This is a genomic window from Protaetiibacter sp. SSC-01 (assembly GCF_014483895.1).
In the GTDB taxonomy this organism is placed as follows: domain Bacteria; phylum Actinomycetota; class Actinomycetes; order Actinomycetales; family Microbacteriaceae; genus Homoserinibacter.
The window spans coordinates 2,668,802-2,778,374 of record NZ_CP059987.1; the positions used below are offsets into that span (position 1 = coordinate 2,668,802).

Sequence of the window (109,573 nt, forward strand, 5' to 3'; positions counted from 1 at the left end):
ATGACGACGCGCTGGCCGTTGTAGCCGAAGCCGCCGCCGACGCCGACGGCGACGAGCACGCCCACGAGCGAGGTGTGGAAGATGAGGTTGCCCGTCTCGCGCAGGTAGCCGCGCTCGGCCGAGATGGAGTCGGCGTACCGCTCGACGCGGTAGCCGGCCCCGCGCAGCACGCGACGGGCCTCGGCGACGGCGGTCTCGGCATCCGTCTGGGCGGTGCGCTCGGTGTAGCCGACGAGCCGGGCGAGGCGCGCGGGGGTCTTCGGCGGGCGGGCGCGCAGGGCATCGATGTGGTGCTTCGTGCGCGGCAGGATGCAGCCCACGAGCGACACGAACAGCAGCAGGTAGATGGCCGAGAACCACGGCGAGCTGAACGTCGAGAAGACGCCGAGCGCGTCGAGCACCTGGAACGCCTCGGGGTTCTCGCGCTCGTACTGGATGACGCCGTTGGGGTCGGAGCTGCGCTGCGGCACGAGCGAGCCGGGCACGGCGGCGAGCGCGAGCAGCAGCAGCAGCACGAGGGCCGTGCGCATGCTCGTGAGCTGCCGCCAGAAGAACCGCAGGTAGCCGACGACGCCGAGCTTGGGCTGCGCGATCGCGTGCTGCTCGGTCACCTGATCCTCCTGCTTCTCAGAGCGGGGTGCTGACGCCACCGATCACCGCCCCGATCTCCGACATGATGACGCCCCACAGCCCCGTGACCATGAGCACGCCGATGATGACGAGCAGCGAGCCGCCCACGATGTTGATGACGCGGATGTGGCGGCGCACCCAGCCGAGGCTCGACGACACCCAGCCGAGGCCGAGGGCGACGAGCACGAAGGGCACACCGAGCCCCGCGCAGTAGGCGAGGCCGATGAGGGCCGCGCGCCACGGGTCGCCGCCGTAGCCGGCGAGGAAGCCGACGGCGGTGAGGGTGGGGCTGATGCACGGCGTCCACCCGAGGGCGAACACGATGCCGAGCAGGGGCGCGCCGACGAGGCCCGTGCGGGGACGCCACGCGGGCTTCAGCTGGCGCTGCAGCACCGTGACCTGCCCGATGAACACGAGGCCGAGCACGATGATGATGCCGCCGCCGACGCGCATGATGAGGTCGCCGTACTGCAGCAGGAACCGTCCCGCCGTGCCTGCGAGCACGAACACCGCCATGAACACGAGCGAGAAGCCCGCCACGAAGAGCAGGGCGCCGAGCGTCACCTTCGAGCGCGAGCGCTTCGCCCCGCCCGTGACGCCCGAGACGTAGCCGAGATAGCCCGGCACGAGCGGCAGCACGCACGGGGAGAGGAACGACATGAGGCCCGCCGCGAGCGCGATGGGCACGGCGAGCCACAGCCCGCCGGAGACGACGATCTCGCCCGGGTCCACGCGTCAGGCCTTCTCGGCCAGCAGCTCGTCGACGATGTCGGCGACGACGCTCGGGCTCTCGATGAGCCCGCTGATGCGCGCGGCGACGCGACCCTGACGGTCGAGGATGAGCGTCGTGGGCACCGAGTTGGGGGCGAGCTTGCCGTCGGCGAACGCGAGCTGCACGGCGTTGTCGTCGACGTCGACGATCGACGGATAGCCCACGCCGAACTTCTTCGCGAAGCCGAGCGACACATCCGCGCTGTCGCTCACGTTGACGCCGAGCATGACGACCTCGTCGCCCTCGAACTGCGCGCGGAGCGCCTCGAGGTCGGGCGCCTCCTCGCGGCAGGGCGGGCAGCTCGCGTACCAGAAATTGACGACGACGACCTGGCCGAGCAGATCGTCGGAGGCGATGGTCTCGCCCGTGTCGAGGGTGCCCGCGAACTCGACGGGCGCCTCGCGCTCGGATGCGGCGGGCTGGATGACGCGGCCGTCGCCCGAGATGTAGCCGCCGCCCGTGCCGGACTCGTACTGCCCGGCGAGGTGGTCGGCCTCGGTCGTGCAGCCCGTGAGAAGCGCCGCGAGGGCGACGACGGGCGCGGCGAGGCGCACGCCGAAGCGGCGGGACGATCGGGTGATCACACGGCTCCCAGGTCGATGGACTGCGCAAGCAACTCTGCCGCAGGTTCCTGATAGTCCACCTCGACGAAGGCCCCGTCGCGCCAGGCGAGCGTCGTGATGCTCGAGAGGGCGCAGCGGCGCTGGCGCGGGTCGTGCGCGAGCGGCTTGCGGGCGACCGTGCGGGCGACCATCCAGATCGGCAGCTGGTGCGTCACGAGCACGGCCTCGCCGCCGTCGGAGTCGGCATACGCCTGCGCGACGGCGGCCAGCATCCGTCGCCGGATGCTCGTGAAGGCCTCGCCCCACGTCGGCCGCCACGGGCCCACGAGGTAGGGCCAGTTGCGCGGGTCGCGGAGGCCGCGGCGCACGTTGCTGCCCTCGAAGCGGTTGCTCGGTTCGATGAGGCGCTCGTCGAGGCGCACCTCGAGGCCGAAGCGCGCCGCCCACGGCGCCGCCGACTCCTGCGTGCGCTGGAGGGGGCTCGCGGCGAGGCTCGTGACGGGGCGACCCTGGAGCGACTCGGCGGCCATCGCCGCCATCCGGTGCCCGAGCTCGGAGAGGCCGAAGCCCTTGAGGCGCCCGTAGAGCACGCGGTCGGGGTTGTGGACCTCGCCGTGGCGCACGAGGTGGACGAGGTCGGCCGGCACCCGCCCAGTCTACGAGCGCTGACCGGTCGGTTCTCGGCCCTATAGGCGCGGGATAGGGCCAGTTACCGACCGGTCAGCGTGTGTGACAGCACCGCGAAGTTGTCGCGGAAGAGGGCGTCGGGGTCGACGCGCTCCTTGAGGGAGCGGATGCGGTCGAGGGTCGCGGGCGGGAACGCGCGCTCGACGCGGTCGCCGCGCGGGTCGGCCTCGAAGCTCAGGTAGACGCCCATGACGTGCTCCTCGAGCGCGTCCCACGTGTCGTTGAGCCACGTCGGGTCACCCGACATCGCGGAGAGCGCGAAGTTCGCGGAGCGGTGCGCGTAGGCGGTGGCGTCCTCGGGCACGTCGGCGACGGCACCGCCCACCGCGCGCGCGGCGAAGAAGTGCACGCGACCGGATTGCAGCATCCGCTCGAGCTCTCGGGCGAGCTCGGGCGTGATGTGCTCGACGAGCCCGCCGCGCGCGACCGGCTCGCCGACGCCGCGATGCGGCTCGCCCTGCGAGTTGGAGATGACCGAGGAGTAGGGCGCGAGCACGACCGACTGGTCGAGCAGCGGCGCGAGCTCGGCGAACGGGCGCAGCCGCTCGAGGATCGTGTCGGGATCGGATGCGTCGACGAGCAGGAGCGCCGTCGCGACCGTGCGCCCGCCGCGCGGCCCGCCGAGGATGACCTCGCCCGAGACGTCGCGCGGGGCGGCCTCCATCGTCGAGGCCCAGCTCTCGAGGAACTCGGCGGTATCGGATGCGTCGAAGGCGAGCTGCGCCCACCCCACCTCGCCGACCTGCGCGGCCTCGAACTCGAACGCCGTCACGATGCCGAGGTTGGCGCCCGCGCCGCGCACGCCCCAGAACAGCTCGGGGTCGTGATCGGCGTCGGTACGCACGACGCTGCCGTCGGCGAGCACGAGCTCGGCGGCGCGCATCCGGTCGATCGTGAGACCCTGCTCGCGCGCGAAGAAGCCGACGCCGCCCGCGGTCGCGAGACCGCCGACTCCGACGCCGCCGTAGTCGCCCGAGGTGATGGCCCAGCCGTACGGCTCGAGCGCCGCCGCGACCTCCTGCCATCGGGTGCCCGGGCCGACGCGCACGAGTCGTCGCTGCTCGTCGAGCACCTCGATCGTGTTCAGGGCCGACACGTCGATCACGAGCCCGCCGTCGTTCGTCGAGCGGCCGCTGATGCCGTGGCCGGCGCTCCGCACCCCGAGCGGCAGCTCGCGATGCTCACGCGCGAACGCGACGGCCTGCACGACCTCGTCGACCGTGCGCGGCCGCAGCACGAGCCCCGGCGACCCGCCGCGCAGGTAGTTCGAGCGCACGCGCGCGTACTCGCGGTCGCCCGGCTCGACGGCGTTCTCGGCGAGCTCCCGCGGTAGGGCGTCGTAGTCGATGCCGGGCCGACGCGCGGATAACGCGGATGTCGGCCGCACGCGGTCGGTCGTCGCGACGCCGCGCTCCCCCCGCTCCCGCCCGACGCGCTCGCGCAGCTCGGGTGCGACGTCCTCGGCGAAGGTGCGCAGCGCATCCGGGTCGTCGCTCGAGAGGATGAAGGTGCTGATGCCGTCGTCGAGCACGAACGGGAGCAGCTGCTCAACCCACTGCGCGGGCGGGCCCTGCAGCATACCGCCGTCGCGGTCCTGGAAGCTGCCGTTGATGTTGAGCAGGCGGCGGATCTCGCGGGGATCGCGACCCGCCTCCTCGGCCGCGGCGTCGATCTCGGCGTTGCCGGGCGCGACCCCGCGCTCGTCCATGTACGGCAGGCTCGGCAGCCAGCCGTCGGCGAGCCGGCCCACGAGGCGCAGCATCCGCGGCTTGTAGGCGCCGACGAGCACGGGGATGTCGTGGGCGGGCTCGGGGCCGCGCTTCGCGCCGTTCAGTCGGTAGTACTCGCCGTCGAGGCGCAGCGCGGTGCGGTCGTCGACGTCCCACAGGGCGCGGATGAGGGGGATCGCCTCCTCGAGCGCCGAGATGTTCTCGCCGGCGGTGCGCTCGGGGGCGCCCATCGCCGTCGCGGCGGCGCCGAACGCGCCCGCGCCGAGGCCGAGCTCGAACCGTCCGCCCGAGAGCCGGTCGAGGCTCGCAGCGGAGCGCGCGAGCACCGCGGGCGGGCGCAGCGGCAGGTTGTGCACGTTCGCGGCGACGTGCACGCGCTCGGTGCGCGCGGCGACCCAGGAGAGCAGGGTCCAGGTATCGAGGAACGCCGGTTGGTAGGGGTGGTCCTGGAAGGTGACGAGGTCGTAGCCGAGCTGCTCGCTCAACTGCGCGAGGGCGACCGGCACCTCGGGGCGCGCGGCCGTCGGCGTGATGAAGGTTCCGAGGCGGAGGGGGTGACCGTAGTCGGGCATGACCCCAGCATCCGCCTCGCACCCGCACCCGGCAATCGTCGCGTAAGCCGCTTACGATAGGTGAGTGACCGACGCCACCTCCGACCTCCTGCACATCGACGACGAAGCCTGCCGCCGCTTCCTCTCCTCCACCGAGCTCGTCGGCCGCCGCTGGTCGTCGGGCATCATGCTCGCGATCTTCCGCGGCGCCCACCGCTTCAGCGGCATCGTCGCCTCCGTCGACGGGCTCTCCGACCGGATGGCGGCGCAGCGACTCCGCGAGCTCGAGGCGGCGGGCCTCGTCGAGCGCCACGTCATCCCCTCGACGCCCGTGCAGGTGCGCTACGAGCTCTCGCAGCCGGGGCTCGAGCTGCTGCGGTCGCTGCAGCCGCTCGCGGCGTGGGCGCACCGCTGGGCCGACACCGTGGGCGAGCCGGAGCGCGCCGCCGTCTCGTGAGGGGTCAGACGAAGACCCCCGCGAAGCGGTCGACGGCATCCGCTCGGATCCAGACGGCGGCCTCGTCGATCGGCACGTCGCGCTCGACCACGCCCCCCGTGTGCCGCGTGCCGCGGAACGCGTCGACCCACTCGCCGTCGGGCAGCCACGCGCGCACCGAGCCCGCGCCCTCCTCGACGACGGGCGCCACGAGGAGGGCGTCGCCCAGCATCCACTGGAACGGATGCGCGAACGCCTCATGCGCGTGCGGCGCGTCGAAGAACAGCGGGCGCATGAGCGGCTCCCCCGCCGTCACGGCCCGCCGCGCCTCCTCGGCGAGGTACGGCACGAGCCGCTCGCGCAGCTGCGCGAACCGCCGGAACACCGGCAGCACGCGCTCGTCGCCCGAGCGCTCGGCGATGTTCCACGGCGTGCGGTCACGCGACGGCGTGCGGTGGTGGTTGAACTCGGAGTGGTACTGCATGATCGGCACGAACGCCGCCGCCGCAGCCGACCGCAGGTAGAGCTCGGCCGTCGGCACGTCGCCGCTGAAGCCCGCGAGGTCCCATCCCCAGTAGACGATGCCGCTCGACGCGGCGTTGAGGCCCGCGTACAGCGACCAGCGGAACGCCTCCCACGTCGAGTTCTCGTCACCGGCCCAGAAGGTGCCGTGCGCCTGGCTGCCCGTGAAGCCCGCGCGCGAGAAGGTCACGGGCGCCTTGCCCGATCGGCGCATGAGGTCGCCGAAGGCCTTCGCGTAGTGCACCGGGAAGACGTTGTTCTTCTCGTCGCCGCGACGCCCGTCGAGGTAGACGAGCTCGCGTCCCCACGCGTGCTCGCCGCCGTCGGTCTTGAAACCGTCGACGCCGATCTCCTCCACGAGGTAGCGCCGCTTCTCGGTCCACCAGTGCGCGGCGCGCTCGTCGGTGAGGTCGGGCATGAGCCCGAGCGGGAACCACCAGCCGCGGTTGCGATAGGGCCGCAGGGTGCCGTCGGGCGCCTCCTCGCGGATGAGCACGCCGTCGCGGATCGCGGCGTCGGCATCCGCCTTCACCTGGCCGGCGGGGTGCGGGCGCATCTTGATGAGCGGGATCTGCCACAGCACGAGCCGCACGTCGCGGCGGTGCAGCTCGTCGACCATCCCCTTCGGGTCGGGCCACGCGCCGTGCTCGGGGAACTCGAAGTCGGCGAGTCGGCGGGGCTCGGCCCCGTCGGCGACCTTCGCGCGCGCGTCGCGCCACGTCGTGAAGGTGCTCTCGTCGCTCCAGGCCTCGATCACGATCGAGCCGAGCGGGACGTCGTGCTCGCGGTGCAGCTCGGCCTGGCGCATGACCTCCGCCTGTGTGTTCCACTCGTTGCCGCTCGCCCACAGGCGGAAGACCCAGTCGGGCAGCTCCTCGGGCCGCCCGACCTCGTCGAGGAAGCGCCGAAGCACGGTACGCGGGTCGCCGTCGTAGAGGCCGAGGGCGAGCTCGCCGTCGGGACCCGTCTCCGCCTCGACCACGAGGGCGTCGGGCGTGCTCGCGCCGACGTCGAACCAGACGCGTCGCGAGGTGCGCACGTGGAAGCCCCAGCCGACGCCGCCCACGACGTGCGCGAACGGCATCGGGAGGTAGGTGCGGCGGTGCGCACCCTGGCTCTTGTACTGCTCGAACACGGCGGAGTCGAGCGCGAGCCCGCGGTGGTCGAGCGTGTCGAATCGCTCGCCGAAGCCCACGACGCGCTCGCCGGGGGCGAGCGGGAGGGCGAAGCGCACGCGCAGGGTCTCGTCGCCGCGCACGAGGCGGTGCACCGAACCCGCGACGACGCGGTCGACGCCGTCCACCGCAGGGCCGACGCCCGAGGCGGTCCAGCGCGCGACGGTCGTCTCGAACCAGCGCGTCGACTGCGCGCGGCCGCCGCCGTCGCCCGTGAAGCGGTAGCGGATGCGCTCGTCCGCGACGAGGTCGTCGAGCGTCACGCGCCAGCCACCCGATGCGCGCGCGAGCCGCGCTTGCGCGGAGGCGAGGTGCCCGCCGTCGACGACCTGCCCGCGGGAGCTGCGCGGCACCCGCTCGAGGGCGACGGGCGCCTCCGCGACGCCGTCGCGCTCCCACTCGAGGACGACGCTCTCGACCTCCGCCGAGGTGCGCACGCCGAGCACGAGCGGCTCACCCGCGACCGGGTCGACGGGAGAGCGCTGCTCGGTGTCGACGGCGTACGGGTGACCGGATCCGAAGGGGCGGTGGCGGATCACGCGGCCACCACCTCGAGCTCGACCGCGAGGCGGAGGAACATGGCCGACGACCACACGAGCGGATCGGCGCTCGGCCCCCAGCGCTCGACCCACTCGTCGACGAAGGACGGGTCGAGCAGGTGGTGCTCGACCTGCTCGGGGATGCCGCCGTCGTGCGACGTCGAGGCGGCCCAGCGCAGCAGCTCGAGCGAGCGCTCCGGGCGGCCGGCGCGCGCCCACGCGATCCCGAGCATGCAGCTGAGCAGCGGCCACTGGCCGCCGCCGAAGTAGGTGTCGGCGCGGAAGCGGTGCATGCCGCCGTCGACGACGAGGCTCGACTCGAGCTCCGCGAGCGTCGCGAGCGCGAGCGGCTCGGACGGGTCGACCGCCTCGAGGGGGCCGACGAGCGCGGCGAGGCTCGCGTCGACGGCATCGGTGCCGATCCACTTCACGAGGTGCCCGTCGAGCACGCCCTCGCGGCGCATGAGCGCGTCGATGTCGGCCGCGGCGCGGGCGGCCCGCTCCGCGGTCGTCGCATCGAGGTCGAGCAGCTCGGCGGCGGCCCGTAGTCCGGCGAGCATGCTGCCGAGGGTCGACACGTGCACCTGCTCGATGTGCTCCTCCCACCAGTCGTAGCAGGGACGGCGCCACGAGCTCTCGAGATACTCGACCGTGAGCCCGACCGCGTCGAGCCACGGGGCCGTCGGAGCTCCCGTGCGGGCGACGTGCTCGCCGAGCGCCCACAGCCACAGGCCGTAGCCGTCGAGCTGGAAGTCCCACCACTCGTCGGCGCCCTTCCGCCCGTCGAGCGTGAAGCGGGTCGGCAGCATGCTCGCGTCGGTGAGCGGATTCCCCGCGCGCTCGGCCTCCACGATGCGCCGCACCTCGGTCTCCCGTGCCGAGATCACGCGCGCGCACCAGCCGAAGAACGCCTCGGCCGAGGCGTGCTCGCCGGCCGCCGACATCGCATCCGCGATGAACGCGCCGTCGCGGAACCACGAGTAGCCGCGGTACGCGGAGAACGTGGGGCTCGCGGGGTAGGCGCCGCTCGGATGCTGCAGCGAGGCGATGAGTGCGCGCTGAGACTCGGCGAGCGCGGCGAGCGCGTCACGGTCGGCGGGCACGGGGGTGGACGTCATGGGATTCCTCGGGAGACACGGGTGGGCGCGGTCGGACGATGGGGGTTGTCGGGTGGCGGCCCGGGCGGATGCGTCCGCCCGGGCCGCCCGGGGTCAGCCGCCGATGACGGCGTTGATGCGCTCTTCGGCGCTCGCGAGGGCGTCCTGGACCGTCTTGCGGCCGGCCTGCGCCTCGACGAGCTCCTCGGTCATGATGTCCTGCATCTCGGACTGGCCCGTCTTCGCGACGGGGGGCAGCGCGATGCCGTCGAGCGAGTCGAAGACCGCCTGGCGGTTCGCCGGGGCGCCCTTCTCCAGGTAGACCGCGAGCTTCGCCTCGTCGGAGATGGGCGGCAGCTCCCATCCGCTGTCGAGGCGGACGTCGATCATGGTGTCGGACGAGGTGAGGAACTCGACCCACGCGGTGGCGGCCTCGATGTTCTTCGAGCTCGAGCTCACGCCCACGGCGTTCGAGAACACGGCGCTCGCCTGACGGACGTTGCCCGGCTCGACCGCGATGTCCCACTCGAACGGCACGTCGGCGACGGCGCCGAAGACCCAGATGCCCGTGTGGAGCATCGCGAGCTTGCCCTCCTTGAAGAGGTTGGTGTCGAAGTCGGGCGTGCCCTGGCCCTGCTCGATCGTCGGCATCACGGTGCCGCTCTTCTCCACGAGCCACTTGGCGGCCTCGATGCCCTCCGGCGAGTTGAACGCGACGGCGGTGCGGTCGGCGTTCAGGAACTCGCCGCCGTTCTGCGCGAGGGCCTTGTAGTACTCGTGGAAGCTCACCGGCTGGTGGTCGCCCCACACGCCGGCGGCCTGATCGGTGAGAGCTTCGGCCGCGGCCCGCTCGTCCTCCCAGGTCCAGTCGGCCGACGGGTAGTCGAGGCCCGCGGCGTCGAAGAGCTCCTTGTTGTAGTAGAGCACGACGTCCGAGAACGAGCTCGGGAGCGCGTACTGGGTGCCGTCGGTCTGGTAGGCCTCGAGCACCGACGGGCGGTACACCGAGGCGTCCGACACCGTGAGGGGCGCGAGCACGCCGTTCGCCTGGAACTCGGCGTAGTTCGCGTACTCGATGTCGAAGACGTCGCTCTGCGTGCCGGCGGCGAGGTCGGTCTGCAGGGCGGTGAAGTAGTCGCCGTACGGGAGGGTGGTGACCTCGACCGTGATGTCGGGGTTCGCCTCCTCGAAGGCGTCCACGATCTTCTGCAGGTTCTCCTCGTTGCCTCCGTTGGAGATGAAGTTCGTGTACGTGATCGTGACCGGCGAGCCGTCGTCTCCGGGGGTCGCCGAGCAGCCCGCGAGGGCGATCGCGCCGACGGCCACGATGCCGACGGCGATGGGAAGGCGCTTCATGTGCCTGTCTCCTTCTGTGTGGATGGAATGCGGGGTGGTGTGTGGGCGACCGGGCTCACTTGAGCCCGGAGTTGGCGACGCCCTGAATGACGTACTTCTGCGCGAAGACGTACAGGGCGAGCATGGGGAGGACGCTCACGACCGAGCCGGCCATGACGATGTCCCATTGCGTGGTGTACTGCCCCTGCAGCCCGGCGAGGGCCACGGGCAGGGTCTGCAGCTCGGGCGAGCGCAGGATGACGAGCGGCCACAGGAAGCTGTTCCAGCTGCCCATGAACGCGAACACGGTGAGGGTCGCGAGCGCGGGCCGGATGTTGGGCAGGATGACCTGCCAGAAGATCCGGAAGTGGCCCGCGCCGTCGAGCGTCGCGGCCTCGTCGAGTTCACGCGGCACCTGATGCACCGCCTGGCGCAGCAGGAAGATGCCGAATGCGCTCGCGAGCGTCGGCAGGAGCGCGCCGAGGTAGGTGTTGACGAGGCCGAGCGCCTTGAGCTCGACGAACAGCGGCACGATGAGCACCTGCAGCGGGATCATCATCGTCGCGAGATAGACGGCGAAGACCACGCCTCGTCCCCGGAACGGGAGCCGACTGAAGGCGTAGGCCGCGGTCGCGCTCGTGAGCAGCTGAGCGAGGGTCGTCGCGACGGCCAGCCCGAGGCTGTTGAGGATGATGCGGCCGAAGGGGCGCTCCGCGAACAGCCGCCAGTACGCCTCGAGCGAGGGGTCGCTCGGGACGAGCGCGGGCGTGAGCGTGAGGCCCGCGCCCGGCGTGAGCGAGGTCACGATCGTCCACAGGAACGGGAAGAACATCGCGATCGCGCCGAGGACCACGACGATGTGGAGGGCGACCGAGCCCACGAGACCGGAGGGCCGCATCCGCCGGGTGCGTCCGAGAGCGGCGTCAACCATACGTCACCCACCGCCTCTGGCCGACGACCTGCACGACGGTCACCCCGAGCACGACGGCGAAGAGCAGCCAGCTGAGGGCGGATGCCTCTCCCGCGGCTCCGTACCGGAACGTCAGGTCGTAGATCTGCTGGACGACGACCTGCGTCGCGCCGCCCGGCCCGCCGCCGGTCATCGCGTACACCTGGTCGAACACCTGGAAGCCGTTGATGAGCGAGATCACGATCACGAAGAAGGTGCTCGGGCTCAGAAGGGGCAGCACGACCGAGAACAGCCGGCGCCACCACCCGGCGCCGTCGACGCGCGCGGCGTCGAGCAGCTCGGGGTCGATCGCCTGGAGCCCCGCGAGCAGGATGACCATCACGAAGCCGAGGTCCTTCCACGCCGACGCGATGATGATCGACGGCATCGCCCACGCGGGGTCCGTCCACCAGCCCGGGCCGTCGACGCCGAACCAGCCGAGCGCCGTGTTGACGACGCCGGAGGAGGGGTTGAGCAGCCAGCGCCACACGAGCGCGACCACGATCCAGCTCGTGATGACGGGCAGGAAGTAGATGCCACGCAGCACCGAGCGTCCGTGCAGGCGCGTGTTGAGCGCGAGCGCGAGCGCGAGGCCGCCGACGTAGACGAGCGGCAGGTAGCCGACGATGTAGTACAGCGTGTGCAGGAAGATGTCGCGGGTCTCGGGGTCGCTCAGCAGCTTCACGTAGTTGTCGAGGCCGACGAACTGCGGCGGGGCGAGCAGGTTCCACTCGGTGAGGCTCACCCAGGCGGCGCCCACCATGGGCACCAGCACGAACGCGGTGAGCGGGATGGCGCTCGGCAGCAGGAACGCGAGCACCGTGAGGGCGTAGCGGATGCGCGAGCGCGCCGGTCGGCGCCGGGCGGGCGCCGGGCGCGGCTTCGCTGCGCGCGCCGCGGCGGGCGCGAGGGTCGAGGTCATGAGCCGGCGCGCTCCGTCCCGCCCGCGGCGAGGCGCTCGCGTACGAGTCGCCCCTGCTCGCCCGCGACGCCCTCGGCGTCGAACGGGGTCGCGAGCACGAGCGCAGCGGCGCCCTGCGCCCAGCTCTCGTCCTGCCAGGTCTCGACGGCGACCCCCACCCCGCGCCGCGCCGGCAGGAGCGCGGAGCGGAAGGCGGGCTCGAATCCGAGCGCCCAGTGCGGCCACGCGGCCGTGCCCTCTCCGAGCAGGATCACGATCTCGGGGTCGAGGGTGTGCACGAGGCCCGCGAGCGCGCGGCCGAGCAGATGGCCGGCCTCGCCGAACAGGGCCGCGGCATCCGCCTGGCCCGCCTCGGCGGCGGCGCGCAGGGCGGCCATTCCGGCCGTCTCGCCGAGGATGCCGCGCGCGCGGGCCTCGCGCACGAGCGCGGCCTCGCCGATGAGCGCCTCGAGGCATCCGCGGCTGCCGCACATGCACACGGGCCCGTCCTCGACGACCGGTGTGTGGCCGATCTCGCCGGCGCCGCCCGCGGCACCGCGAAGTACGACCCCGTCGACCACGATCCCGGCGCCCACTCCGGTTCCGATCGTGACGACGAGGAAGCTCTCGTGTCGACGCCCCGTGCCGTAGAGCCGTTCGGCCATGGCGAGGGCGTTGACGTTGTTCTCGACGAGCACGGGCAGTCGCAGTGCGCGGCGGAGGCTCTCGCCGAGCGGCATGCCGTTCCAGCCGAGCTGCGGCGACACGACGACGCCGTCGCCCTGGCGGTCGACGGAGCCGGGCACGCCGACCCCCACCCCCAGCAGGCGCGCGACGCCGGAGCCCGCGATGAAGCGCTCGAGGAGGCTCGCGAGGTCCGCGAGCACCGTGGTCGCCGACGCGTCGAAGCGCTCGCTCGCCGAGCGCAGCACCGAGCCGTCGAGCCCCACCTCGACGAACGCGACGTGATCCGCGGCGACCTTGACGCCGATCGCGGAGCCGCCCTGTTGGGCGAGACCGAGTCGGCGGGCGGGGCGACCCCCCTGCGAGGGCTCGTGGTCGAGCTCGACGACGAGGCCGTCGGTCAGGAGGTCCTTGGTGAGCTGCGTCATGAGCGCGGGCGAGACACCGAGTGCGCGAGCGAGCTCGGCGCGCGAGGACGGGCCCTGGGCCCCGAGGTGCGCGAGCACGGCCGAGCGGTTGACGTCGGTGCGCGCGGCGGGTCGGATCATCGTCGGTCCTCTTGCGGTCGGGTTATTTCAGGAGTAAATAAACCAAGTAACGAAGTCCATGTCAAGCCTTGGGAGCCCCGCATGACCACCGCCACCTCCGCCGCCTTCGCGGCGCGGCTGCGCGCCCTCATCGACGCCGCGAGCGCGCGGCCCGAGATCGTCGGGCTCGTCGGCTTCGGATCGACCGCCGACCGCGACCGGGCCGACGAATGGTCCGACCTCGACATCGCCGTCATCGTGGAGCCCGGCCAGGAGGATCGGCTGCGACGCGAACTCGACTGGCTCCCGCGCCCCGAGCGCATCGCGCTCTCGGTCGTCGACCAGTGGGACGCCCTCATGGTGGTGACCGACGACGGCGCCCTCATGGAGTTCGGCATCGCCCGCCTCGACGCCTTCACCACATGGATCGCCGACCGCGCCGAGGTGATCCTCGACCGCGGGGGCGTCGAGCCCGCCCTGCGGCAGATCCTCGCCCGCCCCGCCCGCGGAGTCGACGTCGCGGTGGAGACCCGCGTCGCCCTCGTCAAGCTGCTCGTCGGTGCGGGGCGCGCGCGTCGCGGCGAGCTGCTCACCGCGAACCGCAACATCCGCGGCGAAGCCCTCGAGCACCTGCTGCGCGCGTGGGCCGCCGCGCTGCCCGGCGACCACGCCGTGCTCGACAGCCTCGACCCCCACCGCCGTTTCGAGCGCGCGCATCCGGAGCTCGCGGCGCGCGCCGAGGCCGCGCTGCGGCTCGATGCGGAGGGGGCCGCCCGCACGCTGCTCGACCTCGCGGAGGAGACCCTCGGCGCCCGCGACGACTTCCCGCGGGAGGGGGCGGCAGCGATCCGCCGGCGCCTCGGCTGGGACTAGAGGCCCGACTGCTCGAGCAGCGCCTCGAGGTTGCGGGCGAGGTGCGCGCGGTACTCGACGAGCCACTCCCCCTCGAACCCGCGCGGCACGATCTCGGTCGTGATGACCGTCGTGAACCACACGCGGTAGATGCGGATGCGCTCGAGCTCGTCGGGTGCGAACGCGTCGACCGCCGCGAGCCGCGGGTCCGGGTCGCCCACGTTCATCGCGTCGCCCGCGACGACGTCGAACAGCGGGTCGCCCCACAGGGCGCGCTCGACGTCGATGAGGCCGAGCACCTCGCCCGTCTCCGGCACGACGAAGACGTTGCCGGGCCACGGGTCGGCGTGCACGAGACGCGGCTCCGTCACCGCCGCGAGCGCCGCGTGCCCCTCGGTGAAGACCCGGCGGATGCGATCCTCCGGGAGCGGCACGCCCGCCCGGCGCGCGTCGGCGAGCACGGCCTCCAGGATGCGCTCCACGGCATCCGGCCACGTCGCCGCGCGCAGCGTCGTCGACGAGGGGTAGCCGAACTCGGGCCCCACCTCCTCGTGCACGCGCGCGAGCACGCGCCCGAGCTCGCGCTTCGCGCGGTCGTTCGCCTCGGGGGTCATCGTGGGCTCCGCGAGGTCCCAGCGCTCGCCCGGCATCCGGCTCATCGCGAGCACGTCGACCGGCAGCACCTCGCGGCTCGTGTCCAGCAGCAGCAGGCGCGGGTAAGGCCAGCCGCGCTCCGCGGCGAGCCGCATGACCGCCGCCTCGGTGCGCAGCATCCGCTCCTCGTAGAGCAGCAGGCTCGAGGCGTCGTCGGGTGGCGCGATCTTCACGATCGCCTCGTCGCCGGATGCGAAGCGCGCCTCCCACACGGATGCGAACGTGCCGCCGTCGAGCACGTCGAGCTGCACGAGCTCCCCCAGCGGCGCGAGCACCCGCGCGACCGCGTCGGGTTCGGGCCACTCCATGTCCGCGAGAGTACGTACTTTTCGCCCCCGCCGGGGCCGATATCTCCGAAAAGTACGTACTCTCGCGGACGAGAGGGCTGGGCGGCGTCACATGGGGGCGCGACTAGACTCGACCCCCGTGACCGCACGCACCCTCGTCAAGCAGCTCGCCGCCCAGCCCGACGGCCCCGTGTCCGTCTCCGGATGGGTGGAGACGGTGCGCGATCAGAAGAAGGTGCAGTTCGTCATCCTGCGCGACGAGACGGGCGCCGTGCAGCTCGTGCACCCGCGCACGGATGTCGAAGAGCCGGGCACGGACGCCCTCGCGACGACGATCTCCGGGCTCACGCACGGCACCTTCCTCACCGTCACGGGCGAGCTCAAGCACGACGAGCGCGTCAAGCTCGGTGGCCTCGAGGTCAAGATCGGCGACATCCACGTCGCCGCCGAGGCCCTCGACCTGCCGATCGCCGAGGACTCGTCGATCGACAAGCGCCTCGACTGGCGCTTCCTCGACCTGCGCCGCCCCGAGCAGAACCTGATCTTCCGCGTGCAGACGACCTTCCTGCACGCCCTGCGCACCTGGTGGGTCGACAACGACTTCATCGAGATCCACACCCCGAAGCTCATGGCGTCCGCGTCCGAGAGCCGCGCCGAGCTGTTCGAGGTCGAGTACTTCGAGACGAAGGCCTACCTCGCGCAGAGCCCGCAGTTCTTCAAGCAGATGGCGCAGCCCGCCGGCTTCGGCAAGGTCTTCGAGGTCGCGCCCGCGTTCCGCGCCGACCCGTCGTTCACGAGCCGCCACGCGACCGAGTTCATCTCCGTCGACGCCGAGATGAGCTGGGTCGACTCCCACGACGACGTCATGCGCATGCACGAGCAGCTGCTCGTCGCGGGCCTCACGGCCGTCAAGGAGAAGCACGGCGCCGAGATCGAGGCCGCGTTCGGCGTCGAGGTGACCGTGCCGGCCACGCCGTTCCCGCGCATCCCCCTCGCCGAGGCGCACAGCATCCTCGAGTCGCGCGGCTACACGGTGCCCCGCACGGATGGCGACCTCGACCCCGAGGGCGAGCGTCGCCTCGCCGAGTACGTCAAGGAGCAGTACGGCCACGAGTTCGTCTTCGTGACCGACTACGCCACGGGCATCCGGCCGTTCTACCACATGCGCCACGAGGGCGACCCGACGCTCACCAACAGCTACGACCTGCTGTTCAACGGCACCGAGATCTCGACCGGCGCCCAGCGCGAGCACCGCATCGAGGTGCTCGTCGAGCAGGCGAAGGAGAAGGGCCTCGACCCCGAGGAACTCGGCTTCTACCTCGACTTCTTCCGCTACGGCGTGCCGCCGCACGGCGGATTCGGCATGGGCCTCAGTCGCGTCATCATGCTGCTGCTGCACCAGGCGTCGATCCGCGAGGTCACGTACCTGTTCCGAGGGCCGAACCGCCTGCTGCCGTAGGGGGTATCGCGGGAGGCTGGTCTCGACACGTGGCCGTCGGCCGCTACTCGACCAGCGGAGGCGGCGTTACGCCGTCTGCTGGTAGCGGGGCTCCTGCAGCACCGTGAGGTCCTCGAACGTCGCCGAGCCGCTCGAGCGCATGACGGCCTGCACCATCGCGATCGCCGACGCCTTCGCCACGTAGTTGCCGCTCACGGCGACCGTCTGGCCGCTCTCCGACACGATGCGCCAGAAGTACGGCTGCGTGGGGTTCTTGCTCCGCAGGACCTGAAAACGCATGGGGGCTCCTCGAATGACACTCGGGGGGTGACTCGTGGAGCCTAGACGGAGCGGACCACCCCCCGCTAGGGGGTCACGGCGTGGCGACGCCGGATGCAACCCTAGACCTCGTAGTCGACGCAGCTGCGCGCATCCACGACCGAGCGGATGAACCCGGCCGCCTCCTGGTGCTGCGGATGCGTCTGGTACGCCGCGAGATCCTCGCGCGTCGCGAAGTCGGAGACGAGCACGACGTGCCAGTTGCCGGCCGTCTCCTCGAGGTCGACGCCGACCTCGATGCGCTCGGCCGCCACCACGCCTCGGAGCGCCTCGAGGCGCTGCTTGATGCCCGCGGCATCCGCCTCGCGCTGCGCCGCGTCCTCGGCGGCCAGCCGCCACGTCACGATGTGCCGGATCACGCCGACGCCTCCCTCTCGTCGAGGGCGCGCCGCAGCCGGTCGGGGTCGACGCGCCAGATGGTGTGCACGCGATCGTCGATGAGCACGACGGGGATCTCCTCCGCGTACCGGTCGAGCAGCTCGGCGTCGTCGAGGATGTTGCGCTCCTCGACCTCGAGCCCGCGCTCCCCCGCCACCTCGAGCACGGTCGCCCGCGCGTCGTCGCACAGGTGGCATCCGGGCTTGCCGAGCAGGGTGAGTCGCGGAGCGGGCACCCACCTAGACTATGGGGGTCATGCCCGAGGCCACTCCCGTGTCGAACCCGAGCGAACGCCCGATCATCGCGTTCTTCGACGTCGACAACACGCTCATGCACGGCACGAGCGTGTTCCACGTGGGGCGCGAGGCGTGGGCGCGCGGCATCATCGGCTGGCGCGACATCCTGCTCTTCGGCTGGCACCAGCGCCGCTTCATCAAGGTCGGCGAGAACCACGAGCACATGGGCACCGCGAAGGAGCGCGCCCTCGGCCTCGTGGCCGGGCACACCGAGTCGCAGATCATGGAGCTCGCCGACTCGATCTGGGAGCACCGGATCAGACCGCGGCTCTGGCCGGAGACGGTCGCCCTCGCGCGCGAGCACCTCGCGAAGGGCCACCAGGTGTGGCTCGTGTCGGCGACGCCCGTCGAGGTGGGCCGCCTGATCGCCGAGAAGCTCGGGCTCACGGGTGCCCTCGGCACGCGCGCGGAGGCCGTCGACGGCGTCTACACCGGTCGGCTCATCGGACCCGTGCTGCACGCGGAGCACAAGGCGGTGGAGGCCCGCGCCCTCGCGGAAGGCATGGATGCCGACCTCGCGGCGTCGTGGGCGTACTCCGACAGCCGCAACGACATCCCGCTGCTCGAGCTCGTCGGCAACCGCGTCGCGGTGAACCCGGATGCGGGCCTCGCCCGGTACGCGGCGGAGAAGCAGTGGCCGACGATGCGGCTCGACCCGGCGGCCATCAAGGCGCAGCAGCGGCGGGTGCGGCGCGAGGCCAAGGAGACCCGGGCCGCAAAGACGAAGCCCCGGGGCTGAGCCCGGGGCTGTCGGTTCACTTCTTGTTGCGGCGCTGGTGACGCGTCTTGCGGAGAAGCTTGCGGTGCTTCTTCTTCGCCATGCGCTTGCGGCGCTTCTTGATGACGGAACCCATGTTCACCTCATTCAGTTCGATCGACGGACCCACCCGGTCCGAGTCGAACCGCGGGAAGCCTAACCGGGAGAGTCTAACAAACCCGCAGGAGTCGGATTCTCAGCCGGCCTGGACGTCGCTGTCGGCGATGCCGATGACGCCCGCCACTGCCGACTCGGGGATGCGGTACGAGCGCCCGAAGCGCACGGCCGGCAGCTCCCCCGCGTGCACGAGCCGATAGACGGTCATCGTCGAGACGCGCATCATGTCGGCGACCTCCTGAACCGTCAGGAAGCGCACGTCGGAGAGATCGCGTGCCATGTCCGCCTCGTCGATGTCGTGTGGCTGGTGTGGTCTGTGTGACTGGAGTGTCCTGCCACAGAGTAGGGGGTGCGGGGATGCCGTGTCCAGGCGTCCTCCGCCCCCGATCCCGGAACGTGGGACGCTGGGAGCATGAGGCTCCTCGCCGCGTTCCGCGCCTCACGCCGGCAGCCATGGCTGCAGGTCGTGAAGTCGGCGGTCGCGACGGCCATCGCGTGGCTCGTCGCGGGGTGGCTCATCCCCGGTCCGCTGCCCGTCTTCGCGGCGATCGCGGCCCTCCTCGTCGTGCAGCCGAGCCTCAACCAGTCGGTCACGAAGGCGATCGAGCGCACGGTGGGCGTCGTGGCGGGCGTCGTCATCGCATCCGCTCTCTCGCTCGCGTTCGGGCCGGCCACGTGGGTCGTGCTCGTCGCCGTCGTCGCGGCGCTCGGGGTGGCATGGGCGCTGCGGATGACGACGGGCACCGCGAACCAGGTCGCGATCAGCGCGCTGCTCGTGCTCGCGCTCGGCGCCGCGACGCCCGGCTACGCGGTCGACCGCGTGCTCGAGACGATCATCGGCGCCGTCATCGGCTTCGTCGTCAACCTCGTGTTCGTGCCGCCCCTCGCGCTCGACCCGGCGCGCCGGGCGGTCGACGCGCTCGGCGGCGAGGTCGCGGCCTCGCTCGATCGCCTCGCCGACGCCCTCGCGGCGCCGCAGACGCCCGCGCAGCTCGAGGAGCTCATGATCACGGCGCGGCTCATGCGCCCCATGGTGACGTCGGCGTCGGATGCGATCGGCTCGGCCGCCGAGTCGCTCGCCCTCAACCCGCGCGGCCGTCGTCGCCGCGAGGAGCTCGAGCGGCTCGAGTCGACGCTCGCGATGCTGAGCCCCATGGTGACGCAGGTGATCGGGATGACGCGCGCGCTGTACGACCGTTACGACGTGAGCCTCGTCGACGAGCCGACGGTGCGCGCGATCGGCGAGCAGCTGCACCGCGCAGCCCACGACGTGCGGCGGGTCATGCGGCGCACGAGCCCCGACCCGGCTTCGCCCCCGACCGAGAGCATCCCGGCCCTCACCTCGCCGCTCGTGATCGCGGCGCCGTCATCGGGGCACTGGATCCTCGTGGGGTCGCTGCTCGAGGATCTGCGGCGCATCCACGCGACCCTCGCCGAACCCGACTCACGCTGACCGGTCGGTTCTCGGCCCTAAACCGGGCGGATGAGGCCAGAAACCGACCACTCAGCGGATGTTCACTCGCCCTTGCGGAGCTTCGGCAGCTTCTCCGTGACGCGCTGACGCGCGCCCTCGATCTTCTCCTGCGCGGTCTCGAACGCGACGCGCGCGGCGTTCGCCGTCTCGGCGGCCGTGCGGCCCAGACGGTCGCCGAACTCGGCACCCGCCCACGCGGCGTACACGGTCGTCGCACCGTTCTCATCCGTGCCGACGGTGAAGTCGGTGAACGGCTCGAGCCACACCTCGACCTCCTCGAGCGGGCTCGCGTCGAGGTGGTAGTAGCGGTGCTGCCCCTCCTCGCGCACACCGACGAGTCCGTGCTCGCGCAGCACCTTGAGGTGCTTCGACACCGTCGGCTGGGCGACGCCCAACTCGTTGACGAGGTCGCCCACAGCGAGCTCGCCTCGGCTCTCGAGCAGCTGTCGCAGGATCTCGCGGCGGGTGCCGTCGGCGAGGACGTCGAAGATGTCGGCCATTCCGACAGACTAGCCAGCGCGTGCCGGGAGTACCATGACCCCGGTCCGACGGTCGGAAGCGAGGGGGACGGATGCGCGCCAAACCGGTGCGCCGCGACCCGCTCGCGGCGCGCGTGGCCGACAGGATCGGCGACTTCGCGACCGTCACGCCCGCGCGCTTCGCGATCCTCGTGTTCGCGATCCTCGTCGTGCTCTTCACTCTGCTGTTCTCACTGCCGATCGCGACGACCTCGGGCGAGCAGACGCCCTTCATCGACGCGCTCTTCACCGCCGTGTCGGTCATCTGCGTGACGGGCCTCTCGACCGTCGACATGGCCACCTACTGGTCGCCCTTCGGGCACGTGCTCGTGTTCGTGGGCGTCGAGATCGGCGGCATCGGCGTGCTGACGGTCGCGTCGATTCTCGGCATGGTCGTGAGCCGCAAGCTCGGCCTGCGCCAGAAGCTCATGGCTGCAGGGGACGCGAACCCGCTGCGCATCCGCCGCGGCCCCATCGCGGAGGGCCAGGCCGTGCGCCTCGGCGAGACGGGCAACCTGCTCATGACGGTGGCCGTGAGCGTCATCGTCATCGAGCTCGCGGTCGCGGTGCTCATCTTCCCGCGCCTGCTCATCGCGGGGGTGCCCTGGTACACGGCGCTGTGGGAGTCGATCTACTTCTCGGCGATGGCGTTCACCAACACGGGGTTCTCGCCGGCGCCCGAGGGGATCTCGGCGTTCGCGACCGACTGGTGGTTCCTCGGCGCGCTCATGATCGCGACGGTGTTCGGCGCGATCGGCTTCCCCGTGATCTACGTGCTGCGCAAGAAGCTGCGGCAGCCGCATCAGTGGTCGCTGCACGTCAAACTCACCCTCGTGTGGTTCGCCGCCCTGCTCGTCGGCGGCACCGTCGTCTACCTCCTGCTCGAGTGGGACAACACCGCGACCATGGGCCTCATGAACCCGGGCGACCGCATCCTGAACAGCCTCTTCCTCTCGGTCATGACGCGCTCGGGCGGCTTCTCGACGATCGACGTCGGCCAGCTCGACGGCTCGAGCCTGCTCATCACCGACATGCTCATGTTCGTGGGCGGCGGCTCCGCGTCGACGGCGGGCGGCATCAAGGTCACGACCCTCGCCATCCTGTTCCTCGCCGCGTTCGCCGAGGCGCGCGGCAACGACGACATGGAGGCCTACGGCCGGCGCATCCCGCAGGACGTGCTGCGCCTGGCCGTCTCGGTCGTGCTGTGGGGCGCGACGATCGTCGCGGGCGCGACCATCCTCATCCTCTTCATCAACGACGACGCCCCGCTCGACTACGTGCTGTTCGACGTCATCAGCGCGTTCGCGACGTGCGGGCTCACAACCGGGTTCACGCAGAACGCGAACGACGCGACGCAGCTCATCATCGCGGCGACGATGTTCTTCGGACGCATCGGTACAGTGACTCTCGCCGCGGCCCTCGCGGCGTCCACACGGCGGCAGTACTTCCGCCGCCCCGAGGAGAGGCCCATCGTTGGTTGAGAAGATCGCCCACGACGCCCCCGTGCTCGTGATCGGCCTCGGCCGCTTCGGCGCCGCGACCGCGGGTCAGCTGCAGCGGCTCGACCGCGAGGTGCTCGCGGTCGACGAGGACATGGCGCTCGTGCAGAAGTGGTCGGAGCGCGTGACCCACGCGGTGCAGGCGGATGCGCGCTCGATCGATGCGCTGCGGCAGATCGGCGCGGCCGACTTTCAGATCGCCGTCGTCGCGGTCGGCAGCTCGATCGAGGCGAGCGTGCTCATCACGGCGAACCTCGTCGACCTCAAGATCCCGCAGATCTGGGCGAAGGCCATCAGCCAGTCGCACGGCAAGATCCTCAGCCGCATCGGCGCCAACCACGTCATCTACCCGGAGGCCGAGGCCGGCGAGCGCGTCGCGCACCTCGTCTCGGGTCGCATGATCGACTTCATCGAGTTCGACGACGGCTTCGCGATCGTGAAGATGTACCCGCCGAAGCCCATCCGCGGGCTGAGCCTCGCCGAGTCGCACGTGCGCCAGCGCTACGGCATCACCGTGGTCGGCGTGAAGAGCCCCGGCAAGGACTTCACCTACGCGACGGCCGAGACGGTGATCTCGAACCACGACCTCATCATCGCCTCGGGGTCGACGTCCGACCTCGAGAAGTTCGCGGCACTGCAGTAGCGCCGCGCGGCGGAAAGGAGACGAGGATGGCCGGTTTCGATCTCGGTGGGCTCGGCGACGCGGTCGGCGGACTGCTCGGCGGCAAGGGCCTCGACGCGAAGGCGCTGCAGGGGCTGTGGGAGCAGGTGCAGCCGACGCTCAAGGGCCTCGACACGGATCAGATCCTCGACACGATCGGCGACTTCGCGAAGAACCTGAACCTGCCGCTCGTGAAGAACGTGCCCGACAAGACGATCGAGGACATCAAGAACGGCGTCAAGGTGCCCGTGAAGGACTTCATCAAGGGGCTGTAGTCGGGGGCGTCGTCTCGAGACCCGTCCGCTTCGCGGGCGCTCCTCGACCACCTACGAGGCGGCGAGCTCCCTCGCCCGCGCGATCGCCGCATCCGCCGCCCGCTCGAAGACGTCGGCGAGCTGCGCCTCGTCGAGCACCGCGATGAGGCGCTCGGTCGTGCCCTTGGGGCTCGTGACGCGTCGGCGCAGCTCGGCGGGCTCCTCGCCCGTCGACTCGAGCAGGAGCGCCGAGCCGATGAGCGTCTGCTCGGCCAGGAGGCGCGCGTCGTCGCGGCCGAATCCGAGCCGCTCGGCGGCCTCGGTGAGCTTCTCGACGAGGAAGTAGACCGTCGCGGGGCCCGAGCCCGAGATCGCGGAGAGCGCATCGATCTGCCCCTCGGGCAGCTCGACGACGACGCCGACCGCCTCGAAGAGCTCGCGCGCGAGCGCCAGCTCCGCCGCCCCCGCGCGCGAGCCGGCCGCGACACCCGTCACGGCGCGGCGCACGAGCGCGGGCGTGTTGGGCATCGTGCGCACGACGGGGTTCGGCACGACGGCCTCCATCATCGCCGTCGTGATGCCCGCCGCGACGCTCACGACCACGGCGTCCGCGGGCAGCGCAGCCGCGACCTCGCGCAGGGTGTCGACGATCATCGCGGGCTTCACGCCGAGCAGCACGACGCCTGCGCCCTCGACGACCGCGGCGTTCGCATCCGCTCGCTCCTCGAGGGCGATCGCGCGCACACCCTCCGCGCGCCACGCCTCGGCGGAGGCCGTCGAGCGCGTGCTCACGGCGACGGATGCGGGGTCGACCCCGGCGGCGATCAGGCCGCGCACGATGGCGCCCGCCATCGAACCGGCGCCCAGTACGGCGAGGGGCGGGAGGGTCGTCATGGGCCTCATCCTAGAATCGCCTCATGAGCGCGTCCGGCGGTACGAAGGCGATCATCGCGGCATTCCTGGCGAACCTCGGGATCGCGATCACGAAGTTCGTCGCATGGTTCTTCTCGGGATCGAGCTCGATGCTCGCGGAGGGCGTGCACTCGGTGGCCGACTCCGGCAACCAGCTGCTCCTGCTGCTCGGCGGGCGCAAGGCGAAGAAGGCAGCGGATGCCGAGCATCCGTTCGGCTACGGCCGCGAGCGCTACGTGTACGCCTTCGTCGTCGCGATCATCCTCTTCTCGGTCGGCGGCGTGTTCTCGATCTACGAGGGCATCGAGAAGCTCACCCATCCGCACCCGCTCGAGAACGCGTGGCTGCCGATCCTCGTGCTCGTCATCGCGATCGGCCTCGAGAGCTTCTCGCTGCGCACCGCCGTGAAGGAGTCGAACCACGTCCGCGGCAAGCAGAGCTGGGTGCAGTTCGTGCGCCGCGCGAAGCAGCCCGAGCTGCCGGTCGTGCTGCTCGAGGACGTCGCGGCCCTCCTCGGCCTCGTGCTCGCCCTCCTGGGCGTCGGGCTCACGATCCTCACGGGCGACAACCTGTGGGACGGCATCGGCACGATCGCGATCGGCGTGCTGCTCGTGACCGTCGCCATCATCCTCGGCATCGAGACGAAGAGCCTGCTCGTCGGCGAGGGGGCGGAGCCGGATGTCGTTGCCAAGATCCTCGCGGCGTTCAACGGCCACCCGCAGGTCGAGGCCGTCATCCACATGAAGACCCTCTACCTCGGACCCGACGAGCTGCTCGTCGCCGCGAAGATCGCCGTGCCGAAGGCGACGCGCGCCGTCGACGTCGCGACGGCGATCGACGCGATCGAGAAGGACGTGCGCGCCGCCGTGCCGGTCGCGCGCGTCATCTACCTCGAGCCCGACATCTACGTCTCGCGCGAGGGCGACCACCCCTCGACCGACGCGATCGTCATCAAGAGCACGGACTGACCGCCGGCTGATCCACCCGCAGCACCCGCGCCACCCGCACCACCCGAGAACGGAACCCCGCCCATGCACATCGTCCAGAACATCCTGCTCGCGACCCACGTGTTCGGGCTCGCGATCATCGTCGGACCCTTCATCCTGCAGATGCGCAAGAAGGAGGGCTTCGCGACAGGCCTCGTGCTCGCGGGCGCGATCATCCAGCTCGTGACGGGCGTCGCGATGGTCGGCATCGGCGAGGCCGTGCTCGACCGCGACTACAACTCGATCAAGATCGCCGTGAAGCTCGGCCTCGCGGTCATCGTGCTGATCGGCGCGATCGGCGGCTACCTCGCGCAGAAGAAGGGCCGCCGCGTGAACCCGTGGTTCCACACCGCGGGCGGCACGGCCGCCATCAACGTGCTCGTCGCCGTGCTCTGGCGCTGAGCCCCTTCGCTCTTCGAGGCGTCGCCTTCCTTCGGGAGGGCGACGCCTCGGTCGTTCTCAGCTCGCGCGCGGCACCTGGGCGAGATCGGTGTAGACCGGCAGACCGCGCTCCCGCGCGATGCGCACGTCCTGGTCCGCGCCGGCCGAGACCCCCGGGAGGCGCAGCACGGCGTCGCAGTGCTGCAGCAGGCGCGAGGCGGTCTCGTACATGACGTCGGGCTCACCGCCCGGCTGGTCGCCGAGCTCGCGGATGGTGGGGAGCGCCACCCACTCCCCGATCATGGGCACGTGACCGAGCCGGTAGAGGGGCGCGGATGCGGCCTCGAGCCGCCGCAGATTCGCTGCGATGCGGGCGGGGTCTCCGTCGGTGCCCGAGCGGTATGGGCCGGCGATGAGGATGAGCATTGATGCGGTCACGGCGCGAGTGTAGCGTTAACCGTGCAACAACATGCAAGACCCGGAAGGAACACGGATGCTGGCGAAGCAGCGCAAGCGGCACCTCATCGAGCTCCTCGCGCGCGACGGCCGCGTCGTGGCGAAGGAGGTCGCCGCCGAACTCGGCATCTCCGAGGACACCGTGCGCCGCGACCTGCGCGAGCTCGCGGATGCCGGCCTCGCCCGTCGCGTCTACGGCGGGGCGCTGCCGTTCGACGCATCCGAGCGACCCTTCGCCGAACGCGACGACGACTCCGGCAAGGAGCGCGTCGCCGAGAGCGCGCTCGCGCTGCTCGAACCCGGCATGACGATCGCGCTCGACGGCGGCACGACCGCGCTCGCGCTGGCCCGACGCATCCCGAACGGCGCCGGCCTCACGATCGCGACCCCGAGCCCGCACGTCGCGATCGCCGCTGCCGAGCACTCGGACGCCCGCGTGCTGCTGCTCGGCGGCGAGCTCGGGCGCCACTCGATGACGTCGGGCGGAGCCCTTGCGCTCGAGGCGATCGCGCGCGTCGGCGCCGACCGCTTCCTGCTCGGCGCATCCGGCGTGCACCCCGACCACGGCGTCACGACCGACGACCCCGACGACGCCGCCGTCAAACGCGCGCTCGCCGCCGTGAGCCGTGAGACCTACCTGCTCGCGAGCGGCCCGAAGCTCGGGGCGCGGGCGCGGCATACGGTGCTCGCCCTCGACCAGCTCGCGGGCGTCGTGGTGCCGTCGACCGAGCGCGACGCCGCGCGCGAACTGCTCGGCGCCCACCTCGTGCGCTGACCTCGGCGTCGAAGCGCGCCTCTCAGAGCTCGGAGGCGCGCGCCTCCTGGAAGAACCGCGTGAGCACGGCCGCGCACTCGGCCTCGAGCACGCCGGGGATGACCTCCGCGCGATACGGCAGCCGGCGGTCGCGCAGCAGATCGTGCACGCTGCCCGAGGCGCCCGCCTTCTCGTCCCACGCGCCGAACACGACGCGGGGGATGCGCGCCGCGAGGATCGCACCGGCGCACATCACGCACGGTTCGAGCGTCACGACGAGCGTCGTGTCGTCGAGGTGCCAGTCGCTCCGCACCTCCGCAGCGCGGCGGATCGCGACGACCTCCGCGTGCGCCGTCGGGTCGCCGTGGCGCTCCCGCTCGTTGCGGCCGTGGGCGAGCACCGTGCCATCCGCGGCGAGCACGACTGCACCGACGGGCACGTCACCGGATGCGAGGGCGAGCTCCGCCTCGGCCAGCGCGAGGCGCATGGCCTCCTCGTGGGCGCTCGAGGGCATAGATTGAAGCCTATGCGAGTGCACGTCGCCGACCACCCCCTCATCACCCACAAGCTCACGGTCCTGCGTGACGAGCGCACCCCGTCGCCGGTGTTCCGCTCGCTCGCCGAGGAGCTCGTGACGCTGCTCGCGTACGAGGCGACCCGCAACGTGCGCACGACCGAGGTCACGGTCAAGACGCCCGTCGCCGAGACCACGGGCCTCGCCATCGCGACCCCGCGTCCGCTCGTCGTGCCGATCCTCCGCGCGGGGCTCGGGATGCTCGAGGGCATGGTCAAGCTCGTCCCGACCGCCGAGGTCGGCTTCCTCGGCATGGTGCGCGACGAGGAGACTCTCCAGCCCACGACCTACGCCGAGCGCCTGCCCGACGACCTGTCGAACCGCCAGTGCTTCGTGCTCGACCCCATGCTCGCGACCGGAGGCTCGCTCGGCGCGGCCATCGAGTTCCTCTTCGAGCGCGGCGCCGTCGACGTGACCGCCGTGTGCCTCATCGCCGCCCCCGAGGGCCTCGAGCACGTGCGCCAGGCCACCGAGGGCCGCGAGGTGACGATCGTCATCGGCGCGCTCGACGAGAAGCTCAACGAGAAGGGCTACATCGTTCCGGGCCTCGGCGACGCGGGCGACCGCCTCTACGGACTCGTGTGAGTCGAACGCGTAGCAGCCGTTTCATTCTGTTACGACGGATTTCTCTGTTCGTTTGACACATGGCGTAACGGTCGCCCAGACTCTTGGGCATGACCGTTCACGCGCACCCCACGACCTCCTTCGAGGCCCTCGGGACTGCCGGCATGATGATGCCGGTGCGCGCTGGTCTGTGTTGTCGAATGTGCGCTTGAGCCGCCCCTTCGCCCGAGTTACCCGCTGATGGTGAACTCCCCGACATCCGGCTCCGACAGCCCGGATGGCGCTCCCCGCTTCGACAACACCCGGCCCGCCGCGTCCTTCGATGACGCGACCGCCGACACCTCGCAAGGATTCGACGACATGTCTCTCGCCACCCTCGACACCCTCCGTCCCCCGACCCGTCCCTACCCCGTCCCGCGCACCGCGGAGCAGCAGGCCCCCGAGGCCGAGCGTCCCCGCATCCGCGCCGTGCCCGACGGCACCGAGGCCCGCGGCTTCGCCCTCTACGTGGGCGTCGACGAGCTGAAGGCCGCCACCTCGGGCGTCTCACTCCCCCAGCTCGTCGAGGCGCTCAAGCGCACCGTCGCCGAGCTCGTGCCCGACGCCGAGACCTACGCCGCCGTCGCCCTCGCCCCGCGCGGCGCCGGCGGCCGCGACGTCGAGGTCGTGCGCCTCGCCCTGCAGGACCCGGCCGCACTCGCGAAGCACCGCCAGAGCGCCGCGCCCGCCGAGGCCCCCGAGCCCAAGGGCGGCGTCGTGATCGACATCTCCCGCAAGCGCGTGCAGCTCGACGGCGAGGTCGCGCCGCTCACCTACAAGGAGTTCGAGCTGCTGCAGTTCCTCGTGCTCCGCGAAGGCCGCACGATCGAGCGCGCCGAGATCATCTCGACGCTGTGGGCCGACGGCTCGGAGGACATCCCGAACGAGCGCACGATCGACGTGCACGTGCGTCGCCTGCGCTCGAAGCTCGGCGCCTACGAGGACATCGTGCGCACCGTGCGCGGCTCGGGCTACCGCTTCGACCGCCACGCCGACGTCACGATCCGCTGGGCCTCCACGCCGTCGCCCGACGTCTTCTGACCCGCGACACGGCGGGGCGCTCGGCGTAGGCTGAGGGCCCCGGTCGCGAGGAGGCACGGGATGCAGGAGCTCATCGGCGACCTCGTCGCCTACGCGTTCGTCGTGGCGGCGAGCCCGCTGCCGATCATCGCGGTGCTCCTGCTGCTCGCAGCGCCGGGCGGCATCCGGATCGGCGGGCTCTTCGTGCTCGCCCGCGTGGTGGTGCTCGCGACGCTCGTGACCGTCGCCGCACTGCTCGCCGACCTCGCCGACGACGCGGCGGGCTCGCAGACCCCGGCGGCCGTGCTGCGCATCCTGCTGGGGCTCGTGCTCGTCGGCGTCGCCGTGCGCAAGTGGCTGCGGCGCCCGCGGGGCGCGGATGCCGTGGCGCTGCCCGGCTGGATGCGCGCGATCGACGGGGTCGGCCCCGGCGGGGCGTTGCGCCTCGGCGCGCTCGTGACGGCCGTCAACCTCAAGGAGCTCGCGATGGCGGTCGGTGCCGGGTTGACGCTCGGCGGCGCCGACGCCTCCGTCGCCGAGGCGAGCGTCGCGGGCGTGGTCTTCGTCGTGCTCTCGACCCTCGGCGTGACCCTCCCGCTGCTCGCGCTGCTCGTCGGGGGCGAACGCGCGTCCGCGAGGCTCGCCGACGCGCGCGACTGGTTCGTGCGCCACAACGCCACCCTCATCGCCGTCGTGATGCTCGCGATCGGCGGGGTGCTCATCGGAGGCGGAATCGGCGCCCTCGGCTGACGCGGATGACGGCGCCGCGGCGATCGTCGGCGCGATCAGCTGAGGTGCGCGCGCCTCCGCCGCCACTGCAGCTGGCCGAGCAGGATGCCGCCGAGCACGAGCACGATGCCGATGATCTGCGCTGCGGCGAGGGACTCGCCGCCCGCGAGCACGCCGAGGAGCACGCCCGTGACGGGGTTGAGCAGGCCGATGACGCCGACCGCGCCCGCCGTGAGCCGCTGCAAGCCGTAGAACCACGCGACGTTCGCCGCGGCCGTGCCGATGAGCGTCACGAACGCGAGGCCCGCCCAGCCGGTCGCGTCGAGGGCGGGCGGGGCACCCTCCCCGATGAGCGCGACGACGAGCAGCACTCCGCCGCCGAACAGCAGCTGCCACGCGCTCGCCATGACGGGCGTGGCGGTGCCGCCCCAGCGGCGCGTGAGCACGTAGCCGAGCGACGAGCTCGCGAGGCCCGTGGCGGAGGCGGCGACGCCCCATCCGTCGATCGCGCCCGTGCCGCCCGCGACGAGCAGGAGCACCCCGAGGATGCCGATGACGGCCCCGGCGATCACGCGCGCGGCGGGGCGCTGGCCGAGGATCGCCCACGCGAACGCCGCGAGCACGAGCGGCGAGGCCGCCATGATCGACGACGCGACGCTCGTCGGCAGCAGCTGCGCGGCGATGTAGATGAGCAGGAAGAAGCCGCCGACGTTGAGCACGCCGAGGAGCGCCGTACGGCCCCACTCGCGGGCGCCGTGCGGATGCGAGCGCGCGATCGCGAGCAGCACGAGGCCTGCGGGGAAGGCGCGCAGGGCCGAGCCCCACAGCGGGCTGTCGGCGGGGAGGGTGTGCTGCGTCACGAAGTAGGTCGCTCCCCACGCGACGGGGGCGATCGCGGTGACGAGCGCGGCGCGCCAGTTGACTTCCACGGAAGATAAAATACTTGCAGTGGAAGATATTATTCCCGCATGGCCCGGGACCACGTCGATCGCATCCAGGATCAGTGGCGAGCCGAGCGTCCGGACCTCGACCCCTCGCCCCAGGGCATCATCGGCCGAATCCACCGCCTCGGCGGCCACCTGCACGAGGAGCTCGTGGCCATCTACCGCGAGCACGGCCTCGGCGAAGGCGACTTCGACGTGCTCGCCTCGCTGCGTCGCGCGGGCGAGCCGTTCGAGCTGCCCGCGGGGCAGCTCGCCGAGCACACCATGATCACGACGGGCGGCATGACGAAGCGCCTCGACCGCCTCGAGCAGGCCGGCCTGCTCGAGCGCCGCATCGACGCGGATGACGCGCGCGTGCGCCGCGTGCGTCTCACCGAACGCGGGCGCGAGGTCATCGACGCCGCCTTCGGCGACCACATGCGCAACGAGGCGCGCCTGCTCGCCGAGCTGCCGACATCCGACCGACTCGCGCTCGAGCGCATCTTGCGGGACTGGCTCGTCCGCATCGAGGGCGCCGTCGACTGACGTGTATCAGGGCGCCCCGCCGCCCCTCCTCCCCTGTGCGGACGAACGCCCGCCGGCGGCACCTCCGGCCGCCGCATCCGGAGAGGAAGTCCCCCCATGACCACGACGACGCCCGCGCGCCGCAGCACGGCCTCGAGCCGCCGCACGACGCGCGCCACGACGGAGCCCGTGCGCCCCGCCGCCGACACGCAGGACGACGACACCGACGCCCTCGCCGTCACCGGCGCCCCCAACCCCTACGCCCTCGCCTCGCTCGTCGCGGGCCGCCGCATCGACTGGGAGGGCGCGGCCGACCCCCGCAGCATCCTCGAGGACGTCTTCGACCTGCCCTACGCCGACATCATCGGCTCGGCCGAGTCGCCCATCTTCTACGGCACCTCGTTCCGCGGCGGCCGCCCGACGCGCAAGCGCCCGGCCGCACCCCCCGAGCGCGGCGCCGACGAGACCGACGACCAGCACGACGCCACCCCCGACGTGTCGCGCGCGAAGACGCTCGCCGACATCCTCGCCGCGCTCGGGCAGAAGAGCCCGGCCGATGTGCCCGTGCGCGGGGCCACCCTTACACGCGACGGCGTCTTCGCCGAGCTCGGGCGCACGGGCGACCTCACCAAGAACTACGCGAAGCTCTTCGACCTCCGCGTGCTCGACGTGCTGTTCCCCCTGCTGCCGGGCTACCACCCGCCCGGGTTCAGCTGGCAGGACACGGGTCGCTTCTACAACGAGACGACGGAGTTCTTCGACCCCGTGCAGGGCCAGGTGGCGGACTGCTACTTCATCGCCGCCCTCTCGTCGGTCGCGTGGGCGAAGCCGTTCACGATCGCCGACCGCACGCGCGCGACCGCCGCGGGCCAGGACTCGTTCACCCACCAGGTGAGCTTCTTCGGCGGCAGCGGCGGCTACGGCTCGGGTGGCTGGAGCACCGTCGAGGTGTCGGATCGCGTGCTCGTCTCGGGCGGCGGCAGCACGTCGTACTACGCGCACTCCTCCGAGGCGGGCGAGATCTGGCCCGCCGTCTACGAGAAGGCGTTCGCGAAGTGGCGGTTCGGCACGAACGACGACTTCCCGAAGATCCCCGATCTCGCGTGGGGTGACACGGTCGCGTCGTGCGTCTCGCTCACGGGCGGCCACGGCTACGCGCGTTCGCACTCCTCGCTCACCGACGCGCAGCTGTTGAGCCTCGTGAAGTCGCACAGTCTGAGCGGCCGCACGACGACGCCGATGGTGTGCTGGTCGCACGGCGCGGGGTCGGATGCGGCCAAGCGGGCCGCCGAGGAGGCGGGCGTCGTGGCGTCGCACGCGTACTCGGTGCTCGGCTGGATGCGGCGCTACGAGTGGATGCCGCGCCTGCGTCTCGAGGCCGAGATCCCGCGGCAGATCCCCGAGTTCCGTCTGCCGGGACCCGGGCCGTTGCTCGGCGCGGACCCCGTCTCGGGCGCCACGCTCGAGGAGATTTCGCGCGTGCGCTTCGACATCCCGACGCACATCTTCGAGCGCTACGAGCTGCGGCCGGTGGACTACATCGTCGTGCGCAACCCGTGGGGCTCCGCCCCCGGCACGGGCTCGTCGACGACGACCGGGAACTTCCGTTCGCACGACGTGAGCTGGTGGCGCGACATCCCGCTCGGTCAGAACGGGGTGTTCGCGATGGAGGTGGGCGCGTTCCGGCGATACTTCGCCGGCACGGGCGGCGCCGACTGACGCCCGAGTGACGCCCTCCTGGGCGTCGGCATCACCGCCACGGCCGACGCTCAGGAGGCACCCTGCGGGCGCCGAGAGAACTCGCAAAAAAATAACGGTTCGATAACTAGACAGCGTTACCGTCCCGTTATATTCTCAAAGAGCTTGATTCGTTTGCTGTGGCGGACCAAGCGGAATGTGATTGCAGGACACTCTTGGTGCAAGGGAGAGGGTCGGCCGCTCGCCTCTGCGGCCGGCCCTCAATCACGTTAACGACGCCCGCGACGGGTCTCGAGACGCGTCGCTTCGCGGCGCTCCTCGACCACCTCGAGGGCGAGCACGATGAATAGGCTGGACGGGTGAGCGAGAGCGCAGACGCGGTCGCCGCCTGGGAGGCCCTCTACCGGGCGCAGGTCGCGGTGCTCCGGCACCTGCGCACCGAGTTCCCCGCCGACGAGGTGACCTTCACCGAGTACGACGTGCTCTTCAACCTGTACCGGCAGCCCGACCACGCCCTCCGCATCCGCGACCTCAACAAGCACCTGCTGCTGAGCCAGCCGAGCGTGAGCCGCCTGCTCGACCGCCTCGCCGCGCGCGACCTCGTCGCGAAGCGCCGCGACCCGGATGACGCCCGCGGCACGATCGTGGCGCTCACCGACCACGGCCTCGAGGTGTTCCGCCGGGTCGGCCTGCAGCACGCCCGCGCCATCGTCGCGCGGATGTCGGTGCTGAGCCACGAGGAGCAGCTGCAGCTGACCGAGCTCACCGATCGCCTGCGGGCGGGCGCGGCGCCCGGCTGATGCCGTCCGGCGCGACGCTCGTCTGGTTCCGCGACGACCTGCGGGTCGCCGACCACCCCGCCCTGCTCGCGGCGGTCGAGCGAGGCGCCCCCGTCGTCGCCGCCTATGTGCTCGACGAGCACGGCGACGGCGTGCGAGCCCCCGGCGGTGCGGCTCGCTGGTGGCTGCACCACTCGCTCGCGGCGCTAGGCGACGAGCTCGCCGCGCTCGGCATCCCGCTCGTGCTGCGGCGCGGGCTCGCGGCCGAGCTCATCCCGCAGCTCGTCGTCGACACGGGCGCCGACACCGTGCTGTGGAACCGCCGCTACGGCCCCGCCCGCGCGATCGACGCCGAGCTCAAGGCGCGGATGCGGGAGGCAGGCACCGAGGTGCGCTCGTTCCCCGGCGACGTGCTCGCCGAGCCTCAGGAGCTCGCCACGGCATCCGGCGCCCCCTACCGTGTGTTCACGCCGTTCTGGAACGCCCTCCGCGGGCGGCCCGTCGCGCCGCCCCTGCCGGCGCCGGATGCGGTGGACAGCCCCGCCGAGCCGGTCGCGGGCGACGCGCTCGACGACTGGGAGCTGCTGCCCCGCCGCCCCGACTGGGCGGGCGGCCTGCGGGCGACGTGGACTCCCGGCGAGGCGGCCGGGCTCGAGCGGCTCGAGGAGTTCGCGGACGAGCTCGACGGCTACGCCGACCGCGACCTGCCCGCCGTCGACGCGACGTCGCGCCTGAGTCCGCGGCTGCGCTGGGGCGAGCTGTCGCCCCGCCAGGTGTGGCACCGCATCCGTCGCGAGGGCGGGCCGCATGCGGAGGCCTTCCTGCGCGAGCTCGGCTGGCGCGACTTCTTCCGCCACACCCTCTTCCACGACGCGCGTCTTGCGACACGCAACCTGCGGCCGCAGTTCGACGCGTTCCCATGGGCCGACCCCGATCCCGCCGAGATCGACGCGTGGCGCTACGGACGTACGGGCATCCCGTTCGTCGACGCGGGGATGCGCGAGCTGTGGGCGACCGGGGCGATGCACAATCGCGTGCGGATGTCGGCCGCGAGCCTGCTCGTGAAGAACCTGCTCGTCGACTGGCGCGTGGGCGAGGCGTGGTTCTGGGACACCCTCGTCGACGCCGACGACGCGTCGAACCCCGGCAACTGGCAGTGGGTCGCGGGGTCGGGGCAGGATGCGGCGCCCTACTTCCGCATCTTCAACCCCGAGCGTCAGGCGGCCCGCTTCGACCCCGACGGCGCGTACGTGCGCCGCTGGCTGCCGGAGCTCGGCACGGATGCGTACCCGGCGCCGATCGTCGACCTCGCCGCGTCGCGCGAGCGGGCGCTCGCGGCGTACGAATCACTAGGTGGTCGAGGGACCGCCCCACCCTAGGTGGTCGAGGAGCGCCGCCGTAGGCGACGCGTCTCGAGACCACCGCGATGTGATCACTCGGTGAGTGGTCTCGAGACGCGTCCGCTTCGCGGGCGCTCCTCGACCACCTGGTGAGGCAGCAGGCGCTCCTCGACCACCGGGCGTCGCTACGCGGGCCGGCCCCCGATCGCGGTGACGGCCTGCGCCGCCACGTGCACGGCGGCGGATGCGGCGGCGACCGGGTCGGATGTGCGCAGCCACGAGGCGATGAAGCCCGCGATGAACGCGTCGCCCGCGCCCGTCGGGTCGACGGCGTCGACCGCAGGCGCCGGCACGGCGACGGGCTCGGCGCCGTCCGCGACGACGAGCACGCCCTGCGCCCCGCGCGTGAGAGCGACGACCGGGAACCTCGCCCCGAGCGCCCGCGCGGCATCCGCGGGGTCGGCGATGCCGGTCAGCAGCCGCGCCTCCTCAGCGCTCAGGAACACGGCGTGCGCGCCCTCGATCGCCGACATGAAGCGCTCGGCCCCGAAGTCGGAGATGAACCCGATCGAGCCGGGGTTGACCGATACCCGCACCCTGGCATCCGCGGCCCGCGCGAGCACCTCGCGCGTGCCCTCGACGCCGAAGCCGTCGACGACGCTGTAGCCGCTCACATGCAGGAGCGCCGCATCCGCGAGCAGCTCCGCGGTGACCGCTGCCTCCCGCAGCAGCGAGTTCGCCCCGCGGTCGGTGAGCATCGAGCGGTCGTGACCCTGCACGAGGATCACGATCGTGCCGGTCGTCGCGCCGGGCTCGACCTGCAGGTGCGGGGTGACGCCCGCGGCGGTCAGCTCGGCGGCGTGTGCCGCCGCGTCGTGCCCGCCCACCGCCGCGACGAAGTCGACCGCCGCGCCCTGCGCCGCGAGCCACACGGCCGTGTTGGCAGCCGACCCGCCCGAGGTGTTCCGGATGGTCGCCGTCGTGTCGGTGTCGGCGCGGATGGCCTCGCGCGGCACGACGACGATGTCGTTGATGAGGTCGCCGACGATGACGACCCGGTCGCGGCTCACGGCCAGGCGACTCACGGCCGCGGCGCGCGCTTCGCCCAGGCGGTCGCGACATCCGCCGCGACGCGCACGTTGTTGCGCGCGAGGTCGAGGTTGACCTCGAGGCTCTTGCCGCCCGACTCCTCGACGATGAATCCGAGCAGGAACGGCGTGACGGCCTTGCCGCGCACGCCGGCCTCCTCCGCCGCGGCGAACGCGGTCGCGAGCACGCGGTCGTGCTCGGCCGGGTCCCACTGCTGCTCGAGCGGGATGGGGTTGGCGAGCACGATGCCGCTTCTCGACCCGAACGCGTCGCGCGCCGCCATGACGGCCGCCACCTCATCCGCGGAGTCGACCTTCCAGTCGAGCTCGTAGCCCGACTCGCGCAGCCAGAACGCGGGGAATGCGGTCGTGCCGTAGCCGATGACGGGCACCGAGAGCGTCTCGAGGCGCTCGAGGGTGCCGGGGATGTCGAGCACGCTCTTGACGCCCGCCGACACGACCGTGACGGGCGAGCTCGCGAGCGTCGTGAGGTCGGCCGACTCGTCGAAGGTCTCGGATGCGCCGCGGTGCACGCCCCCGAGGCCGCCGGTCGCGAAGACGCGCACCCCGGCGAGGCCCGCGAGGTACGCGGTCGCGGCGACGGTGGTGGCACCCGAGCGGCCGAGGGCGGCGAGGATCGGGAGGTCGCGGACGGACGCCTTCGCGAGGTCCTCCTCCGCGATGCGGCGCACGCCGTCCGCGTCGAGGCCGATCTGCGGCACACCGTCGAGCACGGCGATCGTCGCGGGCGTCACGCCCTTCTCGCGCAGGATCTCCTCGAACTCGATCGCGGCCTCCAGGTTGCGGGGGCGCGGGAGGCCGTGGCTGATGATCGTGGACTCGAGGGCGACGACGGGGCGGCCGTCGGCGAGGGCTGCTTCGACGTCGCGGGAGAGCTGGAAGGCGGTCATCCCTCCACGCTAATGCGCGCCGGAGGGGCCTGGCGCCACCTGTCTCTTGTGGACCGGCACTGGGTCGGGTAGACAACGGGAAGCCACCCGAAGGAGTCTCATGTCCCGTTGCGAACCGCGACCCGCCCTCCTCGTCCCGGCCGCCGCGGCTCTCCTCGTGCTCGCCGGCTGCACGCCTACGGACACCGCGACGCAGCTGCCGGATCCGGAGCCCGCGACCGAGGTGACCCTCAGCACGGAGCACCTCGAGGGGACCGGCACGACGGGCGTTCCCGGGGCGGCACTCCCGATCCCCGCCGACGCCCGGTCCCTGGTGGTCGACTTCACGTGCGAGGGCGGCGGCGAGTTCGCCGTCGAGCTCGGCGACGCGATGGTGCTCGGCCAGGCGACGTTCAACGGCACCTGCGACGGGTCGTCCTCCCTCGCGTGGCCCGTCACCGCGAAGACGGGACACACGCTGTACGTGTGGGTGGCGGACGGTGTCGTGTGGACCGCCGACGCGGTCTTCTCCACCGCCGAGTTCGCCGCGGACCCCGCGGTGACCTCCGACTGCGCGACGCTGTCGCCGGCGATCAGCGGTCTCTACAACGCGGAGATCGGCTTCGCCGAGGCGCACATCGACGCGGCCGAGTGGAGCGCGCGGATGACGGCCGTGGCCGTCGGCCTCTACGGCGTCGCGTCGTCCTCCACCTCGACGCTCGCCGCCCCGGCCGCGGCGCTGGAGGCGATCGTCAGGGATCCTGCGCGGGTTCCCGGCGCCGTCGGCGAGCGCGGAGCCGAACCGATCGCCGAGATCGACCGCATCTGCGACGTCAACCAGACGCCGCTCATCATCATGGGCGAGTTCGGCGGATGACCTAGGCGCCGACGGGCCGGTCGGCGCTCTCTCGCGCCGCGGGCACGACCTTGCCGGGGTTGAAGTTGTCGCCGGGGTCGACAGCGCTGAAGAGGCCGCGCATGACCGCGACACCCTCCGGGGAGATGTCCTGCTCGATCCACGGCGAGTGCTCGACACCGACGCCGTGGTGGTGCGAGATGGTGCCGCCGTTGTCGACGAAGGCCTGCTGGATGGCGCTCTTCACGACGTCGTACTCGCCGAGCGGGTCGTCGCCGAAGACGAACGCGAAGGTGAAGTACAGGCACGCGCCGGAGTGGTACGAGTGCGAGAGGTGGCACATGATCCACCCCTTCGTGCCGATCTCGTCGTACGCGCGGTTGGCCGCCTCGACGACGCCGTTGTAGACGCCGAGCAGCTTCGACCACGGCGCCGCCGTCTCCGACACGTCGCCCGCCGCGCCCCGGTCGAGCAGGAAGTCGCGCAGGTAGGGGGTGTCGAACTTCTTCTGGTCGTAGAGCACGCCGGGCCCGGTGCCGACGCCCATGCCTCCGTGCGCCTTCACGATCCGCCCGACGAGCTTCTTCTGGCGCGCGACGTGCTCGCGCGAGCCCTCGAAGCCGATGAACGAGAGGCAGATGTCGTCGAGCTTCCAGCCCTTCGAGCGCATGAGCGAGGGCAGCACCCTCTCGGCGAGCACCGCATCCATCCCGTGGCGCTCCTTGCTCGTCGCCATCGAGAAGCCCGTCTCGCGGGAGTCGGAGACGCGCGTGATGATGGGGGCCGCATCCGACTCGGAGATGGCCTGCATCGCCGTGAGGCCCGCCTCCCAGTTCGGGAAGAAGTAGGCCTGGATCTCGCGCTGCTCGGCCACGCGGTGCACCTGCGCCGTGATCTCGGTGATGACGCCGAGGCGCCCCTCCGAGCCGACGATCATCTCGCGCACGCTCGGGCCCGTCGACGCCGACGGGATGGCGGGGATGACGAGCACGCCGTCGCGTCCGTCGCGCGAGGGCCGCACGACCCGCAGTCCGCGCACGATCTGCGCGATATCGCCGTACTTGTCCGACTGCATGCCCGACGAGCGGGTGGCGGCCCACCCGCCGATCGTCGAGTGCGTGAAGCTGTCGGGGAAGTGGCCGATCGTCCAGCCCTGCGCGGCGAGCTGCGCCTCGAGATGCGGGCCGAGCGCGCCCGCCTCGATGCGCGCGAGCCCCGAGTCGGCGTCGATCTCGAGCACGCGGTTCATGCGGCCCATGTCGAGCGACACGACCGTGCGGCTCTCGCCGGGGATCGGCTCGAGGCTGCCCGCGATGTTGCTGCCGCCGCCGAACGGGATGAGCACGGCGTTCTCGGCGACCGCCGCGTCGACGACGCGCTGCACCTCGGCCTCGTCGGCCGGGTACACGACGACGTCGACCGCGCGCTCGATGCGGTTGGAGCGGATGCGCACGAGGTCGCGCAGGCTCTTGCCGTAGGTGTGCACGACGCGCTCCATCGCATCCGTCGTCACGTGGTCCTCGCCGACGATGCCCGCGAGGGCCGCGACGAACTCGGGACGCACCGCGGCATCCGCGACGTCGATGTCGTCGAACGCGGGAGGCTGCGCCTTCTCGGCGGTCTGCAGGTCGAGCCCGACCGCGTTCAGCACGAAGGGGGCGAACGCGGGCTTGTCCTCGTGGTGGAACCCGACGCCCTCGACGCCCCAGCCCCACCACTTCATGTGCTCGACGTCGGTCACTGTCTCTCTCCTTCGGGCGACGGATGCGCGTCGGGCTCGGGCCCGGACGACGCGCTCAGGATACGGGGTGCGTACGCGGCGTGCAGCCCCGCGATGCGCTCGCGGATGCGGGCCGTGAACGCGGCCGCGGTCTCCCCCGGCTCGGGCCGCATGGGCTCGCTGAACACGACGCCGACCGGCAGGCGTCCGGGCTTCGGCCAGTTGCGGCCCCGCGGATGCGCGATGCCGGCTCCCACGAGCGCGACCGGCACGACGGGCACGTCGGATGCGATCGCGAGCGCCGCGGCGCCCTGCTTGAAGTGGCCCATGTCGCCCGTCTTCGAGCGGGTGCCCTCGGGGAAGACGAGCAGCGGCACGCCGCGGTCGAGGAGGGTCTTCGCCGAGATGCTCTTCGGGTTGACGCCGTTCCGATCGACGGGGAACGCGTTGAAGAAGAGGGCCGTGAGGCCGCGGCGCCACCACACGTCGAAGAAGTAGTCCGCTGCGGCGCCCGCGGCGAGGTAGCGCGCAAGCCGCCGCGGCAGTGCTCCGAGGATGAGCGGCGCGTCGAGGTGGCTCGAGTGGTTCGCGACGACGAGGAACGCGCGCGGCACCCCGCGCAGCTTCCGGCGCCCCACGACGGCGACGCGCACGACCGACCAGGTCACAGGCTTCAGCAGCGCGCGCTGCGCGAGGAAGCGCGCCGCGGCGAGGCCCCTCGAGGTGAACCTGTCGCGCCGCGCGGCCGGGGGGTCCGCGGTGGTCGACACCATGGGGACAGGGTAGTGCGGGGGGATTCCGCGGGGGTGATGGCGCGGGGGTCGTCTCGAGACGCGTCCGCTCCGCGGGCGCTCCTCGACCACCTAGTGAGCGCTGTGGCGCGTGCCCGAGATCTTGCGGGAGGCCCAGCGCACCGTGCCCATCGGCAGGTGGCGCAGCAGCCACGTGAGGAAGCGGTAGCGCACGGTCGGAATCGAGACCGCGCGACCCCGCTCGGCATCCCTCAGGCACGCCTCGACGAGACCGTCGGCGGAGAGCCACAGCCACGACGGGATCGACGACTTGCGGATCTCGGCGCGGTCGTGGAACTCGGTGTGCACCCAGCCGGGAAGGAGCGCCGTGACCGTGACACCCGTGCCGTGCAGGGCGTTCGACAGACTCTCGCTGTAGACGCGCATCCACGCCTTGATCGCGGCGTAGAGCCCCATCGAGGTGTAGCCCGCGACGCTCGCGACGTTGACGATGATGCCGCGACCGCGCACGCGCATCCCGGGCACGGCGGCGGCCGAGAGCACGAGCGGCGTGTGCATCATGACCTGGATGGCGTCGGCCGCCTCTGCGAGGTCGGGGTCGGAGAGCTTCGTCTTCATGCCGTAGCCCGCGTTGTTGACGAGCAGGTCGATCGGATGCGCGGCATCCGCGAGCCGCTCGGCCACGCGCTGCACGTCGGCCGGGTCGCCGAGGTCGGCCACGAGCACCTCGACGTCGCGGCCCGTCGCGCGGAGCTCGGCGGCGACCTCCTCGAGGCGCGGGGCGGTGCGTGCGACGAGCACGAGGTCGTAGCCGCGGGCGGCGAGAGCGCGCGCGAACGCGGCGCCGATGCCGGCGGTGCCGCCGGTCACGAGAGCGTGTGGCATGGGGCTTACGATACGGTCAACGAGGCGTCCTCACCGCGTGCGGGCGCCTGTCAGGAAGGTCCACCACCCCCCATGACCAGCCGAGCTGCAGCGACCACCGAGTCGTTCGACGTGCGCGAGTACGCGCGCACGGCACGGGGCAGCCATCGCGCCGAGATCGACGCCGAGGCGATCGCCCGCGCGGGCCTCACGGGCGAGGCGGTGCGCCTCATCCGCGTGCTGCGCGACGTCGAGCGCGGCACCCTCGACCGCATGCGCAACCTGCTCGTCACGGCCACCCACAAAGATGCCCGCGTCACCGCGTTCCTCGCGACGTGGGCCTTCGAGAAGTACTGGGTGGCCGACGCCCTCGACGCCGTGCTCGACGCGGTCGGCGCCGACACCTCGCCGCTCACGGGCCCCGTGCGCCGCACGGCCGCCGAGCGCGCCGAACGACGGGGACCCATCCGCCGCGCCCTCGCCGGCAACATCGCGGGGGCGGATGTCGTGGCCGGCCACGTGACGACGGGTCTCGTCGACGAGCTCATCACCCAGGTGGCCTACCGCCGGCTCGGCGAGGCCGCCGCCGCGCTCTCCTCGCTCGTCGCGACGCTCGTCGCCGTCAAGGACCGTCACGTCGCCTTCCTCGCCGAGGAGGCCGAGCGCAAGCTCGCCGCCTCCGCTCGCGCGGCCCGGCTCGCGCGCCGTGAGATCGCGCGCGCGGCGTGGCCCATCGGCGCCGCGAGCATCCCCGCCGCCGACCGCTCCTTCTTCGAGGCGTTCGTGTTCGGCGAGCCCGACGGGCGTGCTGCGGCCGCGGCGATCGGCGAGCGTCTGGCCGCCCTGCCCGGCATGGGCGCCGCATCCGGAGCGACGGTCACCGCGAGGCTCGTGCCGTGACGCCGAAGCGCGCGAAGACGGAGCTCGGCGAGGCCCACGTCTTCCTCACCGGGGCGACGGGGTTCGTCGGCCAGGCCGTGCTCGAGCGACTGCTGTCGACCCATCCCGGCACGACGATCTCGCTGCTCGTGCGCACGAAGGGCTCCGCGGGCGGCGAGGACCGCCTCCGCACGCTCCTGCGCAAGCCCGTGTTCCGCACCTGGCGCGAGCAGGTCGGCGACGCGGGCGTCGAGGCGGCCGTGCAGGACCGCATCCGCATCGTCGAGGGCGGGCTCGGCTCGGTGCCGCCGCTGCCCTCCGACATCGACGTCGTCATCCACTCGGCGTCGACCGTGTCGTTCGACCCTCCCATCGACCAGGCCTTCGACACCAACGTCGGCGGCGCGGTGCAGCTCTACGAGGCGCTGCGCGCATCCGGCTCCACGCCCCACGTCGTGCACGTGTCGACGTGCTACGTCGGCGGGCTGCGCAAGGGCGTCGTGCCGGAGGCGCGGCTCGGCCACGCGATCGACTGGCGCGCCGAGTACGCGGCCGCCCGCTCGGCCCGGGAGCGCGTCGAGCTGCTGTCGCGCCACCCCGAGCAGCTGCGCGAGTTCATGGACCGCGCCCGCGCCGAGCACGGCAAGGAGGGGCCGCAGGCGGTCGCCCGCGCGAGCGAGGAGGCCCGAGTCGAGTGGGTCACGAAGGCGCTCGTCGACGCCGGCCGCACGCGCGCCGAGTCGCTCGGCTGGACCGACGTCTACACGCTCACGAAGGCCTTCGCCGAGCGCGCCGCCGAGGAGCTGTGGGCCGGCACGGGCGGCACCCTCTCGGTCGTGCGACCCGCGATCATCGAGTCGGCGCTCGCGCATCCGTTCCCCGGCTGGATCGACGGCTTCAAGGTCGCCGACCCGCTCATCCTCGCCTACGGCCGCGGGCTGCTGCCCGAGTTCCCCGGACTGCCCGACAGCGTGCTCGACCTCATCCCCGTCGACTACGTCGTCAACGCGATCCTCGCAGCCGCCGCGAACCCGCCCGCGGGCGAGCCCGAGTACTTCCACGTGAGCTCGGGCGCCTCCAACCCGCTGCCGTTCCACCGCATGTTCGAGAACGTGCACGAGTACTTCACGGCGAACCCCATGCCGTCGCCGCGCGGCGGCGAGGTGCGCGTGCCCACGTGGCGCTTCCCCGGCGGGCGCAAGGTCGAGCGGGCGCTCGCCCGCTCGCGCGTGCGGCTCGAGCGCCGCGAGCGCTGGCTGAACCGGATGCCGTCGACGGCCCACACGCGCGCGCGGCTCGCCGAGCTGGCTACGCGGCGCAGCGACCTCGAGACGCTCGAGAACTTCGCCGAGCTGTACCGCGCCTACGTGCAGACGGAGATCATCTTCGACGACGCCAACACGCGCGCCCTGCACGCGGCGATCCCGAAGAAGCTGCAGGCCGACCGCGGCTTCGACATCGCCGCGATCGACTGGGAGGACTACCTGCAGCGGGTGCACTTCCCCGCCATCACGACCCTCACGCGCGCGTTCGCCCGCCGGCCCGAGGGCACCTCCACCGAGGGGCGCCCCGCCAGGGAGCTGCCCGAGCGCACGGATGTCGTGGCCGTCTTCGACCTCGAGGGCACCGTCGTCGACACGAACCTCGTGCGCCAGTACCTGTGGGTGCGCGCGGCGGGGTGGGGCTGGGCCGCGTGGCCCGCATCCGTCGTCGCGATCCTCGCGCAGCTGCCCGCCTACCTGCGGGCCGAACGTCGCGACCGCGGCGAGTTCATCCGCATCTTCCTGCGCAGATACGAGGGGATGAGCCAGGCGCGTCTCGAGAAGACGGTCGAGGGGGGTTACGCCCACACGATGCTCGGCCGCACCGCCACCGCGGCCCTCGAGCGGGCTGCCGCCCACCGCGCCGCCGGGCACCGCACGGTGCTCGTGACGGGGTCGATCGGCACGCTCGCCGAGCCCGTCGCATCCGCGTTCGACGAGGTGGTCGCGGGCGCCATGCACGTGCGCGACGGGCAGCTCACGGGCTACCTCGCTCGCCCGCCGCTCGTCGACGAGGCGCGCGCCAACTGGCTGCGGCAGTACGCCGAGCGCGGCGGCTACGACCTCGCGGCGTCGTACGGCTACGGCGACAGCCACGCCGACCTCGTGTGGCTCGAGCTGCTCGGCCACCCGCACGCCGTCAACCCCGACCACCGCCTCGCGCGCGAGGCCGGCCGCAGGCGTTGGCGGATCGATACCTGGAAGCGGGGCTCGCGCGCCGCGAACCGTGCTTTGATGGCGGCGAGCACCGCCGCATCCGCCCCTGCGCCCGAGGAAGGAGCGGACGGAGAGCGCTGAGCCTCCGCCCGGACACAGCCATGGCCTTCGACATCGACAAGTACACGACGAACTCGGCCGCGGTCGCGTGGGCCGACCTCGACTTCGACGTCTTCGACGAGCGCCCGCTGCCCGAGGGCACGCTGCGCACCCTGCGCTACATGTGCGACATCGAGTACCACACGACGTGCTACCTGCGGGACCTGCTCACGACCCCGTCGCACAACGAGCCCGAGGTGGGCGCGTTCATGACGATGTGGAACCGCGAGGAGTTCTGGCACGGCGAGGCCCTCGCCGCGGTGCTCGCCAAGCACGGCGTCACCGTCGACTACGACGTGCTCAAGGCCACCCGCCTCAAGCTCGGGTGGAAGGACCGCCTCGACCCCATCAAGCAGTCGATCATGGGCGGGCTCGTCGGGAACGACTTCGTCGCCGTGCACATGGCGTGGGGCGCCGCCAACGAGTGGTCGGCCAACGCCGCCTACCTGCGCATGGCCGAGCTCGAGGGCGAACCCGTGCTCGCCGAGCTGCTCAAGCGGATCGCGAAGCAGGAGACGCGGCACGTCGCGTTCTACGCGTCGCAGGCCCGCGACCGGCTCAAGGACTCGAAGAAGGCGCAGAAGCTCGCGCGCTTCGCCCTCTCCCGCTTCTGGGGCCCCGTCGGCTCGGGCGTGCAGGAGGAGGCCGAGGTGACGCACGTCATGAACCACCTCTTCGCCGGACCCGAGGGCCGCAAGCTCGTGCGCGACGTCGACTCGCACATCGCGAAGCTGCCGGGGCTCGAAGGCCTCACGATCGTCGAGGACTCGCTCGAGAAGCGGGGCATCGCGGCGTGAGCGTGCGCGCGCCGGGTGCTGCGGCATCCGCATCCGTGCGCTCGCCGCTGCTGTGGATCGACGTCGCGCTCTATGTCGTGCTGCCGCTCGTCGGGCTGCTGTGGTGGGGCTGGGACTGGCGGCCCATCGTGCTGCTCTACTGGCTCGAGAACGTGACGATCGGCGGGGTGACGTTCATCCGGCTGCGCCGTCGCGCGAAGGCCGGGACGGATGGCGGCGGCTTCCCGGCGTCGTTCTTCCTCATGCACTACGGCATCTTCACGGCCGTGCACGGGGTGTTCGTGATCGTGCTCATCGCGATCTCGCCCGTCATCACGGGCGTCAAGGCCGCGCCCTTCAACCCGCTGTGGGTCGTGCTCGCGTGGATCGTCGCGACGCTCGTGCAGTGGTACTCAGCGCTGCGCTCCGACCCGGTGCCGCGCGCGAGCGTGGGGCGGGCCTACGCGCGCGTGCTCGTGCTGCACGCGATCGTGCTGGGCGCGGTGTGGCTCATCACGGCGCTCGGCCTGCCGTCGATCGTCGCGATCGCGCTCGTCGTGCTGCACGCGATCGTCGACGTCGTGGCGATCGTGCTCGGCGCGCTCGTCGGCGGCGGGCGCTACCGGTTCGTGCCCACGGGCACGAGCTCGTGGGCGCTGCAGCGCGTGCCGGACCGCGAGCGGGACCCGGCATCCGAGCCCTGACTCAGGCCGGGATCACTCGGGCTCGTCGGCGGGCGGGATGGGGCTGTCGCCCTCCGCCTCGACGATGTCCATGAGCGTCTCGCGGTCGGAGGTGCCCTGACCCGTGAGGCTGTTCTCGATGTCGTCGGACTGGCCGCTGTTGACCACGTCGTAGGTCTCGGCCGATCCGCCGGACTGGTTGCCGCTCGCGTTCGTTCCCATGTCGACGAGTCTGCGCCCCCTCGGGGCGTGCGTCGAGGGGTTGACCTCGTGGCACCATGAATGCATGAGCGCCCCCCGCCCGTCGACGAAGGAGTCGATCCGTGCGGCCGCCGAGAGGCTCTTCCCCGTGCACGGCTACGTCGGCACCTCGGTGCGCGACATCGCCTCGGAGGCGGGCGTCGATCCGGCTCTCGTCATCCGGCACTTCGGCTCGAAGGAGGAGCTCTTCCTCGAGACCATGCAGCTCGACGCGGAGCTGCATCCGCTGCTGGACGGCCCGCTCGACGAGCTCGGCGAGCACTTCATCGAGTACATGCTCGACACGGGCGACCGGGTGCGCGGGGTCTACCTCGCCCTCATCCGGGCGAGCGAGTCCGACGGCGTCGTGCCGCGCCTCCGCGAGATGCACGACACCGCGTTCGTGCTGCCGCTGCAGTCGCGGCTCGACGGACCGGATGCCGAGCTGCGCGCGCGACTCGCGGCCGCGGTCGTCGGCGGTCTGCTCTACGCCCTGTGGGTCGTGCAGGACGAGCACCTGCTCGCGACCGACCAGGCCGAGATCGTGACGCGTTACGGCGCGCTCGTGCAGGCGGTCATCGCGCCCGCCCCCACCGCCACCCCCTGACGCGAGAGTTCCCGTTCCGCGCGTTCGTTCCCGAAGGAACGGGTGCGAACACGCGGAACGGGAACTATGGCGGGGTTACTGGATCGACCAGCCGCCGTCGGACGCGAGGATCGCGCCGTTGATGTTGACGCCGTCGTCCGAGAGCAGGAAGGTGATCGACGCGGCGAGCTGCTCGGCCGTCGCGAGGGTCGGGATCTGCATCTGGTACGGGTGCAGCTTCGCCGAGCCGTACTCCGAGACCTTCGGCGGGAACGGGATGCCGGTCGCGACGCCGCCGGGGGCGACGGCATTGACGCGGATGCCCTCGCGGCCGTACATGAACGCGGCCGACTTCGTGAGGCCGATCACGCCGTGCTTCGACACCGTGTAGGCGTTGCCCGACGCGTTGCCGCGCAGGCCCGCCTCGGAGGCGATGTTGACGATCGAGCCCTTGTGGGCGGCGAGCATCGCGGGGATGACGGCGCGGCTGAGCTTGAACACGCCCGTGAGGTTGACGCCGATGACGCGGTCCCACATGGCGTCCTCGGTCTCGTGCAGCGGCGAGAAGTCGTCGTTGATGCCGGCGACATTCGCGAGCGCGTCGATCTTGTCGCCCGCTGCCGCGACGATCGCGTCGGCCGACTCCTGCTTCGTGATGTCGCCCGCCACCGTGACGATGTCGGCGTCGGGCAGCGAGGCCCTGAAGGTCTCGAGCTTCTCGGCCGAGATGTCGACGGCGATGACACGGCCGCCCTCGCGCGCGATGCGCGACGCGGTCGCGAGTCCGATGCCGGAGGCGGCGCCCGTCACGATGACGGTCTTGCCGGCGAAGCGGCCGGGGGTCACGACCTCCTCCCAGGGCTCCGCCTCGAACTCGTCGTCCTCCGCGGGCGCCTCGGCCTCGGGGGCCTCCTCGGATGCGGCGGCGGGCGCGGGCGCGCTCGTCACCTCGGCGAGCACGGCGGGGTCGTCGCTGTTGGCCTTCGCCACGAGGTCGTCGATGACCGACTGCGGCATCTGACCCTGGCTCATCGCCACGAGGTTCTTGAGCGGCAGGAGCTTGACGGGGGTGAGCACCTTCTCGTCGACGCCGGCGTCGGCGAGCATGCTGCGGATGAGGGGGCCGCCGATCGGGTGCTTGAGCCAGGCTCCGACGGTGTTCTTCTCGGTGATCGGCTTGTTCGCCATGGAGAGGTTCCTTCCCGGCACCGCCGTGGTTCGGCGCTGTCAGGCACCAGTGTCCTCCCGGTGAACACGGGTGTCAACAGTGTTGACCTGAGGCTTCCCCGCGAAAGAGAGATACAGGAGCCTCCGCGCCGGGCATCGGGGGTCACGAGGTGACGCACCCGGCGGGAGACTCCTGCATTCCGGAGGACGGGCCGAGGGATGAGGGACTCGGCCCGAGCGGGTCAGGCGGCGACGAGCGCCTCCCGGAGACCGTCCAGGACGCGGTCGAACACCTCGTCGACCGAGCCGACGGCGTCGAGCTCGACGACGCGGCCGCGGTAGTGCGCGAGCAGCGCCTCTTCGGCCGCACGGAACCCGGCGATGCGCGTCGCGATCACCTCGGGGGTGTCGTCGGAGCGCTCGCGACCGGCGAGCCGGGTGGTGAGCTCGGCATCCGGCACATCGAAGTGCAGGGCGACGTCGACCTCCGCCGCGCGGGCGCGGAGGAAGCGGTCGAGCATCTTGGCCTGCGCGATCGAGCGCGGGAAGCCGTCGAGCACGAAGCCGTCGGTGTGCGGCTCGACGGCCTGCTCGACGATGCCGACCACGAGGTGGTCGGGCACGAGGCGGCCGCTGTCGACGAACTCCCTGGCGCGCTCGCCGAGCGGCGTGCCCGAGGCGATGTGGTCGCGCAGCAGATCGCCCACGATGATGCGGGGAACCGAGAGGCGCTCCGCGATCAGCTGACCCTGGGTGCCCTTGCCCGCACCGGGAGGGCCGACGAGCACGATGCGCATCAGGCCGCCCTCCCCGCCGTCGAGATGGGACCCGTGGCGAGCGCGGCGATCGCGTCGCGCGCCTCCGGCTCCACGAGGAAGCGCGAGTACGCCTCGATCGTGAGGAACGTCGGGAACTCGTCCTCGAGGGCGAGCGAGCGCACGAGCTCGGCGGCGTCCTCGAAGCGGCCGCCGGGGGCGCGACGCGCCTCGAGCTCCTCCTCGAGCAGGCGCTCGACGAGGGCGCCCGTCACGCGCGTGCCCTCCCTCGTCACGACACCCTGGCGGATCCACTGCCACAGCTGCGAGCGGCTGATCTCGGCGGTCGCGGCGTCCTCCATGAGGTCGTCGATCGCCGCGGCGCCGACCCCGCGCAGCCACGACTCGAGGTAGCGGAGCGCGATCGACACGTTCGCGGCGACCCCGGCATCCGTCACCTCGCCGTCGATGCGCAGGTCGACGAGCTGGCGGGCCTCGACGTGCACGTCGTCTCGCAGGCGGTCGACCTGGTTCGGGCGCTCGCCCAGCACGGCGTCGAACTCGGCGCGTGCCGTGTCGATGAGGTCCGGATGCGCGACCCAGGTGCCGTCGAAGCCGTCGCCCGCCTCGCGGCGCTTGTCGTTGGCGACCTGCTCGAGCGCGCGGGCCGTGACCTCGGGGTCACGGCGGTTCGGGGTGAACGCGCTCATGCCGCCGATGGCATGCGCGCCGCGTTTGTGGCACGTCGCGACGAGCAGCTCGGTGTAGGCGCGCATGAACGGCACCGTCATCGTGATCTTCACGCGGTCGGGCAGCGTGAAGGCCGCCCCGCGCCCGCGGAAGTTCTTGATGATCGAGAAGATGTAGTCCCAGCGGCCGGCGTTGAGACCTGCGCAGTGGTCGCGCAGCTCGTAGAGGATCTCCTCCATCTCGAACGCCGCGGGGATCGTCTCGATGAGCACGGTCGCGCGGATCGTGCCGTGCGGGATGCCGAGCTCCTGCTCCGTGAAGCTGAAGACGTCATCCCACAGGCGCGCCTCGAGGTGCGACTCGAGCTTCGGCAGGTAGAAGTACGGGCCGCTTCCGCGCTCGATGAGCTCCGTCGCGTTGTGGAACACGTAGAGACCGAAGTCGACGAGCGATCCGGATGCGGGGCTCGCGATGCCCGGACCGTCGGTGTAGCGCAGGTGCTTCTCGACGAGGTGCCAGCCGCGGGGGCGGAACACGATCGTCGGGGTCTCGTCGCCGAGGCGGTACTCCTTGCCCTCGGGGCTCGTGAAGTCGATCTGGCGGCGGATCGCGTCGAAGAGGTTGAGCTGGCCGCCCACGACGTTCGCCCACGTGGGGCTCGTCGCGTCTTCGTGGTCGGCGAGCCACACCTTGGCGCCCGAGTTCATCGCGTTGACCGTCATCTTGCGGTCGGTGGGGCCCGTGATCTCGACGCGGCGGTCCTCGAGTCCGGGACCGGCGCCCGCGACGCGCCAGCTCGCATCCTCGCGGATCTCGCGGGTCTCGGGGAGGAAGCGCAAGTCGCGCCCGTTCTCGATGGCGCGGCGGCGCTCCATCCGGGTGGCGAGGATCTCGTGGCGGCGGCCGACGAAGCGGTCGTGCAGCTGCGTGAGGAAGTCCAGCGCCTCGGGGGTGAGGATCTCGTCGAAGCGCTCCGCCCGCGGGCCGAGCACCTCCATCCGTGCGTTCATGGTCTCTTGCCTTTCGTCGCGCGGCTGGAGCTACGACCGTCCGGCGGGAGTTGTTTCTCCCGCCGCCGGGTCACGGCTCCAGCCGCGCCATGGGTCAGTGGAACTGGTCGGCCTCGGTGGAACCCACGAGCGCGAGGGTCGCCGAGTCGGGGTTGAGGGCGGTGGCGATCCGGTCGAAGTAGCCGGTGCCCACCTCGCGCTGGTGCTTCGTGGCCGTGTAGCCCGAGGCCTCGGATGCGAACTCCGCCTCCTGCAGCTCGACGTACGCCGTCATGTGGCGCTGCGAGTAGTCCTTCGCGAGCTCGAACATCCCGTGGTTGAGGGAGTGGAACCCGGCGAGAGTGATGAACTGGAACGCGTAGCCCATGGCGCTCAGCTCGCGCTGGAACTTGGCGATCTGGTCGTCGTCGAGGTGGCGCTTCCAGTTGAAGCTCGGGGAGCAGTTGTACGAGAGCTTCTGGTCGGGGAACTCCGAGTGGATCGACTCGGCGAAGCGGCGCGCGAGCTCGAGGTCGGGCTCGGCCGACTCGACCCACAGCAGGTCGGCGTACGGCGCGTAGGCGTGGCCGCGCGCGATGACGGGGTCGATGCCGTTCCGCACCTCGTAGAAGCCCTCGGCCGTGCGCTCGCCCGTGAGGAACTCGCGGTCGCGCTCGTCGTGGTCGCTCGTCAGCAGGGTCGCGGCGAGCGCGTCGGTGCGGGCGATGATGACGCTCGGCACGCCCGCGACGTCGGCCGCGAGCCGGGCCGCGTTGAGGGTGCGGATGTGCTGGCTCGTCGGCACGAGCACCTTGCCGCCCATGTGGCCGCACTTCTTCTCGCTCGCGAGCTGGTCCTCCCAGTGCACGCCCGCCGCGCCCGCCTGGATCATCTGGTGCATGAGCTCGTAGGCGTTGAGCGGGCCGCCGAAGCCGGCCTCGGCGTCGGCGACGATCGGGGCCATCCAGTCACGCGAGGTGGTGCCGGTCTCGGCGAACTCGATCTGCGCGGCGCGCTGCAGCGCGTTGTTGATGCGGCGCACGACGGCGGGCACCGAGTTGGCCGGGTAGAGGCTCTGGTCGGGGTAGGTCTGGCCCGAGAGGTTGGCGTCGGCGGCGACCTGCCAGCCCGAGAGGTAGATGGCCTCGAGGCCCGCGCGCACCTGCTGCACTGCCTGGTTGCCGGTGAGGGCGCCGAGGGCGGCGATCCAGTGCTCGGGGTTCTCGGAGTTGATCTGGATGGACTCCCAGAGGCGCTCCGAGCCGCGGCGGGCGAGCGTGGCGTCCTCGCGGACCGGGCCCCGCAGCGCGACGACGTCCTCGGCCGTGTAGTCGCGACGGATGCCGCTCCAGCGCGGGTCGGCGGCCCACTCGGCCTCGAGCTCGGCTGCGGTCTGGGTCTGGTCGCCGGGACGGGCGGGGGTCGTGCTCATGGGGTCGTTCCTTCCGATTCGGTCCGCGGGATGCGGTGCGTGTGTTCGATGGTGCGCCCGCCGCAAGCAGGTTTCTCGAAGAACTTCGCGCGAAATCTCCAGGTTTTTCTATTGAGCGGAAGAACGGCGCCTGCGAGCATCGACGCATGAGCACTGCAGCCACGGAGCCGTTCGACGATGAGGATGTGCTCGACTCCCTGACCGTCGGACGCCGCGTGCGTCAGCTCCGCCTCGACCGAGGGATGACCCTCGAGGCCCTCGCGGCCGAGCTCGGACGCGCCATCTCGCAGGTCTCGCTCATCGAGAACGGCAAGCGCGAGCTCAAGCTCGGCGAGCTGCAGCGGCTCGCGCGCATCCTCGGCACGACGGTCGACGAGCTGCTGAGTCAGGAGCCGCCGTCGAAGCGCGCGGCCCTCGAGATCGCCCTCGAGCGCGCGCAGCGCGGTCCGCTCTTCCAGAGCCTCGGGCTCGGGCCGCTGCCCATCCGCAAGTCGCTGAGCAACGACGCGATCGAGACGATCCTCGCCCTGCACGACGAGCTCGGCCGCCTGCACCGCGAGCGCGCCGCGACGCCCGAGGAGGCCCGCCGCGCGAACACCGAGCTGCGCCGTGAGCAGCGCCGTCGCGGCAACCACTTCCCCGAGCTCGAGGCGACGGCCGCGGGGCTGCTCAAGGCCGTCGGGCACGAGGGCGGTCCTCTCTCGCAGCGCGTCGCATCCGAGCTCGCCCGTCACCTGGGCTTCACGCTCCACTACGTGGGCGACCTGCCGTCGTCGACGCGCTCGGTCACCGACCACGCGAACGGCCGCATCTACCTGCCCGTGCGCCAGACGTCCGACCCGCGCAGCGCCCTCCTGCAGGCCCTCGCGGCGCACGTGCTCGGCAAGCAGGAGCCGCGCGACTACGCCGAGCTGCTGCAGCAGCGCGTCGAGACGAATTACCTCGCGGGCGCCCTGCTCATCCCCGAGAAGAGCGCCGTCGAGTTCCTCACCGCCGCGAAGGCGAAGCGCGAGCTCTCGGTCGAGGACCTCCGCGACGCATTCGCGGTCTCGTACGAGACCGCCGCGCACCGCTTCACGAACCTCGCCACCCGGCACCTCGACATCCCGGTGCATTTCCTCAAGGTGCACGAGTCGGGCGCGATCTCGAAGGCCTACGAGAACGACGGGGCGCTGTTCCCGACGGATGCGCTCGGTGCGGTCGAGGGGCAGATCGTGTGCCGCTACTGGTCGGCCCGGCAGGTGTTCGACGTCGAGGACCGCTTCAGCCCGTACCACCAGTACACCGACAAGCCGAACGGCACGTACTGGTGCACGTCGAGCATCCAGTCGACGGCGAACGGCTCGTTCTCGGTGAGCGTCGGCACGCCGTTCGTCAACGTCAAGTGGTTCCGCGGTCGCGACACCCCCGTGCGCCGCGCGTCGACGTGCCCCGACCCCTCGTGCTGCCGCAAGCCCCCCGCGCAGCTCGCGGCGCGCTGGCAGGAGGCCGCGTGGCCGAGTGCGCGCCTGCACTCCTCGCTCCTCGCGGCGATGCCGACGGGCACCTTCACGGGCGTCGACCTCACCGAGGTGTACGAGTTCCTCGACGCGCACGCGCCCGAGTAGCGCAGCGCGCGGCCGACATCCGCTCCGGGGCGGCTGCGCCTGAGCTCAGCCGTCGGCCGCGTCGGCGGATGCGTCGGGCACCCAGCGCAGGACGTCCCCCGGTTGGCACTCGAGCACGCGGCACACGGCGTCGAGGGTCGTGAAGCGCACGGCCTTCGCGCGACCGTTCTTGAGCACCGCGACGTTCGCGGGCGTGATGCCCACGGCATCCGCGAACTCCGCGACCGACATGCGCCGCGCGGCGAGCAGCACGTCGATGTCGACGATGATCGCCATCACACCACCTCCGCGAGCTCGCCCTGCAGCTCGGTCGCGCTGCGGAGCAGGCGGCGCATGACGACCATGAGGGCGGCGAATGCCGCGGTCGCGAGCACGACGGTGCCGGCGAGCACGATGATGCCGGGGGCGTCGAGTCGGGGCTCGACGACGAGGTAGAGGTGGCCGGCGATCGCGCTCGAGGCGACCACGGCGCCGACGCCCGCCCCGATGATGACGTCGACCCAGCGGAAGGCGCGGCCGCTGAAGATCGAGCCGCGGCGCACCATCGACAGGAGCACCCAGACGGCGACGAGCACGACCTGGGCGCACGCGACCAACGCGATGGCGGCGACCGCGTAGAAGACCCCGACGGCTCGCGAGCCGAAGGCGTCTCCGAATTCGAGGGCTCCGACGGGGATGGGGACGAGCTGGGCGACGAGCATCCCGAGCGCGAGCAGCACGAGGAGGATGCGGAGGGCGAGGACGGCGAGACGGCTCATCTATCGAGTATCGATGCTTTCCTATCGTTAATCAATAGATGAGCTATGCCGACTCCTTCGGGTGCTCGGGCGCCTCGGGGGGTGCGGCGGCCGCGCGACGCTGCTCGGGCGGGATGATCGGGATCGACGTCGTCGGCGGGCGCAGGTGGCGGCTGCGCTCCTTCGCGCTCAGTTCTCCGGGCTCGACCATGCGACCGCCCGCGGGGCGGTCCTTCTCGACAGGCATGGCTAGAAGGCGCGGTCGCCGAGCAGGGGCGACTGGCCGCCGTGCTCGTCGGGCGCGTCGGGTGCGAAGGGCGTGGGCTCCGGCGGGGTCGGCGGTCCGGGCTCGGGCGGCGTCACGTCGGGGCCGCCGGGCACCTCGGGGCCGGGGTCGCCCGGCGTCGCGGGCGGCGGGGCGATCGAGGCCTCCTCGTCGTCGAGCACCTCGCCCTCCGGCTCGGCGGACTCACCGTCGGTCGTCGGCATGTCCTGGCTGTGGAACTGGCCGTCGGGCGCATCCGTCTCGTCGACATCGTCGCCGAGCTCGGAGCGTCCGCTGAGTCCGGCGACAGCGGGCACGTCGGCCGAGGAGGGCGCGTCCGGCGCACCCGCGACCTCGGGGTCGGTCGTCAGCTCGGGCTCGTTCGGGCCGTCGGTCGCGGCCTCGCCGATGAGGCGCCCGTCGGGGCCGATGTCGTCGCCCGTCACGTGCTCGTGGTGCGGGTGCCCCACGACGTAGCCGTCGTCGTCGAAGTGCTGCGGCGTGACCTCGGTGCTCTCGTCGAGCGAATGGTCTTGGATCCTGCGGGTGTCGCTCATGTCGACTCCTCTCCACATCCCAGTGGACGCCTCGATCCCGCGACACGCAATAGGGGTGACTTTCCGGTTCGCGGGGGTTAGCATCCCGCGGCGCCGGATGCTGCGACGTCACGCGCTCACGACGCTCCCGCGGGCGGCGCGGTCGAGGTGCGCGAGCAGGGCGTCGCTCGTCTCGAGCGCGGAGAGCACGCGGCCGTGACCCGCCTCGCGCACGACGACGAGCCGTGCTCCGGTCGTCGCCTCGGCGAGCGCGATCGACTCGTCGACGGGCAGCTCGCGGTCGCGGTCGCCGTGCACGACGAGCAGCGGCACACCCGGGTCGAGCGGATGCGCGACGGCGTCGTATCGGGCGGCGGCGCTCGCCGCGGTCTCGCCCACGCGCGCGAGGAAGCGGCGCTCGAAGTCGGCGCGCGTCGCGGCGTCGAGGCCGAGGCGGCGCGCGAACTCGTCGAGCAACGACTGCGGTCGCCCGGCTCCTGCGATGGCGACCACGGCATCCGTCTCGAGTCCGTGGCGCACGGCAGTGAGGGCGGCGAGCGCGCCGAAGGAGTGGCCGAGGAGGCCCGCGAACCGGCCGTGGCGGCGCTGCAGCTCGGTGAGCACGGCGATCCAGTCGCGGATGTCGACGGGCCCGCCCTGTGAGCCGCCGTGCGCGGGCGCGTCGAACGCGAGCGCCCGGTAGCCGGCGGCGCGCAGGGTCGGCACGAGGGGCGCGAACTGCGCGGCGCGACCGCGCCATCCGTGCACGAGCACGACGAGCGGGCCCACCTCGCCCCACGTCGAGACGACGACGCGGCGGCCGCCCACGATGATCGTCTCGCGGCGCGCGTCGGCGTCGATCGCGGCCCAGCGCTCGGGCACGCGCATGCGCGGGCGGGTCGAGAAGAACAGGCGGTACGCGACGGCTCCGCCGAGGCGCGGGGAGAGGGCGGATGCGGCGCGCACCCCGGTCGCGATCGTCGTCGCGGGCATGGCTTCCTCCGGAATCAATACGAACGGTCGTTCAGAATGTGTGACTGAACTGTACATCCCGAACGGTCGTTCGTAAACTGTCGGCATGACGATCGCAACCGACGGGCGCCGCGCCCGCGGCGACGCCTCGCGGCGCGCGGTGCTCGAGCAGGCCACCCAGCTCGCCTCCGTCGAGGGGCTCGACGGCGTCACGATCGGCGCCCTCGCGACCGCGACCGGCCGCGGCAAGTCGAGCATCGCGACGCTCTTCGGCGACAAGGAGCGCCTGCAGCTCGCGACGATCGACGCGGCCGCCGAGATCTACCGCGCGAGCGTCATCGAGCCCGCACGCGCCCTCCCCCGCGGCACACGCCGCGTCGCGACCCTCCTGCGGGCCTCGCTCGACTACTCGCGCGAGCGCGTCTTCGCGGGCGGCTGCTTCTTCATGGCCGTCGCTGCGGACCTCGACTCGAAGACGGGCCCCGCGGCGGATGCCGTGCGGGCGTGGATGCGCGGCTGGAACGGCTACGTCGAGAGCCAGCTGCGCTTCGCGATCGACGCGGGCGAGCTCGACGCCGCCACCGACCCGGAACGGCTCGCCTTCGAGCTGCTCGCCCTCGTCGAGACCTCGAACGCGCGCTCGCTGCTCTATCGCGACGAGCGTCCGTACGCCCTCGCCGCATCCGCCGTCCGCGAGCGGCTGCTCGCCGCGGGCGCCGACCCGGACGACCTCACGCCCCTCGGGCCATCTACCTCGTGAGGATGAGCGCGTCGCCCTGACCGCCGCCGCCGCACAGCGCGACGGCCGCGGTGCCGGAGCCCCGGCGCGCGAGCTCGTGCACGGCGTGCACGACGAGGCGGTTGCCGGATGCGCCGATCGGGTGGCCGAGGGCGATGCCGCCGCCGTGGATGTTGACGACGTCGTCCGAGAGACCGAGCTCGGCCTGCGAGCGCACGACGACCGCGCCGAACGCCTCGTTGATCTCGACGAGGTCGAGGTCGGCCGGCGCGATGCGCTGCCGCTCGCACGCCTGCGCGATCGCGCGCGCGGGCTGCGCGTGGAGGGAGTTGTCGGGGCCGGCGACCTGGCCGGCGGCCCCGACGGTCGCGAGCACGGTCCAGCCCTCCGTCTCGGCGCGCTCGCGCGTCGTGAGCACGACGGCGGAGGCGCCGTCGGAGATCTGCGAGGAGTTGCCGGCCGTGATCGTGCCGCCCTCCGCGAAGGCCGGGCGCAGGCGCGCGAGGGTCTCGACCGTCGTGTCGGGCCGCACCCCCTCATCCGCCGTCACGAGCACGGGGTCGCCCTTGCGCTGCGGGATCTCGACGGGCACGAGCTCGGCCTCGAACACGCCCGAGGCCTGCGCGGCGGCGGCGCGCTGGTGCGAGCGCGCGGCCACGGCATCCTGCGCCTCGCGCGTCACCGCGAAGTCGGCGTTGCGCCGCTCGGTCGACGCGCCCATGCTGTCGTGCTCGTAGGCGTCGGTGAGGCCGTCGTAGGCCATGTGGTCGAGCACCTCGACGCTGCCGTACGACCAGCCGTCGCGCGAGCCCATGAGCAGGTGCGGCGCGCGCGTCATCGACTCCATGCCCGCGGCGACGACGACCGTCGCGTCGCCCGTGCGCAGCATCCGTGCCCCGTCGATGACCGAGGTCAGGCCCGAGAGGCACACCTTGTTGACGGATGCCGCGTGCACGTCCCAGCCGAGCCCCGCGCCGATCGCGGCCTGGCGGGCAGGGTTCTGGCCCGCGCCGGCCGCGAGCACCTGGCCGACGAGCACGGCGTCGACGGCGGATGCCGACACGCCGCCGCGCTCGAGGGCGCCGCGGATCGCGATCGAGCCGAGCTGCACGGCCGTGAGCTGCGAGAGGGCGCCCTTGAGGCGACCCTGCGGGGTGCGGGCCGCGGCGACGACGACGACGTCCTGCGGGCTCATCGCACGGCCTCCGCGAGACCCGCTGCGAGCTGAGGCGCGACCGTCAGGGGCGGCTCGGTCGCCGCGATCACCTCGTCGACGGTGACGCCGGGCGCCGTCTCGACGAGCACGAGGCCGTCGGGCGTCACGTCGATGACCGCGAGGTCGGTGATGATGCGGTCGACGACGCCGCGACCCGTGAGCGGCAGCGAGCACTCGTCGACGATCTTCGCCGAGCCGTCCTTCGCGACGTGCTCCATGAGCACGATGACGCGCGCGGCGCCGTGCACGAGATCCATCGCACCTCCCGGTCCCTTGACCATCTTCCCCGGGATCATCCAGTTCGCGAGGTCGCCCCTGGCCGAGACCTGCATGGCGCCGAGGATCGCAGCGTCGATCTTGCCGCCGCGGATCATGCCGAAGCTCAGCGCCGAGTCGAAGAACGCCGAGCCCGGGAGCACCGTGACGGTCTCCTTGCCGGCGTTGATGAGGTCGGGATCGACGGCGTCCTCGGTCGGGTACGGGCCGACGCCCAGGATGCCGTTCTCCGACTGCAGCACGACCGTCACGCCCTCGGGCACGAAGTTCGGCACGAGCGTCGGCAGGCCGATGCCGAGGTTCACGTAGGAGCCGTCGGCCAGCTCGCGGGCCGCGCGCGCGGCCATCCCATCGCGGGTGAGCGCCATGCGCGTCACTTCCCTTCCCTCGCGGCGGCGACCGTGCGCCGCTCGATGCGCTTCTCGATGCCCGTGCCCACCTCGACGACGCGGTGCACGAAGACCCCGGGCAGGTGGATGCCGTCGGGGTCGAGCTCGCCGGGCTCGACGAGCCGCTCGACCTGGGCGATGCACACGCGCCCCGCCATCGCGGCGAGCGGGTTGAAGTTGCGCGCGGCCTTGGTGAAGACGAGGTTGCCGTGGCGGTCGCCGAGGGCGGCGTGCACGAGCGCGAAGTCGGTCGTGATGGCCTCCTCGAGCACGTACTCGCGCGGGGTGCCGTCGACGGCGAAGGTGCGCACGTCTTTGACGGGCGAGGCGACGGCGACGCCGCCGGAGCCGTCGTAGCGGCGGGGCAGGCCACCCTCGGCGACCTGGGTGCCGACGCCTGTCTGCGTGAAGAACGCCGCGATGCCGGAGCCGCCCGCGCGCAGCTTCTCGGCGAGCGTGCCCTGCGGCGTGAGCTCGAGCTCGAGCTCGCCCGAGAGGAACTGCCGCTCGAACTCCTTGTTCTCGCCGACGTACGACGAGGTCATCTTGCGGATGCGCTGCGCGCCGAGCAGGATGCCGAGCCCCCAGTCGTCGACGCCGCAGTTGTTGGAGACGATCGAGAGGTCCCTCGTGCCCTGCGCGTAGAGCGCCTCGATGAGGGCCATCGGGTTGCCGGAGAGCCCGAAGCCCCCCACCGCGAGCGAGGCGCCGTCCCGGATGTCGGCCACCGCCTCCGCCGCGCTCGCGATCTGCTTGTCGATCATCGTCGATCCTCCGCCCTCGTCATCGTCGCTGGGTGTGCGGCCATCCTGCGACCGGGCCGCGAGCGCGCGGAAACCGCGCCTTGCGATGTGGAATCGGATGCGCGTAGCGTCCACATCGTGGACATTCATGAGGCGCCGGTGTCCACATGGGCGAGCAGCGGGAGCGGTGTAGCAGGCGGCACGCAGGCCGTCGGCCGGGCCGCGCAGCTGCTCAAGCTCGTCGCGCGCACCGCCGACGGGGCCCGCGTCTCCGATCTCGCGACCGCCGCATCCCTCACCCGCCCGACGACACACCGCCTGCTCGCGGCCCTCCGCCGCGAGGGCCTCGTCGATCGCGACGCGGAGACGGGCCTGTGGGTTCCCGGCCCCGAGCTCTACCTCATGGGCACGGCCGCGGCGGCGCGCTACGACGTCGCCGACCTCGCACGCGACATCGTGCGCTCGCTCGCCGCCGTCACGGAGGAGAGCGCCTTCTTCTCCGTGCGCCAGGGCGACGAGACCGTGTGCCTCGTGCGCGAGGACGGCAGCTTCCCCATCCGCTCCTTCGTGCTCTCCGAGGGCGTGCGCTTCCCGCTCGGCGTCGCATCCGCGGGGCTCGCGATCCTCGCGTTCCTGCCGCCCGACGAGATCGACGCGTACCTCGCGCGGCATCCGGAGCTGTCCGAGCGCTGGGGTGCGGCCCACGGCGAGAAGCGGCTGCGGACGCGGCTCGCCGAGACGCAGGAGCACGGCTACGCGCTCAACCCCGGCCTCATCGTCGAGGGCAGCTACGGGCTCGGCGCCGCCGTCTTCACGCGCACGGGCCACCCGCAGTGGGCGCTCAGCCTCACGGGCGTGCAGTTCCGGTTCACGCCCGAGCGCGTCGAGAAGCTCGGCCGCATCCTGCTCTCGCACGCCCACCAGCTCACGGCGCGCATCGCCTCGAGCGGCCGCGGCGCCTGGCGCTGAGCGCCATCCGGGAGAATGGACGGATGACGTCCGACCACGCGGCCCGACCGTCGCTCTGGGCCCTCCTCGGCATCGGAGCGTTCACGGGCCTCGCCTCGGGCCTCTTCGGCGTCGGCGGCGGGGTCGTCATCGTGCCCGCGCTCGTGGCGCTCGGCGTCGCGCAGAAGCGCGCATCCGCCACCTCGCTCGTGGCCCTCGTGCCGATCTCGGCCGCGGGCGCGACGAGCTACGCCATCAGCGGCCAGCTCGACGTGCTCGCTGCCGCGCTGCTCGCGGTCGGCAGCGTCATCGGCTCGCCGCTCGGGGTGCGTCTGCTGCACCGCCTGCCGCAGCGCGTGCTGCCGTGGATCTTCGTCGGCTTCGTCGCGCTCGTGATCGCCGGCCTGCTGCTCGTGCCTGCCTCGCGCGACGGCGAGGTCGTCATCACGTGGGCCTCCGCCGCGGCGCTCATCGGCATCGGCCTCGTCGCCGGACTGCTCTCCGGCCTCGTCGGCGTGGGCGGCGGCGTCGTCGCCGTGCCGGGGCTCGAGCTGCTCGTCGGCGCGGGCGACCTCGTGGCGCGCGGCACCTCGCTGCTCATGATGATCCCGACGACGATCGTCGGCATCCTGACCCACCGCAAGCACTTCGAGGTCGACCTGCGTTCGGGCCTCGCCCTCGGGGCCGCGGCGGTCTGCGTGACGCCCTTCGGCGCCTGGATCGCGCGCCTGCTCGACCCCGCCGTCGGCTCGGTGCTCTTCGCCCTGTTCCTCGTCGCGGTGTGCGTCGTCGTCGTGTGGCGTGCGCGGCCGAAGCGCGGTTAGCCACCCCGCGGCATCCGCGTCAAGGGGAGGGCGGATCCGCCCGGTTCGGGGCATGGTGGAGGCGTGGCCGTCCATCGGATGTCCGCCGTCGCGGCGGCGCTCGCCCTCGCCGCCGTGCTCGCGGCGTGCGCGCAGCTCGACGACACCCTGCGAGACGCGGCCGACTCGGGCGTCGCGGCGACCGGATCGTCGGCGATCGCGGCCGAGCAGCACGACGCCGGGCGGCTCCTCACGCCGACCGCCGACACGGTCTTCGCCGACGCGATCACCGAGCTCACCGACGCCTCGCGCACCGTGCTCGAGCTCACGCCCTCCGACGCGGAGACCGCCGACCGCCGCGACGCCGTCGAGGAGGCTCTGCGCGAGGCGCTCGACGCCGTGACGGGCGCTCGCGCCGCCCTCGCACGCGGCGACGCGCTCGACGGATGGGGCGAGCGGCTCGAGCGGGCGCGCGACGCCCTCGAGGCGGTGAGCCCGTGAAGAAGCTCTTCGCCGTCGCCCTCGGCGTGCTCACCGCGATCGGCGGGTTCGTCGACATCGGCGACCTCGTGACGAACGCCGTCGTCGGCTCGCGCTTCGGCATGTCGCTCGCGTGGGTCGTGCTCGTCGGCGTCGTCGGCATCTGCCTCTTCGCCAACATGTCGGGGCGCGTCGCCGCCGTCAGCGGTCGCGCGACGTTCGAGATCATCCGCGAGCGCCTCGGGCCCCGTGCCGGGCTCGCGAACCTCGGCGCGAGCTTCTTCATCAACCTCATGACGATGGCGGCCGAGATCGGCGGCATCGCCCTCGTGCTGCAGCTCGTGACGGGCATCGGGCCGATGCTGTGGATGCCGCTCGCGGCATTCGCCGTGTGGATCGTCGTGTGGCGCGCCAAGTTCTCGCAGCTCGAGAACGCCGCAGGCCTGCTCGGGCTGAGCCTCATCGTCTTCGCCGTCGCCGTCGTCATGCTCGGGCCCGACTGGGGCGAGCTGGGACGCCAGGCGATCGCGCCGAGCGTGCCGGCATCCGAGAACCCCGCGAGCTACTGGTACTACGCGGTCGCGCTGTTCGGCGCCGCGATGACGCCCTACGAGGTGTTCTTCTTCTCCTCGGGCGCGATCGAGGAGGGCTGGACCCGGCGCGACCTGGGCCAGGCGCGCATCAACGTGCTCGTCGGGTTCCCGCTCGGCGGGCTGCTCTCGCTCGCGATCGCGGCATCCGCGGCGACCGTGCTGCTGCCGCAGGCGATCGCCGTCACCTCGCTCTCACAGGTCGTTCTGCCCGTCGTGCAGGCGGGCGGAACGCTCGCGTTCTGCTTCCTCATCGTCGGGATGCTCGCCGCCTTCTTCGGGGCGGCGCTCGAGACGACGCTCTCGAGCGGCTACACGATCGCGCAGTACTTCGGATGGTCGTGGGGCAAGTTCCGGCGGCCCGCGAAGGCCGCGCGCTTCCACCTCGTGATGATCGTGGGCCTGCTGCTCGCGCTCGGCATCCTGCTGACGGGCGTCGACCCCGTCGCGGTCACCGAGTACTCGGTCGTGTTCTCGGCCGTCGCGCTGCCGCTCACCTACATCCCGATCCTCGTGATCTCGAACGACCCCGACTACATGGGGCGGGAAGTCAACAGCCCCGCGGTCAACGCGTTCGCCCTCGTGTACCTCGTCATCATCGTCGTCGCGGCCGTCGCGGCGATCCCGCTCATGATCATCACGGGGGCAGGCGCATGAAGCATCCGTCCGTGCGTGCCGGGCGCGTGCTCGACGCCCAGCTGCACATCCTCGACCGCCAGGTGCTCGACGTCGACGGCGTGCCCGTCACGGCCATCGACGACCTCGAGCTCGGCGACGTGCCGCTCGACACCGACCTCGCGGGCGTCGAGCCGCCCGAGGTCGAGAACCTGCTCTCGGGCGCCGTGCTCGGCACGCGCATCTTCGGCGGGAGGCCGCCCTCGAGCCGGTGGCACCGCATCCCGTGGGGCGCGATCCGCGAGCTGGGCACGGCCATCCACCTCGACGTGCGCGCCGACGAGCTCGAGCTCACGTGGCCCGAGCGCTGGGTGCGCGAGCACGTCATCGGCAGGATCCCGGGAGGCCGCCATGATCCTGAGTGACCTGCTGGGGCACGAGGTGCGGGATGCCGCGGGCGAGGCCGTCGGACGCGTCGTCGACGTGCGGTTCCGGCTCGAGGGCGCGACCGACCCGTCGCGCGCGCGGGCCGTCGGCCTCATCGTGAGCCCGCGGGCGGCGACGTCGTACCTCGGCTACGAGCGCATCGGGGTGACGCGGCCCGTGCTGCTCGCCCGGCTGCTGCGCTGGATGCACCGCGGGTCGTTCCTCGTGCCGTGGGAGGACCTCGCGCGCATCGAGACGGGCGGGCGCGTGCTGCTGCGGGAGGGGTACCGGCGCGAGCCGTCCGCGCTCCGGTAGCCGACGCTCCCCACCCCGTCAAGGGGATGGGCGCATCCGGATGCGGCACGTAGACCGGGTGCATGAGAGCGATCACCTGGCAGGGAACCGAGAGCGTCGGAGCAGCGGACGTCGACGACGCGCGCATCATAGAACCGACCGACGCCGTCATCCGCGTCACCTCGACCGCGATCTGCGGATCGGACCTGCACCTGTTGAGCGTGCTCGGCCCGTTCATGGACAAGGGCGACGTGCTCGGCCACGAGACGATGGGCATCGTCGAGGAGGTCGGCAGCGCCGTCACGGGCCTCGCGCCCGGCGACCGCGTCGTCATCCCGTTCGTGATCGCGTGCGGCGAGTGCTTCATGTGCCGGCGCGGGCTGCAGACCCAGTGTGAGACGACGCAGGGCCGCGACCAGGGCACGGGCGCGACGCTCTACGGCTACAGCCAGCTCTACGGCTCGGTGCCGGGCGGGCAGGCCGAGCGGCTGCGCGTCATCCGCGCCGACTACAACGCCCTCAAGGTCGGAAGCGAGCTGCCCGACGACCGCTACCTCTTCCTGAGCGACATCCTGCCGACCGCGTGGCAGGGCGTGCAGTATGCGGGCGTGCCCGAGGGCGGCTCGATCGGCATCCTGGGTCTCGGACCCGTCGGCCAGTTCGCGAGCCGCATCGCGCGCCACCTCGGCTACGAGGTCTACGCGGTCGACCCCGTGCCGGAGCGCCGCGCGATGGCCGAGCGCCACGGCATCGAGACGGCCGACCTCGACGACGCCGCCGCGGCCTGGCTGCGGCAGCGCACAGGCGGCCGCGGACCGGATGCCGTGGTCGACGCCGTCGGCCTCGAGGCGCACGGCAACCCCGTGGCGGGCTTCGCGCAGTTCGCGACGGGCCTTCTGCCCGACCCCATCGCGCAGAAGCTCGCCAAGACGGTCGGGGTGGACCGGCTCGCGGCCCTCATGCTCGCGATCGACTCCGTGCGCCGCGGCGGCACCGTCTCGCTCTCGGGCGTCTACGGCGGCGTCGCCGACCCCATGCCCATGATGACGATGTTCGACAAGCAGCTCACGCTGCGCATGGGCCAGTGCAACGTGCACCACTGGCGCGAGCAGCTGCTGCCGCTCGTCGAGGACCCCGCCGACCCGCTCGGCACCGAGGACCTCGTGACGCACCGCGGCACGCTCGAGGACGCATCCGACCTCTACGCGACCTTCCGCGACAAGCAGGACGGCTGCGTCAAGGTCGTGCTGCAGCCGTAGGGGGCCGAGGCGGGCGAGCGCCGAGGCGGGCGAGCGCCGAGGCGGGCGAGCGCCGAGGCGGCGAGCGGATGTTCACGGGGTTCCGCGAGACGACCATCGACACGGGCGAGGCGCGCATCCTCGTGCGCCATCATCCGGGCCGGGAGGCGGATGCGGAGCCCGTCGTGCTGCTGCACGGTCACCCGCGCACGTCGGCGACGTGGCATCGCGTCGCCCCCGCGCTCGTCGAGCGCGGCTTCGCGGTCGTGTGCCCCGACCTGCGCGGCTACGGACGCTCGCGCGGGCCGGGCCCGGCATCCGACCACCGCGCCGCGTCGAAGCGCGCGATGGCGGGCGACGTCGTCGCGGTCGCGCGGCGCCTCGGGTACGAGCAGTTCTGCCTCGCGGGTCACGATCGCGGCAGCTACGTCGCCTTCCGACTCGGCCTCGACCATCCGGAGCGCGTGCGGCGGCTCGCGCTGCTCGACTGCATCCCCATCAGCGACCACCTGCGTCGCGTCGACGCGGCGTTCGCGACGAGCTGGTGGCACTGGTTCTTCTACGCCCAACCCGAGAAGCCCGAGCGCGCCATCCTGGCCGACCCCGACGCGTGGTACGCGGGCGACCCCGAGGTCATGGGCGAGGAGAACCACGCCGAGTTCCGTGCCGCGACGCGCGACCCTGAGGTCGTGCGCGCGATGCTCGAGGACTACCGTGCCGGCCTGACGATCGATCGCGACGAGGAGGAGGCAGACCGAGCGGCGGGCACGCGGTTGCGGATGCCGGTGCTCTCGGTCTGCTCGTCGCAGGACCTCGCCGAGCTCGGCGGCGACCCCGTCGCCCTGATGCGGGGATGGGCGGATGACGTGCGCGGCACCGTGATCGACTCGAGCCACCACATGGCCGAGGAGGCCCCCGAGGAGCTCGCGCGCGTGCTCGGTGACTTCTTCGCGGAGGCCTAGTGGCGAACGCTTCGCGCCGGCCGCTACGCCCCCGTCTCCGAGTGCGGCGCGTGGACCGGCTTCGACTCGCTCGAGCCGCGCTGACGCAGGTAGACGGCCGTGCCCGCGAGCACCGCGACCACCATGAACTCGCTCTGCCAGTTCTGGAACGACTCGAACCAGAACTGGGAAGTGCCGAGGTACTCGATCGGCGTCACGCCCGGCAGGCCGTGCTCGGCCTGCTCCTCGCTGTAGGCGCCCGCGCCCGAGATCGCGTGCACGACGAACGAGGCGAGGAACAGGATCGCGAAGAGGATCAGCATCGAGTTCTCGTACAGCACGAGCACCCAGCCGCCGCGGCGCACCGGCCAGGGCGCATCCGGGTCGTTCCTGTGGTCGCGGGGATCCTCGTCCTGCGGGGCCGGCTCGCCGATCGGCTTCGACTCCGACGAGCCCTTCTGGAAGAGGAAGACCGTGAGCGCCACGTACGACGCCATCTGCAGGAACTCGCTCTCCCAGTTCTCCGAGACGGCCTCCCAGAAGTCGCCCGAGGCGAGGTAGGCGCCGAGGCCCTCCGGTGCCATCCCGTGCTGGATCGCCTCGTCGTTCGCGACCTGCCAGCCCGTGAGCGTCATGCCGACCAGGAAGATCGCGAAGAGCGCCGCGTTCACGAGCACGAGGCCGTGGTGGCGGCTCCACGTCATGGCGCACCTCCTCCGTGCGACTCGACGCTATGCGGCGCGGCGCGGGGCGGCACGGGGGTTGACGGGGCACCGGATGCGGGACTACCGCTGGAGAGGTGACCGACGAACCGAAGCACGCCGAACCGAAGCACGGCGAACCGAAGCAGCTGACCGACCCCGACGAGCGCGAGGAGCAGCTGACCCGCGCCCCCAAGTCGGACCCCGAGGACGCCGACCCGCGCGTCGAGCTCTCGACGGGCACGGGTGGGGCGACGCGCATCGACGTCGCCGACACCGCCGTCGTGCGTCCGGGAAAGCCCGACGAGGAGGTCGAGGATCCCTCGGGCGACTGACGCGCACGGGGCGGGTGCCGCATCCGTCTAGCCTCGAGACATGCCACTCGCCTCCGCATCGGGCCTCCCCGTCGCGCTCGTCGTCGCGGTGCTGCTCATCGCGCTCGTCATCGTGGCAGGGGTCGTGCTGTCGCGCACGCGCCGCAACCAGGCCGCCGCGGATGCCGCCGCGGCCGCCGCGCCCGCCCCGGAACCGGAACCGGAGCAGCCGTCGGCGCCCGCCGCGTCCGTCGACGGCACGCCCGTGCGCCCCGACCCCCACGCCCCCGGCACCATCTGGGGCCTCCACGTGCCCGGCGCCCCCGTGCAGCGCATGGCGAAGTCGCTCGCCGTCGGCTTCGCGCTCATCGACCCCGAGGAGACGTCGCGCGTCGTGCACTCCGCCGACGACGGCGCGAACTGGTGGGTGCTGCCCCGCGACCGCTGGGGCGAGGACGTGTAGACGGGAACGAGAAAGGCCCCGGCATGACGCCGGGGCCTTCGCACTGTCTCAACCAGTGTGCGTGAACCCAATCAGGCAAGCCAAGCCTGTAGTCGGTCTGCCAGCCAGTGTGGCTTCTGGAGCGGAACTCCGTGACCACACTCGGCGATGGTTTCAGGCTCGCCATCGGCTCGATAACGGGTGAGGTGGTGCGCCGAACGGGCCATGATCGCTCGTTCTCGCTCGCCCACCACGACGAGGGCCTTGCCCTCGTATGAAGCCCACGTCGGCGGGATGGTGAACCGTATGTTCTCGCCCACCGACGCCACGAGCGTCCGTGCCGAAAGGTTCTGAGTGGTTCTAAGGTAGTCGGGGAACAGTGTCGGGGGGATGAACAGTTCCTTCGCCTGTGCTCGCGCGAACCACTCCCGCTTCGCAAGCGGCGCCGCCGTTCGCAGCAGTGCGAGGGTCGCGTTCGGCCATCTCGATGGTTCTGCCTGGGCGCTGATGATCCCGACGTGCGAGACCAGGTCAGGGCGGCGGACGGCGAGGAGCACAGCGAGTTGCGCGCCGAGCGAGAAGCCGACGACCGCGACCGGGCGGACCTGACGGTGCTCGAGCGCTTCCACGAGGGCCTCGATGGTCCGTTCGTGTGACTCGTAGTCTGCGTGCGCGCTGCGGTCGTGCCCTGGCAGGTCCGGGACAAGGAGTCGGTATCCGGGACTCATCTGCTCGATCAGTGGTCGCCACATCCACCCGGCGACTCCACCTCCATGGAGCAGCAGGACCGGTGTCCCATTGCGATCGCCGAACTCGTCCACGACGATTTCGGGGAGTGGGCTTGCGCTTCGGTCTGTCACGCCGTGTCTCCTTCTCCTGAAAGTTTGCCGGTGTCCGAGAGGCCGCCACGTCTGCCGGCTCGGCGTGCTGCCCCTGGCGATATGCCACGTTCCCGGCGGAAGGCGTGTGCGAAGGCGTACTCCGAGCTGTAGCCAACACGCTGAGCGATCGCGCGCATGGATTGATCCGTGTCGGTGAGCAGGGCGGCGGCGAGATTCATCCGCCACCAGGTGATGTAGGTCATGGGTGGATCGCCGATCAGTTCATGGAATCGACGCGCGAAGGCGGTGCGGGACATGACCGCATGCTGAGCGAGTTCGGCGACTGTCCAGGGGTGCCCTGGGTTGTCGTGGAAGGCGTCTAGTGCGGAGCGGATTCCTGTGTCTCGGATTGCGGTGATCCAGGAATGTGCGTTGTCCGGTAGGACTCGCTCGTCGTGGCACGCCCGGAGGATGTGGATGAACAGTACGTCGAGGAGTGCGGCGACCAGGTGATCCGTGCCCGGTCCAGGTCGGTCGAGTTCCATCGCGAGTAGTTCTACCGCGTCCCTGAGAGGCTCGCCTCGATCGAATGGCGCGCGCAAGACCACCACGGGCGGGAGTTGCGCAAGCAACGGGTGGATGAAACGCAGGTCCAGTTCGTAGGCGCCGCACAGCGTGACCGTTTGTTCCCCCGGTATCCCATGATCCGGGTCCGACGGTATAGCAACGTCGCCGTTGCCAGTCACTCGGCCCGGTTCGCACGCCTCAGCCAGCTCGGCATCGACCCGATCGGCGAGCGCATGCTCGACCCCGCTGGGGAGGAACAGGATGTCTCCTGTCTGTAGGCGTACAGGTTCCTCACCATCACGGAGCAGCCAGCACGTCCCGCGGAGGATCACCTGGAATCCGGCCGAGCCCTCGACCGCAGCAAACCGCTGACCCCATGGTGCCGTCCAGGTGACGCGCTGAGACCGCGGTCGACCTCGCCGGAGGACCGCGACCACCTCGCTCATCATGTCCATGAACTGAGTCTATACGGCAACTCGCACTCGAAGGACGATCACACATGAAGGCGGTTCACGCGCGTATTGATCGTGCCCCAGATGGGACATAGCGTGATCATCACCGTGCCGATCACCGCCATGGCCTTTCAAAGTCAGGAGACCTCATGCCCTCTGAGATTCAAACCACTCGGGCCAGCAGCCGACCCAAGTTGCCCCAGACGTTGACGGCCAACTGGCGCCCGCGCCTGCTCGGCGCCGTTATCGCGACACTGGCCTGCACGCTCATCTGGCTAGCAGGAGGCGCGGCGGGCGCGGCGTTCGTCGTCTCGTTCGGCGACGAGCACGCGTCCATGGACGTCACCATCTGGGCCGTCATCGGTTCCGTGCTCGCGGCCGCCGTCGCGGGATGGGTTCTGCTTGTCGTGCTCGAACTTCTCACCGTGCGAGCGCGAACCGTATGGACGGTGCTCGCGCTCACGGCGGCGGCGATTTCGACGCTGCCAGCATTCAGCTACGAAGCGGATACCGAGACCAAGCTCTCGTTGACTTTCATGCACGTCGCGGCCGCAGCGGTGATCATCCCCCTGTTCCGCCGTCGGGGTAGTTCCGCAGCAGGAAAGACCCACCAGCAGCCGTGAACGCCCGACACGGACGCCTGCGCCGTGCCGCGCACGCTCAGTACGGCTCGTACTCGGAGAAGCGCTCGACGTCGACTTTGCGGAGGGTCGGCGTCCCGGTCGATACCGTTCCATGCCGAGCGCAGCCCTCCACGCCCGGCGCACCGGTCAATCCAGGTTGACTTCGGCCAAGCGGTCAATTATGGTTGACCGCATGGACGTGGAGCAGTTGACGGCGCTAGCCCGGGCGACGGCGAGCGAGGACCCGCTGGTCGGGTTGGATGCGACCGTGCAGGTTCGCAAGGAGATGGAGCGTGTGGAGGCGGTGCTGGTGCGCCGTGCCCGCAACCAGGGAGCGACCTGGGTCGACATCGCGGCCGTGCTGGGCGTGTCCAAGCAGGCCATCCACAAGAAGTACGGCGGCAGAGGTCTGTTCGGCAGCCAGAAATAGGCGGGTAGCCGACCCCATTCGTAGGCGGCGAGCAGCAGCCTCAGCCGCCGGAGATCAGCACACCCGAAAACGGGCGGCTTCGTGCTGCCCGCGCGCATATGAAGGAGGACCTCATGACCAAGAACGAGACCGTGCGTTCGGCGCTCTCACTGGCGGTGAGGGCGAACCTCCCTGTCCTGCTGTGGGGTGCGCCAGGCACCGGCAAGACCTCCGCCGTCGTGGCGCTTGCTGAGCAGCTGGGAATGCCGATCGAGGTGGTGGTCGGCTCGATCCGCGAACCGAGCGACTTCTCCGGTCTTCCCGTCATCCGCGATGACGGGACCTGGTTCGCGCCGCCACGATGGGCGGAACGGCTGTCCGTTTCAGGATCCGGGTTGCTGTTTCTGGACGAACTGACCACGGCACCGCCCGCGGTGCAGGCCGCGATGCTCCGCGTCGTCCTGGAACGCGCTGTGGGCGATCTTGTGCTCCCGGAGGGCGTGCGTATCGTCGCCGCAGCGAACCCGCCCGGTATCGCCGCGGACGGCTGGGAGCTGTCTGCGCCGCTGGCGAACCGGCTCGTCCATCTGGACTGGCAGATCGAGGCCGCCGCGGTCGCTGAGGGATTCGCTCACGGTTTCGCCGTCGCCGATGCCGCCTCTGTCGCCGCGCCGACGTCCGGGCAGATCGCGACAGCGAAGGCGCAGCTCGGTGCATTCCTTCGTATCCGGCCGGAGCTGGTGCTTGCCGTGCCGGATTCGCCGGAGCGGGCGGGACGGAGCTGGCCAAGCCCTCGGAGCTGGGAGATGGCGGCGCGCGGCCTGGCCGCCGGGGTTGCGAACGCCAGCGACGAGGCGACGCTCGCCGCGCTGGTGATCGGTGCGGTCGGAGAGGCGGCGGGTTTCGAGGCGCTGTCCTGGCTGCGCACGCTCGACCTGCCGGACCCTGAGTCGGTGCTGAACGACCCCCACGCGCCACTGCCGGACCGGCCCGACCACCTGCACGCGCTGCTCGGCGCGGTCGTCGCCCACGTTCACGCGGATGCGAGCGAGTCGGCATGGGAGCGCGCATGGGACGTGATTGCTCGGGTTGCCAAGACCACGCCGGACGTCGCCGCGACCTCCGCCAGGGCGCTTGCAGGCCAGCGACCGGCCGGGGCGAACCTGCCCACGGCCCTGCTCGAGCTCGCCCCGATCCTCCGCACAGCAGGACTCATGCCATGACCGGCCCGGCTCCGACAGACCCCGATCACACACCCGAAGTGCTAGCACGCTTCGCCGAGGCGCGGCTGTGGGCCGCAGCACAGGCGCCATACCTCGCAAGTGCGCTGTTCGCACTCCGACCGGTCGTGCTGGAACCATACGTGGACGAAGAGACCGGCGAGTCCGTCCCGGACGACGACTTCCGGGCGTTCCCGGCCGACACCCGCTGGAACGTCCACCTCGATCCCGGCGCGACGCTCGCGACGGCCCCGCCGGTGGTCGGCTGGTGGCTGCTGCACCACATCGGGCATCTTGTCCGCCATCACGCGACCCGCTCCCCGGTGTCAGCCAACGCTCCAAGCACGCATGCCACCGGCGAGGCGGGCGCGCCGGACTCGATCGCGCGGCGGTGGAACCAGGCCGCGGACGCCGAGGTCAACGACGACCTCGAAGCGGCAGGACTCGACTCACCGGCCGGGATCATCTCGCCACACGCACTCGGGCTGCCGGAGGGACGACTTGCCGAGGAGTACCTGCCGCTCATCGAGGTTCTCGACACCGCCCACAGCAAGGGTGGGCGGCGGCTCGCCGAGCTGATCGACTGCGGCAGCGCGGCGGACGGGATCCCGCACGACTACGAGGACTCGGCCAGTGGCGACGGGCTCAGTGAGACCGAGCGCGACATCCTCGAATTGGCGGTCGCCCGCGAGATCGAAACCCGCTCGGCCGCGCGAGCCACGATTCCCGGCGGCTGGCGACGCTGGGCTAGCGAGAGGCTGCATCCCGCCGTCGACTGGCGCGCCGAGCTCGGCGCGATGCTGCGCCGCGGAGCGCGGCAGGCGGCAGGCCGGGTGGACTTCTCCTATAGCCGTCCCTCCCGGAGGCCGGCCGTCGACAGCATCGTGATGCCTGCGATGGTCGCTCCCGCACCGGAGATCGCGCTGGTCATCGACACCTCCGGCAGCATCACCCCCGCGATCCTGACCGGCTTCCTCGCCGAAGTGACGGCGATCATCGCCCGCGCCAGTGGACCGAGCCGGCGGCTGCACGTGATCTGCTGCGACCTGAACGCCCACCCCGTCCAGACCGTCCGCCGCGCAGAGGACATCGAGCTGCTCGGCGGCGGCGGCACGGATATGCGCGAGGGCATCGGCGCCGCGCTCGCGCTGCGACCCCGGCCTGATCTGATCCTTGTCCTCACCGACGGGCAGACCCCGTGGCCGGACCGTCGCCCGCCCGTGCCGGTCGTGGTCGGCCTGGTCGAACCGGGCCCCGGCTACCACACCGAGACACCGCCACCTGGATGGGCACATGTCATCGCCCTCCCTGCCACTGCATAAGGAGCACCCATGACCATCGCCTACGACGAGCATCCCGATCCCGAGCCCGAAGACCTCCACCGTTGGACCGAGCGCGGCTTCACCGTGGCCGAAGCACGCGGCTGGATCGACAACGGATTTCTGCTGGGCTCAGCCGAACGCTGGCGCGGCAGTGGCGTCTACACTCCGGGCGACGCGTACGCCTGGCGCACCGCCGGCCTCAGCCCCTACACCGTGCAACCGTTGCTGCGCGCCGGGATGACACCCCGCGACGCCGTGCAATGGCACGAACTCGGCTACAGCCACACCGAGGCCGCAGAACGGCACCTCGCCGGAGAGCGACCGCGCCCCCGACGCTGGTGGCGGATCCTGCTCGGACACCGCCCTCGCAAGTCGGACACGCTGACCGGCGAACAGTCCGCGACCATGCGGGCGCTGCTCCGCTCCGGAGTTCCTGTCGCGACCGGACGCGCTTACCTCGACGCCGGATGGCGCGATGCCGCAACGGCCGTGTCCTGGGCCAGAACGGGCCTCGACCCGGCACAGGCCGCCGTGTGCCACAGCATCGGCTTCACCCCCTCCGAAGCATCAACCCTCGCTGAGGCCGGCCACGACGGCTTCGAGCTCCTACGGCAGTGGTGGGACGCAGGCATCCCCCGAACGGAAGTCCCTGCCTGGGTCGTCGCCGGATTCACACCCGACGGCGCCCGTCACGCCCGCGACGCCGGCACGACCGCCGAACACGCCGCCGTGCTCCGAGCGCTCAGCGGCCAGAGCACCCCGAAACCACCCGAAGAAAGGAACTGACATGACCGCGATGATCAGCGCCACCGACCTCCGCAAAACCTACGGAAAGAAACAGGCGCTCGACGGATTCACGCTCTCCGTGGACGAAGGAACAGTATGCGGGCTGCTCGGCCCCAATGGTGCGGGAAAGACCACGGCGGTGCGCATTCTCGCCACGCTGCTGAAAGCCGACTCGGGTAAGGCCAGCATCGCCGGACACGACCTCACGACAGACTCCGACCGAGTACGCGCCGCGATCGGATTCACCGGACAGTTCTCGGCCGTCGACGAGATCCTGACCGGACGGCAGAACCTCGACATGTTCGCCCGGCTCTACCACCTCGACCGACGACAGGCGCGCCAACGAACAGACGAACTGCTCGACAGGTTCGCACTCCACGACGCCGCCGACCGACCCGCAGGCGGCTACTCCGGCGGGATGCGGCGTCGCCTCGACCTCGCTGTCAGCCTCATCCTCGCACCACGTGTGCTCTTCCTCGACGAGCCGACCACCGGCCTCGATCCACGCACGCGCGCCGAGGTCTGGACCGACATCCGAGAACTCGTGTCGGCGGGCACAACCGTCCTGCTCACGACCCAGTATCTCGATGAGGCCGACCACCTCGCCGACCAGATCGCCGTCATCGACAGCGGGACGATCATCGCCCGCGGCACACCCCGCGAACTCAAAGAGAGCGTCGGGGGTGACCGGATCGAACTCGCACTCCGCGACGAGGATCAGACGAAAGCGGCCGCACGCATCGTCGCCACCTCGACCGGCACTGACCCTGGCATCGACCTCCACCGTCGCCGCGTCAGCGCGCCCGCTCCCGAACGGTTCCACAGCCTGAGCACCACCATGCGGCAACTCCACGAGGCAGGCATCGACCCCGAAGACATCGCCCTGCGCCAACCGACCCTCGACGACGTGTTCCTCAATCTCACCGATCGGAAGGAGAAGACAGCATGACATCGCTCGCACCCCTCACCGCAACGGCCCCCGGCTCGCCGTCGCGGTGGGCTCTGCACGACAGCCTGATCGTCGCCCGCAGATACCTCACCCACTTTCGCCAGCAACCGTCACGACTTGTTGGCAACCTCCTCTTCCCGATCGTCATGGTGATCATGTTCGGGTACGTGTTCGGGAGCGCGATCACGCTGCCCGACGGCGGCAACTACCGCGAGTTCCTGATGCCCGGGCTGTTCGTGATGACGATGGCGCTCGGCATGGCACAGACCGTCATCTCCGTCACCACCGACACCGCCAAGGGCATCACGGACAGGTTTCGCACGATTCCCATGTCGGGCGCCGCCGTCGTCACCGGACGAAGCCTCGCCGACCTTGCGGCATCCGTCCTCGAACTGATCGCCCTGCTCGCCTGCGGCCTGCTGGTCGGCTGGCGCGCCAACGGAACCGTAGGGCAGACCCTCGCGGCGATCGGGCTCCTGCTGCTTCTGCGCTACGCGCTCGCGTGGGTCGGCATCTACCTCGGCCTCGCGCTGCGGTCGCCAGACCTCGCGAGCGTCGCCCTCGCGCCCATCTACCCGCTGACGATGATCTCCAACGTCTTCGTCCTCCCTGCCCAGATGCCGGCCTGGCTCGGGGTCATCGCCGAGTGGAACCCACTTTCCGCCACAGTCACTGCCACGCGCGAGCTCTTCGGTAATCCCGGCATCACGACATCGACATCATGGGCCGCCGAGAACGCGACACTCCTCGCCATCGCCTGGCCCGTCATCCTCATCGCCGTGTTCCTCCCCCTGGCAGCCCGGCGGTACCGGTACCTCGCCGCGTAGGAGCAACGATGCGTCCTCGCGCCATCGTCGTGTGCCTCTACCTGCGGATAGCTCGCGTGCGCTGACCCCACTTTGTCCACCACCGTGCCTCGGTTCGCGCTGCACCCGATCGAGGAACACGTAGGCGGTTTCGCTCCTGTTTTCGCACGGACCAGCACGGTGCACGCGCCGATTGATCCCGTCGCCTACGACTGCGTAAAACTGATCTTCGTTCGATCAGGCTCGGCGATCCTGTTCAGCGAGTTCGGTGAGAAGCCAGTCAAGGCTGGTGACGCGATAGTTCTCGGGGCGAACGTGCGCTGTGGATCGGAGCCCGAAGGACACATCACGGTCACCACGATCTACCTCGACACCGACTACGTGATGGACCAGGTGTTCTGGCAACACGCCGGACTGATACAAGATCGCCTGGAAGCTCAGGGGTTCGCCGAGACCGTCTACTCCGAACCAGCACAGATACTCCGTCTCGGTGAGCACCGTGCCGGGATGCTCATGCCCTGGCTGGACGAGCTGGTCGAACGCAGCATCGACGGCAGATTCTCCCGGCACTTTTGCCGAATCCAGGCCTTGTGGTTCAGCATCGCTCACGTTATCGCCCCATTCGTGAAGATCTCGCCGGTCAGAATGTCGGCGTCGCAGCGTGCCCACATCCGGCCCACACTCCCGCGGCACCGCCAGTTCGTCCCATTGCGTGCCGAGGCCCGTCGAGCTGTCGAACTACTGCGAAACGCTCCCTCGATGCAATGGACACTCGAGGAACTGGCCACGCAGGTCCATCTTTCGCCCTCACAACTCAGCCGGGTGTTCACCGACGCCTACGGCAAGACACCCTCGGCGTACCTGACGATGCTCCGCGCCGAACGACTGGCCAGACTACTGCGGGAGACCGACCTGCCGATCGAGGCGGCGATGCGGCAGGTCGGCTGGCGCAGCCGCGGACACGCCGCTCAGCAGTTCAGCCAGCTCCACGACGAACTCACCTCGCGAGGGCTTGTCAGCCTTCCCACCCCGAAGCGGCCCTCGAAACCGCTCGCCGTGTCCTCGGTACACCGAATGCTGACGAACCCGTACTACAAGGGCGACGTGATCTACCGCGGCGTGGCCTACAAGGGTGCGCACCAGCCGCTCGTCCCAGCGGAGGTCTGGTACCAGGTGCAGTCCGTCCTCACCGCGCACAAGAGCGCATCCGAGGCAACCCAGGTGCACGACCACTACCTCAAAGGCACCGTCTACTGCGGAGCCTGCGGGTCCCGCCTCATCGTTTCAAACGCGAAGAACCGACACGGCAACGTCTACCCCTACTTCGTCTGCTCCGGCCGGCACTCCAAGCGGACCGACTGCACCCGGCAGGCCATACTCATCGAGGACGTCGAGCACTTGATCGAGGACTACTACCAGCGCGTACAACTCACCCCCGCCCGACGCGAAGCTCTGGGCGGGATGCTGCACCATGAGTTCGACCGGCTGATGTCCGCCGAAGCCGACGAACTCGCCCAGCTCACCGCGAACCGCGACCGCCTGGAGCACGAGCAAGACCGGCTCATGCAGGCCCACTACGCCGACGCCATCCCACTCGCCGTCCTCAAACGGGAACAAGACCGCATCGCCGGAGAACTCGACCAGGTGAACCGCCGCCTCGACGCCCACCACGGCGAATACACCGACGCCCGCTCGCACCTGGACGACGCACTGAACCTGTTGGAGAACTGCGCCGACATCTACGCCCGCTGCGACGACGCCAACCGGCGCCTGTGCAACCAGGCGTTCTTCACCAAGGTCTACATAGAGGAGGACGACGAACTACGCGTCGAGAACGCCCGCCCCTTCGAGATGCTGCTCGACCCCGAAGTCAACGCAGACGCGCTCGCCTGGGCCGCGAACGCCGACAAGGCCCGAACCCCAGCCCTTGATTCATCGGGCCAAGGTTCGAGCCTTGTGCGTTGGGTGCGCCCGGAGGGACTCGAACCCCCAACCTTCTGATCCGTAGTCAGATGCTCTATCCATTGAGCTACGGGCGCATGCTGTCGCAGTGACAACTTGAAGACTCTATCATCCGTTGCGGGCCGCGATGACGCGCCCCCGGCTCGGGGTGCGGCCTCAGATCCAGCCGCGCTCCTCCGCGAGGCGCACGGCCTGCTGCCGCGTCTCGACCGAGAGCTTCCCGAGGATCACGGAGACGTGGTTGCGCACCGTGCCCGGCGCGAGCGAGAGGGTCTTCGCGATCTGCCGTGTCGTCTCGCCGCGCCGACCGGCGCGGAGCACATCGAGCTCCCGATCCGTGAGCGGGCAGCGCTCGTCGCTCAGCGCGTCGGCGGCGATCTCCGGGTCGACGTAGCGGCCGCCCGCGGCGATGCGTCTGATGACCTCCGCGACCTCGTCGGCGCCGCGCGACTTCGGCAGGAAACCCGCGACCCCGGATGCGAGCGCGCGCCGCAGCACCCCCGGGCCCGCGTGCCGCGTGATCACGAGGCACCGCGTCGCGATCATCCTCTGCAGGCGCCTCGCGACCTCGACGCCGTCGAGCCCGGGCATCTCGACGTCGAGCACGCACACATCCGGCACGAGCTCCGTGGCGCGCTCGAGCGCCTCCTCGCCCGTCGCGCACTCCGCGACGACGTCGATGTCGGGCTCGAGCCGGAGGAGTGCGGCGAGCGCGGAGCGGATCATGCCCTCGTCGTCGGCGAGCAGCACCCGGATCATGCGGCACCCGCCGGCACCGTCACGACCACCGTGAACGCGTCGTCCGCGCGTTCGACCGCGAGCGAACCCCCCGCCTGCTCGGCACGGCGGCGGATGCCGTCGAGCCCGGATCCGCTGCCGTCACCCGGCACCGCGGCGCCCACGTCGTTCGCGATCTCGTAGCGCCACTGCGCGCCCGAGCGGTCGAGGCTCAAGCGCGCCCACCGACCGCCACCGTGGCGCAGCACGTTCGTCGTGGTCTCGCGGATGACGGGGCCGAGGACGTCCGCGGGCGCCTCGTCCGCATCCGCGCCGATCGAGACCTGAGCCGTGGCGCCGGCCGCGCGCAGCAGATCGACCGCGTTCGCGAGCTCGTCGCGCAGCGGCACCGAACGGAACCGGGTCGCGAGGTCGCGCGTGCCCTGACGTGCGGCATCGACGCTCGCGCGAGCGGCCCGCAGATGCTCCGCCGATGCCTCGGGATCCGAGTCGCGCAGCCTGTCGGCGAGCTCGAGCTGGAGGGCGATCACCTGCAGGTGGTGCCCCTGCAGGTCGTGCACGTCCGTCGCCACGCGCAAGCGCTCCTGACTCGCGGCATAGCGCGCCTCCGTGGCACGGGCGCGATCGAGCGTGATCAGCACATCCCACCACCACAGCGACGACACCGTCACGACGGGGAGGAGGGTCGCATACAGGCCGGGCAGCCAGCCGTCGGTGGCGACCGGGTCCTCGACGACGAGCCAGACGACGAGGAGCACGGCGACGACCCCGATCACGACGCGCAGCCGGAGGCCGGGCGGCCAGTTCAGGAGCACGACCGACTGGAGGACGGTGGCCGCCGTGACGAGCCACGACCCGCTCAGCCACCCTCCCGCAGCGCCGGCGAGAAGGGCGACCCCGAGGCACACCAGCACGCGCGCGCGGCCCTCGCCCGGGAGCTGGTCGGTGCGGTGGCGGTACGCGACGAGCAGCGGGACGGTGCTCGCACACCAGACGAGACCCGCGACGCCGACCGCGGCCGCCGTGAGCGGCCCGCGATCTATCGCGGCCGCGGCCCAGACGAAGACCATGAGGAGCTCGAACGCGAGCACGGCAGCGAGCGTGTACCACCACGTCGCCATCACCCCGCGAGTGAGTCGCGCCGACGCCTCGAGCGGCGTTGTGGTTCGGGTCACGCGTCCACCCTACGGTCGTGACAAAAGTCATGGGCGGCGCGTGAGGATCACCCGCCGAGCGGTGACGGCACGACACTTCCCGGCAAGCGACGCCCGCGGTGGACTCGAGCCATGAACCTCATCGAGAACTTCCAGGACCTCATGGCGCGGCTTCCCGAGCTCCTCCAGCCCCTCGTCGTGGCGCTCGCGGGCGCCGTGCCCTTCATCGAGGGCGAGGGGGCCGCGGCCATCGGGATCGTCGGCGGCATCCATCCGGCGATCGCCATGACGGCTGCGGCGGTCGGGAACTTCGCGTCCGTCGCCGTGATCGTGCTGCTCACGTCGCGAGCCCGCGTCGCGGTCGTCACGCGCTACCGCGGCCGCGCTCGCGCTCGCGTCGCAGCCGGCCACCCCTCACAGGGTGGGTCGGTGCAACTCGACGAGCCCCGCACGCCGCGCCAGGAGAAGTTCGCGCGGGCGTTCCAGCGCTACGGGCTTCCCGGCGTCAGCCTCCTCGGGCCGCTGCTCCTGCCGACGCAGTTCACGGCGACGATGCTCGCGGGGGCGGGTGTGAACCGCACGCACATCCTCGTCTGGCAGGCGATCGCGATCGTGCTGTGGACCACGGTCATCGGCGCGTTCGTGGGCGGGGTGCTGCACTTCGCGAACTGAGCGGACATCGCGCGGGCACCCGGCCCCACAGGGCGGGTGCCCGCATCCGCGTGCCGTCGGTCAGCCGTCCCCGTCGATCGCCGCCGTCGGATCGAACGGAACCTCGTACTCGTCCCACGTCATGCCGAACTGGTGGAAGAGCTCGGAGTTCGTGCGGAGAGCGGTCGGCGACATGTCGTCGTCTCCCATCGCCATCACCCCCTTCGACAGAATCGTGCGGTGCCGAGGGGCGACACGGCAGGGGATTGACAGCCGCCCGCGCGCATGCGTCGGGGCGCGACGCGGATGGATGCGGGCGTAGGCTCCCAGCGTGTCCGGCAGCCACGACACCGCGCTCGACGACCGGCACGAGCGCGCCGCGCACCTCAAGGAGCGCATCTACGTCGCCTTCGCGGCGCTCGCCGTGGTGCTCGGCCTGCAGCGGCACCACGCCGAGGCGCTCGAGGCGATCCTCACCCTCGCCGTCACGATCCTCGGCCTGCTCCTCGCCGTGTTCACGGCCGACCTCGTGGCCCACATCGTCGTGCACGAGCGGATGCTGACGCGGCGCGAGCTGCGGGTCGCGGCGTTCACGAGCTTCGGCGCCGTCGGGAGCCTCGCGGCGCCGGGGCTCTTCCTCGTGCTCGCCCTGCTGGGTGTGTGGTCGACGGATGCGGCCCTCCGCGCATCCGCTATCGCGCTCGTCGCGGCACTCGTCGTGGTCGGGTGGGTCGCCGTGCGGCGCCTCGAGCTCACGTGGTGGCAGCGGCTCGTCGTGCTCGGGGCCGAGGCGGTGCTCGGCGTCGCGGTCGTGGGGTTGCAGCTGATCGCGCACGGGTAGCGGTGGGGGTCGCGCCGGCGGCTCGGCGGGCGGCTCGCGGGCGGATGCGCCAGGGCTTCGACACCGGGCGTCACGCAGCGTCGCACGGTGTCGCACACCGTCGCAGAACGTCACCGTGATGGCCCCGGCGGCTCCCCTGCGGTCAGACTCTTCGGGTGGTCTGAGCGCGTGAGGAGGTGGCGTCCGTGTCCGCGGAGTACGTCGCGATCCCTTGGGAGGGTGCGGCCGGGACGAGACCCCCGGTGGCAGCGCCGCGCGGTCTCGGCCTGCGCGGGTTCGGCATCTACGTCGGCCTCGACGAGCAGGCGGCGGATGCGGCGGGCGTCGACGTGGGAGCGCTCGTCGGCGACGTGCAGCGCGCCATCACCGGCATTCCCGGGGCCTCGACCTTCGCATCCGTTGTGCTGGCCCCCGCAGACGACCCGGAGCCGTCGCTCGACGTCGTGCGCACCGCCCTCGGCGAGCCCTCGCTGCACCACGCCCCCGCGCGGCGGGTGTCGCGCGACGAGGGTGTCGTCGTCGACCTCGCGCGACACCGCGTCACGGTCGACGGGCACGTCGTCGCGCTGAGCTTCCGCGAGCACGCCCTGCTGACCTTCCTCGTGCAGCACCAGGGCGAGGTGCACGACCGCCAGCGGCTGCTCGGCGCGCTCCTCAGCGAGACGGACGGCGAGCAGATCAACGAGCGCACGATCGACGTCTACCTGCAGCGGCTGCGCCGGCGGCTGCACCCGTACGGCGACGTCGTGCGCACGGTGCGGGGGCGCGGCTACCGGCTCGACCCGCATCCGGATGTGACGGTCGTCCCGGCGGGATGATGGCGGCCTCGGGCTGGCGCCGTCTCCTCCACATCCCCCGGGGTACGCGACTTCTCCACCGATCCGGTCACCCCCCTTTCGAACATACGTTCGACACTGGGAGACTTTGTCTCATGCCCGATCTCGCCCCGCTTCTCACCGCCATCGGTGAGATCTCCGCGTCGCTGACGCCGGATGCGGCGCGCGCCTGGGCAGATCCCGACCTGCTCGCGACGCAGCGCTCTCTCGCGGATGCGCGGCGTCGCCTCGACGCGGCCGCCGCGGTCGTCGCGGGCGAGATCGCGCACAGGTCCCGACGCGAACTCGGCCACTCCGGTCTCGCCGCGACCTTCGGGCAGCGCACCGCCGAGGGCCTCATCTCGAAGCTCACGGGCACCTCGACCCGCGACGCCCGCACCCTCGTCAAAGCGGCGGAACTGCTGCCGGGCGCGGGTGGCGAGGCGGATGGCGGCGCGGGCGCCGGCGCGGGCGGCGGCGCTACCGGTTCAGACGGGCCGAGCGTCGCGGACAGCGACGGCACCGCTGGCCCTGACGACGCTGACGCACGCGGGACCGCGGCGACTCCCCCGCCTCTTCGGCGGCCGCTCTGGTTGCAGACGCTCGGCGCGGCCGTGGCGGCGGCGGCGCTGTCGGTCGAGCAGGTCGACGTGATCCGCACACGGCTCGGCGCCGTCACCGGTGCGGCCGAGCTCGAGGCTGCGGCGCGCTCGGGCGCGTACCGGCCTGCGCTGCTCGGTGGCGGGTCGGGCGCAGGAGTCGCGTCGGTGAGCGATCTGCGAGCTTCTGCCCAGCCGAGCCTCCCCGGCGCGGGATCCGCGCGGGCCGACAAGAGCCCGACGGCGTTTACCGACGCGAACGCAGCGAGCACCCCCAGCACGTCGAACCCGGCCGACGCGAACACGGATCAGGCGCGCTTCGCGACGCTCGATCGCGCACTCACCGCCGCCGCCGAGCGCCTCATCGTGCTGGCGGCGGCCGTCACCGTCGAGCAGCTCGCCGTCCGCGCCTCCGCAGAACGCGACGACCTCGACCTCGCGGGCGTCGCGGCGCGCGAGCGCGAGCTGCGACTGAAGCGGTACCTGCGCGTCACGAAGCTCGTCGACGGGATGACCCGCATCCACGGGCTGCTCGACCCGGAGTCGGCGGCGATCGTCGTGCCCGTGCTCGACGCCGCCACCTCGCCGCGGCGCGGCGGCCCGCGGTTCGTCGACCCGGATGCCGCCCTGCGCGCCGACGACATCGTGCGCGATGAGCGCACGACCGACCAGCTGACGCTCGACACCCTCGTCGACCTCGTGCGCATCGGCACGCGCGTCGACGACGGCACGCTCCTCGGCGACCGCAAGCCCACCGTGCGCATCCTCGTCACGAAGGCCGACCTCGAGGCGCCGGTCGCCGCCCCGGACGGATGCGGCTGCGACAGCAACAGTGCCGTCGGTCGCAGCGGCGCGTGTCCCAGCGGCTGCGGCCAGCGACCCGGAGCCGCGTACTTCGAGGGTCAGAACGAGCCCGTGTCGATCGCCACCGCCGAGCGCTACATCTGCGCCTCGGGCGCGGTGCCGATCCTGTTCGACGGCGACGGGCGGGTGCTCAACCTCGGACGCGAGCAGCGGCTCTTCTCCGAGAAGCAACGGCTGGCGATCGCGGCGCGCGATGGCGGATGCCTCATGTGCGACCGGCCGCCGTCCTGGTGCGAAGTGGAGTTGCCCGGGTTTGACGGACATCGAGACAGCGGCTGTTCGGTCGCGGGAAGGTGTTCTTGTGGCGCGGGAGTTTTCGCAGGAGTTCAAGGATCAGGTCGTCGAGTTGTATCGGCGTGGCCGGACGTTCAAGGATCTGGCGCGGGAGTTCGAGCTGTCGGCGACGACAGTGTCGAACTGGGTGCGGGTGGCGGACAAGAAGGCGGCCGGGTCGTTGCCTGATCGGCCGGTCGAGTCAGACAAGGCGAAGATCGCCCGGCTGGAGCGGGAACTCGGGGAACGGACCGAAGAGCTGGAGGTCCTGGGAAAAGCGTTGGCCTTCTTCGCGAGGCGTCACCGGTAGAGGTCTACCGGTGGATCGCGGCGGAGAAGGCCAGAACCCCGACCAGGCGGATCTCGATGCTGTGCCGTGTGCTGGGTGTGTCGCGGTCGGGCTACTACGACTGGGTCGGCCGCGGCCCGTCCCGCCGTGCCCTCCAGGATGCTGCGGTGCTGGAGCGGATAGAGGCGATCCATGCCGAGTTCGCCTATTACGGAGCGCCACGGGTGCACCGCGAGTTGCTTGCTCAAGGGGTTCGGATCGGTCGGCATCGGGTCGCGCGGCTGCTGCGAGAAAACGGATTGCATGCCCGCCGAGGTCGAGTCGGAAGCCGGCGACGTTCGGTGCCAACCTCACGCCGCATCGACATCATCGACGCGGTCAAGCAGCAGTTCTCGGTCGCGGCAGCGAACCGACTGTGGTTCACGGACTTGACGATGATCCGCACCGGCGAAGGTTGGCTGCACGCCGCCGTCGTGCTGGACGCCTTCAACCGCGAGGTGATCGCCTGGGCCACCGATGGGCACGAAACCCCGCGGACAGCGATCACGGCGCTGACAGAAGCAATCAAGATCCGACACCCGAAACCCGGATGCGTGATCCACTCCGATCGCGGCTACCAGTTCACCTCCAACGACTGGAACGACCTCGCAGCCCAACACGCAATGGTCGTCTCGATCGGTGAACGGAAGGACCCGCACGACAACGCCGTGATGGAATCCTGGTTCGCCTCGTTCAAGAACGAGGATCTCTACCCGATCGGGCAACCCGCGACACGAGCCGAGGCACGAGCCCGCCTCTTCGCCTACATCTGGGCCTACAACACCCGGCGACTGCACTCCAGCCTCGGCTACGTCGCCCCCATCCGCTACAACTGAAGACAGACAACCGTCCGTCAAACCCGGGCAACTCCAAAGCGCACCACATCGACCACTGGGACGAGCACCACGGCCGAACCGACGTCGACGACGGGGTGCTCCTGTGCCGCCACTGTCACCTGCTCCTGCACAACCGACGCTGGCGCATCCGGCGCACCGGCGGCGACTACCGACTCGAACGTCCCGACGCCGACGGCGTGCTGCGCAGCATCCCCCTGCCCTCCCGCAGCCGGGCCCTGCAACGCCTCCGCGCCACCGCGTAGTTCCGCCGCCCACCCGCACCGAGGAGCGCCGCCGAGCCCCAGCGGTTCAGGAGCGCCGCCACCCCGGCTCGTTGAGGAGCGCCGCCGAGCCCCAGCGGTTCAGGAGCGCCGCCCACGCCGGCTCGTTGAGGAGCGCCACCCAATCCTCAGGTGGTTGAGGAGCGCCGCGCCGCCCGGCGCGACGCGTCTCGAAACCGCCGATATCACGAACACCCGGCCCCCGGGTCTCGAGACGCGTCGCCCACGGCGGCGCTCCTCGGCCACTTGTGAACGGCGCCGGACGCCGGCCCGAACCGCCGCCGCCGTCAGCCGAACCGCAACGGCGCGAGCGGCACGTCGAGGTTCGCACCACCGCGGTACCGCGCCGCCGGATGCGACTCGGGCAGACGCGGCCCCGCACCGAAGAGCGTCTCGCGAAGGGTGAGCGGCGCATCCGGACGCTCGTCCAGCCGACCGCGACGACGGAGCTCCGGCACCACGAGCTCCGCGAAATCGCGCGCCGTGTCGAACGAGTGGTACTGGCGCAGGTTGATGCCGTCGACCCCGTCCTCGTCGAGCCAGCGCTCGATCTCGTCCACCACGACCGACGGCGTGCCCGCCACGAAGTACCGCCCCTCGCGCTGCGTGCGCAGCGACTCGAGCACGACACCGACCGTCGCGCCGGGGTCGAGGTACGGCACCGCCGACGCGGGCAGCCCCGCCTGCGTGAGCGCCTCACCGATCGTCAACTCCCGGGGCAGCGCCGGCAGGTCGATCGGAAAACCCGAGTGCGCGAGGATGCCGGCCACGCTCGTGCGCTCCTGGTACAGCCGCCACCGGTCCGCGGCCTCCTCCTCGGTGCGAGCGACCACGACCCCCGCCTGCACGATGAACTTCAGGGCCCCGCCGTCGCGACCGTGGCGCCCGGCCGCGTCGCGCATCCGCTGCGCGTTCTGCCGGAAGTCCTCCGCCGAACGACCGCCCGTGAACACGAGCTCCGCATGGCGCCCCGCGAACTCGATGCCCGCGGGCGAGCCGGTCGCCTGATACAGCACGGGGGTGCGCTGCCGCGACGGCGACGCGAGGTGCGGCCCCGCGACACGGAAGTTCTCACCCACATGATCGACGTAGCGCACCTTCGCCGGGTCCGCGTAGACGCCGCCCTCCCGGTCGGCCACGACCGCGTCGTCATCCCACGACCCCTCCCACAGCTTGTAGACGACGTCGAGGAACTCGTCGGCGATTTCGTAGCGGCGGTCGTGCGGGATCTCGTCCTCGAGCCCGAAGTTGCGGGCCGCGTTCGGCAGGTACGAGGTGACGATGTTCCAGCCCACCCGCCCGCGCGTCAAGTGGTCGAGCGTCGACATGCGGCGCGCGAACGAGAACGGCGGCTCGTAGCTCGTCGAGAACGTCACCCCGAACCCCAAATGCTTCGTGACGGCCGCCATCGCCGGGATCACGAGCAGCGGGTCGTTCGACGGGATCTGCAGCCCCTCCCGGATCGCCGTCTCGGGTCCGCCGCGGAAGGTGTCGTACGCCCCCACGACATCCGCGAGGAACACCCCGTGGAACCCGCCGTCCTCGAGCAGCTGCGCGAGCTCGATCCAGTACTCGATCTCCTCGAAGCGGTGCCGGTTGTTGCCGGGCAGCGTCCACAGCCCGTGCGTGATGTGACTCACCGTGTTCATCTCGAACAGGTTCACGATGAGCTTCTTCTTCTCGGTCACGATGCTCCTCAGCTCGTCTCGCCGTTGGTCCACCACGACACGACGGGGGTGTCGTTCACGAGGTGGTCGCCGACGATGCGCGCCTTGTAGCGCGCGGGGTTGTGGGATGCCACGGTGCGGGCGTTGCGCCAGTGGCGGTCGAGGGCGAGCGAGGAGCCGACAGCGGATGCGCCGCCCACCTCGAACAGCTCGGTCGCGGCCCGCAGCACGTTCGGCAGCACGACGAGCTGCGCGCGCGTCGCCGCGAGGTCGGCGGTCGCCACGAGCTCTGCTCGCTCGGCGGCCGGCGCCCCCGTGAGCGCGGCGTCGCTCGCGGCCTGCAGGGCGTCGACGGCCACGGCGAGCGCCGCATCCGCCGCGAACGAGGCCGCCGACAGCTCGCCGACCACCTCCTGCACGATCGGGTCCTCGCGCGGGGTCGCGGCGGTCGCGTGCGAGTAGCCGCGGGTGCGGGCGCGCACGTAGCGCACGGCGTCGTCGACGACCGCCCGGCCGATGCCCGCGACGGTCGCGAGCAGCACGAGCTGCACGAACGCGCCGCCGTGACCCGGGGCCTCGTCGCGCTCGACGACGTCGAGCTCGTCGACGCGCACCCCCTCGAACACGGTCGTGCCCGAGCCCGTCATCCGCTGCCCGAAGCCGTCCCAGTCGTCCACGCGCTCGAGCCCCTCGGCATCCGTGCGCACGAGCACGCTCACGGCCTCGCCGTCGCGGTCGGCGAGCACCGACACGAGGTCGGCGAACAGCGTGCCCGTGCTGTAGAACTTGCGGCCGTCGAGCCGCAGGCCGTCGCCCGCGGGCGTGAGCCGGGTCGCGTACGACCCGACCTTCGCGGGCCCCTTCTCGAACGTCGCGTTGCCGTGGATGGCGCCGTCGGCGAGCAGCCGCAGCCGCCGCGTGCGGGTGGGCGAGTCGAGCGCGTGCCGCGTGCGGTCGATGAAGGAGAAGTGCGAACGGAACAGCTGCGCGAGGTTCGGGTCGCGGCGGGCGAGCTCGGCGAGCAGCTCGAAGAGCTCGCGCTGGTCGGCGCCGTCTCCCCCGAACTCGCGCGGCAGCGTCACGCGCGTGAAGCCCGCCTCCCGCAGCCGCTCGACCTCCGCGAACGGCAGGCGACGCTCCCGCTCGCGGGCCACCGCATCCGCTCCGACCTCGTCGAAGACGGGCGTGAAGCGCTCGGCGAGCCCGCCCCTCCGGCGCGCTCCCACCTCGTCCACGATCGGGGCGACGCGCTCGATCAGCCCGCTCATCCGGCGACCCCCGCTCGGCGCTCGCGCCCCTGTGAGATGTCGTCGACGTGCCGCGCGCGGTCACCCTCGACGAGGCCCGCGAGCGGCTCGAGCGCCGCGAGCGTGTCCGCGCTCAGCCGGACGCCGACGGCCGCGAGGTTCTCATCGACGCGCTCGGGACGCCGGGTGCTGGGGATCGGCACGACGGGGATGCCGAGGGCTCGCCCGCGCTCGGCGAGCCACGCGAGGGCGAGCTGCGCGGGCGTGACGCCCTCGGCGGCGGCGAGCTCACGCACCGCCTCGCCGATGCGCGCGTTGGCGGCGAGCCTCTTGGGGTCGAACCGCGGGAAGTTGCGCCGCAGGTCGCCCTCGGCGAGCTCGGCGACGGGCGCCGCGAGGAACCCGCGCCCGAGCGGCGAGTAGGCGACGAACCCGACGCCGAGCCGCGCCGCCGTGGGCACGACCCGCGCCTCGACGTCGCGGCTCCAGACCGACCACTCCGACTGCACGGCCGTGATCGGGTGCACCGCGTGCGCGCGCTCGAGCTCGTCGGCGGTCACCTCGGAGAGCCCGATGCGGTCGACGACCCCCTCGCGCACGAGCTCGGCGAGCGCGCCGACGGTCTCCTCGATCGGCACCCGCGGGTCGACGCGGTGGTAGTAGTACAGGTCGATGCGGTCGACGCCGAGCCGCCCGAGGCTCGCGGTCACCGCCTCGCGCACATAGGCGGGGTCGCCGCGGAAGCGCGGGCCGTCGGGCGCGGGGTCGTGCACGAACCCGAACTTCGTCGCGAGCACGACCTCGTCGCGCCGCTCGCGCAGCAGCCGCCCCACGAGCCGCTCGTTGGAGCCGCGGCCGTAGACGTCGGCCGTGTCGATGAGCCGGATGCCCGCGTCGACCGCGTGGTGCAGGGTCGCGAGGGCGGCATCGTCGTCGGTCGGCCCGTAGACCTCGGCGAGCGCCATGCCGCCGAAGCCCTGCTCGCCGACCTCGAGTCCCGAGAACGCGGTCATGCGCCGGGCGCCTTCCACTCGGGCAGCGTGCCGGTGAGCGCGTGCTGGCCGAGGGCCCGCGTGCGCTGGATGACGGGGTTATGCGACGCGATCGTGCGCACGTTGCGCCAGTGCCGGTCGAGCGCGCGCTCGGTGCCGAGGGCGGATGCGCCGCCCACCTCGAAGAGGCGCGTCGCCGCCTCGAGCACGAGCCGCGGCACGACCTCCTGCAGGCGGAACACCTCGAACTGCAGGCGCTGCAGCTCGTCGGCATCCGCTCCCGCATCGACCGCGTCGCCGAGCTCGGCCGCGACCGAGAGCACGAGGCGGCGCGCCGTGCTCGCCGCGACGCTCAGCTCCCCGACGACGAGCTGCACGAGCGGGTCCTCGCGCGGGAGGGTCTCACCCGCGAAGCCGAAGGTGCGGCGACGGGGCACGACGAACTCGATCGTGTCGTCGAGCGCCCGCTGGGCGATGCCCGCGATGACGGCGAGCAGGCTCAGCTGGAAGACGGAGCCGAGCAGGTGCCACCGCGCGGCGTCGGTGTCGGAGGCGACCACGTCATCCGGGTGCACCGGCACGCGCTCGAAGACGGTCGTGCCGCTGCCCGTGAGGGGCTGGCCGAAGCCGTCCCAGTCGTCGATCGAGCGCACGCCGTCGTGGAGCGACGACACCGTGACGGCGACGCGCTCGTCGCCGTCGAGGGCCGAGAGGTGGATCCAGTCGGCGTAGATGCTGCCCGTCGTGTAGTACTTCGTGCCGCTCAGGAGCAGCGCGTCGCCGTCGCGCTCGAGGCGCGTCTCGAGGCGCGCGGTCTCCTGGCGCTCCGACTGGGCGTTGCCCACGAACTGGCCGGCGACGATGCGCTCGTACCAGTGGGCGGGGGCGCCGTCGCCCTGCGCCCGCAGCGCCTCGACGAACGCGACGTGGCCGCGCCACACGTGGCCGAGGCTCGCATCCGCCGCCGACAGGTCGATGAGGTGGGCGAAGAGCTGCTCGAGCGGGATGTCGGCGCCGCCGTGCGCGGCGGGCACGCGGAGCGCACCGAAGCCGAGCCCGCGCAGCTCGTCGAGCTCGTCGTGGAGCAGGCGGCGCTCCCTCTCGCGCTGGGCGGCGCCGGGGGCGATCCGGTCGAGGAACGCCCCGAAGGCCTCTCGGGAGAACTGGGTCAATGCATCACCTTCCGGGCGATCCGGTTGCCGACCGCCTGCACGAGCTGCACGATCACCACGAGCGTGAGCACGACGATCAGGATCACCGTGTAGTCGAATCGCGCCCAGCCGTACTGGAGCGCGAGGTTGCCGAGCCCGCCGCCGCCGATCGCGCCCGCGACGGCGCTCGCGTCGACGAGCGCGACGAGGATGTAGGTGAGCCCGAGCACGAGCGGGCCGAGCTGCTCGGGGATCACGATCGTGAAGAGCACGCGCACGGGGCTCGCGCCCATCGCCGTGCCGGCCTCGACGGCGCCGGGGTTGACGGCCACGAGGTTGGACTCGATCACACGCGCGATGGCGACGCTCGCGACGATGGCGAGCGGGAACGATGCCGCGAGCGGCCCGAGGCTCGTGCCGTAGATGAGCCGCGTGAGGCCGACGACGGCGATCGCGACGATGATGAACGGCACGGGCCGCACGATGTTGATGATCGCACCCAGCACCGTGTAGACGATGCGGTTCTCGAGGATGTTGCCGGGGCGCGAGGCGTAGAGCCACAGGGCGATGAGCACCCCGACGACGCCCGCGACGCCGAACGACACGCCCACCATGAGCCCCGTCTCGCCGAGCGCCTTGACGAAGCGGGGCACGAAGGCGTCGAGGTCGAACTCACGCATGCGCGACCTCCCGCACGGCCGTGATCGAGCGCAGGTCGCCGATCGCGGCGTCCACGGCGTCGTCGTCGCCGAGCAGCTCGACCGTGAGGCTGCCGAAGAGCCGCGACTGCAGCTCGTCGATGCCGCCGTAGACCACGTTGAAGTCGACGCCGTGGGTGCGGGCGACGCGCGAGAGGAACGGGTCGTTCGACTCGCGGTTCTCGACGTGGATCTGCACGATGCGGCCGCGGTGCACGGCCCGGATGCTCTCGAGCGTCGCGGGGGACGGCTCGTGGTGCAGCACCGACGAGACGAAGCGCCGCGTCGTGGGGTTCTGCGGGTTCGAGAAGACGTCGTACACGGTGCCGTGCTCGACGACGCGGCCGCTGTCCATGACGGCGACGCGGTTCGCGATCTGGCGGATCACGTCGATCTCGTGCGTGACGAGCAGGATCGTCACGAGGTACTCCTCGTTGACGCGCTGCAGCAGCTCGAGCACCTCGCCCGTCGTCTCCGGGTCGAGCGCGCTCGTCGACTCGTCGGAGATGAGGATGTCGGGGCGCGTCGCGAGGGCCCGTGCGATCCCGACGCGCTGCTTCTGCCCGCCCGAGAGCTGCGACGGGTAGGCGAGCGCCTTGTCGGCGAGCCCCACGAAGTCGAGCAGCTCCTCGACGCGGTCGAGCACGGCATCCTTCCCGAGCCCGGAGAGCGCGAGGGGGTACGCGATGTTGCCGTAGACGGTGCGCGAGTTCAGCAGGTTGAACTGCTGGAAGATCATCCCGATGCCGCGCCGGGCCCTCCACAGCTCGGTCCCGGTGAGCGACGAGATCTCGCGCCCGTCGACGACGACGCGGCCGCTCGTGGGACGCTCGAGCGCGTTGACGGTGCGCAGCAGGGTCGACTTCCCGGCACCCGAGTAGCCGACGATGCCGAAGATGTCGCCACGCGCGACCTCGAGGTCGACGGAGCGCAGCGCCTCCACGCGGCGCCCGTCGACCTCGAAGCTCTTCGAGACGTGCTCGAACGAGATGGCCGTGCTCATGGCCGTTACTTGTTCTCCTCGGCCGACTCCTGCAGCTCGGCGAGCTTGTCGCGCAGGGTGTCGACGGAGACGTCGACGAGCACCGTGTTGCCGAAGTACTCCTCCTCGAGGGCGGCGGCGACGCGCGGGTCGGCGTAGACCTCCTTGAGGATCTTCCAGGCGGGGTTGTCGACGTCATCGGCACGCGTCGCGATGACGTTGATGTACGGCAGGTTCTTCTCGTCGAGCGAGTCGTCGAGGAAGAGGGCGTCGTCCTTGCCGACGCCCTGGCTGGGGTCGAAGTACGAGGTGCCGACGACGACCGCCGAGAGGCTCGGGTCGTCGAACTGCTGCGGGATGGTGCGGGCGCCGATCTCGACGAACTCGAGGTTCTTGGGGTTGCTCGTCACGTCATCCGTGCTGGGGAAGTCGCCCGCGTCGTCGGCGAGCTCGATGAGGCCCGCGGAGGCGAGGATGTTGAGCGCGCGTCCGCCGTTCGACGGGTCGTCGGGGATCGCGATGCGGCCACCCTCGGGGATGTCGTCGGTCGAGCCGAGCGTCGCCGAGAAGATGCCCCACTGCGTGATGACGGTGGAGAACACGGGCGTCAGGTCGGCGCCGTTCTCGGCGTTGAACGCCGAGAGGTACAGGATGTGCTGGAACGCGTTGGCGTCGACGGTGCCGGCGACGAGCTCGGTGTTCGGGAGCACCCAGTCCTCGGTGTTCACCCACTCGATCTCGAGGCCCTTCTCGGCGGCGACCTCCTTGATCGCGTCCTGGAACGCGGAGTCCTCGGAGACGGCGATCTTGACCTTGATCGGCTCGGCGGCCGCTCCGTCGCCGTCGGCCTCGGCCTTCTGGCCGCCGAGCGAGGTGCCGAGGACGATGCCGCCCACGACGAGCACGGCGGCGACGACCGCCGCGATGACGCCGATGAGGATGTTGCGCTTCTTCTTGCTGTTCGCCTCGACGGCGGAGCGGAGGTCGCTCCGGGGCTCGGGCGTCGACTTCTCGTCGGACACGGTGGTCGCCTTTCGTGATGGTGTTCGCAGGTTGCGGGAGCGCCCATTGAACGCAGCTCGGCGAGCGGGCGGCAAACCGATCTCGTCACATTCGCCGAGGACGCGTCACGCTCTGTGATGAGCTGTCGCATGACGCCATATGGCGTAAAGAAATGGGCCGGCCGAGCCCCGCTCACCATCGTTGACACGACCGACCTGTCGCCCCCAGAGTGGCGTGATGGACCTCGAGATGGTCGACGTCGACCTTCGCTCCGCAACCCGATCCCTTCCCCGCACCGACCCGTCGAAGGCGGGGATGCGACGCGCCGCGGCCGTCGCGTTGAAGGTCATGCCCGTGCCCCGCGCCCGCGGCGTACGCGTGCGCACCTCACGCGAGGGCGGCGCCCGCGTGCGCGTCTACCGCCCACCCGTGCAGCGCACGGATGCCGCCCTCCTCTGGGTGCACGGCGGCGGCCTCGTGATCGGCCACCCCCGCCAGGACGAGCGCCTCGCGAGCGGCACGGCCGCCGCTCTCGGCATGACGGTCGTGTCGGCGCACTACCGGCTCGCGCCCGAGCATCCGTTCCCCGCGGCGCTCGACGACATCCGCGCCGCGTGGGACTGGGTGCAGCGCCACGCCGCCGAGCTCGGTGTCGACCCGGCGCGCATCGTGATCGGCGGGGAGAGCGCGGGCGGCGGGCTCGCCGCGAGCGTCGTGCAGCTGCTCCATGACGCGGGCGAGCGGCCCCTCGGCCAGTGGCTCTTCTGCCCCATGCTCGACGACCGCACCGCCGCGCGCACCGAGCTCGACGCGATCGACCACCTCGTGTGGAACAACGTCGCCAACCGCTTCGGATGGACCTCCTACCTCGGCCAGGCGCCCGGCGCATCCGTCGTGCCGCCCTACGCGGTCGCCGCCCGCCGCACCGAGCTCACCGGCCTTCCGCCCGCCTGGATCTGCGTCGGCGACATCGAGCTCTTCCACGACGAAGACGTCGACTACGCCCGCCGACTCGAGCAGGCCGGCGTACCCGTCACGCTCGACGTCACCGCGGGCACCCCGCACGGCTTCGAGAACTGGGCGGCCGACACCGCACCCGCGCGGATGCTCGTCACGCGCGCGCAGGCGTGGCTCGGCGAGCTCGCGGGCGTCGAGCCGGGGGTGTAGCGGCGGGGATCGGAGGACGTCGCCGGGCAGAGGCCATCAGCTCGTCGGGTTTCGATACGCGCCTTCGGCGCTACTCAACCAGCGGGGTAGCCATGTGCGGTGACGTGGCGGCGCGGCAGAGTCAGGCCACGGAGACGAGGGCGGAGAGCGGATGCGCGGGCGCGAGCCGCGCGAGCGCCGCGGCCCCGTCGAGCCCCGAGCCGTGCGGCGCCTCGAAACGCGCCGTCGGGTGAACCGCGAGCACGGCCTCCTCGAACGCCGCGCGGACGTGCTCACCCCGCAGCACCCCGCCGATCCCGCTCACGAGCGGCGACACCTCGGCACCCGCGCGCCGCAGCGCCGTGACCGCCGACAGGGCGAGCTCCTCCCCCGCCTCCCGGCAGATACGTGCCGCCACGGCATCCGTCGAGGCCCTCGCCGCGACCGCCTCCGCGAACCACGCGACGACGCTCACCTTCGCGGGGTCGGACTGCAGCTGCACGTAGGCGTCCTCGAGCTCATGCCACCGCGCGCGCACCACCTCGGTGAGCGAGGTCGCAGGCCCCCGACCGTCGTGCGCGCGCATGACGGCGTCGAGCGCCTGCCGCCCGACCCAGAACCCGCTGCCCGCGTCGCCCATGAGGTAGCCCCACCCGTCGACGCGCGCGACACCCGCGGGGCCGACGGCGAGGATGATCGAGCCCGTGCCGCTCGCGACGACGACGCCCGGCAGCTCGCCGAGCGTGCCGAGGTACGAGGTGATGGAGTCGTGCGCGAGCAGAACACGCGCGTCCCACGGGAGCAGCGAACGCAGCTCGCCAGCGTCATGCTCGACGCTCGTGAGCCCCGAGACGCCGAGGGCGACCACATCGATACGCACAGAACCGGCGACCTGACGTGCGGCATCCGCGAGCTGCGGCAGCAGCGGCTGGTCGGTGCGCACCCCCGGGAGCACGCGCTCGACCGGCTCGGCGCCGGGACGCTCGAGACGCAACTTGATGCCCGTCTGCCCCGCGTCGACCGCGAGCAGCACCTCGTCCACAGCTACCCTTCCCGGTCTATCCGCGCGCACTCCAGTCGCGGTAGCGGGCCGCCATGAGCTCGCCCGCCGGCTTACCGAACGGGCAGTAGTCGTCGTTCGCCACCGCGTCCTGCTCAGGGTACAAGCGGGCCGGCCAGTCCCACAGCATGAGCCCGCGCACCCAGGGCCGCGCGCGCACGGCGTCGAACATCGCCTCGTAGTAGCTCAGCTGCTCCTCGCCGGACGGCGCCCCCGGCAGCGTCCAGTCATTGGGCCGCGCCGCCGAACCGGTGCGCGAGGGGCAGCCCGCCTCCATGAAGAAGAACGGCTTGCCGGATGCCTCGACGACCGCCTCGATGCGGTCGAGCTGCGCCTCCCACCCGTCGATCGGGTAGTAGCCGCTCGACGAGATGACGTCGACGGCGTCCCACCAGGTGATGCGATGCTCCTGGTACTTGTCGCAGTTGTAGGTGACGAGCCCCGAGTACACCGCGCGCACCTCGGCGATGAGCGCGCGCCACTCGGCCTCCCGCGAGTCGGCCCGCACCATCTCGCATCCGACGCACAGCATCGCGCAGCCCTCGGCCTCGGCGATGCGCGCCGCGTGCAGGATGAACCGCCGGTACGACGCGAACCACTCCGTCCAGCTCGGCTCGCCCGGAACGTCCCAGTCGAAGAAGCCGATGTGCGCGCGCCACGTGCCGTCGGCGACGTTGACGACGGGCTTGAGGCACACCCGCAGCCCGAGCGCGTGGGCCGCGCGGATCGCGCCGACGATCTCGTCGTAGCCCACCTGCGGCCCGTCGTCGAACGGGATGTCGGTCGAGAAAGCCGTCGCCTGCTCCGCGGCGTAGGCGAGCGCCGTCCACGTCACACCGTGCTGGGCCATGAGCCGCATCGAGTCGGCCGCCTCGGGCGTCGCCCACGTGCCGCGCGTGCCGACCCAGCCCCACGTCATGCCGCACACGGGGTCGCCGGGGATGCGCGGCACGTCCGCGTCGCCGGCCTCGGCCCCGCTCGTCGCTCCCGCGCTCGCCATGTCGGTGCCCATCGCTGCCCCGCCCATCGCCGCCCCGCTCATCGCTCCCCCGCTCACCGGGCCACCAGCTCGTTGCCCGTGCGCAGCACGCGCGGATCGGCGAACGCGGATGCCGCGGCCGCCCCCGCGCCCCGCACGCGGAAGGTGTGCGCCTCGCCTGGCAGCAGCGTCACGAGTCCCGAGTCGACCGTCGCATCCGGGTGCACCTTGTCGACGAGCAGCGTCACGTCGCGCAGGAGCGTCTCGGCCGCGACCGTCACGAGCACCTCGTCGCCACCAGATCCGGCCCCCTCAGCGCCCGCGGCGCCGCCCCCGATAGCGCCGCCGTCGGCACTCCCGTCGGCAACGGATGCCGTGGTCACCTCGAACCGCGCGGCCGGCAGCGCCGACTCCCGCGGCCGGGCGCCGAAAGAGAGCCCCCGCACGCCGTCGAGCGAGGCGACGAGCAGCTCGCCGGAGGGGTCGCCGAACGCGGCCACGGCATCCGGGACCTCGACGGTCGCGCTCGACCACGGCGCGACCGACACCGGCACCGAGGCCTCGGCGAGCACCGCGCCGTCGTAGCCGCGGCGCGCGATCACGAGCGAGCCCTCCCACGCCTTCGCGGTGTCGTTGCCGAGCACCGCCGCGAGCGCCCGGAGACCGGCGCCGGCGCGCGGCTGGATCGTCACGACCCGCGGCGCGAAGGCGTTCTTGAGCGCGAAGTAGAGCGGCTTCTCACGCCCGTCGCCGTCGATCGCGGCCCACGAGGTGACCGGCCAGCAGTCGTTGAGCTGCCAGACGACGGCACCCGAGGTGCGCGGCGCGTGCGAGCGGAAGTGGTCGAGCGCGAACCCGACGGCGTTCGCCTGGTTGAGCTGCATCGCCCAGTGCCAGGCGTCCATGTCGCGCGGCACGCGGTAGTGCGGCAGCAGCCCGTCGACGAGCTTCTGGTTGCCCTCGATCGCCTTCTGGTGAACGAGCATGCCGGGCGACTCCGGGGTGAGCGGGTCGTCGGTGAGCGCGCGCGTGAGGGTCGTCCAGGCGGGCGGGCCCTGCCATCCGAACTCCGCGACGAAGCGCGGGGCGTGCTCGCGGTAGGTCTCCCACCCCCGCCGGTTCCACTGCTCCCACAGGTGCGTCGAGCCGTTCGTCTCGTCGTTCGGATGCCGCTCGCGGTCGGGGCTGAACGGGCTACCCGGCGCGTAGGGCACGTGCGGCGCGAGCTCGGCGACGACCGCCGGCAGCACGTCGTAGTAGTACAGCTCGCCCCACGTCGCACCGTCGAGCCGGGTCTGCCAGCCCCAGTCGACGCGCCCCCACAGGTTCTCGTTGTTGCCCGTGAGCAGCGCGAGCGAAGCGCGGTGGGCGATGCGCGCGACGTTGTCGCGGGCCTCCGCCTCGACCTCCGAGCGGATGGGCTCCTCCTCCGGGTAGGCGGCGCACGCGAAGAGGAAGTCCTGCCACGTGAGCAGGCCCAGCTCGTCGGCGAGGTCGTAGAACGCGTCGTCCTCGTAGATGCCGCCGCCCCACACGCGCACGAGGTTGACGCCTGCCGCGGCCGCCTGGCGCAGGCGCCGCTCGTAGCGGGCGCGGTCGACGCGCGAGAAGAGGGCGTCATCGGGGATCCAGTTGACGCCCTTGACCCAGACGGGGCGTTCGTTGACGACGAGCTGGAAGGGTCGTCCGTCGGCGTCGGGCTCGGTGTCCCAGCGGAGGGTGCGGAAGCCGACGCGACGCGAGGTCGCGTCGAGCTCGTCGAGCGGCTCGCCGCCGTCCGCCCGGCGCAGCCGCACCGCGACGTCGTACAGCGGCTGGGCGCCGTGTCCCGCGGGCCACCAGCGCTCGACCGCGTCGAGCTCCACCCGCAGCGACGCCTCCGTCGCCCCCGGCGCGATCGCCTCCCGCGCGACCGCGACCCCGCCGTCCGGCAGCGCGACCTCGAGCTCGATCTCGAGCGCCGCGTCCGCGCCCGCCACCCGCGCGACCGACACCTCGGCCGTGACGACGCCGCCGTCGCCGACCGCCGCGGCCGCGACGCGCGCATCCGCGATGCGTGCTGTCGACCAGGCCTCGAGCCGCACCGAGCGCCAGACGCCGCTCGTGAACGTCGCGATGCCCCAGTCCCAGCCGAAGTTGCACGCCGACTTGCGGATCGCTTCGAACGGCATCGGGTAGGGCCGCGGTCGCGGGCCGAGCGCGAGACTCTGCTCGTTCGCGTAGCGCACGGGGCTGCGGAACCGGATGCGCAGCTCACTGCCGCCGGCACGCACGAGCCCCGTCACGTCGAAGCGGTAGCGCCGGTGCTGGTTCGCCGTCTCGCCGAGCACGCGCCCGTCGAGCGTGACCGTCGCGACCGTGTCGAGCCCGTCGAACGCGAGCTCGAGCCGGTCGGCCGCGAGCTCGGCATCCGTCGCCTCGAGCCGCAGTGCGTACTCCCAGTCGACGAGTCCGATCCACGCGAGCGCCGACTCGTTGTCGTCGAGGTAGGGATCGGGGATGAGGCCCGCGTCGAGGAGCGCCTGGTGCACGACGCCCGGCACGACCGCCGGCACACCGGCATCCGCCAGTCGCGCATCGACGAGCGCCTCCGGCACGGGCCCACCCGCCGCGCGCACCGTCCACCCGGCGTGCAGCTCGCGCGCCGTCACTTGACCGCCCCCGTCGCGAGACCGCGGTAGATGAAGCGCTGCAGCAGCACGAACGCGATGAGCGTCGGCACGATCACGAGCACGGTGCCCGCCGCGATCGTCTCCCAGTGGGCGCCGAACGGACCCTTGAACCGGAACAGCGAGGTGGAGATCACGCCCTCCGACGGCCAGTAGAGGAACGGGAGGTAGAACTCGTTGTAGATGGCGATGCCCTTCACGATGACGACCGTCGCGATCGCCGGCCGCAGGAGCGGCAGGATCACGCGCCAGTAGATGGTCCAGCGGTTGGCGCCGTCGAGCATCGCGGCCTCGTCGATGGAGGTCGGGATCGACTGCATGAACTGGATGAAGATGTAGATGGAGACGATGTCGGTCCCCATGAACAGCAGGATGAGCGCCGCCATCGAGTTGTAGAGGCCGAGCCCGTTGATGATCTGGAAGGTCGCGACCTGGCTCGTGACCCCCGGGATGAGCGTCGCGATGAGGAACAGGGCGACGACGAGCCTCTTGCCGCGGAACTGGAACCTGTCGATCGCGTAGGCCGCCATGGTGCCGATGACGATCGTTCCCGCGAGCGAGAAGAGCAGGATGATCGTCGTGTTGAGGAAGCCCTCGACCATGCCGCCCTTGTTGAACGCCTCGATGTAGTTGTCGAGGTTGAACCAGTTGGCCGGCAGGTCGAACGGGCCCGTCTGCCCGAACTCGCTCGACGTCTTGAAGCTCGCGATGAAGAGCACCGACAGCGGGATGAGCGTCACGAGCGCGCCGATGACGAGCGAGACGTACTTGACGGTTCCGGACGCCGCGGCCGCCGCCCGGTACCGCGTGGGGTGGGTCGTGATCATGTGAGGTCGACCTTCTCGTCGGGGAAGAGCTTGCGCTGCACGAACGTGACGACGAGCACGATCGCGAGCAGCACGATGGCCATGGCCGAGGCGAGCCCGACCTGCCGGAAGTTGAACGCCGTCTGCAGCGTCTGGATGACGAACGTCGAGGTGCCGTTGGCGCCGCCCGTCATGATGAACGGGATCTCGAACACCGAGAGACTGCCGGCGATCGCGAGGATGAAGCTCAGCCCGATGATGCGCCGGATGCCGGGGAAGGTGAGCGCCCAGAACTGCTGCCAGCGGTTGGCGCCGTCGATCTCGGCGGCCTCGTAGAGCTCGCCGGGGATCGACTGGATCGCTCCGAGGAACAGCACGAAGTTGAGCCCCGTGTAGCGCCACACGCTCGTCGCGGCGAGCGAGTAGTTGGCGATCGCGGGATCGCCGAGCCACTTGGGCGGGTCGGCGAGCCCGAACCACCCGAGCACGGTGTCGAGCGTGCCGCCCGGCTGGAACAGGTAGAGGAACACGAACCCGATCGCGACGCCGTTGATGAGGTACGGGAAGAACAGGATGCCGCGGAACAGGTTCGAGAACCGCGTGCGGTAGCTCAGCAGCGCCGCGAAGTAGAGAGCGATCCCCATCTGCAGGAACGAGCCCGCGAAGTAGTAGAGGCTCACGCCGAAGACGGCGAAGATCTGCGGGTTGGTGAACACCTCGACGTAGTTGTCGACGCCGACGAACTCCTTCTCGAGGTCGAGGCCGTCCCAGTCGGTGAGCGAGTACCAGAGCATGTTCGCGGCCGGCAGATAGGTGAGCAGCAGGAGCAGCCCGACCGCCGCGAGGAGGAACAGGTAGGGCGTGAGACGGGCCACGGCCCCCCGCCCGGCGGGGACCCCGGAGGGCCCCCGCCGGCCGCGACGCCGAGGCGTGCGGGGAGGTGTGCTGGTGATCGCGACCATCAGCCCTGCTCGGCGCGCGACTCCGCCCACCGCGCGTTGAGTTCCGCGATGTACGAGTCGAAGTCGCCGTCGGCGGCACCGCGCGCGATGTCGACGAGCTTCTGCCGGTAGATGTTGCCCCAGATGTCGATCTGGGCGCCGTCGGCGATGCTGTTGAACAGCGCCTCCTCGCCCTCGGGCGCGGGGGTGAGCTCGATGAGCTCGACGCCCTCCTCGGCGAGGCCCCCGAGGTTGTCGGGCAGCTCCTTCGACAGCAGCGGCGACACCATGCCCTGCGTGTCGGTGAACCCGGAGTCCTCGATGAGGAAGTCCATCCACGCCTTCGCGGCGGCCTTCACCTTCGAGTTCTTGTTGATGCCGAGGTTGTAGTCGCCGCCGACGACCGCGTACTGCGTGCCGTCGGGGGCTGTGGCCGGGAAGGTCATGTAGCCGACGACCTCGGGGTCGATGCCGTTGTCGCTCGCGGCGGCCTGCATCTGCGAGATCGCCCACGAGCCGAGCGCCATCGTCGCGATCTTGCCGGTCGCGAAGTCGACCTTCGACTGCTCCCAGTTCGTCGTGAGCGGGTCGGCCTCGGTGTAGCCGTCGGCGACGAGGTCGTAGATGAGCTTGTCGATCGTGTAGATGTCGCTGCCCGGGGTCCAGGGCTCGTCGTCCTTCGTCATGGCGTTCTGCGCATCCGGGTCTCCCGTGATGGCGCCGATGTTGCTCGACCACTGGCTGAGCGGCCATCCGTCCTTGTAGTTCGTGTAGTACGGGATGGCGTCGGTCGAGTCCTGGATGGCCTTCATCGCAGCGAGGAAGTCCTCGGGGGTCTTCGGCACCTCGGTGACGCCGGCGGCCTCGAAGACGTCCTTGTTGTAGATGAGGCCGTTGGCGTTGCCGCCGAGCGCGATGCCGTACTGCACGCCCTCGTAGCTCTTCGGCGCGAGGAAGCGGTAGTCGGCCGCGAGGTCGTCGGTCTCGCCGAGCGGCTCGAAGAAGTCCGCGAACTGGTCGGGCAGCACGCTGTTCGGGATGCCGAGCACGTCGCCGTAGTTCGTGGTGGAGAGGCGCGTGCGCAGCTCGCCCTCGTAGTCGGTGATGCCCTCGAACGTGACCGTCGCATCCGGGTACTTCTCGTGGAACTGGGCTGCGTACTCCTCGAAGGTGCCGTCCTGGATGAGGTCGGTGCGCCAGGTGACGAAGGTCACCTCGCCCTTCACGTCGCCGTCGATGGTGTTGTTCGCGTCGTCGCCTCCGCCGCTCGAGCACGACGTGAGCAGCAGTGCCGCCGTCGCCGCGCCCGCGACAAGGCCGATGATCGCCTTGCGTGATGCCATGCGAATACTCCCTTGTATCGGACCCCGTGGTGCATCGACGCGAGGGGGGATCCCGCGTCGATGGGGGATGCTCGGGAGCGTATAAACTAAAGCGCTTTAAGTAAAGCGCTTTATCGATCCGTTACCCTGACCGGTCGGCTTCTGGCCCTATCCGAGCGATTTGGGGCCAGAAACCGACCGGTCAGCGATCGGAGGGTGCGGCGCCGGCAGCGGCGGGGCCCGTGGAACCTCGGATGACGAGGGCCGGGGCCGAGTCGAGGAACGCCGCGGGCGTGGTGCCGGCGACGACGTCGAAGAGGCGGCGGGCCACGTGCGAGCCGAAGGCGACGACGTCGTGGCTCAGCGCCGTGAGCTTCGGGAGCGTGTGCTCGCACAGCACCGAGTCGTCCCACGCGACGATCGACACCTCCGACGGCACGCCGAGCCCGAGCTCCATCGCGACCGTGAGCCCCGCGACCGCCATGACGTCGTTGTCGTAGATGAACGCCGTCGGGGGCTCGGATGCGGCGAGCGCCTCGCGCGTCACGCGCTCCCCCAGCACGGGCGTGTAGTCGGTGCGCAGCACGGTGGGCTCGATGCCGAGCGCCCGCGTCTCGTCGAGGAACGCGTCGTCGCGGATGCGCGTGTGGGCGAGCGCCTCGAGCCCCGCCACTCGCGCGATGCGGCGGTGGCCGAGCCCCGCGAGGTGCCGCACGGCCTCGCGCATCGAGGCCGCGTCATCCGTCCACACGCTCGTGAGACCGCCCGCGACGCTCGGGTCGCCCACGACGACGGCCGGCAGTCCGGCCTCGGCGGCGAACGCGGCGCGCGGGTCGTCGACCGTGAGGTCGGTCAGCACGACCCCGTCGACGCGGCGCGTGCGGTGCCACTTGCGAAGCGTCTCGAGCGCGTCGTCGGTCGAGCCGACGACCTGCAGCAGGAGGCTGTAGCCGCGCTTCGACAGCTCGATCTCGAGTCCCGCGAAGAACTCCATGTAGAACGACTCGACGCCGAGGTTGTGCGGGTCGCGCGCGAGCACGAGCCCGAACGTCTCGGTCTTCGCCTCCGCGAGCGAGCGCGCCGCCGTCGACGGAGCCCAGCCGAGCTCGTCGGCGACGCGCAGGATGCGGGCGCGCGTCTCATCCGACACGCCCTTGCGCCCGTTGAGCGCGAACGACACCGCGCCGATCGACACGCCCGCGCGCTCGGCGATGTCGCTGATCGTCACGCGGCCGCCCGACCGCCGCTCCGACCGTCCCGGTGTGCTCACGAAGGGAACGATAGCCCCGCGCGCACGCGGACATAGACTCGGCCTATCGCGCGAGGGAGGGTCGATGGCGGGTTTCCTTCCGTTCCTCCTGGGCATCCGCGTCGAGCAGCCCGCGCAGTACCGGCGGCTGCGCCGCATCCGCAGCCGCATCTACGAGACCGTCGCGTGGCTCGACGCCGAGGTCGTTCGCTCGGCCGAGCCCATCCCGTTCGGCGAGCTCGACCGCGAGGCGTTCCAGCCCATCCGCCCCGGGCAGTCGTTCGGGGGCGTGCTCGAGTGCGCGTGGCTGCGGCTCACGGGCGAGGTGCCCGCGGATGCCGGGGGCGCGATCGTCATGCTGGGCGTGCGCGGCGAGGGGCTCGTGCACGATGCCGAGGGCCGCATCGTCGGCGCCGTGACGACCGTGTTCCAGCAGGGCGACCTGCCGCACGCGGGCGGGAGGTACCGCCCGGTCGGCGAGCCGCTCGCGGCGGGCACGCGCGTCGAGCTGTACGCCGACGTCGCCTACAACGGGTTCATCCTCTACGAGGTGGGCCGCGGGGTGTTCCACGGCGCCCGGCTCGCGCGCCGCGACGACACCGTCTTCGGGCTCTACTACGACTACCTGACGCTCGCCGTGCTCGCGGGCGCGACCGACGACCAGACGCTCGCATACGGCCTGCGCACGAGCCTCGACGAGGCGTGGCACCGCTTCCGTGCGGGCGACGCGGCGGGGGCGCGCACGGCGCTCGCCATCCCGCTCGCGAAGCCCTCGGCATCCGAGCTCGTCTTCTTGGCCGTCGGGCACAGCCACCTCGACATGGCGTGGCTGTGGCCTCTGCGCGAGACGCGGCGCAAGGCCGCCCGCACCTACACGCGCGCCCTCGAGACGCTCGACCGCCGCCCCGACTACGTCTACGGCACGAGCCAGCCGCAGCAGCTCGCGTGGATGAAGGCCGAGCAGCCCGACATCTTCGACCGCATCCGCTCGGCCGTGCGCGACGGACGGCTCGAGCTGCAGGGCACCTTCTGGGTCGAGCCCGACACGAACCTGCCCGCGGGCGAGGCGCTCATCCGCCAGGCGACCGTCGGGCGGCGCTTCCTGCGCGAGGAGTTCGGGCTCGACGACGAGCTGCTGCGCATCTGCTGGCTGCCCGACACCTTCGGGTACTCGGGGCAGCTGCCGCAGATCCTGCGCGGCGCCGGCATGGACCGCTTCGTCACCATCAAGCTCGCGTGGAACAAGACGAACGTGTTCCCGCATCGCACCTTCCGCTGGCACGGCATCGACGGCACCGACGTGCTCGTGCACATGCCGCCCGAGGGCGACTACAACTCGCGCGGCGCCGCCGACAACCTGCTCACGGCCGTGCGGCAGTATCCCGAGCGGCCGCTCGGGCAGGCCCTGCTCGTCTACGGCTCGGGCGACGGCGGCGGCGGACCCGGCGAGGTCCACCTCGAGGTGCTCGAACGCGAGATCGGGCCGGGCGGCCAGGGCATCCGCGGGCTCCCCCGCGTCGAGTTCTCCACGGCGCGCGCGTTCTTCGAACGGCTCGAGCGGCATCCGGCGATCGGCGAGCTGCACGCGCACCGCGGCGAGCTCTACCTCGAGGCGCACCAGGGCACATACACGACGCAGGGCGCCACGAAGCGCCACAACCGCACGGTCGAGCGGATGCTGCACGACGTCGAGGCGCTCTCGGTCGCCTCGGGCGTCGACACGCGCGCCGAGCTCGCGCCCGTGTGGCGCGAGGTGCTGCTGCACCAGTTCCACGACATCCTGCCGGGGTCCGCCATCGAGAGGGTCAACCGCGAGGCGCGCGAGACGTACGTGCGGCTCGAGGGCGAGCTCGACTCGCTCGCCGAGCGGATGTTGTCGGGGCTCGCGACGAGCGACGTCGACACGATCGTCAACCTCACGAGCTTCCCGCGCGACGAGCACGTGCGCGTCGACGGGGCGTGGCACCGGGCGATCGTCGAGCCGTACGCTGCCGCGCGGCTCGAGCCGGCACCCGGGCCGTTCCGGCTCACGGCGCTGCCGTCGTCGATCTCGAACGGGCTCGTCGAGCTGCGCTTCGACGACCACGGGGTCATCACCTCCTTCACGGATGCCGCGGGCACCCAGCACGCGGGCGGCGGGCTGGGCCGCCTCGTCGTGCACCGCGACCCGTACCAGTGGCCGTTCGACGCGTGGGACATCGACCCCCGCTACGCGGAGCGGCGCCCGCGGCAGCTGCGGCTCGCGGCATCCGAGACCCGCATCGACGGCCCGACGGTCGTGCGCGAGCAGCGGCTCACGGGGCCGGGCGTCGAGGTCGCGCAGCGCATCGTGCTCGAGCACGGCAGCGAGCTCGTGCGCTTCGAGACGCGCGTCGACTGGCGGGCGAGCCACCGGATGCTGCGGGCCGAGTTCCGCCCGAGCCGCTGGGCCGACGAGGCGAGCTGCGAGATCCAGTTCGGCCACATCCGCCGGCCCACGACCGAGCGCGACTCGGTCGAGCGCGCGCAGTTCGAGGTCGTCGCGCACAAGTGGATCGCGGTCGAGGACGAGCGCGGCGGCTTCGCGCTGCTCAACGACGGCAAGTACGGGCACCGCGCGAAGAACGGGCTGCTGAGCCTCAACCTGCTGCGCTCCCCCACCTTCCCCGACCGCACGGCAGACCGCGGGGTGCACGAGTTCACGTACGCGATGCGGCCCTTCGCGGCGGGCGGGCTCGGGGACGTCATCCGCGACGGGTATCGGCTCAACAACCCGCTGCGGCGCGCCTCGGGCGTCGAGTTCGCGAGTCTCGTCGCGAGCTCCGACCCGGGCGTCGTGATCGAGACCGTCAAGCGTGCCGACGAGGGCGACGGCGTCGTCGTGCGGCTCTACGAGAGCCTCGGGCGGCCCGCGACGACGGCGCTCACCACGCGCATCCCGCACTCCCGCGCGATGCGCGTCGACCTGCTCGAGCGCGCGCAGGGTGAGGTCGACCTCGAGCGGCTCGAGCTGCGGCCGTTCGAGATCCTGTCGATCCTGCTGGAGCCGTGATGGCATCCGCCTCCCCCGCAGCCCCGGTGGCCCGCACCCCCGCATCCCGCACCCCGTCGCCTCGCGCTCAGGCGGCGGCCGTCGTCGCGGCGGGCTTCGGGCAGAACGTCGTGCTCACGATCGTCACGACCTTCGTGCTCGCCTACCTCATCCAGTACGCGGGGCTCTCGAGCGCGGGCATCGCTGTCGTCACGGCGATCATCACGGCCGCGAAGGTCGTCGATGCGTTCACCGACCCGATCATGGGCGTCGCCATCGACCTCACGCGCACGCGGTGGGGCAAGCTGCGGCCCTACATCCTGTTCTCGGCCGCGCCCGTCGCTGCGCTCACGGCGCTCATGTTCGCCGTGCCCGAGGCCGACGAGCCCGCGCAGCTCTCGTACTTCGGCGTGATCTACCTGCTGTGGGGCCTCGCCTACACGGTGTGCGACGTGCCGTTCTGGGGGCTCATCGGCTCGGCGTTCCCCGATCCCGCGCGCCGCACGCGCGTCATCGGCAACGTGCGGGCGTTCGGTGCGATCTCGCTCGGGCTCGCGACGCTCGGGATGCCGTGGTTCGCCCGCGCGCTCTCGTTCGACGGCGCGGGTGGCGCTGCGACAGGCTCGGGTTGGACCCTCGCGGTGCTCGTGACCTCGGTCGTCGGAATGGGCCTGTTCCTGCTCGCCTTCTTCGTGCCGCGCGAGCGGCCCTCGGCGCTCGCCGCCCCGCGCCCCCGGTTGCGCGAGCTCGCCCGCACGCTCGCCCGCAACACCCCGCTGCTGCTCGTGCTGCTCGGCTCGGTGCTCGGCTTCGGCCGCTACATCGTGCAGGCGGGCGGCGCCGTGTTCGCGGTCGTCGCGTACGGAGACGAGGGGCTCTTCACGCTCATCGGCGCCGCCATCATCGCGGGGCTCGTGCTCTCGAGCTTCCTCACGCCGCTCGTCGCGAAACGCGTGAGCGGACGCACACTCGTCATCGGCTCATCCCTCGCGGGCGCCGCGCTCTACCTCGCGATGTACCTCGTCGGCTTCGCGAGCATCCTGCCGATCGTCGTGTTCATCTTCCTCACGGGCCTCACGCTCGGGGTGTTCCTCGTCGTGCAGGCGACGATGATCGCCGACGCGGTCGACGACGCCGAGCGCCGCACCGGCATCCGCAACGACGGCATCTCGTTCGCGACGCTCACCTTCGTGTCGAAGATCATGAGCGCGCTCGCGGTGCTCGTCTTCGGGCTCTTCGTCGCCGCCGCGGGCTACCAGGCGGATGCCGTGGTCACGCCCGACATGCAGCAGACGGTCTTCGCGGCGATCACCCTGGTCCCCGCCGCGAGCTGCCTCGTCTCCGCCGTCCCGTTCGTGTTCTACCGTCTGAGTTCCCGTTCCGCGTGATAGTTCCCGAAGGAACGGGTGCGAACACGCGGAACGGGAACTATGGGGGGAGAGGTCAGGGAGCGGATGCGTCGCGCCAGCTGTGGCGCGGCTCGTACCCGAGCACCTCGCGCGCGTGGTCGATCGACAGGAGCGTCTCGTGCTCCCCGAGCTCGCGGCGCACTTCGACATCCGGGAAGTACTCCGCCATGAGCGACGCGCTCGAGCGCTCCATGACGGTGTCGGCGGCGGCGATGATGAAGCGGTCGAAGCCCGGCCGCTCCGCGAGCAGCGCCTTCTCGACCGCCTGGGCGGCATCCCGCGCGTCGATGTAGCCCCACAGGTTCCACTTGCGCGACGCCGGGTCCTCCTGGAACGCCGCGAAGCCGGCGTAGTCCTCCGGCACCATGACGTTCGAGAAGCGCAGCGCCGTGATCGACAGCTCGGGATCCCAGCGCACCACCTTGCGCGCCAGCTCCTCCTCGAGGTGCTTGCCGAGCGAGTAGACGCTCTCGGGACGCGTGTCGTACTCCTCGTCGACGGGCGCGTAGGGCGGGTCGATCGCGAACGGCAGCCCGAGCACGGTCTCGCTCGACGCCGTGACGATGCGCCGGATGCCGGCCCGCCGCGCCGCCTGCACCACGTGGAATGCCGAGAGCACGTTGTTGTGGAAGGTCGCGACATCCGACAGGATGCCGGGCGCGGGGATCGCGCCGAGGTGCACGACCGCGTCGAGGCCGGTGTGCCGCTCGTCGATCGCGCTCAGGGCGTCGACGACGGCGCCGTAGTCGGTGAGGTCGACGCGCGTGAACCCGTCGCGCCGCGCCCCCGCGATGTCGAGCGCGACGACGTCGTGCCCGTTCGCACGCAGCTCCCGCTCGACGACGCTTCCGAGCTTGCCGCTCGCTCCCGTGACCGCGATCCTCATGCGCCCAGTCTCCCCCCGCGAGTTCCCGTTCCGCGCGATAGTTCCCGAAGGAGCGGGTGCGAACACGCGGAACGGCAACTAAGAGCGGGCGGGCGGGACGGATGCGCCCCGCGCGAGCTCCTGCAGCAGCGACGTGACGCGCTCGATGTCGGCGACGGGCCAGCCCTCGACGACCTGCGACAGCAGGCCCTCGTACCGCGCCCGCGCGGCCTCGAGACGCGCGGCGCCGTCGGTCGTCACGGTGATGAGCTTGATGCGACCGTCGGACTCGTCGGCCACCCGCTGCACGAACCCCAGCTCCTCGAGCTCCGTGACGCTGCGGCTCACCTGGCCCTTGTCGGCGGCGAGACGATCGGCGAGGCCCGAGACGGTCGCCGAGCCGTGCCGCTCGATGGCCGAGAGCACCTTGAACGTGCCGGGCAGCATCCCCGGGCTCGCGATCGCGGCGGCCTGCGCGTACACGCGGCGCATCTCGCCGAGCAGCTCGCCGAACGCGCCCTCCAGGCCGCGCACGGCCTCCTGCCGGTCGCCCGCCTCGGTCATCGCCGCCCGCCGCCCTCGGTGTCGGATGCCGCGGCGCCGCCCGCATCCGGCACCCGGATCGAACCGGTCGCCGTGAGCGTCTCCATGCCCTCGGGCACCGAGACGGTCGCGAAGTCGGCCTCGGAGGCCTGGATGCGCTCCGTCGTCGTCATGCGCGTGAGCGGCTTGTTCGGCAGGAACACGATTGCGAGGAGGCTGATGACGGCGAACGGCACGGCGATGAGGAACGAGTGCGAGATGCCGTTCGCGTAGATGTCCTCGAAGACGAGGCGCAGCGCCTCGGGCATCTCCGACACCTTCGGGAGGGCGCCCGACTGTAGCTGTTCGGCCCACTTCGGGGCGTCCGCGCCGAGGCTCGCGAGCGCGGCGCCGATGTCGTCCTTGCGCTCCGCGACGAGCTCGGTCACCCGGGCGGCGAGCGCCGCACCCATGACCGAGACGCCGATCGTGCCGCCGAGGCTGCGGAAGAAGGTGACCCCGGAGCTCGCGACGCCGATGCGCTCGGGCGCGGTCGTGTTCTGCACGACGAGCACGAGGTTCTGCATCGTCATGCCGACGCCCGCGCCGAGCATCGCCATGTAGAGCGAGACGAGCGCGAAGTTCGTGTCGTAGTGGATGGTCGACAGCAGGTACGAGCCGCCCGTGAGCAGCACGGCGCCGACGACGAGGTAGCTCTTCCACTTGCCGAAGCGCGTCACGAGCGCGCCGACGCCGATCGACGCCACGAGCAGACCGCCGATCATCGGGATCGTCATGATGCCCGCCTCGGTCGGCGTCGCGCCGCGCGCGAGCTGCATGTACTGGCTGAGGAAGACGGATGCGCCGAACATCGCGATGCCGGTCGCGATCGACGCGATGACCGAGAGCGTGAAGGTGAGGTCGCGGAAGAGGTTGAGCGGGATGAGCGGCTCGCGCGAGCGCAGCTCGACGATGACGAAGAGCACGGCCGCGACGAGCGCGCCGCCGACCATCCAGACCGTCGTCCAGCTCGCCCACTCGAACTGGTCGCCCGCGAGCGAGACCCAGACGAGCAGGAGCCCGACGGCCACCGAGAGCAGCACGATGCCGACGTAGTCGATCGAGGCCTTGCCCTTGGCGCGCTTCGGCAGGTGCAGGGTCGACTGCACGATGATGAGCGCGAGCACCGCCACGGGCACGGCGACGAAGAAGTTCCAGCGCCAGCCCCATGCATCCGCGATGACGCCGCCGAGGAGCGGGCCGCCGATCGTCGCGACGGCCATGACGGCGCCGAAGAGCCCCATGTAGCGGCCGCGCTCACGCGGGCTGATGATGTCGGCCATGATGACCTGGCTGAGGGCCGCGAGGCCGCCCGCGCCGATGCCCTGCACGGCGCGGAAGCCGATGAGCATCTCGGGGTTGGTCGAGAACCCGGCCGCCGCGGACGCCACGATGAAGATGACGATCGCGAGCTGGTAGAGCACCTTGCGGTTCATGAGGTCGGCGAGCTTGCCCCAGATGGGCGTCGAGATCGCGGTCGTGAGGAGCGTCGCGGTGATGACCCACGTGAAGGCGGTCTGGTCGCCCTCGAGGTCGTGGATGATCGTCGGCAGCGACGTCGAGACGACGGTCGACGCGAGCATCGACACGAACATGCCGAGGATGAGGCCGGAGAGGGCCTCGAGCACCCGGCGGTGCTGCTTCGGATCGGCGGGGGCGTCGGGCGAGGCGGGGGTGGTGCGAGACATGCGGTCCTTCGTCGGTGGTGCGGATGCGGATGCGCGGCGACGTTGGCGCGAGATGGTTGACACAGGTCAATGGTTGAGAGATGTCAACCATACGCCGATGGTTGAGAAGTGTCAACCATCGGCGCCCCGACCGCTGCGATCGCCGCGTCGTGGCTCGCGTCCACGAGTGCGCGGGTCCGCTCCCCCGGCGGCAAGGGCCGCAGCATCCGTTGGCGGCGCGCACCGGTGCCGTCGCGGAGGATCCTGCCGACCCCCGCATGCACCTCGTCGGTGTCACCGGTCGTGTCGAGCCCCGCCGCCGACCACGCGAGCAATGCGGCCACGACGTCCTCGGCGGGACGCAGCCGCCCCGCGCGCGGGTCGAGGAGCTCGCCCGTCGCACCGCACAGCGCGGCCTTCCACGAGGCCAGCCGCAGCACCGGCGTCGGCAGCTCGAGAGGCGCCGACCCGGCGCGCAAGTCGATGATGGCCCGCACCGCCATGCCGCGCACGAGCGCCGCGAGCGAGGCAGCG

The 109,573-nt window shown here is 71.6% G+C and carries 118 protein-coding genes, 1 tRNA gene and 1 pseudogene (2 of these 120 cut by a window edge); 55 read left to right on the forward strand and 65 right to left on the reverse strand.

What is annotated here, in order from left to right:
* The 5 genes from H4J02_RS12570 to H4J02_RS12590 form a co-directional block, all read right to left on the reverse strand.
* Positions 1–611, reverse strand: the 5' end (the start) of a protein-coding gene (locus H4J02_RS12570) for a cytochrome c biogenesis protein ResB (RefSeq protein ID WP_262406085.1). It extends 952 nt beyond the left edge of the window; the window shows 611 of its 1,563 coding nt (coding positions 1–611); it begins with the start codon at positions 609–611; the stop codon falls past the left edge of the window.
* 16 nt (positions 612–627) lie between these two features.
* Positions 628–1,362, reverse strand: a complete 735-nt coding sequence (locus H4J02_RS12575) for a cytochrome c biogenesis CcdA family protein (protein WP_222942183.1) — start codon at positions 1,360–1,362, stop codon at positions 628–630.
* 3 nt (positions 1,363–1,365) lie between these two features.
* Complete coding sequence (locus H4J02_RS12580) at positions 1,366–1,986, reverse strand: TlpA disulfide reductase family protein (RefSeq protein WP_262406086.1); 621 nt, start codon at positions 1,984–1,986, stop codon at positions 1,366–1,368.
* Positions 1,983–2,612 (reverse strand): histidine phosphatase family protein, encoded by a 630-nt coding sequence (locus H4J02_RS12585; RefSeq protein WP_187674894.1) that lies wholly within the window; start codon positions 2,610–2,612, stop codon positions 1,983–1,985. Before H4J02_RS12585 ends, H4J02_RS12580 begins: the two co-directional genes overlap by 4 nt.
* Before the next feature lie 62 nt (positions 2,613–2,674).
* Positions 2,675–4,954 carry an LLM class flavin-dependent oxidoreductase gene (locus H4J02_RS12590; RefSeq protein WP_187674895.1) on the reverse strand — a complete coding sequence of 760 codons (2,280 nt, stop codon included), beginning with the start codon at positions 4,952–4,954 and terminating at the stop codon, positions 2,675–2,677.
* Positions 4,955–5,018: 64 nt separating this feature from the next.
* Between H4J02_RS12590 and H4J02_RS12595 the strand changes: the two genes are divergently transcribed.
* Positions 5,019–5,390, forward strand: a complete 372-nt coding sequence (locus H4J02_RS12595; RefSeq protein ID WP_262406087.1) for a helix-turn-helix domain-containing protein — start codon at positions 5,019–5,021, stop codon at positions 5,388–5,390.
* A 4-nt stretch (positions 5,391–5,394) separates the two neighbouring features.
* Here the strand turns inward: H4J02_RS12595 and H4J02_RS12600 are convergent, their stop codons facing one another.
* From H4J02_RS12600 to H4J02_RS12625, 6 genes are all read right to left on the reverse strand, one after another.
* Positions 5,395–7,605 (reverse strand): TIM-barrel domain-containing protein, encoded by a 2,211-nt coding sequence (locus tag H4J02_RS12600; RefSeq protein ID WP_187674896.1) that lies wholly within the window; start codon positions 7,603–7,605, stop codon positions 5,395–5,397.
* Complete coding sequence (locus H4J02_RS12605) at positions 7,602–8,723, reverse strand: glycoside hydrolase family 15 protein (RefSeq protein WP_187674897.1); 1,122 nt, start codon at positions 8,721–8,723, stop codon at positions 7,602–7,604. The genes H4J02_RS12600 and H4J02_RS12605 overlap by 4 nt, the downstream gene beginning before the upstream one ends.
* Positions 8,724–8,816: 93 nt before the next feature.
* Positions 8,817–10,058, reverse strand: coding sequence for a sugar ABC transporter substrate-binding protein (locus H4J02_RS12610; RefSeq protein ID WP_187674898.1), 1,242 nt, complete (start codon positions 10,056–10,058; stop codon positions 8,817–8,819).
* 55 nt (positions 10,059–10,113) lie between these two features.
* Positions 10,114–10,968 (reverse strand): carbohydrate ABC transporter permease, encoded by an 855-nt coding sequence (locus tag H4J02_RS12615; protein ID WP_222942184.1) that lies wholly within the window; start codon positions 10,966–10,968, stop codon positions 10,114–10,116.
* The gene (locus H4J02_RS12620) at positions 10,961–11,908 is read right to left on the reverse strand and encodes a carbohydrate ABC transporter permease (protein WP_187674899.1); all 948 of its coding nucleotides are present in this window, start codon (positions 11,906–11,908) and stop codon (positions 10,961–10,963) included. Before H4J02_RS12620 ends, H4J02_RS12615 begins: the two co-directional genes overlap by 8 nt.
* On the reverse strand, positions 11,905–13,119 hold the full coding sequence (locus H4J02_RS12625; RefSeq protein ID WP_187674900.1) for an ROK family transcriptional regulator: 1,215 nt from the start codon (positions 13,117–13,119) through the stop codon (positions 11,905–11,907). The genes H4J02_RS12620 and H4J02_RS12625 overlap by 4 nt, the downstream gene beginning before the upstream one ends.
* 81 nt (positions 13,120–13,200) lie before the next feature.
* Between H4J02_RS12625 and H4J02_RS12630 the strand changes: the two genes are divergently transcribed.
* A complete protein-coding gene (locus tag H4J02_RS12630; protein WP_187674901.1) occupies positions 13,201–13,971 on the forward strand; it encodes a hypothetical protein in 771 nt (256 codons plus the stop codon).
* Here the strand turns inward: H4J02_RS12630 and H4J02_RS12635 are convergent.
* Entirely contained in the window at positions 13,968–14,912 is a 945-nt protein-coding gene (locus H4J02_RS12635) for a phosphotransferase family protein (RefSeq protein ID WP_187674902.1), read from the reverse strand. The genes H4J02_RS12630 and H4J02_RS12635 overlap by 4 nt on opposite strands.
* Before the next feature lie 118 nt (positions 14,913–15,030).
* Between H4J02_RS12635 and aspS the strand changes: the two genes are divergently transcribed.
* Entirely contained in the window at positions 15,031–16,350 is a 1,320-nt protein-coding gene (gene aspS / locus H4J02_RS12640; protein WP_262406088.1) for an aspartate--tRNA(Asn) ligase, read from the forward strand.
* A 66-nt stretch (positions 16,351–16,416) separates the two neighbouring features.
* On the opposite strand, the gene H4J02_RS12645 is transcribed toward aspS, so the two are convergent.
* The 3 genes from H4J02_RS12645 to H4J02_RS12655 form a co-directional block, all read right to left on the reverse strand.
* Positions 16,417–16,629: a YegP family protein gene (locus H4J02_RS12645; RefSeq protein WP_187674904.1), complete on the reverse strand. Its 213-nt coding sequence runs from the start codon at positions 16,627–16,629 to the stop codon at positions 16,417–16,419.
* A gap of 101 nt (positions 16,630–16,730) precedes the next feature.
* Positions 16,731–17,027, reverse strand: coding sequence for a Dabb family protein (locus H4J02_RS12650; protein ID WP_187674905.1), 297 nt, complete (start codon positions 17,025–17,027; stop codon positions 16,731–16,733).
* Positions 17,024–17,281, reverse strand: a complete 258-nt coding sequence (locus H4J02_RS12655; protein ID WP_187674906.1) for a glutaredoxin family protein — start codon at positions 17,279–17,281, stop codon at positions 17,024–17,026. The genes H4J02_RS12650 and H4J02_RS12655 overlap by 4 nt, the downstream gene beginning before the upstream one ends.
* 20 nt (positions 17,282–17,301) lie before the next feature.
* Here H4J02_RS12655 and H4J02_RS12660 point away from each other — a divergent pair, with 20 nt between their 5' ends.
* Entirely contained in the window at positions 17,302–18,081 is a 780-nt protein-coding gene (locus H4J02_RS12660) for an HAD family phosphatase (protein ID WP_187674907.1), read from the forward strand.
* Between the two features lie 16 nt (positions 18,082–18,097).
* On the opposite strand, the gene H4J02_RS12665 is transcribed toward H4J02_RS12660, so the two are convergent.
* Together H4J02_RS12665 and H4J02_RS12670 are read right to left on the reverse strand one after the other, a co-directional pair.
* The gene (locus tag H4J02_RS12665) at positions 18,098–18,196 is read right to left on the reverse strand and encodes a 30S ribosomal protein bS22 (protein WP_003792170.1); all 99 of its coding nucleotides are present in this window, start codon (positions 18,194–18,196) and stop codon (positions 18,098–18,100) included.
* 99 nt (positions 18,197–18,295) lie between these two features.
* Positions 18,296–18,496 carry a helix-turn-helix domain-containing protein gene (locus tag H4J02_RS12670; protein ID WP_187674908.1) on the reverse strand — a complete coding sequence of 67 codons (201 nt, stop codon included), beginning with the start codon at positions 18,494–18,496 and terminating at the stop codon, positions 18,296–18,298.
* Positions 18,497–18,628: 132 nt separating this feature from the next.
* On the opposite strand from H4J02_RS12670, the gene H4J02_RS12675 reads away from it, so the two are divergent.
* Complete coding sequence (locus tag H4J02_RS12675) at positions 18,629–19,669, forward strand: aromatic acid exporter family protein (RefSeq protein ID WP_187674909.1); 1,041 nt, start codon at positions 18,629–18,631, stop codon at positions 19,667–19,669.
* Positions 19,670–19,731: 62 nt separating this feature from the next.
* Here H4J02_RS12675 and H4J02_RS12680 read toward each other — a convergent pair whose 3' ends face one another.
* Positions 19,732–20,190 carry a helix-turn-helix transcriptional regulator gene (locus H4J02_RS12680; RefSeq protein ID WP_187674910.1) on the reverse strand — a complete coding sequence of 153 codons (459 nt, stop codon included), beginning with the start codon at positions 20,188–20,190 and terminating at the stop codon, positions 19,732–19,734.
* A gap of 71 nt (positions 20,191–20,261) precedes the next feature.
* On the opposite strand from H4J02_RS12680, the gene H4J02_RS12685 reads away from it, so the two are divergent.
* From H4J02_RS12685 to H4J02_RS12695, 3 genes are read left to right on the forward strand one after another with little or no spacing between them, the layout of a single operon-like run.
* Positions 20,262–21,689 (forward strand): TrkH family potassium uptake protein, encoded by a 1,428-nt coding sequence (locus H4J02_RS12685; RefSeq protein WP_187674911.1) that lies wholly within the window; start codon positions 20,262–20,264, stop codon positions 21,687–21,689.
* Complete coding sequence (locus H4J02_RS12690; protein ID WP_187674912.1) at positions 21,682–22,350, forward strand: TrkA family potassium uptake protein; 669 nt, start codon at positions 21,682–21,684, stop codon at positions 22,348–22,350. The genes H4J02_RS12685 and H4J02_RS12690 overlap by 8 nt, the downstream gene beginning before the upstream one ends.
* A gap of 26 nt (positions 22,351–22,376) precedes the next feature.
* Positions 22,377–22,643 carry a hypothetical protein gene (locus H4J02_RS12695; RefSeq protein ID WP_187674913.1) on the forward strand — a complete coding sequence of 89 codons (267 nt, stop codon included), beginning with the start codon at positions 22,377–22,379 and terminating at the stop codon, positions 22,641–22,643.
* A gap of 51 nt (positions 22,644–22,694) precedes the next feature.
* Here H4J02_RS12695 and proC read toward each other — a convergent pair whose 3' ends face one another.
* Positions 22,695–23,516: a pyrroline-5-carboxylate reductase gene (gene proC, locus H4J02_RS12700; protein ID WP_187674914.1), complete on the reverse strand. Its 822-nt coding sequence runs from the start codon at positions 23,514–23,516 to the stop codon at positions 22,695–22,697.
* Positions 23,517–23,539: 23 nt separating this feature from the next.
* Between proC and H4J02_RS12705 the strand changes: the two genes are divergently transcribed.
* Both H4J02_RS12705 and H4J02_RS12710 read left to right on the forward strand, forming a co-directional pair.
* Complete coding sequence (locus H4J02_RS12705; RefSeq protein WP_187674915.1) at positions 23,540–24,502, forward strand: cation diffusion facilitator family transporter; 963 nt, start codon at positions 23,540–23,542, stop codon at positions 24,500–24,502.
* A gap of 63 nt (positions 24,503–24,565) precedes the next feature.
* Entirely contained in the window at positions 24,566–24,922 is a 357-nt protein-coding gene (locus H4J02_RS12710) for a hypothetical protein (RefSeq protein WP_187674916.1), read from the forward strand.
* A gap of 57 nt (positions 24,923–24,979) precedes the next feature.
* Here the strand turns inward: H4J02_RS12710 and H4J02_RS12715 are convergent, their stop codons facing one another.
* On the reverse strand, positions 24,980–25,339 hold the full coding sequence (locus H4J02_RS12715; RefSeq protein ID WP_262406122.1) for a DUF4406 domain-containing protein: 360 nt from the start codon (positions 25,337–25,339) through the stop codon (positions 24,980–24,982).
* A gap of 55 nt (positions 25,340–25,394) precedes the next feature.
* On the opposite strand from H4J02_RS12715, the gene H4J02_RS12720 reads away from it, so the two are divergent.
* A complete protein-coding gene (locus H4J02_RS12720; RefSeq protein ID WP_187674917.1) occupies positions 25,395–26,132 on the forward strand; it encodes a DeoR/GlpR family DNA-binding transcription regulator in 738 nt (245 codons plus the stop codon).
* Between the two features lie 22 nt (positions 26,133–26,154).
* Here H4J02_RS12720 and tadA read toward each other — a convergent pair whose 3' ends face one another.
* Entirely contained in the window at positions 26,155–26,625 is a 471-nt protein-coding gene (gene tadA / locus H4J02_RS12725) for a tRNA adenosine(34) deaminase TadA (protein ID WP_222942185.1), read from the reverse strand.
* Positions 26,626–26,637: 12 nt separating this feature from the next.
* Here tadA and upp point away from each other — a divergent pair, with 12 nt between their 5' ends.
* The 3 genes from upp (at position 26,638) to H4J02_RS12740 (ending at position 29,058) form a co-directional block, all read left to right on the forward strand.
* Positions 26,638–27,270, forward strand: a complete 633-nt coding sequence (gene upp, locus H4J02_RS12730; protein ID WP_187674918.1) for a uracil phosphoribosyltransferase — start codon at positions 26,638–26,640, stop codon at positions 27,268–27,270.
* 339 nt (positions 27,271–27,609) lie between these two features.
* Entirely contained in the window at positions 27,610–28,329 is a 720-nt protein-coding gene (locus tag H4J02_RS12735; RefSeq protein WP_187674919.1) for a winged helix-turn-helix domain-containing protein, read from the forward strand.
* 60 nt (positions 28,330–28,389) lie between these two features.
* Entirely contained in the window at positions 28,390–29,058 is a 669-nt protein-coding gene (locus H4J02_RS12740) for a GAP family protein (protein ID WP_187674920.1), read from the forward strand.
* A gap of 35 nt (positions 29,059–29,093) precedes the next feature.
* Here the strand turns inward: H4J02_RS12740 and H4J02_RS12745 are convergent, their stop codons facing one another.
* Entirely contained in the window at positions 29,094–29,966 is an 873-nt protein-coding gene (locus tag H4J02_RS12745; RefSeq protein WP_222942186.1) for a DMT family transporter, read from the reverse strand.
* Between the two features lie 39 nt (positions 29,967–30,005).
* On the opposite strand from H4J02_RS12745, the gene H4J02_RS12750 reads away from it, so the two are divergent.
* The 4 genes from H4J02_RS12750 to H4J02_RS12765 all read left to right on the forward strand — a co-directional run bounded on the left by H4J02_RS12750 (position 30,006) and on the right by H4J02_RS12765 (position 34,341).
* On the forward strand, positions 30,006–30,506 hold the full coding sequence (locus tag H4J02_RS12750; RefSeq protein ID WP_187674921.1) for a MarR family winged helix-turn-helix transcriptional regulator: 501 nt from the start codon (positions 30,006–30,008) through the stop codon (positions 30,504–30,506).
* A gap of 96 nt (positions 30,507–30,602) precedes the next feature.
* A complete protein-coding gene (locus tag H4J02_RS12755) occupies positions 30,603–32,204 on the forward strand; it encodes a C2 family cysteine protease (RefSeq protein WP_187674922.1) in 1,602 nt (533 codons plus the stop codon).
* A gap of 338 nt (positions 32,205–32,542) precedes the next feature.
* The gene (locus tag H4J02_RS12760; protein WP_187674923.1) at positions 32,543–32,983 is read left to right on the forward strand and encodes a MarR family winged helix-turn-helix transcriptional regulator; all 441 of its coding nucleotides are present in this window, start codon (positions 32,543–32,545) and stop codon (positions 32,981–32,983) included.
* A complete protein-coding gene (locus H4J02_RS12765) occupies positions 32,983–34,341 on the forward strand; it encodes a deoxyribodipyrimidine photo-lyase (protein ID WP_187674924.1) in 1,359 nt (452 codons plus the stop codon). The genes H4J02_RS12760 and H4J02_RS12765 overlap by 1 nt, the downstream gene beginning before the upstream one ends.
* A 146-nt stretch (positions 34,342–34,487) precedes the next feature.
* Here the strand turns inward: H4J02_RS12765 and H4J02_RS12770 are convergent, their stop codons facing one another.
* Both H4J02_RS12770 and H4J02_RS12775 read right to left on the reverse strand, forming a co-directional pair.
* Positions 34,488–35,372: a carbohydrate kinase family protein gene (locus H4J02_RS12770; RefSeq protein ID WP_187674925.1), complete on the reverse strand. Its 885-nt coding sequence runs from the start codon at positions 35,370–35,372 to the stop codon at positions 34,488–34,490.
* Positions 35,373–35,383: 11 nt separating this feature from the next.
* Entirely contained in the window at positions 35,384–36,301 is a 918-nt protein-coding gene (locus H4J02_RS12775; protein WP_187674926.1) for a pseudouridine-5'-phosphate glycosidase, read from the reverse strand.
* 100 nt (positions 36,302–36,401) lie between these two features.
* Here H4J02_RS12775 and H4J02_RS12780 point away from each other — a divergent pair, with 100 nt between their 5' ends.
* Positions 36,402–37,157 carry a hypothetical protein gene (locus H4J02_RS12780; RefSeq protein ID WP_187674927.1) on the forward strand — a complete coding sequence of 252 codons (756 nt, stop codon included), beginning with the start codon at positions 36,402–36,404 and terminating at the stop codon, positions 37,155–37,157.
* Position 37,158: 1 nt separating this feature from the next.
* On the opposite strand, the gene H4J02_RS12785 is transcribed toward H4J02_RS12780, so the two are convergent.
* From H4J02_RS12785 to H4J02_RS12795, 3 genes are all read right to left on the reverse strand, one after another.
* Entirely contained in the window at positions 37,159–38,877 is a 1,719-nt protein-coding gene (locus tag H4J02_RS12785; protein WP_222942187.1) for an FAD-binding oxidoreductase, read from the reverse strand.
* Positions 38,874–39,629, reverse strand: coding sequence for a 1-acyl-sn-glycerol-3-phosphate acyltransferase (locus H4J02_RS12790; protein WP_187674928.1), 756 nt, complete (start codon positions 39,627–39,629; stop codon positions 38,874–38,876). Before H4J02_RS12790 ends, H4J02_RS12785 begins: the two co-directional genes overlap by 4 nt.
* A 90-nt stretch (positions 39,630–39,719) precedes the next feature.
* Complete coding sequence (locus H4J02_RS12795; protein ID WP_187674929.1) at positions 39,720–40,493, reverse strand: SDR family oxidoreductase; 774 nt, start codon at positions 40,491–40,493, stop codon at positions 39,720–39,722.
* 72 nt (positions 40,494–40,565) lie between these two features.
* Here H4J02_RS12795 and H4J02_RS12800 point away from each other — a divergent pair, with 72 nt between their 5' ends.
* Genes H4J02_RS12800 through H4J02_RS12815 form a run of 4 tightly spaced genes read left to right on the forward strand, consistent with a single transcriptional unit; the run spans position 40,566 to position 45,188 of the window.
* Positions 40,566–41,372, forward strand: coding sequence for a hypothetical protein (locus tag H4J02_RS12800; protein WP_187674930.1), 807 nt, complete (start codon positions 40,566–40,568; stop codon positions 41,370–41,372).
* Positions 41,369–43,690: an SDR family oxidoreductase gene (locus tag H4J02_RS12805; protein ID WP_187674931.1), complete on the forward strand. Its 2,322-nt coding sequence runs from the start codon at positions 41,369–41,371 to the stop codon at positions 43,688–43,690. The genes H4J02_RS12800 and H4J02_RS12805 overlap by 4 nt, the downstream gene beginning before the upstream one ends.
* A 20-nt stretch (positions 43,691–43,710) precedes the next feature.
* Positions 43,711–44,505: a ferritin-like domain-containing protein gene (locus H4J02_RS12810; protein WP_187674932.1), complete on the forward strand. Its 795-nt coding sequence runs from the start codon at positions 43,711–43,713 to the stop codon at positions 44,503–44,505.
* Positions 44,502–45,188: a DUF6498-containing protein gene (locus H4J02_RS12815; RefSeq protein ID WP_187674933.1), complete on the forward strand. Its 687-nt coding sequence runs from the start codon at positions 44,502–44,504 to the stop codon at positions 45,186–45,188. The genes H4J02_RS12810 and H4J02_RS12815 overlap by 4 nt, the downstream gene beginning before the upstream one ends.
* Before the next feature lie 12 nt (positions 45,189–45,200).
* On the opposite strand, the gene H4J02_RS12820 is transcribed toward H4J02_RS12815, so the two are convergent.
* A complete protein-coding gene (locus H4J02_RS12820) occupies positions 45,201–45,389 on the reverse strand; it encodes a hypothetical protein (RefSeq protein WP_187674934.1) in 189 nt (62 codons plus the stop codon).
* Between the two features lie 64 nt (positions 45,390–45,453).
* On the opposite strand from H4J02_RS12820, the gene H4J02_RS12825 reads away from it, so the two are divergent.
* Positions 45,454–46,014 carry a TetR/AcrR family transcriptional regulator gene (locus H4J02_RS12825; RefSeq protein WP_187674935.1) on the forward strand — a complete coding sequence of 187 codons (561 nt, stop codon included), beginning with the start codon at positions 45,454–45,456 and terminating at the stop codon, positions 46,012–46,014.
* A gap of 75 nt (positions 46,015–46,089) precedes the next feature.
* Here the strand turns inward: H4J02_RS12825 and H4J02_RS12830 are convergent, their stop codons facing one another.
* From H4J02_RS12830 to aceA, 4 genes are all read right to left on the reverse strand, one after another.
* Positions 46,090–47,181 carry an SDR family NAD(P)-dependent oxidoreductase gene (locus H4J02_RS12830; protein WP_187674936.1) on the reverse strand — a complete coding sequence of 364 codons (1,092 nt, stop codon included), beginning with the start codon at positions 47,179–47,181 and terminating at the stop codon, positions 46,090–46,092.
* A gap of 221 nt (positions 47,182–47,402) precedes the next feature.
* Positions 47,403–47,957, reverse strand: a complete 555-nt coding sequence (locus tag H4J02_RS12835; protein ID WP_187674937.1) for a nucleoside monophosphate kinase — start codon at positions 47,955–47,957, stop codon at positions 47,403–47,405.
* Entirely contained in the window at positions 47,957–49,615 is a 1,659-nt protein-coding gene (aceB, locus tag H4J02_RS12840; protein WP_187674938.1) for a malate synthase A, read from the reverse strand. Before aceB ends, H4J02_RS12835 begins: the two co-directional genes overlap by 1 nt.
* A 94-nt stretch (positions 49,616–49,709) precedes the next feature.
* On the reverse strand, positions 49,710–51,026 hold the full coding sequence (gene aceA, locus H4J02_RS12845) for an isocitrate lyase (protein WP_187674939.1): 1,317 nt from the start codon (positions 51,024–51,026) through the stop codon (positions 49,710–49,712).
* A gap of 146 nt (positions 51,027–51,172) precedes the next feature.
* Between aceA and H4J02_RS12850 the strand changes: the two genes are divergently transcribed.
* Positions 51,173–52,633: a helix-turn-helix transcriptional regulator gene (locus H4J02_RS12850; RefSeq protein WP_187674940.1), complete on the forward strand. Its 1,461-nt coding sequence runs from the start codon at positions 51,173–51,175 to the stop codon at positions 52,631–52,633.
* Between the two features lie 45 nt (positions 52,634–52,678).
* On the opposite strand, the gene H4J02_RS12855 is transcribed toward H4J02_RS12850, so the two are convergent.
* From H4J02_RS12855 to H4J02_RS12875, 5 genes are all read right to left on the reverse strand, one after another.
* A complete protein-coding gene (locus H4J02_RS12855) occupies positions 52,679–52,909 on the reverse strand; it encodes a helix-turn-helix transcriptional regulator (RefSeq protein WP_187674941.1) in 231 nt (76 codons plus the stop codon).
* Positions 52,909–53,391 carry a DUF2975 domain-containing protein gene (locus H4J02_RS12860; RefSeq protein WP_187674942.1) on the reverse strand — a complete coding sequence of 161 codons (483 nt, stop codon included), beginning with the start codon at positions 53,389–53,391 and terminating at the stop codon, positions 52,909–52,911. Before H4J02_RS12860 ends, H4J02_RS12855 begins: the two co-directional genes overlap by 1 nt.
* A gap of 43 nt (positions 53,392–53,434) precedes the next feature.
* A complete protein-coding gene (locus tag H4J02_RS12865) occupies positions 53,435–53,617 on the reverse strand; it encodes a hypothetical protein (RefSeq protein ID WP_187674943.1) in 183 nt (60 codons plus the stop codon).
* A gap of 2 nt (positions 53,618–53,619) precedes the next feature.
* The gene (locus H4J02_RS12870; protein WP_187674944.1) at positions 53,620–54,192 is read right to left on the reverse strand and encodes a hypothetical protein; all 573 of its coding nucleotides are present in this window, start codon (positions 54,190–54,192) and stop codon (positions 53,620–53,622) included.
* A 108-nt stretch (positions 54,193–54,300) separates the two neighbouring features.
* Positions 54,301–55,164 carry an alpha/beta fold hydrolase gene (locus H4J02_RS12875; protein WP_187674945.1) on the reverse strand — a complete coding sequence of 288 codons (864 nt, stop codon included), beginning with the start codon at positions 55,162–55,164 and terminating at the stop codon, positions 54,301–54,303.
* 85 nt (positions 55,165–55,249) lie between these two features.
* On the opposite strand from H4J02_RS12875, the gene H4J02_RS12880 reads away from it, so the two are divergent.
* Complete coding sequence (locus H4J02_RS12880) at positions 55,250–55,903, forward strand: TetR/AcrR family transcriptional regulator (protein ID WP_187674946.1); 654 nt, start codon at positions 55,250–55,252, stop codon at positions 55,901–55,903.
* Here the strand turns inward: H4J02_RS12880 and H4J02_RS12885 are convergent.
* From H4J02_RS12885 to H4J02_RS12895, 3 genes are read right to left on the reverse strand one after another with little or no spacing between them, the layout of a single operon-like run.
* Entirely contained in the window at positions 55,893–57,077 is a 1,185-nt protein-coding gene (locus tag H4J02_RS12885) for an acetyl-CoA C-acetyltransferase (protein ID WP_187674947.1), read from the reverse strand. The genes H4J02_RS12880 and H4J02_RS12885 overlap by 11 nt on opposite strands.
* Positions 57,074–57,742, reverse strand: coding sequence for a CoA transferase subunit B (locus tag H4J02_RS12890; protein WP_187674948.1), 669 nt, complete (start codon positions 57,740–57,742; stop codon positions 57,074–57,076). Before H4J02_RS12890 ends, H4J02_RS12885 begins: the two co-directional genes overlap by 4 nt.
* Before the next feature lie 5 nt (positions 57,743–57,747).
* The gene (locus tag H4J02_RS12895; RefSeq protein WP_187674949.1) at positions 57,748–58,527 is read right to left on the reverse strand and encodes a CoA transferase subunit A; all 780 of its coding nucleotides are present in this window, start codon (positions 58,525–58,527) and stop codon (positions 57,748–57,750) included.
* 117 nt (positions 58,528–58,644) lie between these two features.
* Between H4J02_RS12895 and H4J02_RS12900 the strand changes: the two genes are divergently transcribed.
* The 8 genes from H4J02_RS12900 to H4J02_RS12935 all read left to right on the forward strand — a co-directional run bounded on the left by H4J02_RS12900 (position 58,645) and on the right by H4J02_RS12935 (position 64,862).
* Positions 58,645–59,475: an IclR family transcriptional regulator gene (locus H4J02_RS12900; protein ID WP_262406123.1), complete on the forward strand. Its 831-nt coding sequence runs from the start codon at positions 58,645–58,647 to the stop codon at positions 59,473–59,475.
* A 23-nt stretch (positions 59,476–59,498) separates the two neighbouring features.
* Positions 59,499–60,278 (forward strand): sulfite exporter TauE/SafE family protein, encoded by a 780-nt coding sequence (locus tag H4J02_RS12905; protein WP_187674950.1) that lies wholly within the window; start codon positions 59,499–59,501, stop codon positions 60,276–60,278.
* A 63-nt stretch (positions 60,279–60,341) separates the two neighbouring features.
* Positions 60,342–60,758, forward strand: coding sequence for a hypothetical protein (locus tag H4J02_RS12910; protein WP_187674951.1), 417 nt, complete (start codon positions 60,342–60,344; stop codon positions 60,756–60,758).
* Entirely contained in the window at positions 60,755–61,984 is a 1,230-nt protein-coding gene (locus H4J02_RS12915) for an Nramp family divalent metal transporter (protein ID WP_187674952.1), read from the forward strand. Before H4J02_RS12910 ends, H4J02_RS12915 begins: the two co-directional genes overlap by 4 nt.
* An 11-nt stretch (positions 61,985–61,995) precedes the next feature.
* Positions 61,996–62,367, forward strand: coding sequence for a hypothetical protein (locus tag H4J02_RS12920; protein ID WP_262406124.1), 372 nt, complete (start codon positions 61,996–61,998; stop codon positions 62,365–62,367).
* Positions 62,354–62,683, forward strand: coding sequence for a PRC-barrel domain-containing protein (locus tag H4J02_RS12925; protein WP_187674954.1), 330 nt, complete (start codon positions 62,354–62,356; stop codon positions 62,681–62,683). Before H4J02_RS12920 ends, H4J02_RS12925 begins: the two co-directional genes overlap by 14 nt.
* A 62-nt stretch (positions 62,684–62,745) precedes the next feature.
* Positions 62,746–63,921, forward strand: a complete 1,176-nt coding sequence (locus H4J02_RS12930) for an alcohol dehydrogenase catalytic domain-containing protein (RefSeq protein ID WP_187674955.1) — start codon at positions 62,746–62,748, stop codon at positions 63,919–63,921.
* A 68-nt stretch (positions 63,922–63,989) separates the two neighbouring features.
* On the forward strand, positions 63,990–64,862 hold the full coding sequence (locus tag H4J02_RS12935) for an alpha/beta fold hydrolase (RefSeq protein WP_187674956.1): 873 nt from the start codon (positions 63,990–63,992) through the stop codon (positions 64,860–64,862).
* 23 nt (positions 64,863–64,885) lie between these two features.
* Here the strand turns inward: H4J02_RS12935 and H4J02_RS12940 are convergent, their stop codons facing one another.
* Positions 64,886–65,545, reverse strand: coding sequence for a DUF6766 family protein (locus H4J02_RS12940; RefSeq protein WP_187674957.1), 660 nt, complete (start codon positions 65,543–65,545; stop codon positions 64,886–64,888).
* A 95-nt stretch (positions 65,546–65,640) separates the two neighbouring features.
* On the opposite strand from H4J02_RS12940, the gene H4J02_RS12945 reads away from it, so the two are divergent.
* Together H4J02_RS12945 and H4J02_RS12950 are read left to right on the forward strand one after the other, a co-directional pair.
* Positions 65,641–65,877, forward strand: a complete 237-nt coding sequence (locus tag H4J02_RS12945) for a hypothetical protein (RefSeq protein WP_187674958.1) — start codon at positions 65,641–65,643, stop codon at positions 65,875–65,877.
* A 40-nt stretch (positions 65,878–65,917) separates the two neighbouring features.
* Positions 65,918–66,319 (forward strand): pilus assembly protein TadG-related protein, encoded by a 402-nt coding sequence (locus tag H4J02_RS12950; protein WP_187674959.1) that lies wholly within the window; start codon positions 65,918–65,920, stop codon positions 66,317–66,319.
* Positions 66,320–66,390: 71 nt separating this feature from the next.
* Here H4J02_RS12950 and H4J02_RS12955 read toward each other — a convergent pair whose 3' ends face one another.
* Entirely contained in the window at positions 66,391–67,158 is a 768-nt protein-coding gene (locus tag H4J02_RS12955; protein ID WP_262406125.1) for an alpha/beta fold hydrolase, read from the reverse strand.
* Positions 67,155–68,141, reverse strand: coding sequence for an AraC family transcriptional regulator (locus tag H4J02_RS12960; RefSeq protein WP_187674960.1), 987 nt, complete (start codon positions 68,139–68,141; stop codon positions 67,155–67,157). The genes H4J02_RS12955 and H4J02_RS12960 overlap by 4 nt, the downstream gene beginning before the upstream one ends.
* 203 nt (positions 68,142–68,344) lie before the next feature.
* On the opposite strand from H4J02_RS12960, the gene H4J02_RS12965 reads away from it, so the two are divergent.
* From H4J02_RS12965 to H4J02_RS14100, 8 genes are all read left to right on the forward strand, one after another.
* Positions 68,345–68,761 carry a DUF6069 family protein gene (locus H4J02_RS12965; RefSeq protein ID WP_187674961.1) on the forward strand — a complete coding sequence of 139 codons (417 nt, stop codon included), beginning with the start codon at positions 68,345–68,347 and terminating at the stop codon, positions 68,759–68,761.
* Between the two features lie 193 nt (positions 68,762–68,954).
* A complete protein-coding gene (locus H4J02_RS12970; RefSeq protein WP_024842381.1) occupies positions 68,955–69,191 on the forward strand; it encodes a hypothetical protein in 237 nt (78 codons plus the stop codon).
* A gap of 113 nt (positions 69,192–69,304) precedes the next feature.
* Positions 69,305–70,393 carry an AAA family ATPase gene (locus H4J02_RS12975; RefSeq protein ID WP_187674962.1) on the forward strand — a complete coding sequence of 363 codons (1,089 nt, stop codon included), beginning with the start codon at positions 69,305–69,307 and terminating at the stop codon, positions 70,391–70,393.
* Positions 70,390–71,712: a DUF2201 family putative metallopeptidase gene (locus H4J02_RS12980; protein WP_187674963.1), complete on the forward strand. Its 1,323-nt coding sequence runs from the start codon at positions 70,390–70,392 to the stop codon at positions 71,710–71,712. The genes H4J02_RS12975 and H4J02_RS12980 overlap by 4 nt, the downstream gene beginning before the upstream one ends.
* A 9-nt stretch (positions 71,713–71,721) precedes the next feature.
* The gene (locus H4J02_RS12985) at positions 71,722–72,498 is read left to right on the forward strand and encodes a hypothetical protein (RefSeq protein WP_187674964.1); all 777 of its coding nucleotides are present in this window, start codon (positions 71,722–71,724) and stop codon (positions 72,496–72,498) included.
* Position 72,499: 1 nt separating this feature from the next.
* Complete coding sequence (locus H4J02_RS12990) at positions 72,500–73,447, forward strand: ATP-binding cassette domain-containing protein (protein ID WP_187674965.1); 948 nt, start codon at positions 72,500–72,502, stop codon at positions 73,445–73,447.
* Positions 73,444–74,274, forward strand: a complete 831-nt coding sequence (locus H4J02_RS12995) for an ABC transporter permease (RefSeq protein WP_187674966.1) — start codon at positions 73,444–73,446, stop codon at positions 74,272–74,274. The genes H4J02_RS12990 and H4J02_RS12995 overlap by 4 nt, the downstream gene beginning before the upstream one ends.
* A gap of 72 nt (positions 74,275–74,346) precedes the next feature.
* A complete protein-coding gene (locus H4J02_RS14100; RefSeq protein ID WP_316250698.1) occupies positions 74,347–76,254 on the forward strand; it encodes a helix-turn-helix domain-containing protein in 1,908 nt (635 codons plus the stop codon).
* Here the strand turns inward: H4J02_RS14100 and H4J02_RS13010 are convergent.
* The 3 genes from H4J02_RS13010 to H4J02_RS13020 form a co-directional block, all read right to left on the reverse strand.
* Positions 76,220–76,292, reverse strand: a tRNA-Arg gene (locus H4J02_RS13010). The two genes, H4J02_RS14100 and H4J02_RS13010, sit on opposite strands and share 35 nt — an antisense overlap.
* A 79-nt stretch (positions 76,293–76,371) precedes the next feature.
* The gene (locus H4J02_RS13015) at positions 76,372–76,974 is read right to left on the reverse strand and encodes a response regulator transcription factor (protein WP_187674967.1); all 603 of its coding nucleotides are present in this window, start codon (positions 76,972–76,974) and stop codon (positions 76,372–76,374) included.
* Positions 76,971–78,128 carry a sensor histidine kinase gene (locus tag H4J02_RS13020; protein WP_262406126.1) on the reverse strand — a complete coding sequence of 386 codons (1,158 nt, stop codon included), beginning with the start codon at positions 78,126–78,128 and terminating at the stop codon, positions 76,971–76,973. Before H4J02_RS13020 ends, H4J02_RS13015 begins: the two co-directional genes overlap by 4 nt.
* 111 nt (positions 78,129–78,239) lie before the next feature.
* Here H4J02_RS13020 and H4J02_RS13025 point away from each other — a divergent pair, with 111 nt between their 5' ends.
* Positions 78,240–78,779, forward strand: coding sequence for a small multidrug efflux protein (locus H4J02_RS13025; protein WP_187674968.1), 540 nt, complete (start codon positions 78,240–78,242; stop codon positions 78,777–78,779).
* 60 nt (positions 78,780–78,839) lie between these two features.
* On the opposite strand, the gene H4J02_RS14060 is transcribed toward H4J02_RS13025, so the two are convergent.
* A complete protein-coding gene (locus H4J02_RS14060) occupies positions 78,840–78,974 on the reverse strand; it encodes a hypothetical protein (RefSeq protein ID WP_262406127.1) in 135 nt (44 codons plus the stop codon).
* A 115-nt stretch (positions 78,975–79,089) separates the two neighbouring features.
* On the opposite strand from H4J02_RS14060, the gene H4J02_RS13030 reads away from it, so the two are divergent.
* The 7 genes and pseudogenes from H4J02_RS13030 (at position 79,090) to H4J02_RS14065 (ending at position 83,577) form a co-directional block, all read left to right on the forward strand.
* Positions 79,090–79,599: a hypothetical protein gene (locus H4J02_RS13030; protein WP_187674969.1), complete on the forward strand. Its 510-nt coding sequence runs from the start codon at positions 79,090–79,092 to the stop codon at positions 79,597–79,599.
* A gap of 242 nt (positions 79,600–79,841) precedes the next feature.
* The gene (locus H4J02_RS13035) at positions 79,842–80,417 is read left to right on the forward strand and encodes a winged helix-turn-helix domain-containing protein (RefSeq protein ID WP_187674970.1); all 576 of its coding nucleotides are present in this window, start codon (positions 79,842–79,844) and stop codon (positions 80,415–80,417) included.
* 113 nt (positions 80,418–80,530) lie between these two features.
* A complete protein-coding gene (locus H4J02_RS13040; RefSeq protein WP_187674971.1) occupies positions 80,531–82,339 on the forward strand; it encodes a DUF222 domain-containing protein in 1,809 nt (602 codons plus the stop codon).
* A complete protein-coding gene (locus H4J02_RS14135) occupies positions 82,224–82,460 on the forward strand; it encodes a transposase (RefSeq protein WP_187674972.1) in 237 nt (78 codons plus the stop codon). Before H4J02_RS13040 ends, H4J02_RS14135 begins: the two co-directional genes overlap by 116 nt.
* Before the next feature lie 14 nt (positions 82,461–82,474).
* A complete protein-coding gene (locus H4J02_RS13050; protein ID WP_187676594.1) occupies positions 82,475–83,314 on the forward strand; it encodes an IS3 family transposase in 840 nt (279 codons plus the stop codon).
* A 47-nt stretch (positions 83,315–83,361) separates the two neighbouring features.
* Positions 83,362–83,406: pseudogene (locus H4J02_RS14140) on the forward strand (hypothetical protein); the annotation flags it as partial.
* A 3-nt stretch (positions 83,407–83,409) separates the two neighbouring features.
* Positions 83,410–83,577 (forward strand): hypothetical protein, encoded by a 168-nt coding sequence (locus H4J02_RS14065; protein WP_262406128.1) that lies wholly within the window; start codon positions 83,410–83,412, stop codon positions 83,575–83,577.
* Between the two features lie 305 nt (positions 83,578–83,882).
* Here H4J02_RS14065 and H4J02_RS13060 read toward each other — a convergent pair whose 3' ends face one another.
* From H4J02_RS13060 to H4J02_RS13090, 7 genes are read right to left on the reverse strand one after another with little or no spacing between them, the layout of a single operon-like run.
* Complete coding sequence (locus tag H4J02_RS13060; RefSeq protein WP_222942188.1) at positions 83,883–85,283, reverse strand: NtaA/DmoA family FMN-dependent monooxygenase; 1,401 nt, start codon at positions 85,281–85,283, stop codon at positions 83,883–83,885.
* Between the two features lie 8 nt (positions 85,284–85,291).
* Positions 85,292–86,530, reverse strand: coding sequence for an acyl-CoA dehydrogenase family protein (locus H4J02_RS13065; protein ID WP_187674973.1), 1,239 nt, complete (start codon positions 86,528–86,530; stop codon positions 85,292–85,294).
* Positions 86,527–87,522: an aldo/keto reductase gene (locus H4J02_RS13070; protein WP_187674974.1), complete on the reverse strand. Its 996-nt coding sequence runs from the start codon at positions 87,520–87,522 to the stop codon at positions 86,527–86,529. Before H4J02_RS13070 ends, H4J02_RS13065 begins: the two co-directional genes overlap by 4 nt.
* Positions 87,519–88,673: an acyl-CoA dehydrogenase family protein gene (locus tag H4J02_RS13075; RefSeq protein ID WP_187674975.1), complete on the reverse strand. Its 1,155-nt coding sequence runs from the start codon at positions 88,671–88,673 to the stop codon at positions 87,519–87,521. The genes H4J02_RS13070 and H4J02_RS13075 overlap by 4 nt, the downstream gene beginning before the upstream one ends.
* The gene (locus tag H4J02_RS13080) at positions 88,670–89,332 is read right to left on the reverse strand and encodes a methionine ABC transporter permease (protein ID WP_187674976.1); all 663 of its coding nucleotides are present in this window, start codon (positions 89,330–89,332) and stop codon (positions 88,670–88,672) included. The genes H4J02_RS13075 and H4J02_RS13080 overlap by 4 nt, the downstream gene beginning before the upstream one ends.
* Positions 89,325–90,353, reverse strand: coding sequence for a methionine ABC transporter ATP-binding protein (locus H4J02_RS13085; RefSeq protein WP_187674977.1), 1,029 nt, complete (start codon positions 90,351–90,353; stop codon positions 89,325–89,327). Before H4J02_RS13085 ends, H4J02_RS13080 begins: the two co-directional genes overlap by 8 nt.
* A 5-nt stretch (positions 90,354–90,358) precedes the next feature.
* Positions 90,359–91,354 carry a MetQ/NlpA family ABC transporter substrate-binding protein gene (locus tag H4J02_RS13090; protein ID WP_187674978.1) on the reverse strand — a complete coding sequence of 332 codons (996 nt, stop codon included), beginning with the start codon at positions 91,352–91,354 and terminating at the stop codon, positions 90,359–90,361.
* Between the two features lie 217 nt (positions 91,355–91,571).
* Between H4J02_RS13090 and H4J02_RS13095 the strand changes: the two genes are divergently transcribed.
* Positions 91,572–92,501, forward strand: coding sequence for an alpha/beta hydrolase (locus tag H4J02_RS13095; protein WP_187674979.1), 930 nt, complete (start codon positions 91,572–91,574; stop codon positions 92,499–92,501).
* Between the two features lie 121 nt (positions 92,502–92,622).
* Here the strand turns inward: H4J02_RS13095 and H4J02_RS13100 are convergent, their stop codons facing one another.
* From H4J02_RS13100 to H4J02_RS13130, 7 genes are all read right to left on the reverse strand, one after another.
* Positions 92,623–93,522 (reverse strand): N-acetylglucosamine kinase, encoded by a 900-nt coding sequence (locus H4J02_RS13100; RefSeq protein WP_187674980.1) that lies wholly within the window; start codon positions 93,520–93,522, stop codon positions 92,623–92,625.
* Between the two features lie 16 nt (positions 93,523–93,538).
* A complete protein-coding gene (locus tag H4J02_RS13105) occupies positions 93,539–94,582 on the reverse strand; it encodes a glycoside hydrolase family 113 (protein ID WP_397420138.1) in 1,044 nt (347 codons plus the stop codon).
* An 11-nt stretch (positions 94,583–94,593) separates the two neighbouring features.
* The gene (locus H4J02_RS13110; protein WP_187674981.1) at positions 94,594–97,170 is read right to left on the reverse strand and encodes a glycoside hydrolase family 2 protein; all 2,577 of its coding nucleotides are present in this window, start codon (positions 97,168–97,170) and stop codon (positions 94,594–94,596) included.
* Entirely contained in the window at positions 97,167–98,015 is an 849-nt protein-coding gene (locus H4J02_RS13115) for a carbohydrate ABC transporter permease (RefSeq protein ID WP_187674982.1), read from the reverse strand. The genes H4J02_RS13110 and H4J02_RS13115 overlap by 4 nt, the downstream gene beginning before the upstream one ends.
* Positions 98,012–98,956, reverse strand: a complete 945-nt coding sequence (locus tag H4J02_RS13120; protein ID WP_187674983.1) for a carbohydrate ABC transporter permease — start codon at positions 98,954–98,956, stop codon at positions 98,012–98,014. The genes H4J02_RS13115 and H4J02_RS13120 overlap by 4 nt, the downstream gene beginning before the upstream one ends.
* Positions 98,956–100,278, reverse strand: a complete 1,323-nt coding sequence (locus H4J02_RS13125) for an ABC transporter substrate-binding protein (RefSeq protein ID WP_187674984.1) — start codon at positions 100,276–100,278, stop codon at positions 98,956–98,958. The genes H4J02_RS13120 and H4J02_RS13125 overlap by 1 nt, the downstream gene beginning before the upstream one ends.
* A 181-nt stretch (positions 100,279–100,459) precedes the next feature.
* Positions 100,460–101,527 (reverse strand): LacI family DNA-binding transcriptional regulator, encoded by a 1,068-nt coding sequence (locus tag H4J02_RS13130; RefSeq protein ID WP_262406129.1) that lies wholly within the window; start codon positions 101,525–101,527, stop codon positions 100,460–100,462.
* Between the two features lie 64 nt (positions 101,528–101,591).
* Here H4J02_RS13130 and H4J02_RS13135 point away from each other — a divergent pair, with 64 nt between their 5' ends.
* Positions 101,592–104,537, forward strand: coding sequence for a glycoside hydrolase family 38 C-terminal domain-containing protein (locus H4J02_RS13135; protein ID WP_187674986.1), 2,946 nt, complete (start codon positions 101,592–101,594; stop codon positions 104,535–104,537).
* Complete coding sequence (locus tag H4J02_RS13140; RefSeq protein WP_187674987.1) at positions 104,537–105,904, forward strand: MFS transporter; 1,368 nt, start codon at positions 104,537–104,539, stop codon at positions 105,902–105,904. Before H4J02_RS13135 ends, H4J02_RS13140 begins: the two co-directional genes overlap by 1 nt.
* 55 nt (positions 105,905–105,959) lie before the next feature.
* Here H4J02_RS13140 and H4J02_RS13145 read toward each other — a convergent pair whose 3' ends face one another.
* From H4J02_RS13145 to H4J02_RS13160, 4 genes are all read right to left on the reverse strand, one after another.
* The gene (locus H4J02_RS13145; protein ID WP_187674988.1) at positions 105,960–106,811 is read right to left on the reverse strand and encodes an NAD(P)-dependent oxidoreductase; all 852 of its coding nucleotides are present in this window, start codon (positions 106,809–106,811) and stop codon (positions 105,960–105,962) included.
* 78 nt (positions 106,812–106,889) lie between these two features.
* On the reverse strand, positions 106,890–107,354 hold the full coding sequence (locus tag H4J02_RS13150; RefSeq protein WP_187674989.1) for a MarR family winged helix-turn-helix transcriptional regulator: 465 nt from the start codon (positions 107,352–107,354) through the stop codon (positions 106,890–106,892).
* Positions 107,351–109,060, reverse strand: a complete 1,710-nt coding sequence (locus tag H4J02_RS13155; protein WP_187674990.1) for an MDR family MFS transporter — start codon at positions 109,058–109,060, stop codon at positions 107,351–107,353. The genes H4J02_RS13150 and H4J02_RS13155 overlap by 4 nt, the downstream gene beginning before the upstream one ends.
* Positions 109,061–109,143: 83 nt before the next feature.
* Positions 109,144–109,573: the 3' portion of a glutamate--cysteine ligase gene (locus H4J02_RS13160; protein ID WP_187674991.1), read on the reverse strand. The gene runs 716 nt beyond the window's last position; 430 of the gene's 1,146 nt are visible here — the last part of the coding sequence; the start codon falls outside the window, past its right edge; its stop codon occupies positions 109,144–109,146.

What these genes read in the sequence shown, in the direction of transcription:
- H4J02_RS12590 (WP_187674895.1), bottom strand. Translation starts at nt 4,954, where the DNA reads ATGCCCGACTACGGTCACCCCCTCCGCCTCGGAACCTTCATCACGCCG.
- H4J02_RS12605 (WP_187674897.1), bottom strand. Translation starts at nt 8,723, where the DNA reads ATGACGTCCACCCCCGTGCCCGCCGACCGTGACGCGCTCGCCGCGCTC.
- H4J02_RS12610 (WP_187674898.1), bottom strand. Translation starts at nt 10,058, where the DNA reads ATGAAGCGCCTTCCCATCGCCGTCGGCATCGTGGCCGTCGGCGCGATC.
- H4J02_RS12615 (WP_222942184.1), bottom strand. Translation starts at nt 10,968, where the DNA reads ATGGTTGACGCCGCTCTCGGACGCACCCGGCGGATGCGGCCCTCCGGT.
- H4J02_RS12620 (WP_187674899.1), bottom strand. Translation starts at nt 11,908, where the DNA reads ATGACCTCGACCCTCGCGCCCGCCGCGGCGCGCGCAGCGAAGCCGCGC.
- H4J02_RS12625 (WP_187674900.1), bottom strand. Translation starts at nt 13,119, where the DNA reads ATGATCCGACCCGCCGCGCGCACCGACGTCAACCGCTCGGCCGTGCTC.
- H4J02_RS12630 (WP_187674901.1), top strand. Translation starts at nt 13,201, where the DNA reads ATGACCACCGCCACCTCCGCCGCCTTCGCGGCGCGGCTGCGCGCCCTC.
- H4J02_RS12635 (WP_187674902.1), bottom strand. Translation starts at nt 14,912, where the DNA reads ATGGAGTGGCCCGAACCCGACGCGGTCGCGCGGGTGCTCGCGCCGCTG.
- H4J02_RS12645 (WP_187674904.1), bottom strand. Translation starts at nt 16,629, where the DNA reads ATGCGTTTTCAGGTCCTGCGGAGCAAGAACCCCACGCAGCCGTACTTC.
- H4J02_RS12660 (WP_187674907.1), top strand. Translation starts at nt 17,302, where the DNA reads ATGCCCGAGGCCACTCCCGTGTCGAACCCGAGCGAACGCCCGATCATC.
- H4J02_RS12665 (WP_003792170.1), bottom strand. Translation starts at nt 18,196, where the DNA reads ATGGGTTCCGTCATCAAGAAGCGCCGCAAGCGCATGGCGAAGAAGAAG.
- H4J02_RS12670 (WP_187674908.1), bottom strand. Translation starts at nt 18,496, where the DNA reads ATGGCACGCGATCTCTCCGACGTGCGCTTCCTGACGGTTCAGGAGGTC.
- H4J02_RS12675 (WP_187674909.1), top strand. Translation starts at nt 18,629, where the DNA reads ATGAGGCTCCTCGCCGCGTTCCGCGCCTCACGCCGGCAGCCATGGCTG.
- H4J02_RS12680 (WP_187674910.1), bottom strand. Translation starts at nt 20,190, where the DNA reads ATGGCCGACATCTTCGACGTCCTCGCCGACGGCACCCGCCGCGAGATC.
- H4J02_RS12685 (WP_187674911.1), top strand. Translation starts at nt 20,262, where the DNA reads ATGCGCGCCAAACCGGTGCGCCGCGACCCGCTCGCGGCGCGCGTGGCC.
- H4J02_RS12695 (WP_187674913.1), top strand. Translation starts at nt 22,377, where the DNA reads ATGGCCGGTTTCGATCTCGGTGGGCTCGGCGACGCGGTCGGCGGACTG.
- proC (WP_187674914.1), bottom strand. Translation starts at nt 23,516, where the DNA reads ATGACGACCCTCCCGCCCCTCGCCGTACTGGGCGCCGGTTCGATGGCG.
- H4J02_RS12705 (WP_187674915.1), top strand. Translation starts at nt 23,540, where the DNA reads ATGAGCGCGTCCGGCGGTACGAAGGCGATCATCGCGGCATTCCTGGCG.
- H4J02_RS12710 (WP_187674916.1), top strand. Translation starts at nt 24,566, where the DNA reads ATGCACATCGTCCAGAACATCCTGCTCGCGACCCACGTGTTCGGGCTC.
- H4J02_RS12720 (WP_187674917.1), top strand. Translation starts at nt 25,395, where the DNA reads ATGCTGGCGAAGCAGCGCAAGCGGCACCTCATCGAGCTCCTCGCGCGC.
- tadA (WP_222942185.1), bottom strand. Translation starts at nt 26,625, where the DNA reads ATGCCCTCGAGCGCCCACGAGGAGGCCATGCGCCTCGCGCTGGCCGAG.
- upp (WP_187674918.1), top strand. Translation starts at nt 26,638, where the DNA reads ATGCGAGTGCACGTCGCCGACCACCCCCTCATCACCCACAAGCTCACG.
- H4J02_RS12735 (WP_187674919.1), top strand. Translation starts at nt 27,610, where the DNA reads ATGTCTCTCGCCACCCTCGACACCCTCCGTCCCCCGACCCGTCCCTAC.
- H4J02_RS12740 (WP_187674920.1), top strand. Translation starts at nt 28,390, where the DNA reads ATGCAGGAGCTCATCGGCGACCTCGTCGCCTACGCGTTCGTCGTGGCG.
- H4J02_RS12750 (WP_187674921.1), top strand. Translation starts at nt 30,006, where the DNA reads ATGGCCCGGGACCACGTCGATCGCATCCAGGATCAGTGGCGAGCCGAG.
- H4J02_RS12755 (WP_187674922.1), top strand. Translation starts at nt 30,603, where the DNA reads ATGACCACGACGACGCCCGCGCGCCGCAGCACGGCCTCGAGCCGCCGC.
- H4J02_RS12765 (WP_187674924.1), top strand. Translation starts at nt 32,983, where the DNA reads ATGCCGTCCGGCGCGACGCTCGTCTGGTTCCGCGACGACCTGCGGGTC.
- H4J02_RS12775 (WP_187674926.1), bottom strand. Translation starts at nt 36,301, where the DNA reads ATGACCGCCTTCCAGCTCTCCCGCGACGTCGAAGCAGCCCTCGCCGAC.
- H4J02_RS12780 (WP_187674927.1), top strand. Translation starts at nt 36,402, where the DNA reads ATGTCCCGTTGCGAACCGCGACCCGCCCTCCTCGTCCCGGCCGCCGCG.
- H4J02_RS12790 (WP_187674928.1), bottom strand. Translation starts at nt 39,629, where the DNA reads ATGGTGTCGACCACCGCGGACCCCCCGGCCGCGCGGCGCGACAGGTTC.
- H4J02_RS12795 (WP_187674929.1), bottom strand. Translation starts at nt 40,493, where the DNA reads ATGCCACACGCTCTCGTGACCGGCGGCACCGCCGGCATCGGCGCCGCG.
- H4J02_RS12800 (WP_187674930.1), top strand. Translation starts at nt 40,566, where the DNA reads ATGACCAGCCGAGCTGCAGCGACCACCGAGTCGTTCGACGTGCGCGAG.
- H4J02_RS12810 (WP_187674932.1), top strand. Translation starts at nt 43,711, where the DNA reads ATGGCCTTCGACATCGACAAGTACACGACGAACTCGGCCGCGGTCGCG.
- H4J02_RS12820 (WP_187674934.1), bottom strand. Translation starts at nt 45,389, where the DNA reads ATGGGAACGAACGCGAGCGGCAACCAGTCCGGCGGATCGGCCGAGACC.
- H4J02_RS12825 (WP_187674935.1), top strand. Translation starts at nt 45,454, where the DNA reads ATGAGCGCCCCCCGCCCGTCGACGAAGGAGTCGATCCGTGCGGCCGCC.
- H4J02_RS12830 (WP_187674936.1), bottom strand. Translation starts at nt 47,181, where the DNA reads ATGGCGAACAAGCCGATCACCGAGAAGAACACCGTCGGAGCCTGGCTC.
- H4J02_RS12835 (WP_187674937.1), bottom strand. Translation starts at nt 47,957, where the DNA reads ATGCGCATCGTGCTCGTCGGCCCTCCCGGTGCGGGCAAGGGCACCCAG.
- aceB (WP_187674938.1), bottom strand. Translation starts at nt 49,615, where the DNA reads ATGAACGCACGGATGGAGGTGCTCGGCCCGCGGGCGGAGCGCTTCGAC.
- aceA (WP_187674939.1), bottom strand. Translation starts at nt 51,026, where the DNA reads ATGAGCACGACCCCCGCCCGTCCCGGCGACCAGACCCAGACCGCAGCC.
- H4J02_RS12850 (WP_187674940.1), top strand. Translation starts at nt 51,173, where the DNA reads ATGAGCACTGCAGCCACGGAGCCGTTCGACGATGAGGATGTGCTCGAC.
- H4J02_RS12855 (WP_187674941.1), bottom strand. Translation starts at nt 52,909, where the DNA reads ATGGCGATCATCGTCGACATCGACGTGCTGCTCGCCGCGCGGCGCATG.
- H4J02_RS12860 (WP_187674942.1), bottom strand. Translation starts at nt 53,391, where the DNA reads ATGAGCCGTCTCGCCGTCCTCGCCCTCCGCATCCTCCTCGTGCTGCTC.
- H4J02_RS12865 (WP_187674943.1), bottom strand. Translation starts at nt 53,617, where the DNA reads ATGCCTGTCGAGAAGGACCGCCCCGCGGGCGGTCGCATGGTCGAGCCC.
- H4J02_RS12870 (WP_187674944.1), bottom strand. Translation starts at nt 54,192, where the DNA reads ATGAGCGACACCCGCAGGATCCAAGACCATTCGCTCGACGAGAGCACC.
- H4J02_RS12875 (WP_187674945.1), bottom strand. Translation starts at nt 55,164, where the DNA reads ATGCCCGCGACGACGATCGCGACCGGGGTGCGCGCCGCATCCGCCCTC.
- H4J02_RS12880 (WP_187674946.1), top strand. Translation starts at nt 55,250, where the DNA reads ATGACGATCGCAACCGACGGGCGCCGCGCCCGCGGCGACGCCTCGCGG.
- H4J02_RS12885 (WP_187674947.1), bottom strand. Translation starts at nt 57,077, where the DNA reads ATGAGCCCGCAGGACGTCGTCGTCGTCGCCGCGGCCCGCACCCCGCAG.
- H4J02_RS12890 (WP_187674948.1), bottom strand. Translation starts at nt 57,742, where the DNA reads ATGGCGCTCACCCGCGATGGGATGGCCGCGCGCGCGGCCCGCGAGCTG.
- H4J02_RS12895 (WP_187674949.1), bottom strand. Translation starts at nt 58,527, where the DNA reads ATGATCGACAAGCAGATCGCGAGCGCGGCGGAGGCGGTGGCCGACATC.
- H4J02_RS12905 (WP_187674950.1), top strand. Translation starts at nt 59,499, where the DNA reads ATGACGTCCGACCACGCGGCCCGACCGTCGCTCTGGGCCCTCCTCGGC.
- H4J02_RS12925 (WP_187674954.1), top strand. Translation starts at nt 62,354, where the DNA reads ATGATCCTGAGTGACCTGCTGGGGCACGAGGTGCGGGATGCCGCGGGC.
- H4J02_RS12930 (WP_187674955.1), top strand. Translation starts at nt 62,746, where the DNA reads ATGAGAGCGATCACCTGGCAGGGAACCGAGAGCGTCGGAGCAGCGGAC.
- H4J02_RS12935 (WP_187674956.1), top strand. Translation starts at nt 63,990, where the DNA reads ATGTTCACGGGGTTCCGCGAGACGACCATCGACACGGGCGAGGCGCGC.
- H4J02_RS12940 (WP_187674957.1), bottom strand. Translation starts at nt 65,545, where the DNA reads ATGACGTGGAGCCGCCACCACGGCCTCGTGCTCGTGAACGCGGCGCTC.
- H4J02_RS12950 (WP_187674959.1), top strand. Translation starts at nt 65,918, where the DNA reads ATGCCACTCGCCTCCGCATCGGGCCTCCCCGTCGCGCTCGTCGTCGCG.
- H4J02_RS12960 (WP_187674960.1), bottom strand. Translation starts at nt 68,141, where the DNA reads ATGGACATGATGAGCGAGGTGGTCGCGGTCCTCCGGCGAGGTCGACCG.
- H4J02_RS12970 (WP_024842381.1), top strand. Translation starts at nt 68,955, where the DNA reads ATGGACGTGGAGCAGTTGACGGCGCTAGCCCGGGCGACGGCGAGCGAG.
- H4J02_RS12975 (WP_187674962.1), top strand. Translation starts at nt 69,305, where the DNA reads ATGACCAAGAACGAGACCGTGCGTTCGGCGCTCTCACTGGCGGTGAGG.
- H4J02_RS12980 (WP_187674963.1), top strand. Translation starts at nt 70,390, where the DNA reads ATGACCGGCCCGGCTCCGACAGACCCCGATCACACACCCGAAGTGCTA.
- H4J02_RS12985 (WP_187674964.1), top strand. Translation starts at nt 71,722, where the DNA reads ATGACCATCGCCTACGACGAGCATCCCGATCCCGAGCCCGAAGACCTC.
- H4J02_RS12990 (WP_187674965.1), top strand. Translation starts at nt 72,500, where the DNA reads ATGACCGCGATGATCAGCGCCACCGACCTCCGCAAAACCTACGGAAAG.
- H4J02_RS12995 (WP_187674966.1), top strand. Translation starts at nt 73,444, where the DNA reads ATGACATCGCTCGCACCCCTCACCGCAACGGCCCCCGGCTCGCCGTCG.
- H4J02_RS13015 (WP_187674967.1), bottom strand. Translation starts at nt 76,974, where the DNA reads ATGATCCGGGTGCTGCTCGCCGACGACGAGGGCATGATCCGCTCCGCG.
- H4J02_RS13025 (WP_187674968.1), top strand. Translation starts at nt 78,240, where the DNA reads ATGAACCTCATCGAGAACTTCCAGGACCTCATGGCGCGGCTTCCCGAG.
- H4J02_RS14060 (WP_262406127.1), bottom strand. Translation starts at nt 78,974, where the DNA reads ATGGCGATGGGAGACGACGACATGTCGCCGACCGCTCTCCGCACGAAC.
- H4J02_RS13040 (WP_187674971.1), top strand. Translation starts at nt 80,531, where the DNA reads ATGCCCGATCTCGCCCCGCTTCTCACCGCCATCGGTGAGATCTCCGCG.
- H4J02_RS13065 (WP_187674973.1), bottom strand. Translation starts at nt 86,530, where the DNA reads ATGAGCGGGCTGATCGAGCGCGTCGCCCCGATCGTGGACGAGGTGGGA.
- H4J02_RS13070 (WP_187674974.1), bottom strand. Translation starts at nt 87,522, where the DNA reads ATGACCGCGTTCTCGGGACTCGAGGTCGGCGAGCAGGGCTTCGGCGGC.
- H4J02_RS13080 (WP_187674976.1), bottom strand. Translation starts at nt 89,332, where the DNA reads ATGCGTGAGTTCGACCTCGACGCCTTCGTGCCCCGCTTCGTCAAGGCG.
- H4J02_RS13085 (WP_187674977.1), bottom strand. Translation starts at nt 90,353, where the DNA reads ATGAGCACGGCCATCTCGTTCGAGCACGTCTCGAAGAGCTTCGAGGTC.
- H4J02_RS13095 (WP_187674979.1), top strand. Translation starts at nt 91,572, where the DNA reads ATGGACCTCGAGATGGTCGACGTCGACCTTCGCTCCGCAACCCGATCC.
- H4J02_RS13105 (WP_397420138.1), bottom strand. Translation starts at nt 94,582, where the DNA reads ATGAGCGGGGCGGCGATGGGCGGGGCAGCGATGGGCACCGACATGGCG.
- H4J02_RS13115 (WP_187674982.1), bottom strand. Translation starts at nt 98,015, where the DNA reads ATGATCACGACCCACCCCACGCGGTACCGGGCGGCGGCCGCGGCGTCC.
- H4J02_RS13120 (WP_187674983.1), bottom strand. Translation starts at nt 98,956, where the DNA reads ATGGTCGCGATCACCAGCACACCTCCCCGCACGCCTCGGCGTCGCGGC.
- H4J02_RS13125 (WP_187674984.1), bottom strand. Translation starts at nt 100,278, where the DNA reads ATGGCATCACGCAAGGCGATCATCGGCCTTGTCGCGGGCGCGGCGACG.
- H4J02_RS13135 (WP_187674986.1), top strand. Translation starts at nt 101,592, where the DNA reads ATGGCGGGTTTCCTTCCGTTCCTCCTGGGCATCCGCGTCGAGCAGCCC.
- H4J02_RS13140 (WP_187674987.1), top strand. Translation starts at nt 104,537, where the DNA reads ATGGCATCCGCCTCCCCCGCAGCCCCGGTGGCCCGCACCCCCGCATCC.
- H4J02_RS13145 (WP_187674988.1), bottom strand. Translation starts at nt 106,811, where the DNA reads ATGAGGATCGCGGTCACGGGAGCGAGCGGCAAGCTCGGAAGCGTCGTC.
- H4J02_RS13150 (WP_187674989.1), bottom strand. Translation starts at nt 107,354, where the DNA reads ATGACCGAGGCGGGCGACCGGCAGGAGGCCGTGCGCGGCCTGGAGGGC.
- H4J02_RS13155 (WP_187674990.1), bottom strand. Translation starts at nt 109,060, where the DNA reads ATGTCTCGCACCACCCCCGCCTCGCCCGACGCCCCCGCCGATCCGAAG.